This is a genomic window from Microbacterium invictum (genome assembly GCF_014197265.1).
GTDB lineage: Bacteria > Actinomycetota > Actinomycetes > Actinomycetales > Microbacteriaceae > Microbacterium > Microbacterium invictum.
Genome location: NZ_JACIFH010000001.1, coordinates 3479965 through 3580260 on the forward strand (window position 1 = coordinate 3479965; position 100296 = coordinate 3580260).

Below are 100296 nucleotides of genomic sequence, written 5' to 3' on the forward strand. Positions count from 1 at the left end.
GTCGGGGCCGAATGCGATCGCGGATGCCGGGTCGCTGCGCCTGGAGCTCGCCGAGATCCGCGAGCGTGGCTGGGCGCTGCAGGACGAAGAGCTCGCGCTCGGGCTGCGCTCGGTCGCGGCGCCGGTCCGCGACGCTGACGGCGCCGTGATCGCCGGGATCAACGTCGCGGTCCAGTCCTCGACCTGGCCTTCGCAGCGGCTGCGCGACGAGCTCGCGCCGGCAGTGCTCGCTGCCGCCGACGAGATCTCGGGCCTGCTCGGCTGGTCCGGCGCGGCATAACTCCGGCATCCGCTCTGCGGAGTCGGCCTCGCCATGCCCGAAACGTAATGAAAATGCATTTCACTGAGTGATATGGTTGCCGCCAACAGGATCGGCGTGGACGGTTCACTGTTAGGACGCGGCTAACGTATGTCGGCTGAATCCGAATGGTGTTCTGTCGCAGGTGGCCGCATCCTGGTTCCGAGGATGGGGCCACCCGATCGCTTCATCCCGAGACAGCGAAGTCCCGTACGTCACATCGATCACAGGAGATCAGGATGTCCCGCATCACACCCACCGCACGCGCCGCCGCAGCCATCGCGGCGCTGGCAGCCTCGGCCCTTGTCCTCTCCGCCTGCAGCGGCAGCGGCGACCCCGGCACGAGCGACGAGCCGGCCGACACGGCCAAGCTGGTCATCGGCCTCGAATCCGACCAGGCCGCCCTCGGCTACGACCCGATCCGCTACGGCAACGGGCAGCGGATGTTCTTCGAGGGCATCTACGACTCCCTCTTCCTGCTCGATGAGGACGGCGCCGTCGTGCCCGATCTCGTGACCAATTTCGAGTACAGCGAAGACCAGACCGAGCTCACCCTCGACCTCGACACCAGCGCGACCTTCGCCGACGGCACGGCGCTCAGCGCAGAGCTTGTCAAGCAGAACCTCGACTTCCGCGGCGACGCCGACCTGTCGGCCTACAGCGGCTTCGCCGAGGGCGAAGCGAACGAGATCACCGAGGTCACCGTCGTCGACGACGACACCGTCACCCTCACCTTCCCCGCCGCCAACCCCGGGTTCGAGGCGAACCTGGTGCTGCCCGCCGGCGCCATCGTCGGACCCACCGGCGTCGCCGATCGCAGCAGTCTCGACGCGAGCCCGGACGGTTCGGGGCCGCTCATTATCGACGGCGAGGCGACCGTCAAGGGCAACAGCTACCTGCAGGTCAAGAAGGAAGACCACCCGGCCGCGGGCGACTACCCGTTCGACTCGTACGAGTTCCGGCCGATCCTCGACCCGCAGGCGCGCGTCAATGCCGTGATCTCGGGCGAAGTCGACACCGCCTTGATCACCTCGGACACTCAGGCGCAGGCAGAATCGGCCGGCACCAGCGTTGAGGCCAACGGCGGCACGATCGCCAACATTATCGCGTTCGACAAGAGCGGCGCGACGGCACCGCAGTGGGGTGACCCGCGGGTCTTCCAGGCACTGTCGATGGCGATCGACCGCGAGACGTTCGTCGAGGCCGTCCACCCCGGGGAGCTGCCGACCGCCAACGCCCTTCCCGCCGACAACCCGGGCTACATCCCCGAAATCGAGGAAGAGTACGCCTACGACCCCGACGCAGCCAAGGCGCTGCTGGCCGAGGCCGGTTACCCCGACGGGTTCAGCTTCGACTTCACGATCAGCGCCCAGAGCCAGCGCGACCTCGAGGCGCTGCAGCCCTACTGGGAGGCCATCGGCGTCACGATGAATCTGAATACCGCATCGTCGACCGAGGAGTCGTTCGCGGTCGTGCAGACCGAGCCGCTCGGCGGACCGATCCCGTTGACCTGGACAAACCCGCTGGGCAACGTCTACGGCGTGCTGTTCGGCTTCGCGAACTTCCACGGCGCCGAGAGCCCCGAGATCCAGGGCGCCGCCGGCGCGCTGGGCGCGGCGGGCGACGATGCGGAGGCACAGGCAGCGGCGTTGACCGATCTCAATCGGGCGATCGTCGACTCGGGCTGGTTGATTCCGCTGTACGAGCAGCTCGCACCGTGGGCATACGACGACGCGAAGGTGGCCACCCCCACCTTCGCCGGTACCGAGGTGTTCCCCCTGCTGGCGACGCTGCAGCCCGCATCCTGATCATCGTCGGTGCCGGCGCCTGAGCGCCGGCACCGACGAAGGGAGTGATGATGCTCATCTTCGTACTCAAACGGATCGCTTTCGCGGTCCTCACCCTGCTGGTCGCCTCATTCGTGGCATTCATGCTGGTGCATCTGTCGGGATCCACCCCCGGCGGCGTCGCCCTCGGGCAGTCGGCCACCCCCGAGCAGGTGCACGCCTACAACACCGAAATCGGCTGGTACGACCCGTGGATCGTGCAGTTCGCGAACTGGGTCGGGCAGGTGCTGCAGGGCAACCTCGGCGTCTCGCTGATCGACGGCCGTGACATCGGCGACGACATCGTCAAGCGGCTGCCCGTCACGGCGGCGCTGGCGATCTTCGGCACGCTGGTCAGCGCGATTCTGGGCATCTTCATGGGCGTCGCCGCGGCTGTGCGCGGCGGGGCCGTCGACCGCACCGTCACGGTGATCAGCGGCATCCTGCTCTCGCTTCCTGCATTCTGGGTGGGCGTGCTGCTGGTCTACGTCTTCGCGGTTCAGCTGCGGCTACTGCCGGCCACCGGGTTCGTGCCCTTCGACGTCAATCCCGAGGCCTGGGCGCGGTCGCTCGTGCTGCCGGTGATCACGATCGCCCTGACCTCGGCCGCCGGCATCGCCCGGCAGACTCGTGCGTCAATGGGCGAGTCGCTCACCCAGGAGCACATGCGCAGCCTGCGGGCCCTCGGCACCCCCACCACCCGCATCATCTACGTGCACGCGCTGCGCGGCGCGAGCCTGCCGATCGTGGCGAGCATCGCCGTGCAATTCATCCTGCTGTTCGGCGGTTCGGTCATCATCGAGGTGCTGTTCGCGCTGCCGGGCATCGGCCAAGCCATGCAAGCGGCCGTCGGCGCCGCCGATCTGCCCTTCGTGCAGGCACTGGTGCTCGTCGCGACCCTCGTGGTCGTGATCGTCAACCTCGCCCTCGAACTGTTCACGCTCGCCCTCGACCCGAAGCTGCGTGCCTCATGACCGTCTCTACGACCTCCATCGTGCGGCCGCGCCGCACCGACCGCCGGATGGGCCGCAAGCTCCTCACCTCTCCGACCGCGATCCTGTCGCTGGTGTGGCTTGTGGGCCTCGTGCTCGCCTCGCTCACCGCGCCGCTGTGGCTGCGGTACGGCCCGCTCGAGCAGGACCTCTCGGTGGTGCTGCAGGGTCCGTCGGCAGAACACCTGCTCGGCACCGACGAACTCGGCCGCGACCTGCTGTCGCGCATCGTCACCGCCGCAGCGCCGACGCTGTTCATCGCCCTCTTGACGCCCATCGTGGCCGTGATCGTCGCCATCCCGCTGACGCTCTGGGCCGCACGCTCGGCCCGCGTCGAGGTCGTGATGAACCGCGTCGCCGAGATCGTGCTGTCGCTGCCGGGAATGGTCATCATCCTCGCGGTCATCGCCGCAGTAGGCACCAACATGGTGATCGTCATGTCGATCTTCGGCGTGCTCGTGTTCGGCGCCGTCTACCGGGTCTTCTTCGGTCAGGCCAAGTCGCTGCATCGACAGCTGTTCGTCGAGGCCGCGGCCGTCGACGGCGTGCGCCCCATGCTCGCGAGCCTGCGCCACGTGCTGCCCAACATGTCGACCACCGTCATCGTGCAGTTCGTGCTGCTGTTCGGCGCCGCGATCGGCATGCAGGCGGGGCTGGCCTTCATCGGCCTCGGCCCGCAGCCGCCAGAGCCCACCTGGGGTGGCATGATCCAGGCCGCCTCGCGCTACATCTTCCAGCAGCCGTGGATGATGATCCCGACCGGTGGCGTCCTCGCGCTGACCATCATCGCGGCCAACGCCCTGTCCGACGTCCTCGCCGGTGGCACCGCCATGCCGCCACCGCTCATCTCGATCCGACGGCGGCGCCGACCGGCATCCGTCATCGATTCGGCGAACCCCGACCCCGCAGCCGAACCCGCCTTCACCGACGTCGTCGCCGCGCGCGAACTGTCGGTCGAGAACCTCGTCATCGGCGTCGACGACGGCCCGAGCCTCGTGACCGGCGTGTCGCTGCGTGTGAAGCCGGGCAAGGTCATGGGACTCGTCGGCGAATCGGGCTGCGGCAAGTCCGTCACCTCGTACGCGATGCTGGGCCTGCTCGCGCCCGGACTCTCGGTGCGCTCGGGCTACATCCGCTGGGGCGACGTCGATCTGGCCCGCGCCGGCGAGCGGGCCATGCAGCGGGTGCGCGGCCACGAGATCGCATTCATCTCGCAGGAGCCCACTCGTGCGCTCGACCCCATGTTCACGGTCGAGTGGCAGCTGGCCGCCGCGATCAAGCGACTGCGCAAGGTCGGCGGCCGTGAGGCGAAGCAGATCGCCGCGCAGTTGCTCACCGACGTCGGCATCGTCGACGTGCCGCGGGTGCTGGGCAGCTACCCGCACCAGATCTCGGGAGGCATGGCACAGCGCGTCGCGATCGGCCTCGCCTTGGCCGGAACCCCGAGCCTGCTCATCGCCGACGAGCCGACCACCGCGCTGGATGTCACGGTGCAAGCCGAGATCCTCGCGCTGCTGCGGAAGCTCGTCGCCGACCGGGGCATGTCGATTATCCTGGTCACGCACGACCTGGGGGTCGTCGCCGACATCTGCGACGACGTGTCGGTCATGTACGCCGGCGAGATCGTCGAGACCGGATCGGTGCGCGACGTGCTGGTGCGACCGGAGCACCCCTATACGATGGCCCTGCTGGCCGCCGACCCCCACCTGATCGCCGAACTCGACAGCGCGCCGCGTCTGGCGTCCATCCCCGGGCAGGTTCCCGCGCCGGGATCGTGGGGCGGCGGATGCCGGTTCGCCCAGCGCTGCCGCTTCGCTCGCGAGGAATGCCAGACCGCCGTGGCGTTGGATGCTCGTGCTGTCGGCGCCGGGGGAGTGCGCTGCGTGCGGCGCGACGAAGTCCGCGGGCGCCAGGAAGAGTGGCGCGTGGGCGCCGGGACGGGAGGGCACTGATGTCCGTCGACATCGCTGTTGCCGTTGAAGCCGAAGCGACCACGCCGCTGCTGGAGGTACGCGACCTCACGATCCGGTACGGCAAGAAGGGCCCCGCTGCGGTGCGCGGCGTGTCGTTCACGATCGCACGCGGCGAGACGCTGGGCCTGGTGGGCGAGTCCGGGTCGGGCAAGACCACGATCGGCCGCGCCATTCTGGGGCTCGTCCCGGTCGCGAGCGGCCAGATCCTGTTCGAGGGTCGCGACATCACCCGGGCGGGGCTTTCCGGCCGGCGGTCGCTGCAGGGCGACCTGCGCGCGGTGTTCCAAGACCCGTTCTCGTCGCTGAACCCACGCCGCGTGATCGGCGACGCGCTCACCGAGCCGCTGCGGGTCGCGAAGGTGCCGCGTGCCGACCGCGACCGGCGCGCCCGCGAGGTGCTGACGGCAGTCGGGCTGCCGGCGGGCTCAGCCGACCGCTACCCCCGCCAGTTCTCGGGCGGGCAGCGGCAGCGCATCGCGATCGCCCGGGCGCTGGTCACCGACCCGCGGCTCGTCGTCTGCGACGAGGCCGTCAGCGCCCTCGACCTGTCGACCCAGGCCCAGGTGCTGAACCTGCTCGCCGACCTGCGCGCCGGCGCCGACCTCGGCTACCTGTTCATCGCGCACGACATGGCCGTCGTCGAGTTCCTCGCCCAGCGCATCATCGTGCTCAACCGGGGTGAGATCGTCGAAGCCGGCCCGACCTCCGAGATCGTCTACAACCCGCGGGAGCACTACACGAAGGTGCTCATGGCCGCCTCGCCGGTACCCGACCCCGACGAACAGGCGCGTCGCCGCGAGGCCTGGCAAGAGCTGAAGGCCCAGGCTCCTGCAGCTGTCGGGTGACCCAGATGACGGAAGGATCATGTGACCAACGTGCCTGAGACAAGCGAGCACACCCTCAAGGCTGCGGGCTGCGACTTTCGAGTTCGCGTCTACCCGGCCGACCGCCCGAACGGTGCCGTCCTCGTCTGGCTGCACGGCGGCGCATTCATGTTCGGCACGATCGATATGCCGGAAGCCGATGAAGTCGCCTGTCGCCTCAGCGGCGACGGCGTCACCGTCGTCTCGGTGGACTACACCCTTGCCCCGCTCGACGCGCTCGACGATTTTCCGCCGCCCGCTCTGGGCGACGGTGGGCCATCCCCCGACGTGATCGCCGCCGAGCTGGCGGCCGCCGGTCCCCGCGCCCCGTTCCCGACGGCATCTCTGCAGGCGGTGGCGGCTGTTTCATGGGCGCGGCAGAACGCGGCCCGCTGGGGTGGTGATCCCGCAAGAATCTCGATCGGCGGCGCGAGCGCGGGAGGCAACCTCGCTGCGAGCGCCGCGGTCCGGATCCGAGACGACGGCGCGTTCAACAACCCGGCCTCTCTGCTGCTCATCTATCCGCTCTTGCACCACGAGATCCCCGAACCGGACGACGAGTTGAGGGGACTCCTCGACGCGCTTCCGCAGCACGCGGCGATGCCGCCGGAGGTGGGCCAGGCGATAGCCCGGGGATATCTCGGGGGCGCCTCACCGCATGACATATATGCCTTCCCCGGCGGACACGACATGCGCGGCATGCCACGGACTCTCATCGTCAACGCCGAGCAGGACGCGTTGCGCGCCTCCGGTGAGGCATTCGCCGCCGACCTCGCGCGAAGCTCGGTCGATGTCACGGTCGTCAGAGAGCCTGGAACCCAGCACGGATATCTCAACGTCGTCGGCCACCCCGGCGCCGAGCGGACTTTTGCTCGCATGCGATGGGTGCTGAGCTCGGATTGAGCCTCAGTGCAGCGTCGGGTTGACCACGGGTGACAGCGCCAGGGCGGTCTCGCGGAACCGCGGCACCATCGGGTTCACGGTGTCGCTCAGGCTGCACAGCATGATGGTGGCCGGCGCGATGTCGTCGATGCGCACGTAGCGCAACTCGTCGCGGCGATAGTGGTGGCTGGCCGACTCGCCCGCGATGTTGACACCCGCGCCCGCGGCGACCAGCTCGAGCAGGCCCTCGACGCTGTCGGCGGTCGGGCCGCGCCGCGGCCGCGAGCCGTCGGGCCGCGGGTCGACGATCCACCAATCGACGATCTCGGGGGCACCGCCCCCGGCGGCCACGAACACCTCGTCGGCCGTCTCGAGAATCGACACCGACTCACGCTCGGCGAACCGATGCCCGGTCGGCACGACGAGGACCCGGGGCTCACGCCACAGCTCCTCGACCCGCACCCGCGGCGGCAGCCGCATCGGCGACGGGGCGAACACGACGTCGACGCGCCCCGACTCCAGCTCGCCGGCCACGTCGAAGAACCCCAGCCGGCGCATCTCGACGCGGGCGGTCGGCACGAGCTGCAGCGTGCTGGCGATCGCGGCGGTCGTCAGCGTGCCGGCGCCCGCGGCGACCACCCCCACGCGCAGCATCGGGGCATCGCGATCGCGCTGTACCCCGCGAGCCCAGGCGAGCACCTGATCGTGGTCGTCCTGCAGGCGGCGCGCCAGCGGCAGCAGCTCGCGGCCGGCGGCGGTGAGTTCGACCTTGCGGGGGCTGCGATCCAGCAGCTTCACCCCGATCTGCTGCTCGAGGCGGCTGATCTGCTGGCTCAGCGAGGGCGGCGTGATGTTGAGGCGCTCGGCGGCCCGGCCGAAGTGCAGCTCTTCGGCGAGCACACAGAAGTACCGCATGACGTGGATCGGGATATCCATGTGGGCATCTTAGCCCCAGGCTAATGCTGCGTAGGAAAGGCGAACTTCCCCCATCGCCGCATTCGCTTGAGACTTGATGCATCCGTAGCGATCGATCGGAATGAGCCGACCGTTCCCTCTGCCTAACGATCCCCCCAAGGATTCTCCCGCAGGGAGCCGCTATCAGCACTGCTTTACATGGAGGTAAGCAATGACCATCTTCGCCATCGATGACACCGACAAGGCTCCCTTCGCCGGCATCCTTCCCGCCGCGCCCAAGCCGTTCGTTCTCGGCAACGGCGAGGGCGAGAAGTCGCTGGTGTTCGACCAGCTGTTCACGATCCTGCTGTCGGCCGACGAGACGGAAGACCAGTTCGGCGCCTTCACGATGCAGGGCAACCGGGGCGACCGCATCCCGGCCCACACCCACCTGAAGACCCACGAGATCTTCTATGTCGTCGACGGCGAGATCACGGTGTGGATGGACGACACCGCCGACTACCACAGCAAGACCACCCTCACCACGGGCGACTTCGCGTACGTGCCGGCTGGAACGGTACATGCCTTCCAGATCCACAACTCGTCGAAGGTCTTCGGCTGCGGCACCGCCGGGTTCGAGCGGTTCTTCCACGCCATGGGGCAGAAGAGCGACCTGACGGAACCGGCCGGTATCTACGTGCCCGACTTCGAGGTCATGCGCGCCGCGGGTGAGAAGTACGCCACGGTGTTCCAGCCCGACTTCCAGTTCCGCGATTGAATCGTGTCGCCCAGTTCGCCGCCGCACGATGCGGGCCGAGATGATGACAACATGACCGAAGACACCGCTGTCCTCCCCACCGCATTCGTCCCGCCGACGCACGACACCCTGAGCGATCTTGCCCCCGCTGTCGCCCGAGCCGACGGTGAGAGCGTCGTGACCGGCATCGAGTACGCCAAGATCCTGGGGTACCGACCGCTGCGCATGGATCTGCACCTGCCCGCCGACGACGGACCGCACCCGGTTGCCGTGTACCTTCACGGTGGCGGGTGGCGCATCGGTTCGCGCCGCGAGAACTGGGTCGCCGCGCCGCTGTGGCGTGCGCTGCTCGACGCCGGCATCGCCGTGGCCTCGGTGGAGTACCGGCTCAGCCGCGAGGCGACCTTCCCCGCCTGTGTCAACGACGTGTCGGCCGCGGTGCGCTGGCTGGCGACCTACGGCGATGAGCTCGGCTTGCGGTCTGACGCGATCGGCGTGATCGGCGAGTCGGCGGGCGGACACCTCGCCGCCTTCCTCGCCATGAACAGTTCGGACGAGCGGATCACCGGCACCGACGGCGTGCCGACGGCGAGCTCGCGCGTCCGCGCCGCGGTCGGGTGGTACACCCCGACTGACTTCGCGCGAATGGATGAGCAGCGCACGGTACCGGGGGCGGGGACGCACGGTCACCCCGACTCTGCCGAGTCGTGGCTGGTGGGCGAGGACGTGGCGATCGAATCGGATGCCGTACGGTTCGCCGGCCCGATCGCGCACGTCTCCGCCGACGCGGCGCCCTTGCTGCTCGTCCACGGGACCGACGACCGGGCGGTGCCGACCGCGCAGAGCGTCACCCTCGCCGCGGCGGTCGAGCAAGTCGGCGCGCGCGTCGAGCTCGAGATCATCCCCGGCGCCGACCATATTTTCGAGGGCGTCGACCGGGCGCCGATCATCAAGCGCTCGGTGCAGTTCCTCGCCCGCGAGCTGACCTGAAGCCCCCGACCCGCCAGACTCAAGGAAGAGCATGACCGAAACCGCCGCCATCCCCGCCTTCACCGAGATCGCCGACCACGAGTGGCCGCCGCCGCCGTACATCCGGCCCGTCGGCGCCGAGCGACCGGCACCGCCGACGGGCGCCCACGCCTTCGAGGGTCTGACCTACTCGATGATCCCGGGGTACCGCCCGCTGCTGCTCGACGTTCACGTGCCCCAGGGTGTCGTTCGGCCCCCGGTGGTGCTGTGGGTTCACGGTGGTGCGTGGCTCATGGGCGATCGCCGGCTGCCTCCCGTGATGTGGCCGGTCGGCGCACTGTTCCAGAAGATCGTCGACGCCGGCTACGCCGTGGCCACCTTGGACTACCGGCACTCGAAAGAGGCGCCGTTCCCGGCCCAGCTGCACGACGCCAAAGCGGCGCTGCGCTACCTGCGCCGGTTCGCCGATGATCTCGGCATCGATGCCGGTCGCATCGTGGTGTGGGGCGAATCGGCGGGTGCGCATCTGGCGGCGCTGGTCGGCCTCACCGGCGGGCAGGTCGAATGGGACGGCGATGAAGGCGTCGGCACCGGTGACACGTCGGTGACCGCAGTCGTCGACTGGTACGGGGTCCACGACGCCGAGCTGCTGGAACTGCGGGCGCTGCCGGTCGATCCCGCCCTCGTCCCGCCCTCGCATGCCGCGACGCTCAGCCGCGAGCCGCTGCACATCCTCACCGATGGGTCGCCGCTCGGCGCCGATGCACTGCGGCTGTGCTCACCGGTCTCGCACGTGCGCGCCGACGCACCGCCGTTCCTGCTGATGCACGGCGAGCAGGACGCCCTCGTGCCGATCGCACAGAGCGAGGTGTTCTTCGACGCCCTGACGATTGTCGGCGCCGATGTCGAGCTGCGTCGCGTCGCCGGCGCCGATCACGTGTTCCTCGGTGCCGACCCGCTACCCCTGATGGACGAAGCGATCGACTGGATCGCCACGCAGCTGAGCGGGGCCCGATGACCGCGCACTTCATCGCCGCCGATGACGATTTCGGCGGTGCGCCGCTGCTGCGCGGCGAGGTCACCCTCGAACCGGGCCACGGCGCCGTCACCCGAGCCACTCTGAAGCTCAGCGCTCTCGGCGTCGTCGAGGCGTGGATCGGCGGGGAGCCGGCATCCGCGGACCTGCTGACGCCGGGCTGGTCGAGCTACGAATGGCGTGTCCGCTTCCGCGAGCACGACGTGACGGCGCTGGTGGCTGACACGACCGTGATCGGACTCGCGCTGGGCAACGGGTGGTTCCGCGGCCGGCTCGGCTGGGACGGCGACCGGGCGCTGTACGGTGACGAGCTCGCCGGGTTCGCCGAGCTGCGCGTCACGTTCGCGGATGGGTACGAGCAGGTGTTCGGGACGGATGCCGGCTGGCGCAGCGGCCCGTCGGCCACCACCGCCAACGATCTCTACGACGGGCAGTCGATCGACGCCCGGCGCCGCGACGACGCGTGGCTGCAGCCGGGCTTCGCGGGAAGCGACTGGACGGGCGTCCACATGGTCGACGGCTGGACCGACCGCCTCGAGCCGCACATCGGCCCGCCGGTGCGGCGGCACGAGGACGTCGCGCCGGTGCGCGTCTGGCAGTCGCCCGCGGGCAGGACGCTGGTCGATTTCGGCCAGAACCTGGTCGGCTGGGTGCGGGTGCGCGTGCGTGGCGAGCGCGGCACGGTCGTGACGCTGCGGCACGCCGAGGTGCTCGAGCACGACGAGCTCGGCACCCGGCCGCTGCGCAGCGCCGCGGCGACCGACCGGTTCACCCTCAGCGGCGGCGACGACGTGTTCGAGCCGACGCTGACCTTCCACGGGTTCCGGTATGTCGAGGTCGATGGGTGGCCCGGCGACGCCGACGCCCTGGCATCCGCTCTCATCGCCGTCGTCGTGACGAGCGACCTGCGCCGCACCGGCCACCTCGAGACGTCGGACGAGCAGCTCAACCAGCTGCATCGCAACACGATCTGGGGCATGCGCGGCAACTTCGTCGACGTGCCCACCGACTGCCCGCAGCGTGACGAACGGCTCGGCTGGACCGGTGACCTGTCGGCCTTCGCGCCTACGGCCGCGTATCTCTATGACGTGCGGGACTTCCTGCGCGACTGGCTTCGCGATCTCGCACTCGAGCAGCAGCACGCCGGAGGTGTCGTGCCGATCGTGGTGCCCGACGCGGTCAAGTACTTCACCATGCCCGAGGGCATGCCCAAGCCCGGGCCCACTGCGGTCTGGGGTGACGCGGCGGTCTGGGTGCCGTGGGCGCTGTGGACCGCCTACGGCGACCGCACGGTACTCGCCGAGCAGTTGGACTCGATGGCGGCGCACGCGCGCAGCATCGGCGGCATGCTGGCGCCCAGCGGGGTGTGGGACAGCGGGTTCCAGTTCGGCGACTGGCTCGACCCCGATGCCCCGCCGGACAACCCCGGCAAGTCCAAGGCCGACCCGCACGTGGTCGCCACGATCTGCGCGTATCGCACCGCCACGATCGTCGCCGAGGCGGCGGAGGTGCTGGGGGAGGATGCCGGGGAGTTCCGCGCCCTCGCCGCCCGGCTGCGCGCCGGGTTCGAAGCCGAGTATCTCGACGACGGCGTCATCCGCAGCGATGCGACCACGGTCTACACGCTCGCGATCGTGTTCGGCATTCTGGGCGAGCGTGACCGGGCGGCCGCCGGACGGCGCCTGGCCGAGCTCGTCGCCGCCACCGGCTATCGTGTGAGCACCGGTTTCGCCGGGACCCCGTTCATCCTCGACGCGCTGGCCGCCACCGGCCACCACGGCGACGCCTACCGGCTGCTGCTGCAGACGGAGTGCCCGTCGTGGCTGTACCCGATCACGATGGGGGCGACCACAATCTGGGAGCGCTGGGACTCGATGCTGCCCGACGGGTCGATCAACCCCGGCGAGATGACCTCGTTCAATCACTACGCGCTCGGCGCCGTCGCCGATTGGATGCACCGTCGCATCGGCGGCATCGCGCCGCTCGAACCCGGCTACCGGCGCATCCTCATCGCGCCGCAGCCCGGCGGCGGGCTCACCTGGGCGCGCGCGAGTCTCGACACCGGATTCGGCACGGTCGCCGTGCACTGGGAGCTCGACGGCGCCGACCTGCGCGCGGAAGTCTCGGTGCCGGCCGGCACCGAGGCCGTGCTGCGGCTGCCCGGCCGCGACGACGAGGTGGTGAGCGCCGGCATCCACACCCGCTGATCCCTACTCGCGGAGCTTCGAACCTCCGGCGAGCGGCGGTGCGCCCGACTCAGCGGCGCAGCCTCGCGAGGAAGTCACCCCACAGCAGGCGCATGTCGACCGACTCGACGATCGCCGAGCGGCTGAGGTCTGTGGGCGGCTCGAGCACGGCGACGGATGCCAGGGCGCTGTCGCCGAGGGTGAGTGCGCCGCGCAGATCGACGAACGGCGGCACATCCAGCAACAGGTCGGCAAGCGCCCGGCCGAGCGGGGACGCCGCCGCGAGGTCGCCGGTGATCTCAGCGAGCGAGACCCTCATTCGTTCATATGTCTCGCGCGGAACGGAGTGGACCGGGATGCCGGAGCCGAGCACCTCCTCCGCCGCATCGGCGTCGGTGTCGCGGTTGTATTCAGCGCCCGCGGCGCTGCCGCCGATCCACACGAGCATCGCGCGCTCGCCGAGCGTCGGGGCGGCCTCGAGGGCGGCGGCGACGTTCGTCAGCGGGCCGCCGCACAGGATGCCGACCGGCACCGCCGCGGCGCCGGCGACCGCCTCGACGATCGCGCGGGACGCGGCTGAAGCACGTGCGCCCGGGGCGAACGACTCCGGCCCCGCCACGACCTCGACGGTCGCCCCGACCTGGGCGACCAGCCGGCGGGCTGCGTCCGCGCCGCGCGCGGCCGAGGTCGCCGGGTCGATGCCCGCCAGCTGCGCGAGCGCCGGATCGACCCCGGTCGTGGTCACCAGGGCGATGTCGAGCTCGTCGCTCAGCAGCAGATGCGCCAGCGCGACGAGCCCGTCGGGGTCGCCGGCGAAGTCGTTGTCGACGATGACCTGCCGGCGACCCATGCGACTCAGCCTGCCGAGGTGAAGCGGGTGGTCAGCGTGCCGATGCCCTCAATCTCGCTGACCAGCACATCGTCCGGCCCGATGAACCGCGGCGGGGTGCGGCGGTTGCCGATACCCGACGGGGTGCCCGAGAAGATGATGTCGCCGGGCAGCAGCGGGCACACGGCCGACAGCCGCACGAGCAGCTCGGGCACGTCGTAGAGCATCATCGAGGTGCGCGACGACTGCATGCCCTCGCCCGACAGCGCGCACGAGATCGCGAGGTCGTCGCGGTCGGCGAACTCGTCGGGCGTGACCAGCCACGGGCCGGTCGGCCCGAAGCCGAGGAACGACTTGCCCAGGCTGAACTGCGGCGCCGAGCCCTGCAGCTGCGTGATGCGCTCCGACAGGTCCTGCCCGATCGTGAGCCCGGCCACGTGCGACCAGGCGTCTTCACGGGTGACGCGGTGCGCGCGGGTGCCGATGACGACGACCAGTTCGACCTCCCAGTCGACGTGACCCTCGGGCAGTGCGACGACGGCATCCGGCCCGACGATCGACGACGGGAACTTCGTGAAGGTGACCGGCATCGCATCCGGCGGGTAGCCGGCCTCGGCGGCGTGCTCGGCGTAGTTCAGGCCGATCGCGAACACCTGCCGCGGGGCCGGCACGGGCGCGCCGAGCTCGGCCTCATCGAACGGGGCGGATGCCGCGGATCCGGCATCCGTCGCCCACGACACGAACCCGGGCCAATCCTCGAACAGCGCCTGCGGGTCGGGGCCGAAGTGGCCGTCCGACGCGGCGGCGACATCGGTCGCGCGGTCCCCGTCGATGAGGACCGCGCGACCGTGCAGGTTGCCGAGCTTCACCAGTCGACCCGCTGCGGAGCCGGCTCGCCGTACCGGTCTTCCCACGAGATGACGGTGTTGCGGAGCGTGCCGATGCCGGTGATCTCGGCCTCGATCTTGTCGCCCGGCTTCAGGTAGAAGTCGAACGGGTCGGGCTGCACGGCCGCGACGCCCGAGATGGTGCCGGTGGTGATGATGTCGCCCGCGCTGTAGATCTGCGGCGAATGGTAGGCGACCAGATGCGGGAACTTGATGCGGGTCTGGTTGGTGTTGCCCTGCTGGCGCACCTCGCCGTTGACGCGCAGCTGCATGGGCAGCTCGTGCATGTCGGGCACCTCGTCGCGGGTGACGATCCAGGGGCCGATCGGGCAGAAGGTGTCGATGCCCTTGCTGAACGAGAACACGCCCGACTCCATCTCCTTGCGCTGGATGTCGCGCGCGGTGATGTCGTTGAACACCGTGAAGCCGGCGATGTAGTCATCGGCCTCGTCGGGGCCGAAGAACTTGCCCGACTTGCCGATGATGATGCCGAGCTCGAGTTCGTAGTCCAGCTCCTTCGTGAGGCCCTCGGGGTAGACGATGTCGTCGTCGGGGCCGATGATCGCGTCGACGTTCTGGAAGAACACGATGCCCTTGTGCACCGGGTGCGACCAGTCCACGGCGGTCAGCTCGTTGTGGTGGTCGGCGAAGTTGCCCGCGGTGTGGAAGAACTTCTTGGGGCGGATCGGCGCCTCGAGCTTCACGTCGGCGTAGTTCAGGCGCTCGCCGCTCTCGCGCACGTCGCCGCCGCGCTCGAAGTACTCACGGGTCGAGGGTACGTCGAGTTCGATGACGACGCCCTCTTCGAGCTCGAGGCGACCGACCCGGCCGCCGTCGAAGGTGATGAGCTTCATGGGTGTCTCTTTCTGTTGAATCGGATGCCGGAGCTGAGCCTGTCGAAGGACTCAGGCACCGACCATGTTGAATCCGCCGTCGGCGAGCATGTAGCCGCCGGTCAGGTGCGCGGCTTCGTCGGTCGCGAGCCAGAGGCACGTGCCGGCGACGAACTCGGGCGGCGGGATGACGCCCATCGGGGTCTGCGAGATCAGCACCTCGCGGCGACCGCTCTTCCAGTCCTCGCGCTGCAGCAGCCGCTCGGTCTCCATGAAGCCGGGGGCGAAGGTGTTCACCCGCACGGCGGGGGCGAACGCTTTGGCGTACGACTTCGTGATGCCGAGGATGCCGTACTTCGCGGCCGCGTACTGCGGGGCACGGGGTGAGCCGCGGACGATCACGGTCGAGCCGACGTTGACGATCGAGCCGTGTCCCTGCTCGAGCATCCGCTCGCCGAACTCGTGCGTCATCAGCAGCGTGCCCTTGACGTCGACGTCGATGACCGCGTCGAGCGCCTCCTGGGTGAGTTCCCGCCACGACATCTGCTCGCTCGAGACGTCGCCGACGTTGTTGACGAGTACGTCGAGGGTGCCGAACTCGGCGAACACGGCATCGGCCATCGCCTTGATCTGGTCCCACTTCGAGATGTCGGCCTGCACGATGATGCCGTCGCTGCCAGCCTTGCGCACACGCTCGAGCGTCTTCTCGGCGCCCGCCTTCGAGCTGTTGTAGTGGACGGCGACCTTCGCGCCCTCCTGCGCGGCACGCGCCGCGATCTCGGCGCCGAAGCCGGTGCCGGCGCCGGTCACGAGTACCGTCTTCCCGGCGAACCGGGGATAGATCTGCGTCATCGTCGATCTTCCTTTCTCTGTCAGACCAGTGTGCGCCCGCCGTCGATGTACATCACGTGTCCCGTGACGAACCCGGCGTGGACGGAGGAGAGGAACAGGGCGGGGCCGGTGACCTCGTCCGGCGTGCCGAGGCGGCCCGCGGGCACCAGGCCCTCGAGCGACGCGCGCTTGCCGGGCTTGGCGAGCTCGCCCGAGGTGAGGGGCGTCTCGATGTAGCCCGGCGCGAGGGCGTTGACGGTGACGCCGGACTCGGCCCACTCCCGGGCCATGACGCGCAGCAGCTGGTTGATGCCGCCCTTCGAGGCGGCGTACGGCCCGTGCGAGTGATGGGCGAGCAGTCCCGAGACGCTCGAGAGGGCGAGGATGCGGCCATGGCCCTGCGCGACCATGTGGCGGCCCGCGGCCTGCGCGAGCCCGAAGACCGTGAACAGGTTGACCTGCATGACCTTCTCCCACTCGTCCTCCGTGAACTCGAGGATCGGGCGGCGGTCGTTCATGCCCACGGCGTGCAGGAGCACTTCGAGGCCCCCGAGGGTCTGGATCACCTCGGTGACGACGTGCTCGCCGGCGCCATGCGCGGTGAGGTCTGCTTCGAGGAGGGTGAAGGTGACGTCCGGGTGGGTGGTGGCGAGGGCATCGAGAGCCCTGCGGTCGTGGTCGACGACCGCGACGTGTGCGCCGGCCCGTGCATAGGCGGCGGCGCATGCGCCCCCGATTCCGCCGGCTCCGGCGACGAGGACACGTGCCCCCGAGAGTCCGAGCCAGTCATCGGTGCGGGTCTGTGGCGCTTCATGGGGCACTGCGGTAGTCTCCAATGACTTTGCTGATCTTTCAGCTAGTAAAAAGTGATTTCGTTCACTGAAGAGTAGCGCGAGGAGTTGCCGGGGTCAATCCGACCACGGCCGGAAGGGCGGATGATGGGTCGGATCAGTCACTTGGTGCCGGGCGAGTTGAGCGCGGAGCAGCAGCACCTCTACACGCAGATCGCCGGCGGGCCGCGGGCCCAGGGGCCGCAGCACTTTGCGTTGACCCGCCCTGACGGGTCGCTCACCGGCCCGTTCAACGTCATGCTCCACGCTCCCGGAGTCGGGGAGGCGGTCCAGGCGCTCGGTGCCGCCATCCGCTTCGGCTCGTCGCTGAGTGATCGCGTGCGCGAACTGGCCATTCTCGTCGTCGCGGTCCACGCCGGGTGCCGGTACGAGTGGGATGCGCATGCCGCGATCGGCCGGGCGATCGGCCTGACCGAGCATGAGCTGTCGGCGCTCGCCGCCGGCACCGTTCCGCGCGGACTCGCGGCCGACGAGCGTGAAGCCGTCGAGTTCGCCCGAGCCGCAGCGCGGGGTGACGCGGCGCCGTCGGCGTCACATCTCGACGCGCGGACGCAGGTGGAGCTGTGCACGCTCGTCGGCTACTACGCCCTGCTCGCCCAGTACCTGCGCGTGTTCGACGCCGACGAAGCAGCGGTGATACCGGCCGGGCGCGGTACCCCGGTGCCGTAGAACTCGACAAGCGGTGTGTTGGCAGGTTACGGTGAACCCGTGCTTCTGACCTGTCGCTGTTGTCGCTAAGCGCTCACGCGCGCCTCCGACGACCCCGACAGCCGGCATCCGCCTGATCTCTTCAGGCATGGATGCCATCAACCCAGGACACCTCTCATGCGCTACGCAGACCACATCGCCTACTTGGTCGGAAACACCCCGCTCGTCCGGCTAGGCCACGTCACCGACGGCATCGCCGCCACGGTGCTCGCGAAGGTCGAGTACTTCAACCCCGGCAGCTCGGCCAAGGATCGCATCGCCCGCAACATCATCGAGGCGGCCGAGCGCGACGGCCTCCTAGAGCCTGGTGGCACGATCGTCGAGCCGACCAGCGGCAACACCGGCGTCGGCCTCGCCCTGATCGCCCTGCAGCGCGGCTACCGGATGATCTTCGTCGTCCCCGACAAGTTCGCCGGCGAGAAGGTCGCCGTGCTCAAGGCCTACGGCGCCGAGGTCGTCATGACACCGACGAGCGTGCCGCCCGAGCATCCCGACTCGTACTACAGCGTCTCCGACCGGCTCGCCCGCGAGATCCCCGGCGCGTTCAAGCCCAACCAGTTCGCGAATCTCAACGGCCCCCGCGGCCACTACGAGACGACCGGCCCGGAGATCTGGCGCGACACCGACGGCCAGGTCACTCATTTCGTCGCGGGAATCGGCACCGGCGGCACGATCAGCGGCACCGGCAGATTCCTCAAGGAGGCCTCGGCCGGTGAGGTCACCGTCATCGGCGCCGACCCGGAGGGCTCCATCTACTCGGGCGGTCCCATCCACGGCTACCTCGTCGAGGGCGTCGGCGAGGACTTCATGCCCGACACCTTCGACCCGAAGGTCGTCGACGGCTACGAGCGAGTCGACGACGCCGAATCGTTCGCGATGACCCGGCGCCTCGCCCGCGAAGAGGGGCTGCTCGTCGGCGGCTCCAGCGGCATGGCGGTCGTGGCCGCGTTGCGCGTCGCCCGAGAGCTGCCGAAGGATGCCGTGGTCGTCGTGCTCCTGCCCGATCACGGCCGCGGCTATCTCAGCAAGCTGTACGACGACGAGTGGCTCGAGAAGAACGGGTTCGAGACGGCTCCGGCTGCCGGTGCGGTCGCCGCGCAGGCGTCATCGGGTTCGTCGGCATCATTCGGGCTCGGCTGAGCTCCGGCATCCATTCATCTCTTCTCGATTCGCACACCAAGGAGCACCATGACCACCGACGCCGCACGCGGTTTCGCCAGCCTCGCCGTCCACGCCGGGCAGGACTTCGACCCGACGACCGGAGCGGTCATCCCGCCCGTGCACTTCTCGACCACGTACGCGCAGGACGGGATCGGCGGACTGCGAAACGGCTACGAGTACGGCCGCAGCGGCAACCCGACCCGCACGGCGCTGCAGACCCAGCTCGCCGCGATCGAGGGCGGCGCGCATGCGCTCTCGTTCGCGTCGGGCCTGGCTGCCGAAGATGCGCTGCTGCGGGCGCTGCTCAAGCCCGGTGACGAGGTGCTGCTCGGCAACGACGTATATGGCGGCACCTATCGCCTGCTCGCCCGCGTGCTCGCGCCGTGGGGAGTCGGGCTGCGGGTCGTCGACATGAGCGACCTCGACGAGGTGCGAGCCGCAGTCGCCGAGCGCGCCCCGCGCATCGTGTGGGTCGAGACGCCGTCGAACCCGCTGCTGCGCATCACCGACATCGCCGGCCTCGCCGCGATCGGGCATGAGGTCGGCGCACTCGTCGTCGTCGACAACACCTTCGCGACGCCCGCGCTGCAGCGGCCGCTCGCGCTCGGCGCCGATGTCGTGGTGCACTCGACGACCAAGTACCTCGGCGGGCACTCCGACGTCGTCGGCGGTGCGCTCGTGCTGGGCGACGACGCGCTCGCCGAGCAGATCGGCTTCCTGCAGTTCGCGGTCGGCGCGGTGTCGGGGCCGCTGGATGCATGGCTGACCACGCGCGGCATCAAGACCCTCGCCGTGCGGATGCAGCGGCACAGTGAGAACGCCCTCGCCGTGGCTTCGCTGCTCGAGGGCTCGTCGCGCGTCGCACGCGTCTACTACCCGGGCCTTGAGTCACACCCCGGCCACGCGCTCGCCGCCCGGCAGATGTCGGGCTTCGGCGGGATCGTGTCGGTCGCGCTCGAGTCGGGCGAGGCCGCGCGCCGCTTCGCGGAGTCGACCCAGCTGTTCCAGCTGGCCGAGTCGCTCGGCGGGGTCGAGTCGCTGGTCAACTACCCCGACGCGATGACCCACGCATCGGTGCGCGGCACCGACGCCGCGGTGCCGGTCGAGGTCGTCCGGCTGTCGGTGGGCATCGAGTCCGTCGACGACCTCCTTGCCGACGTGGAGCAGGCCCTGACTCGTTGAGTGTCGCGTCGAGTGCGCGTGTGTTGCATCACGGCGTGTCGGCGTCGCGCTCTTCATCCGTCGCGATCTGTCGTCAGAAACGGGGATAGCGACAAATCCCGCCGGATGAGCCGGTGTCGCGGTGCGTGATCCGTCGCGATGTGTCGGCTGCCGTTCCGATGACGACATTATGGGACGGACGAGTGTGCACACGCGTGCACGTCGAACCGACGGGTGTCGTACCCGCCATCGCCGGGTAGCTTGTGATGCATGTATCCGGAAGGCCGTGTGCAGACCAATCTGCGCAAGGGCGTGCTCGAATGGTGCGCGCTCGCGGTCATTCAGGGTGGCGACATCTACGGCCGTGACCTCGCGCGCCGGCTGACCTCCCTCGGACTCCTCGCGAGCGAGGGTTCGCTGTACCCACTGCTGTCACGGCTGCGCGAGTCCGGCTGGGTGCAGACGCACTGGGCTGAGTCGGCGAGTGGACCGCCGCGCCGGTATTACCGGCTGACCGAGGCCGGTCGCGATGCCGTCGCCGGCTTCGAGCGGACGTGGCGTGAGATCGCGGCATCCGTCGACGAAGCGCTCGATACGCGGGGGAAGAACCACGCATGAGTGACACCACCGAGATCCTCCGTGACCGGCGCGTGCGGGCGTATCTCACCGAGGTGCACCGCGAGGTGTCGGGCGTGAATGCCTCAGCCGCGGATGGCATCATGCGCGAGATCGCCGATCATATCCGGGATGCCGCGAGCGAGCCCGGCTTCGATCTCGACACCGTCCTGTCTGAGCTCGGCGGTCCCGCCGTCATCGCGGCGGCGGTCGAGCCGGCACCGTCACCGAAGCCGTCCTTTGCCGACTCCGATGCCGGCGTGGTCGTCGCTCTGGTGCTGCTGACCGTCGGAACGTACACGCTCCAAGTGCTCGGCTGGATGCTTGCGATGCTGCTGCTGTGGACCTCGCGGCGCTGGAACGCGACCGACCGGATCGTCGGCACGCTGACGTGGCCGGCCGTCTTCCTCATCGCCGTGCCTCTGCAGGGGGCGCTGGGCATCAGTCACTTCTTCGCGCTGATCACCGCGATCGCGCCGATCCCTGTGGCCATCTGGTTGCTGATCCGCGCGTACCGCGGCTCTCGCCCTCTGCCCGAGCCGCCGCGTACCACTCTGGAGTCCGGTCGCACGGGCGGATGGCCGTGGCTCGACCGCTGGCCCGCCGACATCGCCGTGCTCCTCGCACCCGTGCTGGTGCGGTTCGAGCCGGACACTGCGAGTTGAGCGCCCGGCGCGCACCCTGGTTGTGCCGGCGCGGCGCGCGTCGGCCTGGCTCAGCGCCCGCGTCTGTTCCACCACCGACGCTGCGGCGGCTCGGGCGGGGGAGTGGCTGCCGCGGCACGGGCCTCCCGTCGCTCCCGCCAGGCCGCGACCTCGACGCGCGCGTCGCGCGTGGCCGTCACCACCGGCGGCCCACCCTGGAGCTGCCGCCGTGCCTCGATCACGCGACGGTTGAAGTCGGCGACGTACTCGCGCACGTCCTGCTCGCGGGTGAGCGCATCGGCACGATCGTCGAACTCGGCATCTTCGGTGCGGAGCATGAGCGCCGGCGGCCCGAGTCCTGAGAGCTTCTCGGTCTGGATCTTCCGCCGGATCCACCAGTCCGGGTCGTGATGGTCGCCGAGACCCTCGATCGGCTTGCCGTAGCCGGGCAGGTCGTCGAAGTCGCCGCGCCGCATCGCCTGCTGGATCGCCGTCTCGACATACATTGCGCGCTGGTCGGCGGTCGGGGCCTCCGAGTGCCGCAGCTCGGCCTCGTCGTCGTCCACCTCGTAGCCCGCGGCACGCACCGCCTTTTCCGCCCGGTAGCGTGCTGCCTCCAGCCGCGCGTCGCGCACGCGTGGTGTCTGCTGCAGCTCGTCGCCCGATTCCGCCGGCATGACTCCAGGCTACGTCGACACGCCAAGGGCCGGCAGTGCGGAATGGATGCCGGGTATGCATATACTCGGTAATCACATACCGGGTAACCACATACCCGGAATGCATCACAAGGAGACACGATGTCGGTGCGACAGAGCCTGCTGGCGATCCTCGATCAGGGGCAGTGCTACGGATATCAGCTGCGCGCGGAGTTCGATCGCCGGACCGGGTCGACCTGGCCACTGAACGTGGGACAGATCTACAACACGCTCGACCGGCTCGAGCGCGACGGTCTCGTCGAGAAGGGCGATGTCGACGACCAGGGCCATGTGTACTGGGAGATCACACCCGAGGGCAGTGCCGAGGTCCGCGCCTGGCTCAGCTCTCCGGTCGAGCGCGCGCAGGGCACCCGCGACGAGCTCGCGATCAAGCTCGCCGTCGCCGCGACCCTGCCTGGAGTCGATGTCGGCCAGGTCATCCACACGCAGCGCCGCGCCTCACTGACCCAGCTGCAAGAGCTCAACCGCGCCAAGTACGCCGGAGCCAATCCTGACGGGCCCGAAGAGCTCGCTTGGGCACTCGTGGTCGACTCGATGATCTTCCAGGCGGAGGCCGAGGTGCGGTGGCTCGACCACACCGAAGAGCGACTCAAGCGGCATCCACAGCACGCACTCGCTCTCGAACTGTCGACCGAGAAGCCCAAGCGCGGCCGCCCCGCGAAGGCGGACGTGGCCGTGCGCGACGACGCGAAGCAGGCGAGCCGATGACCGCCCCGGTGTTGCAGCTCGTCGGTGTCACGCAGCAGTACGGCGAAGGCGCCACGAGCGTCTCGGCGCTCAGCGGCGTCGACCTCACCGTCGCGCAGGGTGAGCTGGTCGCGATCATGGGCGCCTCGGGCTCGGGCAAGTCGACGCTGCTGTCGATCGCCGGCGGCCTGCAGAAGCCGACGACCGGCGAGGTCATCGTCGAGGGCTCGTACTTGTCCACGGCCTCGCCCCGCGAACTGGCGCAGCTGCGCCGCCGCTCCCTGGGGTTCGTCTTCCAGGACTTCAATCTCATCCCGACCCTCACGGCTCTCGAGAATGTCACGCTGCCGCTGGAGCTCGACGGCTTCCGAGCCCGGGTGGCGCGCCGTGCGGGTCGGGATGCGCTTACGTCCGTCGGCCTCGACGCGAAGTTCGAGTCGTACCCCGACGACCTGTCGGGCGGGCAGCAGCAGCGCGTCGCGATCGCCCGCGCGGTGGTAGGCGGCCGGCGCTTGATCCTCGCCGACGAGCCCACCGGCGCGCTGGACTCAGTCACCGGCGAAGCGGTCATGAGGATGATCCGCAGCCGGGTCGATCAGGGCGCCGCCGGCATCCTCGTCACGCACGAGGCGCGGCACGCCGCCTGGGCAGACCGCATCGTCTTCCTCCGCGACGGCCGCATCATCGACGAGTCGCAGCGCGACGGTGTCGATGCGCTGTTGGCGGGGCAGTCGTGACCGCGCGACGTAACTCCTTCGATCCCGACCGATTCGGGGCCGAGTCGGCTCGATCGGGCGTGCCGCTGCACGGATCGAAGGAGTTGCGCGACGGGGGCGTGCGATGACTGTCGTCGAACGGGCCGCGTCGTCGCCCGATACCGATCCGGCGGCGGATGCCGCCGGGCCGCGCCCCGGCACGGTCAAGGACCGGTCGCGCACCGCGGGCTGGCGCGTCGCCGGTCGGCTCGCCTACCGGCAGGTGCGGCGGACATGGGTCTCATCGCTGCTGATCATGATCCTCATCGCGCTCCCGATCGCCGGTATGTCCGCGGTCGCGGTTTATGTCGACAGCATGCTGGCAACGCCCGCCGAGAAGGCCGACGTCGAACTCGGACAGATGGAGGCGTGGGTCGAGCCGGCGGGCGTGCCCGACTCGGGTTTCTGGCAGGCGCCCGAATTCCCGTGGTGGACCGGCTACGGGACCTCCAACACGGGGGAGATCCCAGACGGGGAGATCCCTGTCGATCCACTCGCCGCGCTGCCCGCGGGCACCGAGACCGTTGCGGTGTCGACTGGACAGACGCGCATCGAGACGGCCACCGGAATCGCCGCGGTTCCGGCGTGGGCGGGGCCGGTCTGGAATCCCGGGTTCGCCGGCCGGTTCGATGTCGTCGAAGGCCGCGCCCCGGCGACTGCGAACGAGGTCTGGGTGACCACCGCGACCCTGGCGCGTACTGGCAGCACCATCGGCGGCGTGCTCGCCCTCGCCGATTCGGAAGACGAACTCACGATTGTGGGTACCTTCGACGCCGCGGAACTGCCCGACGCCGACAGCGCGGTCGCCTTCTTCGACCTCGAGCGGCTCGGTGCCACCCGCTGGTACCTTCCCGACCTCGCGCTGAGCTGGACCGACGTCCAAGCGCTCAACGAGCAGGGCATCGTCGCGTATTCGCGTGAGGTGGTGCTCGACCCGCCCCCGTTCGACCTGCCCGACGGCAGCACGATGGTCGACGGAGCGACGCAGCAGCTCTACAGCATGCTGGCGCTCGTCGGAGGGCTCGCGGCGGGCGGGGTGGCTGCCGGCTACATGGTCGTCATGCTGGCCGGCGCCGCCTTCGCCGTCAGCGCTCGCCGCCAGCAGCGGTCGCTGGCAATCGCGGCGAGCGTGGGGGCGGATGCCAGAGACCTGCGCCGCACGGTGCGCCTGCAGGGAACCGTCCTGGGGCTTATCGCCGGCCTGCTGGGCGTCGCCGTCGGCATCGGGCTGGCCGCCCTCGTCATGCGCCTCGTCGACAACGGATCGGCCTCGATGTTCTGGGGCTTCCACGTGCCGTGGCCGCTGCTGGTCGGCATTCTCGTGTTCGCCGTTCTCGTGGGGACCGTTTCGGCGCTGATGCCGGCGCGCGGGGTGGCCAAGTCCGACACGATCAGCGCGCTGCGTGGCGCGCGCCGGCCGCAGAAGGTCACGGCATCGCGTCCGCTGTGGGGATCGCTTCTCATTCTCGTGGGCGTGGCGATCACGATCGTGTGCGGTATCGCCGCCGCGGCGGTCACGGTCAACGACGACATCGCGTGGGACTCGCCGCTGCGATGGATGCCGACCATCGGCATCATCGGCGGGCCCATCCTCGCGCAGCTCGGCATCGTCCTGTCGGGGCGGTGGTTGCTCTGGCTCGCATCGCGGGCGCTGTCCAAACTCGGTGTCGCCGCGCGGATCGCGTCGCGGGATGCCGTGGCCAACGGTGCCCGCACCGTACCGGCGTTCGCGGCGATCGGAGCCACGGTGTTCGTGGGCGTGTTCGCCGTCGGGCTGGGCACCATGGCGACTGGTCAGGCGGCCCGTGCCTGGCACTACAACGCCCCGGTGGGCACTGCCATCGCCACGCTGTATGGGCCCGGTCCGGAACGATTCACCGCCGAGCAGGCCGGTCAGGCTGCTGCTGCGGCTACGAATGTCCTCGACGAAGTCGGAGCGACCGCGACCGTGACCGTGGATCGACAGTCGCCGTACTGGGCCGAGACCGAGACAGATATCCCTGAGGACCTGGTGCGCGCCACCGTCCTCACCCCCGAGCGCAGCCTGCTCGATCCAGACAGCCTCGACTACTGGGATTACTCCGAGCTCAGCGATCCGACGAACAACATCGCGGTGATCGATGCCGACGGCATCGAGGTGGCGACCGGCGTCCGACTCGACGCCACGCAGCGCGCCGCATACGAGAACGGCGCGGCCCTCGTCACTGACGCCGCGATGGCCACCGATGACACGATCGAGGTCGGTGCATGGACCGAGCGGGAGTGGATCTTCGGCGGAGCTCCGGGGAACGTCTTCCAGCCCCAGGCCGGCGACCACCCGGTCGCCGCGCCACAGTGGGACCGAACCCTCGACGCGATCGTCGTCGACGCGCCGGACCAGGCCGTACTCATCGCGATTGCGCCGGCGACGGCCGTCTCACTCGATCTGGACGTCCTGCCGAGGGTCGTGTTCGGCACGATACCCGGGACGGCGACCCTTGACACCATCGATCGTCTTCAGGAGCTGAGTGAAGGGGCCTCGACGCCGGAGTATTCGATGTCTGCGTGGATTGAGACGGGACCACCGGGTGCCGAGGCGTGGCTGGTGCCGTTGCTGGCAGCGATCGCCGTCCTCGTGCTCGGTGCGAGCGCCGTCGCCCTCGGGCTCGCCCGCTTCGAACGCCGTCCCGACGACGCGACACTCTCCGCGGTGGGAGGCACGACGCGGCTGCGCCGGGCCATCGGATTCTGGCAGGGGCTCGTGATCGCCGGATTCGGAACCTTCGCGGGCGCGACAGCGGGAATCCTCCCGCCGATCGGCTTCTGGCTGCAATCGCAGACCGCCCCGCAGGGCCCGATGGAACTGGCCGACATCCCCTGGTGGCTGCTGCTCGCTCTCGCCATCGGCCTGCCGCTCGTGATCGCGCTCGTGAACTGGATCGTGCCGCCCCGGCATCCCGATCTCACCCGGCGCACCGCGATCGCCTGAGGTACCGTGACGCAATGAGCACCCGCGACGTCCCGGCCCAGATCGGCGATCTGCCGCCGATCGGCCGACCCGCCAACAGTGCGCTACTGGTAGCCAAGGCCACCACGCTCGCCAAGGTCGCGGCGGTCGGGCGCCGCCGGCTGCTCGCGATGCACGGGGTGGGGCCGAAGGCCGTCGGCATCCTCGAGGCGGCGGCTGCGGAGCGCGGTATCTCCTTCGCACCGTGATCGGCGCTGGGTACGCTCGGAGCATGGCTGCAGACCTGCTGATCACACCCACCGAACTCGACGCGCTGCTTCGCTCAGCCGCGCCGCCGCGGGTCCTCGATGTGCGGTGGCGCCTCGACGCCCCCGACGGGAGTGAGCAGTACCGCGAGGGTCACATTCCCTCGGCGGTATACGTGAGCCTCGACCATGACCTGGCCGCGCACGGCGATCCGCGCGACGGGCGGCATCCCCTGCCCGATCCAGGTGACCTGCAGGCAGCGGCACGGCGATGGGGTGTGAACGATGGCGACTCGGTGGTCGTGTACGACGACTGGCAGTCCTTCGCCGCCGCGCGGACGTGGTGGGCGCTGATGGATGCCGGTGTCGCCGACGTCCGCGTGCTGGACGGCGGACTCGGCGCGTGGCGTGCCGCCGGGCTGCCGCTCGAGACCGGCGACGAAGAGGTCGCACTGGGCACGGTCACGCTCGAGTCCGGACATCTGCCGCGACTCGACATCGACGCGGCCGCGGCGCTGCCGGCGCGTGGCCTGCTGCTGGACGTGCGGGCAGGCGAGCGGTACCGCGGCGAGAGCGAGCCGATGGACCCTCGCGCCGGTCACATCCCGGGAGCGGTGAATGCGCCGGCGGTCGACAACATGGACGACTCGGGCCGCTTCCTCGACCCGGAGACGCTGCGCGCGCGGTTTGCCCAGATCGGCGCGACACCGGGCACGGCAGTCGGCGTGTACTGCGGGTCCGGGGTCAGCGCGGCACACGCCGCGATCGCACTGCGGCTGGCCGGCGTCGACGCGGCGCTGTACGCGGGGTCGTGGAGCCAGTGGTCGAACCATCCGGACCGCCCCGTTGCCACCGGTGGCGAGGCATAAGCACTCAGCGCAGCTCGAACTGCTTCGCGTGCGCGGCCCAGCCGGCCTCGCTGGGCAGCGCGCGCAGGGCCCTGTTGCCGATGGCGAGCACGACCGCGACCGCGCACAGCCCCGCCGCGAACAAAATCGTGTTCGGACGGCCGAAGTACGCCAGACCGACCCCCGCGATGAGCGGGGCGAGGGGCATCGCCCCCATGCCGAGCACTCCGGCAGCGCTGTTCGCGCGCCCGAGCAGCTGGGTCGGGGTCGCGACCATGAAGTAGCCCATCAGCGAGGCGTTCAGCGCCGGCACGAGGAAGACCGCGGCCCCGAGCGTCGCCACGATTCCCCACGGGTTCTCGATCATCGAGACGACGGCGGCACCCGCCGTCGCGACCGTCAGGCCGACGATCGTCAGGATGCCGGCGCCGAACCGGGGGACGAGCGCCGGGGCGATCAGCGCGCCGACCAGCATGACCACGCCCAGCCCCGACGAGACCCACCCGATCGTGAGCGCTGAGTGGCCCGACTGCTGCAGTGAATAGATCACCGTCGTGGTCACCGCGCTGAAGCCGAGGTTGACGATCGTGACGATCACGAGGATCCCGCCCAGATCCGGGCGCGAGAAGAGCCACCGGAATCCTTCACGGATCTCCGCCCAGGCGTTCGGCGTGGACGGGGTGGATGCCGCGGCATCCACTTCTCCGGCAACGGGACCGTCGACGATCCCGGCCCGACGGGCAGAGCGACGCAGTGCGACCGTCGTGATCGCGGAGACGGCGTAGCAGGCGGTCATGACGGCGCCCACGAGCCAGGCACCGACGGCGAGCAGGGCGCCGCCGATCGGGCCGCCGGCGAGCTGGAGCACGGCATCGCGACCCTGGTTCGCCGCCTGCGCGCGCCCCATCGTCTCGGCGGGGACCAGTTCTTTCAGTGCGCTCTCGCTGGCCGGCTCGTAGAGTCCCGCGCGGATCATGAGCAGCACCTCGGCGAGCAGGATCGTCGTGAACGCCAGGGCGTCGCCGAGGATGAGCAGCGTGAAGCCTCCGGCCAGCACCGCACCGGTGAGGGCGCCGATCAGCATGAGGCCGATGCGTCCGTGCCGGTCGGCGAGGACACCGCCGTACAGCGTGACGATCAGGCGGACGACCTGGCCGACAGCGGCGATGACACCCGCCTGTACCGGATCCTCTGTCACGAAGAGGGCGATCAGCGGGATCGCGAAGTTCGCGAGGCTGCCGCTGAGCCCCTTGCTGGTGTCGCTGATCAGCCACAGCACGTAGCGGGTATTGCGCCACAGGCTCGTGCGCGGCGCGGAGGTCACGGTCGTCATGCTGATCAGGATAGATGCGCAAGAACAATTGCGCAACTACTATTGCGCAATTTCTGTTGTGGATATGATCGGCGTATGTCCGAGACCGAGAACGACAGCGCGGGAGCAGCGGAGAAGCACGACGAGACGTGGATGACGACGGCCATGATGAAGGCGTATTCGCACCCGCTGCGTCGCCAGATCGTGCGGCTCATCGCGCGGCGCGAGTACCTCCGTGCGGCCGACATCGCCGAAGCGCTCGACGTGCCGGCCAACAGCGCGAGCTTCCATCTGCGCGTGCTCGCCGAAGCCGGACTCATCGTCGAGGCGCCCGAGAAGGCGCGCGACCGGCGCGATCGCGTCTGGACGGCGCAGAAGCGCGCGCAGAGCCTCGGCGGCCCCGAGAACCCGGTGACCGACGAAGCCCTCGGAAACGTGGTGATGCGCGGCTTCGCCGAGGACCACTACGACCTCGTGCGCCGGGTGGTGGCGTGGGCGCCGGAATATGTCTCCGGGCGCGACGTCGTGCCGAAGGGCAGCTTCGCGCAGCGCAGCATCCGTCTGACCACGGCCGAGTTCGAGCAGGCCATGGAGAAGATCCAGCAGGTGCTGAATGACGCGTCCGATGCGCACGAAGCCGGCGACGCAGCGGGCAAGCACTGGCAGATCGACATCGTCGCAGCCGACGATACGATCTGACGCGGCGGCGCGCACCTGGCTACGCTCAGGGGATGGCCGCCGTGCGTCCCGCGTCTGCTCGCCCCGACCTGACGCGGAGCGCGCGGTGAGCGCCCGCTGGGCGGTGCTCGGCGCCGGCGTCATCAGCGGCGACTTCGCCACGGCGCTGCCTGCCGCACGGCGGGGCGGATCGAGATCCCGAATGTGTGGGGCAGCCGGACCGAGAGCACGGATGCCGCGATCCTCACCCGCAGCGACGGCGACGTCGAGACGATCTCCGTGCCGACGGTCAGCCCGGTGGCGGCGGAGGCGGATGCCGTGATCCGCGCGCTGCGCGACGAGCGCGCCGAGGTGCCCGAGATGCCGTGGGCCGAGACCCGCGCCGTCGCGCGCCTGCTGGAGGGCTGGCTCACCGGCATCCACTGATCGGCGTCTCGGGCATACTCGTTCGTGTGGCTGTAGGCGGGCGAGGACCAGACGGACGGCGTGATGCCCCCGGCATTGTGCTGACGGCGGGGGAGACCATGGCCATGGTCGCGCCGGTCGAGGCCGTCGGCGTCGAGGATGCCGACCTGTTCCGCGTCGACGCGGGCGGCGCCGAATCGAACGTCGCCGGACACATCGCGGCCCTCGGCCATCACGCGCGCTGGCTGAGCCGGCTCGGCGACGACGCGCTCGGCCGCCGGCTCGTGGCGCAGCTGGCCGCGCGCGGTATCGACATGTCGGCGGTCCTCGTCGACCCGGCCCACCGCACCGGGCTCTACGTCAAGGACCCCGGCCGCGGCGTCCACTACTACCGCGACGACTCGGCGGCCTCGTTCCTCGACGTCGCCGATGCGGATGCCGCCGACCTCGACGGCGTCGCCATCGTCCACGTCTCGGGCATCACCGCAGCGCTCGGCGGCACGGCGCCGGCGTTTCTCGACCGGCTCATGGCGCGGGCGCGCGCGGCCGGCGTGCTCGCCAGCTTCGACGTCAACCATCGCGCCGCACTATGGTCTGCGGCATCCGCAGCACCTGTGCTGGCATCGCTGGTCGAGCGCGCCGACCTCGTGTTCGTCGGCCGAGACGAGGCCGAGACGCTGTGGGGGACCGTCACGCCGGACGACATCCGCACCCGGTTCGCCGGCGTGCCCGAGCTCGTCGTCAAGGACGGCGACATCGGAGCGACGGTCTTCGAGCCCGAGGGTGAGACGTTCGTGGCGCCGCCGGCGGTCGACGTCGTCGAAGCCGTCGGAGCCGGCGATGCGTTCGCAGGCGGCTACCTCGCGGGGCGCCTGAGCGGGGCATCGCCGGAAGACCGCCTCACCGCCGGGCACGCCCGCGCGGCACTCACCCTGCGCACGACCGCCGACTTCCCCGCCGACGACGCCGAACCGTGAATCCGTGCCATGACGTGGCACCGGTGCTGACCCGCTGAGGAGAGAGACCCCATGACCGACACCTACTTCGATGACCTGTTCGCGGGGGCCCCGCTCATGGCGATCCTGCGCAGCGCCGGAGTCGAGCGCGCCGTGCGCGTGGCGACCAAGGCGTGGGAACTCGGCCTGGACTCGGTCGAGGTCACCATCCAGTCGCCGTCCGACATCGACGCGCTGCGCGAAGTGGCGGCGCTCGGCCGCGAGCGCGGCGCCGTCGTCGGCGCGGGCACGATCATCGATCCTGCGCAGGTGGCGGTCGCCGCCGAAGCCGGGGCCGGATATCTGGTGTCTCCCGGACTCGACCCCGCCGTCGTGCATGCGGCGCGCGATGCCGGCATCCCGATCCTTCCCGGTGTCGCGACGCCTTCGGAGGTGCAGCAGGCGGTCTCGCTCGGACTTACCTGGCTGAAGGCGTTCCCGGCGCAGTGGCTCGGACCCGGCTGGTTCGGGCACATCCGCGGACCGTTCCCGCAGGTGCGGTTCATCGCCACCGGGGGAATGGATGCCGGCAACGCGGCTCAGTTCCTCGATGCGGGGGTGCGGGTGGTGGCCGTCGGCTCGGCGCTCGAAGACGAGGCGCAGCTGGTGCAGCTCGCCGCACTGCTGACCGCGCGCCGCGGCTGAGGCTCCGGCACGGCAGACTGTAGGCATGCGTGCCACCTACATGTACGGTCCCGCCGACGTCCGCGTGATCGACGCCTCCGATCCGCAGATCGAGCAGCCGACCGACGCGATCCTTCGCACGGTCGTCGCATGCGTGTGCGGCAGCGATCTGCATCCGTACCACTCGATGAAGCCGAACGAGCGGGGCGTGTCGATGGGGCACGAGATGATCGGCGTCGTCGAAGAGGTGGGCGCCGAGGTGGCGACCGTGACGCGCGGCGACGTCGTGATCGTCCCCTTCGTCTGGTCGTGCGGGCAGTGTGACTTCTGCCGCGAGGGCCTGCAGACTTCGTGCCGCTTCGGACGCCAGCGCACCGGCGGCGCGCAGGCGCAGTACCGCCGCGCACCGCTGGCCGACGGCACGCTCTACCGCCTCGACGTCGATGAGAACGATGAGCGGATGCCGGGGCTTCTCACCCTCAGCGACGTCTACGGCACCGGGTATCACGCGGCCCTCACCGGGGGAGCCGGCCCCGGCAAGACCGTCACCGTGATCGGCGACGGCGCCGTGGGCCTGCTCGCCGTGCTGTCGGCGCGCGACCTCGGCGCCGAGCGCATCATCCTCATGGGCCGGCACGAGGCGCGCACCGACCTCGGCCGCCGCTATGGCGCGACCGACGTCGTCGCCGAGCGGGGCGATGAGGGCGTCGCGGCGGTCCGCGAACTCACCGGCGGCGACGGATCGCACGTCGTGATCGACGCCGTCGGCCACCTGCCCGCCTACGAGCAGGCTCTGGGCGTCGTCCGCGACGGCGGCACGGTGACGCGCGTCGGCGTGCCGCAGTACCAGGACGGTCCGATCGGCCGTGAGCAGTTCACCCGAAACATCACCATCACCGGTGGTGTCGCACCCGTCCGCGCCTACATCGACCTGCTGCTGCCCGGCGTCCTCGACGGCACCGTCGACCCCGGCGCGGTGTTCGACCGCGAGCTGCCGCTCGAGGACATCGCCGACGGCTACCGGCTCATGGACGACCGCGAGGCACTCAAGGTGCTCATCCGCCCCTGAGCGCGCGACCCCGAATCGGCCAGGTCAACTGTAGCGACCCTGAATGGGGTCACGTCTTGCCGGCTCGCGCGGGTTGAGGCGGCAACACGCGACCCCGATTCGGCCAGGTCACCTGTAGCGACCCTGAATGGGGTCACGTCTTGCCGGCTCGCGCGGGTTGAGGCGGCAACACGCGACCCCGAATCGGGTGGGTCAGCTGGTGTCCGCGAACCCTGGTCACGCCTCGGGCAGCCAGATCCGCATCGTCGACGGACCCCGGTTGGCCCAGTCGTGGTACGAGATGAGCGGCACCTCGAATGCCTCCTCGGGAACGCCGCCGCCGATGGATGCCGCGTCGCCGCCGTACGGCCAGCCTCCGGCATCCACTTTCATGCGTCGCAACGGCACCCGCACCCGCCCGTCACGCTCGACCGGATCGCCTGCCACGACGACGTCGTCGACGTCGTCGCCGGCGGGCCCGAGGTCGAGCGATTCCAGTGCGAGCACCTCCGGACCCCGTTCGATCGCCACGCACCCGCGCACGGCGTCGATGCGCGGATCGGGGCGGGTCACTCGCGGCGCCATCGGCAGCTCGAGCGTCACGACGTCGCCGGCGACGAAGTCACGTCGTACGTCGGCACGGCCCGGAGTCACCGCGACCGGCAGCTCATCGCCCACCCGCAGCTGCGCGCCCTCGGCCCACGACGGCACGCGCAGACCGAGTGTCCACTCGCCGGCCGAGCGCACCACCACGCGCACCGTCCCGGCATCCGGATACGACGTCTCCACGTCGAAGGCCACCTCGCGACCGTCGGCCAGCACGGTCCGCACCGACGCCGGCGCATACTGATGCAGCTGGACGCCGTCGTCATCGGCCGTCGCGACGTAGGCCGCCAGGCTCGCCAGGGTGCGCGCGACATTCGGCGGGCAGCACGAGACGTCGAACCACGGCGCGCGCAGCGATGACGCGGCGTTGGCCGACGTGGCCTCGGGGTGCGCGGGCTGCCGGGCGACGCGCTGATGCAGCGTGTTCGCGTAGTAGAACGCGCGCCCGTCGCGGCTGGGTGAGGTCGCCACGACGTTGTACAGCGTCCGCTCGATGAGGTCGGCGTACTTCTCGACGCCGCCGCCTCCGATGTCCCCTGCCAGCAGCAGCCGCCACGAGAACATGACCGATCCGATGCCCGCGCACGTCTCGGAGTACGCACGGTCGGGTGGCAGTTCGAAGTCGTCGCCGAAGGCCTCGTCCTCGTGGTGCGACCCCTGGCCCCCGGTGACGTAGGTGCGTGTGGCGACCGTCTGCGCCCATTGGCGGCGGAGCGCGTCCAGGAGATCGGCGTCACCGGCATCCATCGCCACGTCGACCGCACCCGCGGACAGATAGTTCGCCCGCACGGCGTGACCCCGGAGCACCTCCGCCTCGCGGATCGCGACGTCGTCCTGGAAGTACTCGCGGCCGTAGGCGATCTCGCGGAGCGTGCCCCGCCCGTGGCGCTCGACGAAGGTGCGGGCCATCGCGGCGTAGCGCGGGGAACCGGTGACCCGGGCGAGTTCGGCCAGCCCCATCTCGACCTCGGCGTGTCCGCAGATCGACTCGATGCCGCCATCTTCGAACACGTCGCACACCAGATCCGCGACCCGGGTGGAGACCGCCAGCAGCCCGTCATCGGCGCCGGGCCGCGTGCGCTCGCGGGCGACCGCGGCCTGGAACAGGTGCCCGAAGCAGTACAGCTCGTGGCCCCACTCGAGATCCGACCAGCGCGCCCGCTGCCCGGGGCGGCCGAACGCGGTGTGCAGGTATCCGTCCGGCTGCTGTGCGGCAGCGACCCGCATCACGATCGCGCGGAACCGCTGCTCGAGGTCGGGGGAGTCGTGCCGGCCGAGCTCCCATGCCAGCGCCTCGAGGTACTTGTAGATCTCGGAGTCGGCGAACTCGCGCCCGCGGCGGCCTTCGGGTAGACGCCCGGCGGCGGCCAGGTCGAAGTTGCCCAGCCACCCCTCCGACTCGAGCTTGCCCTCGATGTGGGCGAGCGTGGCCTGGGCGTTGCGCTGCTGCCGGTCACCCCAGAAGCCGCCGCTTATGGTCACCTCGTCGAGGCCGAGTGGGCGCAGTGCGCCGCGAGCAGGCGCGACCGGAACGGAATGGTGGGACATGTTCACCCCTTGAAGGCGCCCGACATGAAGCCGCGCACGTAGTGACGTTGGAGGACGAGGAACAGCACGATGCAGGGGAGGGCGAGCACGACGACACCGGCCTCGGTGGCGCCGTAGTCGATGACGCCCTGCACCTGCACCCGGAGGTTGGCGACCGCGAGCGGCAGCGTCATCCGGTTGGTGTCGGTGATGAGGATCAGCGGCGCGAAGAAATCGTTCCAGGCGGCCAGGAACGCGAACAGCCCCACGGTGACCAGCCCCGGCTTGACCGCCGGCAGCAGCACGCGCCACAGCGCCGACCAGGTGGAGCAGCCGTCGACCATGGCGGCCTCGTCGAGCTCGCGGGGGATCGACTCGAACGAGATCCGCATCATGAACATCGAGAACGGCAGCTGGAACATCGTCAGCACGATCGCCACGCCCACCAGCGAGTTGCTGAGTCCCACTGCGCCCAGGATCACGTACAGCGGGATCAGCAGCGTGGCGTAGGGCACCATGAGGATCGCCAGTGTCGTCAGGAACAGAACGTTCTTGCCGGGAAACCGGAATCGCGCGAACGCGTAGCCGCCCAGCGTCGAGACGGCGAGGGTCAGCAGCACGGTCAGCAGCGAGACGAACAGCGAGTTGCCGAGGTACACCCAGACTCCGGCCTGGTAGTTCGCCAGTGCCACATAGTTGCCGAAGCCCCAGCCCTCCGGCTGGCTGGTGCCGGCGCGACCCTGCACCGACGCCACCGCGGTCCAGATCAGCGGGTAGAGGAAGATGATCGCCAGCGCCGTCGTGAACAGCCAGTAAGGGAGGCCGAGCACCAGGCGCATGGCCGGCGAGCGGCCGACGCGGGGGCGGGGCTCGTCGACGCGGATCAGCTCGGTGGCGGACTGAGTCTGCAGAGCCATGTCAGCTCTCCTCACCGCGGCGCAGGACGCGCAGCTGGACGACGTTGATCACGATCAGGGCGAGCAGCACGATGACCGAGAGGGCACCGGCGACGCCGAGGTCGTTCTGCCCCTGGAACGCGACGTTGTAGATGAGCTGCACGATCGTCATGGTGCTGTTGTCGGGCCCGCCCTTGGTGAGGATGTAGAACTGCTCGAATGCCAGCAGCGACCCGGTCACGCACAGCACCGTCGTCAGCGCGAAAGTCGGCCGCAGCAACGGGAGCGTGATGTCGCGGAATGTCTGCCAGCGCGAGGCGCCGTCGATACGTGCCGCCTCGTAGACGTCGTCGGGAATGCCCTGCAGTCCGACGAGCATGAGCAGCATGTAGAACCCCGCGAATCGCCACACGATGAGGAACACGGTCGACCACAGCGCGCCGTCGGGGGTGCCGAGGAAGGTGAAGCCCCACGCCTGCATGAGGTCGGCAAACGGTCCGGCGTAGGGGGAGTAGAGCACGTAGAAGAGCAGGGATGCCGAGGCGAGGCCGAGTGCGCTGGGCACCAGAAACGCGGTTCGCAGCACCGACTTCCACCGGGTGGACTCCTGCACCAGCAGAGCAAGGCCGAGACCCAGGCCGAGCAGCAGCACCGTGGTGATCACGGTGTACTTCAGGGTGAACCAGATCGAGTCCCAGAACAGGCGGTGCGAAGCCGCATCGGCGAAGTTCTCCGGAAAGTTCCATCCTTGATTGCCGCCCAGCAGCGGCCAGTCCGATCCTGACATCTGCAGGACGAGGCCCAGCGGCACGACGAACACGAACAGAACGAACAGAGCCGTCGGAGCGGCGTACGACCAGCCCCGAAGGGCCTCGCGGCGCCGCGACCGGCGGTTGCGGTCCGGGGCCGCCGAGGTCGTGACGGACATGGATCACCTTCCAGAGGGGACGGGGGCGGGGAGGGACGGATGCCGCAGTGCGGCGAGGCACGGCGACGCGGCATCCGCCCTTGGGATCACTGCTGCAGAATCGCGGTGATCTCGTCGTTGTCGGCGTCCACCGTATCGGTGCCCTGGAGCACGGCGTTGCGCACCAGGGTCAGCCACGGGCTGCCCGGGGCGTTGAACGCCTGCTGGAAGTTCATCGCCACCGGCGTGTCACCCTGCCCGGCGACCTCGTTGATGGTGACCAGACGTGGATCCTTGGCGGCGTACTCGTTGTTCGCGAAGTCCGAGCGCGACACCACGTCGTCGTTCTTGGCGAGCACCTCGACCTGGGCGTCCTCCGACATCATCCAGTTCAGGAAGCTCCAGGCCTGGGCAGCTTTGTCGGAGTCCTTCGAGATGCCGATGCCGTCGCCGCCGACGAACGTCGACGCACCGCCGTCGGGTCCCGGGATGCCGGCGACGCCCACGTCGAACGGTGTCGACGACAGCAGCGTGGCGGGGTAGAACATGAGGCCGACATTGCCCTCGGTGAACGCGGCCGTCCAGGTCGGGCCGGCTTCGTCCTGCGAACTGGGCAGCACCGCGCCCGACTCCCACAGATCGTTCCACGTGTCGTACACGGCCTTGGCCGTGTCGCTCGCGAGCAGCGACTCGGTGCCGTCGTCGCTGAGCACCTCGTCGCCGTCGGCCCAGACGCTCGGGAACCAGGTGAACACGAGACAGCCGCCGCAGTTGAGCCCCGTCGCGGTGCCGTAGACGCCGTCCTTGCCGAGCGCCTGGATCTTCTTGGCCGCCTCGGCGAACTCGGTGAGGTTGGCAGGAGCCGACTCGGGGTCGAGCCCTGCCTCGGCGAACAGCTCCTTGTTCCAGAACAGCATCGACAGGTCGAGTACGAACGGCAGGATGTGCTCCTTGCCGTCGCTGGTGCCGGCCGAGAGATGACCCTGGTTGATCTGATCCTTGAAGTCGAGCCCGTCGATCTGCGCGGAGATGTCCTGGAACAGGCCCTGCTCCACCCAGTTGGGCACGTAGACGATGTCAGCGGCGAACAGGTCGGGCAGGCCGCCTGACCCGGCGGCAGCGCCGACCTTGGCCACGTAGTCGTCGTTGGGGACGACGGTCAGCTCGACCTGGTTCTCGTGCGAGGCGTTGTACGCGTCCACCAGCAGGTTCGCCTGCTTCTCGAGCGGCGCGCGCGTCCACAGCGTCAGGGTGGTGCCGTCGTCCACACCCTCGGGGCCGATGTCCTCGGCGGCCGGGGGTGTGTCGTCGTTCGCGGCGCAGCCGGCGAGGCCGACGAGCGTCGTGGCGGCGACGATCGCCGTCAGCGCCCGCAGTCCGCGGCGTCGGTGGTTGATCATGCTGAACTCCTCTGGCTCTTCATCGAGCGGATGCCGGGCGGCTGAGACCCGTCGCCCTCCGCATGAGGGGGTTCCGAAAAGTCGAAACCCTTTTCGGAAAGGTATAGCGCGTCATAGAGTGCCGTCAAGACCCTTGGCCGATACCGTTTACGGAAGGAGGATGACGTGATGATGGATGCCGGTGGCCGCACCGCAACGCTCAACGACGTGGCACGTCGGGCCGGCGTGTCGATTGCGACGGCGTCCAAGGCGCTCAATGGGCGCGGTGACGTCGCGGCCGACACGCGCCAGCGGGTGCTCGACGCGGCATCCGCCCTCTCGTTCACCCCGAACCCGATGGCACGAGGACTGCTCGCCGGCCGCACCGGGACGGTCGGACTGCTCACGAGCGATCTCGAGGGCCGGTTCATGCTGCCGATCCTGATGGGTGCTGAAGACGCCTTCGGCGCGGGCAAGGTGAACGTGTTCCTGTGCGACGCGCGTGGCGATGCCATCCGCGAGCAGCACCAGTTACGGGCGCTGCTGAGCCGGCGGGTGGACGGGATCATCGTCGTCGGTCGGCAGACCGATCCCCGGCCCTCGCTCGGGCAGGAGCTGCCCGTGCCGGTCGTCTACGCCTACGCACCCTCCGACGACCCGCGTGACCTCTCGTTGACCCCCGACAATCGGGCCGGAGCGCGCATCGCGATCGAGCACCTCATCTCGTGCGGGCGCCGGCGGATCGCCCACGTCTCCGGCGACCCCGCGTTCGCTGCTGCGCAAGATCGGCTCGCGGGGGCCCGCGACGCGCTCGGCGCGGCGGGACTCGAACTGGCCGGGGAGCCGATGTTCTCGGAATGGTCCGAGCACTGGGGGCGTGATGCGACCGCGACGCTGCTCGAGCGGCATCCCGACATCGACGGCATCTTCTGCGGGTCCGACCAGATCGCCCGGGGTGTACTCGACACGGCGCGCGACTTCGGCCGCCGCGTGCCCGACGACATCGCCGTCGTCGGCTACGACAACTGGGAAGTCCTGGCCACCAACTCGCGACCCGAGCTCACGACCGTCGACGCGAACCTGCAGCAGCTCGGCCGGCAGGCCGCGCAGCGGGTCTTCGACGCGATCGACGGCGTCGACATCGGCGAGGGCACCCAGCACCTGCCGGTGCGCCTGGTCATCCGCGGCTCGACCATCGCCCGCCGCTGACCCGCCCCGCCCCGCCCCGTCCGGCCCCGCCCCGCCCCGCCGCGCCCCGCCACGCCACGCCCCGACGCCTGGCCGTCACGTAACTCCTTCGATCCGGCGTGCCGGCCGGCGGCGACCCGCACGATTCCGGGTCTGCCGCCCCGGAATCGTTCGATTTTGGAGGAGTTACGCGAGCAGAGGGTCGACAGCAGGGTCGACGAGGTGTCGACAGGCGCGCCGTTCCCGGCCAGAATGTGAGCGCGAACATTCCGTTACGTATTCGTTGCAATGGCGGCCTATCCGGGAGTTGTGAGCGCTAACAGTGAGCGCTAACATCCTGAACACGGCCATGGTGGCCGGCACCGAGAGCGCCTTGTCGCGCACCGGTCGAACAAGGAGGTTCACTCACATGAAGAAGCTCATCTCGATCGCCGCAGCGGGCGTCCTGCTGCTGGGGCTGGCCGGCTGCGCGACCGACAGCGCCGCACCCGGTGGCGACAGCGACGCCGGTCCCAAGGCACTGGACGAACTGGTCGTCGGCTTCGCCCAGGTCGGTGCCGAGTCGGGCTGGCGCACCGCGAACACCAAGGACATCCAGTCGGCCTTCGCCGACGCCGGCATCGAGCTCAAGTTCTCCGATGCGCAGCAGAAGCAGGAGAACCAGATCAAGGCGATCCGCTCGTACATCCAGCAGGGCGTGGACTACATCGCCTTCTCGCCGGTCGTCGAGACGGGATGGGACGCCGTCCTCAACGAGGCCAAGGCCGCCGGCATCCCGGTGGTGCTCACCGACCGCGCCGTCGACAGCCAGGACGAGTCGCTGTACGTGTCCTTCCTGGGTTCGGACTTCATCCTCGAGGGTGAGAAGGCCGGCCAGTGGCTCCTCGACGAATACGCCGACACGAGCGAGCCGGTCAACATCGTCCAGCTCGAGGGCACGACCGGTGCCGCTCCCGCGATCGACCGCGCCGAGGGCTTCGCCGAGAAGATCGCAGAGAACGACAACTTCCAGGTCATCGCGAGCCAGACCGGTGACTTCACCCGCGCCGGCGGCAAGCAGGTCATGGAGGCGTTCCTGAAGTCGAACCCCGACATCGACGTCGTGTACGCGCACAACGACGACATGGGCCTGGGTGCCATCGAGGCGATCGAGGCGGCCGGACTCACCCCGGGGGAGGACATCAAGATCATCACCGTCGACGCCGTCAAGGACGGCATGCAGGCCCTGGCCGACGGCAAGATCAACTTCATCGTGGAGTGCTCGCCACTGCTGGGTGACCAGCTGGTCGACATCATCAAGACCCTCAACGACGGCGGCACCGTCGAGAAGCGGATCGTGACAGAGGAGACGACCTTCACCCAGGAGCAGGCCATCGAGGCGCTGCCCGACCGCCAGTACTGAGATGGCCAGGGGGTGGATGCCACGGCATCCACCCCCTGCCCTCTACGCTCGATCCACCCGACATTTCGCGTTCGACGGAGAACCCCGATGACCGACATCACCCGTCCGCCCGCCCCGAGCGGCAGTCCCGATCCGGTGGTGGAGATGACCGACATCTCCATCTCCTTCCCCGGTGTCAAGGCGCTCGACGGGGTGTCTTTCCGCATGTTCCCGGGCGAGGTGCACTCGCTGATGGGGGAGAACGGCGCGGGCAAGTCGACGCTGATCAAAGCGCTCACCGGGGTGTACCAGATCGACTCCGGCGAGATCCGCCTCGCCGGCCGCCCGGTCTCCTTCGCCACGACCGCGCAGGCGCAGGAGGCCGGCATCAGCACGGTCTACCAGGAGGTCAACCTCCTCCCGAACCTCTCGGTCGCCGAGAACATCATGTTGGGCCGCGAACCGCGTCGCTTCGGCGCCATCGACTCGCGGCGCATGCGGGCACGGGCACAGGAGGTGCTCGACGGGCTCGGGCTCGAGATCGACCCGGCGTCGCTGCTCGCCTCGCACTCACTCGCGATCCAGCAGCTCGTCGCGATCGCCCGGGCGATCAACATCGACGCCCGCGTGCTCATCCTCGACGAACCGACCTCGAGCCTCGACGCCGACGAGGTGGCGGAGCTGTTCCGCATCATCCGGTCGCTCAAGGACGACGGGGTCGCGATCCTCTTCGTCTCGCACTTCCTCGACCAGGTGTACGAGATCGCCGACCGTCTCACCGTCTTCCGCAACGGGCGACTGGTGGGCGAGTACCTCACCGACGACCTGCTGCGCATCGACCTCGTGCAGAAGATGATCGGCAAGGAGATCACCACGCTCGACGAGCTCGAGCAGCGGGTGCACGAGGCCGACAGCGAAGGCGACCCGACCGTCTTCCTGCGTGCCCGAGACCTGGGGCGCCGCGGCGCGGTCGAACCGGTCGACATCACCGTTCACGAAGGCGAGGTCGTCGGGTTCGCCGGACTTCTGGGCTCGGGCCGCACCGAGGTCGCCCGCCTTCTCGGCGGCGTCGACCGCGCCGATAGCGGACACATCACCGTCGGCGGGACCGAGGTGCGGCTGCGCACCCCGCGGCGCGCGATCGCCGAGCGCATCATGTATTCGAGCGAGAACCGCCGCGCCGAGGGCGTCGTCGACGAACTCACCGTGCGCGACAACATCATCCTGGCGCTGCAGGCCGACCGCGGCTGGTTCCGGCCGATCCCGAAGAAGCGGCAGGACGAGCTCGCGCAGAGCTACATCGACGCGCTGAACATCCGTCCCGCGAACGCCGACGCGATCGTGCGAAACCTCTCCGGCGGCAATCAGCAGAAGGTCCTGCTGGCCCGGTGGCTCGCCGTCGCCCCGCGCTTGCTGATCCTCGACGAACCCACCCGCGGGATCGACGTCGGGGCCAAGGCAGAGATCCAGAAGCTCGTGTTCAGCCTCGCCGAGAACGGCATGGGCGTCGTGTACATCAGCGCCGAGCTCGAGGAGGTGCTGCGCCTCAGTCACCGCGTGATCGTCATGCGCGACCGGCAGCAGGTCGCCGACCTGCCCAATGACAACCTCACCGTCGACAGTCTGCTCGCCCTCATCGCCGAGGGATCGAGCGATGAGACGGCCCTCGCCCCGAACATCCCGAACTCCAGCAACCCCACCCCGAACAACCCGACCCAGGGAGAGACCCGATGAGCGCCGTCTTCGCGCGCGTGTTCAGCAGCCGGCTGTTCTGGCCGATCGTCATGCTGCTGGTGCTGTTCCTGATCAACGTGATCGCGTTCCCCGGGTTCTTCTCGATCCAGGTGCGCGACGGCAACCTCTACGGCAGCCTCATCGACATCGTCCGCAACGGAGCGCCGATGCTCATCGTCGCGATCGGCATGACCCTGGTGATCGCCACGCGCGGCATCGACCTGTCGGTCGGCGCGGTCTGCGCGATCGCGGGGGCGGTGGCCTGCAGCATCCTGCTCGGCTCGTCCGATCCGGCCAACCCCGGCGTGGTGATCGTCGCCATCCTCGCCGCGCTGCTGGTGGGTCTGTTCTGCGGACTGTGGAACGGCCTGCTGGTTGCGGCCTTCGGCATCCAACCCATCATCGCGACGCTGATCCTCATGACCGCCGGTCGCGGGGTCGCGATGCTCATCACCGAGGGGCAGATCCTCACCGTCAACAGCCCGCCGTTCAAGGTGCTCGGCTCCGGATTCTGGTTCGGGATGCCGGTGGCCGTATACATCGCGGCGATCATCTTCGTGCTGGCAGCTGTACTCACCCGGCGCACGGCGCTGGGGCTGCTCATCGAATCGGTGGGCATCAACCCGGAGGCCAGCCGGCAGGCGGGCGTCCGCTCGCGCGGTCTGCTGTTCGCCGTCTATACGTTCTGCGCGCTGTGCGCGGCGGTGGCCGGACTCATCCTCACCGCGAACACCATGGCCGCCGACGCCAACAACGCCGCGCTGTTCATCGAGCTCGACGCGATCCTCGCCGTCGTCATCGGCGGCACATCGCTCGCCGGCGGCCGCTATTCGCTGGCCGGCACCCTCGTCGGGGCGCTCGTGATCCAGACGCTCGTCACCACGGTGTACACGGTCGGCATCCCGCCGATCGCGACCATGGTGTTCAAGGCCGCGGTCGTGACCGCCGTGTGCCTCCTGCAGTCGCCCACGACCAACGAGGCGCTCGCCGGCTTCCGCCGACGACTGGCCCTTCGCACCGGAAAGGGGGTGGCGGCGGCATGACCACCGCGACCGTCTCACCCGCCCAGCGGGTCACCGCCGGCATCGGCCGCACCTTCACGAGCCCGAAGTACGGACCGGTGCTCGTCACCGGCATCCTGTTCATCGCGATCTTCGTCGGCGGTGGGATGCGGTACGGCAACTTCCTCACCGGGCAGGTCTTCCTGAACCTGTTCGTCGACAACGCCTACCTCATCGTCCTCGCGGTCGGCATGACCTTCGTGATCCTCACCGGCGGCATCGACCTGTCCGTCGGCGCGGTCGTTGCGCTGTCGGGCATGATGGCCGCCAGCTTGCTGCAGACCGGATGGCCGGCACCGGTGGTGATTGCGACCATCCTGCTGAGCACGAGCGTGCTGGGGCTCCTGGTCGGGCTGATGATCCACCACTTCAAGGTGCAGCCGTTCATCGCGACGCTGGCGGCGATGTTCCTGGCTCGCGGGCTCTGCTACGTCATCAGCCAGAGCTCGATCTCGGTGACCGACCCGACGTTCGTCGCGCTCGGCGTGACGCGCATGTCGCTCGGCGGCGGCATGTCGATCACCTGGAGTGTCATCATCGCTCTGGCTGTGGTCGCCGCTGCGGTCTGGGTGCTGCACCGCACCCGCACCGGCCGTACCGTCTACGCGATCGGAGGCGGTGAGCAGAGCGGCATCCTGATGGGCCTGCCCGTGGCGCGCACGAAGGTGCTCGTCTACGTCATCAGCGGCTTCTGCTCGGGGGTTGCCGGCATCCTGTTCACCTTCTACACGCTGTCGGGTTACCCGCTCACCGCCATCGGCACCGAACTCGACGCCATCGCCGCGGTCGTCATCGGCGGCACGCTGCTGACCGGCGGATACGGGTTCGTGCTCGGTTCGGTGCTCGGTGTGCTCGTGCTCGGGATCATCCAGACGATCATCACGTTCGAGGGCACGCTATCGAGCTGGTGGACCAAGATCTTCATCGGCGCCCTGCTGCTCGTGTTCATCCTGCTGCAGCGGTTGCTGACCGCACGACGTCGGTGATGCCGGCTGGCGAGCGTCGAGCCGGGATAATGAGTGCCATGTCGCATGCGCACCCCGGTCGAGCGACTCGAGCGGTGCCGTGAGCGACGGCGAGCGACCCGGCGGCGGGGTCGAAAGGAGCGGCGGGGCGGAGAAGAATCGCAGCGCCACGATCTTCGACGTCGCGCGCCTGGCCGGTGTGTCGCACCAGACCGTCTCGCGCGTGTTGAACAACCTCCCGAACGTCCGCCCGGCCACCCGCGAACGCGTTGAGAAGGCCATCCGCCAACTGCGGTACGTGCCCTCGCAGGCGGCGCGGGCACTCGTGACACGGCGGTCGCGCACCCTCGGGATGCTCGCCACCGGGCTGCCCGATTACGGACCGGCGAGCGTCCTGCTCGCCGTCACGGAGTCGGCCCGAACCGCCGGCTACGCCGTGATATCGACGAATCTCGTGGCGGCCGATGGTCCCGCCCTCCGGTCGGCCGCCGAGATGCTGGTGCGTCAGAACGTCGAGGCGATCGTGTTGGTGGCGGCCGAGCGTGCGGCCCTCGACGCGTTCGACGGCGACGAGCTGGGCGTGCCGATGATCGCGGTCGCCTCCGAAGCGCGCGGACGGGCGCCGCGGGTCACCGTCGACCAGTACGAAGGGGCCCGGGCGGCTGTCTCCCACCTGCTCGAGCTCGGGCACCGCGACATCCGGCACATCGCAGGACCGATCGATTCGATGGATGCCGCGGAGCGCGTCCGCGGCTGGCGCGACAGGTTGAGCGAGGTCGGACTCCAGGCGGCCGAGCCGGCGCGCGGCGACTGGTCGCCCGAATCCGGGTTCCGCATCGGCGCCCGGCTGCGGGCGGCCGAGGCGCCGAGCGCGCTGTTCGTGGCGAACGACCAGATGGCACTGGGAGTGCTGCACGCGCTGCACGCGGCCGGGCTGCGGGTGCCCGACGACGTGAGCGTGGTCGGCTTCGACGACATCCCCGAGGCCGCGCACTTCTCGCCCCCGCTCACGACGGTGCGGCAGGACTTCGCCGGTCTCGGCCGCGACGCCATGGCCGCCGTCCTCGTCATGCTCGACGACGCGCGCCCCGACTCCCTGCCGCCGGCTCGGCGGCCGCAGCTCGTCGTGCGGGCCAGTACCGCGCCGGTCGGCTGAGCCGGCTGGCTGGGCCGGCGGGCTCGGCTGGGCCGGCGGGCTCACGGTCGCCGGCTGACGGCGTCCGCGCGCGAGGCTTGAGTCGACTCTCCGGCCGGGTATCCGGCATCCATTCCCGGTCTCGGCGCCCACTGAGCAGTCGCCCCGCGTGCAGAGTGGACGCTCCGGCCGTCAAGTCTGTTGCGCAGCGCGTTGTCGAGGGAGCTTCTCGCACGGGTACTCGCATCCATCGCCGTGAGGCCACGTTTGTCACCGGAACGTGATCGGGTGCGAAGCTGATCTCCATGACACAACGGCCAGCGATGACGACGCACGCCAACGCGACCGGGCGCCGGGTCGGCATGCGCGATGTCGCCGCGCTCGCCGGGGTCTCGACGCAGACCGTCTCGCGCGTGATCAACGACCACCCCAACATTCGGCCGGCTACACGGGCGCGTGTGCTCGAGGCGATGGCATCCATCGGCTATCGCATCAACAATGCGGCGCGTGCGCTCGGCACGGCCACCACCCGCACGCTTGGGGTCATCGCTTCGGATGCCGCGCTGTACGGGCCGTCCGCCGGCATCGTGGCGTTGGACGGGGCCGCCCGCGCGGCGGACCGCTGGATCGCCACCGCCTATGCCGACGCGGCTGACGCCGACTCCGTCACCACGGCCGTCGAGCGGCTGCTGACCCAGGGCATCGACGGGATCATCGTGCTCGCCCCACATGCCCGGACGCTCGAACTGGTGCGGGCCGCGGTGCCGCACGTTCCGGTCGCGGCGCTTCACTCCGCGCTGGGCGCCCAGCGTCAATCCGAGGGCGCCGCACTCGCCGTCGACCACCTGGTCTCGCTCGGGCATCGCCGCATCGCGCGGCTGTCGGGGCCGGCCGACTGGCTTGAGGCGTCGGCGCGGGACCGCGGCGTCGACGAGGCACTGGCGCGTCACGGGCTGGATGCCGGTGTGTGCTGGGAGGGGGACTGGCGCACGGTCACCGGTGCACAGCTCGCACCGGATGTCGCGGCAGCCGTGCGCGCATCCGGAGGCCCGACGGCGATCGTCGTCGCCAACGATCAGATGGCGCTGGGGCTGATCGCGGGGCTGGATGCCGCGGGCATCGACGTCCCTTCCGCGCTCAGTGTCACGGGGTTCGACGACAACCCCGACGCCGCGTATTACCGTCCCGCGCTGACGACGGTGCGCCTCGACCTGGTCGGCGAGGCGCACCGTGCCGTCGCCGAGGCGCTCGGGCTTCCGCAGGCTGCCGACCCGGCATCTCCTCGCCTCGTGACCCGAGCCTCGACCGCTGCACCCGCCTGACGGCGCGGGCCGCCTGGGGTTGTCTGGCTGTCCAGGTGGGCGTGATCTTCGATGGTCGACACGGGCTCTGCCTGGTTGTCTCGGTCGGCCTGGCCTGCGCCACGTTGCCCCGGTCAGCCCTGTGCCGGAGTTCGGTTGGCGCGCCGGCCGGAAATGAGCGCTCAGTTTCCCGCGCACGCGCCCACCGAACGAGACCTATCGCAGCTCAGTTGGCCCGTTGGCCGGGTATCTGGCGTCCATTCCCGGCGGGAGCGCCAACTCCCCGGGGCCGGCCCGAGATCCATCCACGTGGCATCCATCCCTTGTTACCGGTAACATGATGCGCGAAGCGCCTGCACGCGACCAATGGAGGAACCCGTGACCACCCCCGACTCCCAGACCGGCGGGCAACCGGCAGACCAGGCGACACCGGCAGACCAGGCGACCCGGGCTATCCGCGACGGCCGCACGACTCTGGGCATCGAGCTCGGGTCCACGCGCATCAAGGCCTGCCTCATCGATGTCGATGACCCGACCACGATCCTCGCGGTGGGCAGCCACGCGTGGGAGAACGAGTTCGTCGATCGGCTCTGGACCTACCCGATGGATGCCGTGTGGTCGGGCTTGCAGGCCGCTTTCGCCGACCTGGTGGCCGACGTCGAGCAGCGTCACGGCGTGCGCCCCGAGACGTTCGGCGCCATCGGCATCTCGGCCATGATGCACGGCTACCTCGCGTTCGACGAGGCGGGCGAACTGCTCGTGCCGTTCCGCACCTGGCGCAACACCAACACCGGACCCGCCGCCGCAGAGCTGACCGAGCTGTTCGGCGTGAACATTCCGCTGCGCTGGTCGATCGCGCACCTGCACCAGGCCGCGCTCGACGGCGAGGCGCACGTGCCGCACATCGCGTCGATCACGACCCTCGCCGGCTACGTGCACACCGCGCTCACCGGCCGCAAGGTGCTCGGCATCGGCGACGCGTCGGGCATGTTCCCGATCGACTCGGCGACCCGCGACTACGACGCCGAACTGCTGGCTCGCTATGACGAGCAGGCCGTGCTGCCGGCGCCGCTGCGCGAACTGCTGCCCGAAGTGCTCGTCGCGGGGGTGGATGCCGGAACCCTCACCGCCGCCGGCGCAGCCCTGCTCGATCCGACCGGCGCGCTGCGCCCCGGCATTGCGCTGTGCCCGCCCGAGGGTGATGCCGGCACGGGGATGGTCGCGACCAATGCGGTCGCCCCGCGCACCGGAAATGTCAGCGCCGGCACCAGCATCTTCGCGATGGTCGTGCTCGAGCGGCCGCTCCGGCACACCCACCACGAGCTCGACCTCGTGACCACTCCCGCGGGCGATGCCGTGGCAATGGTCCACTGCAACAACGGCGCCAGTGAGCTCGCGGCGTGGGCCGGGATGTTCGGACGATTCGCTGCGGCATCCGGAACCCCGATCGACCAGGATGCCGTGTTCGACGTCCTGCTGCGCGAAGCACTCGAGGGCGATGCCGACGCCGGGGGACTGCTGGCCTACAACCACCTCGCCGGCGAGCCCATCGCCGGGCTGACCGAGGGGCGTCCGCTGTTCGTGCGCACGCCCGACAGCTCGTTCACGCTCGCCAACGCCATGCGCGCGCAGCTGTACGGCGTGTTCGGCACGCTCGCGCTCGGCATGCGCGTGCTCACCGACGGGGGCGACGATGCGACGAACGCAGCCGGCGCTCACGGCGATCGCGGCGCGGCCGGCGAGGGCGTCGCGATCGACCGGCTCTTCGCGCACGGCGGCATGTTCCGCACCGCGGGTGTCGCGCAGCGCTTCCTCGCGGGCGCGCTCGATGCCCCCGTGGCCGTCGGCGAGACGGCGTCGGAAGGCGGCGCGTGGGGGATCGCCGTGCTGGCCGCGTTCCTGGCATCCATCACCGGGGTGGCAACCGCCACCGGCGCGGCCACCAGCCCCGACCTGACCGACTACCTCGACCAGACCGTCTTCGCCGACGCCCGCATCGAGGTCGCCTCGCCCGACCCGGCCGACGTCGCCGGGTTCGCCGCGTACCTCGACCGCTACCGCGCGGGCCTCGCGATCGAAGCCGCCGCGGTCTCGGTACTCTGACCCGCTTCACTCGCCCAACGACCGCCTGCAAAGGACTTTCCATGACTTTCCACACCTCGCTCGATCGCTACACCGTCTGGTTCGCGACCGGCAGCCAGCACCTCTACGGCGAAGAGACGCTGCGGCAGGTCGCCGCGCAGTCGCAGGAAGTGGTCGCGGGCCTTGCGGGCCTGCCCGTGACCATCGAGTGGAAGCCGGTGCTGACCGACTCCGACGCGATCCGCCGGCTCGCCCTCGAGGCCAACGCCGACGACAAGGTCATCGGCGTCATCGCGTGGATGCACACGTTCAGCCCCGCCAAGATGTGGATCAGCGGTCTCGACGCGCTGCGCAAGCCGCTGCTGCACCTGCACACGCAAGCCAACGTCGAGCTGCCGTGGGCCGACATCGACTTCGACTTCATGAACCTCAACCAGGCCGCGCACGGCGACCGCGAGTTCGGATACATCCAGACGCGGCTCGGCGTGCCGCGCAAGACCGTCGTCGGTCACGTCTCGAACCCGGCGGTGCGCCAGCAGGTCGAGGACTGGCAGCGTGCGGCGGCCGGATGGCAGGCGGTGCGCACGCTGAAGCTCGCGCGCTTCGGCGACAACATGCGCTACGTCGCGGTCACCGAGGGCGACAAGACCGAGGCCGAACTGCGGTTCGGCGTGCAGGTGAACACGTGGGGCGTGAACGAGCTGGCCGACGCCGTGGCACAGGCCACCGACGCGCAGATCGACGCCCTGGTGCACACGTACCTTGAGGAGTACGACGTGGCACCCGAGCTGCATCCCGGCGCCGAACGTCACCAGTCGCTGCGCGACGGTGCGGCGATCGAGGTCGGTCTGCGTTCGTTCCTCGAGGCGGGCGGGTTCGGCGCGTTCACCACGAGCTTCGAAGACCTCGGCGAGCTGACGCAGCTGCCGGGGCTGGCCGTGCAGCGCCTCATGGCCGAGGGCTACGGGTTCGGCGCCGAGGGCGACTGGAAGACGGCGATCCTCGTACGGGTCGCGAACGTCATGGGCGCGGGCCTGCCCGGCGGCGCGAGCCTCATGGAGGATTACACCTACGACCTCGTCGCGGGAGACGAGAAGATCCTCGGCGCGCACATGCTCGAGGTCGCCCCGTCGCTGACCACCGCCAAGCCGCGCCTCGAAGTGCACCCGCTGGGTATCGGCGGCAAGGACGACCCGGTGCGCCTGGTGTTCACCGCCGACCCCGGCCCCGCGCTCGTGGTGGCGATGAGTGACATGCGCGACCGCTTCCGACTGGTCGCGAACGTCGTGGAGAACGTCGACGCGCCCGATCTGCCACAGCTGCCGGTGGGTCGCGCGGTGTGGAAGCCGGCTCCGGATTTCCAGACCAGCGCCGCGGCGTGGCTCATCGCCGGTGCCGCGCACCATACTGTGATGACGACCGCCGTCGGCATCGAGGTCTTCCGCGACTTCGCCGAGATCGCCGGCACCGAGCTGCTGGTGATCGACGACGACACGACGGTTCGCGGATTCCAGAAGGAAGTCCGCTGGAACCAGGCTTACTACCGACTCGCTCAAGGACTCTGATCTATGGCACGCACCTCGCTGACCGGTACGCAGTACACCCTCCGGGCGGGTGACTACGAGGCCGTCATCGCGAGCGTCGGCGCGTCGCTGCGCGCGCTGCGCCACGGCGACCGCGACCTCGTGGTGCCGTTCGACGCCGACCAGGTGCGCCCCGCCTACCGCGGAGCGACGCTCGTGCCGTGGCCGAACCGGATCGTCGACGGGCGATACGAGCTGGGCGACACGACGTATCAGGTGCCGCTGACCGAACCCGAGCGCCACCATGCGCTCCACGGCCTCGGAGCATGGCTGGACTACGAGGCCATCGACCGCGACACCGACGCGGTGACGCTCCGGGCGAGCATCGAAGCCCAGACTGGATACCCCTGGCGCCTGTGCATCGAGACGACATTCGCGCTCGGCGCGGACGGACTCACCCAGACGGTGCGCGCGACCAACGAGTCGGGCGACGCACCCGCGCCGTTCGGCACCGGCCCGCATCCGTACCTCGTGGCCGGACCGGGCGCGCTCGACTCGTGGACGTTCGAGCTGCCCGCCGCGCAGGTGCTCGACGTGACGCCCGACCGGCTGTCACCGGTGGCTCTGCACCCGGTGGAGGGGTTGGATGCCACGCGCTTCGACTACCGGGATCCGCGCACGCTCGGTGCCGTCGAGATCGACCACGCCTACACCGGGCTGATCCGCGCCGCCGACGGCACCGCCACCGTGCGCCTGACCGACCCGTCCGGGACGGGCGTGGAGATGGTGTGGGATGCCGCGTGCCCGTGGGTCCAGGTTCACACGGCCGACCTGCCCGCCGGCCCCGGTACCCCGGGCCACCGCGCGGGCCTCGCGGTCGAGCCGATGACGTGCGCGCCCGACGCGTTCAACGCCGACCGGTACGACTACGACACGGGGCTGCTGCTGATCGAGCCCGGTGCGACCCGCGCCGCCTCCTGGCGCATCGCCGCCCTCTGAGCCACGTCCGCGACGCGACTCAGTGGCTGCGCGTCGCGGTCAGGCGTCGTCGCGCAGGTCTTCCTTGATCTCGTTGCGCTTCTCGACGGAATCCCTCTCGGCCTCGGCCTTCTTGACGTTGGCGTCCGCCTTCATCTCGTCGACCTTGTCGCCGATGCGATCGGTGGTGTCCTCCCAGGTCTCCTTGACCTTGTCACCGGCCGCTTCGGCAACCTCTTTCGCGTCATCCATGAAACCCATGTCGGCACTCCTCTCGTGATTCACGTGCGTGCCACGCTAGGTGGACAGGATCGCGAAGTCACGGGGGTTGTCGCTGTCTGAGCGGTGTGATAACCACGGAATCACGCGCTTCGAGACCGAACTCTTCCTGTCCGGCAACAACACCGGCATCGAGGTGCCGCCCGACCTCGTCGAAGCCCTCGGCGCCGGCAGACGGCCGCCGGTCGTGGTGATCGTCAACGGGTTCGAGTACCGTTCGACGATCGCGGTGATGGGTGGGAAGTACCTGATCCCGTTCTCGTCCGACAAGCGCGCCGCCACGGGACTGCACGGCGGCGACCCCATCACCGTCGACCTCGAACTCGACACCGCACCGCGCACCGTCGACGTGCCCGATGACCTCTCTGCTGCGCTCGACGCGGCAGGTGCCCGAGTGGCGTTCGACGCCCTCGCGCCCAGCGCGCGCAAGGCCCACGCCACCAACGTCGAGGGCGCGAAGGCCGCCGAGACGCGCGAGCGCCGCATCGCGGCCATCGTCGCGAAACTCTCGGCCTGAACGCTGTCAGCTGACGCTCTCGCCGGACGTGTCGCTCGGCGGTGTTCCGCCCTCTCCCGGTCCGCCGCTCGGGGGAGTGCCGCCAGTGCCGCCGGGCGGCATCCCGCCCTCACCGGGAGTTCCACCTTCACCGCCGGGCATGCCCCGGCCACCGCCGGGCATGCCACCACCAGGACCCATCCCGGACGACGTCTGCTCACCGGCGACCGCTGTGGCCACCGTCGTCGACCCGGCGCTCCCGGCCTCGGCGAGGCCGCCCGCGATCGCGGTGCCGACGGTGCCGCCGGACGCCAGGGTGTAGGTGTCGCCGTTGGTCAGCTCCGCGGACGTGTACACGACGCTCGCGACCTGCTTCGAGGTGGTGAACGAGGCCAGCGCCGTGCCGGACGCGTCGACGATGGTGAGCACCTCGCCGGCCGAGGCCGTGCCGTTCAGCGTGAACTGCACCGACGCCTGGTCGGAGTCGGCCATGGGCGCGACCGCCATCCCCGACGACCCGGCCGCGAGCAGCGTTCCGCCGGCGATGGTCATGCCGCCGTCGGAGTCGAGGGCCCCGTTGCCGTTGTTCGTGGGGCCGTTCACGACGACGGTGCCGCCGGTCTGAGTGATGCCGTTCTGATTGACGTCGAGCCCGTCGCCGTCGGCGTCGACGACGAGTGTGCCGCCGCTGATGATCAGGGTCAGCTCGGCGGTGCCTTCGTCGGGTGCCGACACGTTGACACCGTCGTCGCTGCTGCTGACCGAGATGTCACCGCCGGTGATCGTGATCTGACCGGCTTCGAGACCCTCGACCGAGTCGGTGACGGTGACTTCGCCGGCGCTGATGACCAGCTGGTTCTCGGCCTTCACACCGTCGTCGCCGGTGGCCACTGTGACCGCCGCGCCGGAGAGGTGGATGTACGCATCCGTGTTGATGGCGTCGTCGGCGGCGTCGAGTTCGATCGTGCCCCCCTCGAACACCGCGATGACACCGGCGGAGATGCCTTTCGCACCGTCGTCGGGGCTGCCCACGCCCGCACCGCCGTCGGCGGTCACGGTGACCGTGCCGCCGGTGGTCACGACGTCGGTGAACGCGTCGATGCCCTCGTCGCCGCTTGTCACGGAGATGGTGCCGCCCTCGATCGACACGTAGCCGCGGTCGGCGTCTTCCTCATTGTCGGCCTTCAGACCGTCGCCACCGGCGGTGATGGTGATGTCGCCGTCGCGGATGACGAGGTAATCCTTGCCGTGGATGCCGTCGTCAGCGGCATCCACGTCGATCGTTCCCGACTGCATCACCAGGCCGTCGGTCGAGGTGATGCCGTCGTTGCCGTTCCCGGTGACGGTCAGCGAACCGTCGCCCGTGATGGTGAGGTCGGCCTTGCTGTGCAGCGCGGCGTTCGCGTCGGCGTCTTCGGCGTAGCTGTCGGCGTCGGCGAGGCTGTTGGCCGAACCGTCGGCAAGGATCACGAGAGCCTCGTCGGCGGCCTGGATGTCGATCGCGGCGCCCGCATCGGTGTCGATGTCGACGCCGTCGAGCACGAGGCGCACCTGGCCCTCGACGGTCGAATTCACGACGATCTGGCCGGAATAGTCGCCGCTGAGGACATAGGTGCCGGCGGTGGAGATCATGACGCTCGCCCCGTCCACCGCAGCGCCCTCGCCGGTCACGGTCGCCGAGGCGCCCGACAGGGCGATGGTGGTCGCCCCGGCGGCGTCCCACTCGTCGTCGTCGGCTTTGTCATGGGTTTCCTGGTTGGCGGCGAGCACGTCGGCGGCGCTCTGCTGTGCGCCGGTGCCGTCGGCGGTCTGCGCAACCGTGGACGCGTCGTCGGTGGTACTGACCGCGGTGCAGCCGACGAGGGTGAGGGCCAGAGCGAAGGCCGGTGCGGCCACGAGCCACAATCGGCGGGGGGTGGGGGCGGTCATGGATGGTCCTTTCACGCGGCGATCGCGTGGGTCGACGCGTCGCAGAAGTAGTGGTTGAGCACCCGCCGCCACTTGTTGGCGGGCAGTTCGGGGTCCAACGCGGCCATACCGGTGCCGTACTTCGAGATGCGGGCGGGCCGGTGACCGTGACGCCACAGCGCCCGGTCCAGGGCTCCGGGGCGCTGCCCGGACTTGGTCTCCACGATCACGGCATCCGGCAGCCGCAGCATCGTGCCGTCGGCACCGATCCAGGCGAGCTCGGTGTCGATCGTGCCCCGCGACGCGTCGTGGTCACCGGCGGGAAGCAGCACCGTCGCACGCCGGTACCGCGTGACGAGGGTGGGCCGCAGACGGGAGGCGAGGTGGCCGGCGCCGGGGATCCCGGCATCCATCAGCAGATCGCTCGCGTAGGCGACCGCGTCGTCATCGAGTTCGTCACCGGTGACCGGCACGCGCTCCTTGACCGTGGCCGAGCGGCCGCCCCGGGTCTTGACTTCGAGGAACGATCCGCCCGAATCGAGGTAGGTGCGCGCACGCACCTTGAACCGGCGGCGACGGCCGCGCGCGGCCCCCAGGTAGCTGTCGAGCTCTGGGGTGTCGAAGTACTGCGACGCGTAGCGGAGAGCGCGCTCGCCGTCGACCTCGAGCACCTGGCTGCCGTTGGGCAGATGGCCCAGGATGCCGGGAAGGTCGGTCCGCGGAACGATGTACTTGCGGTCGACGCGGGTCTGCAGCTCGGCCACCGCGTTGAGCTGTTCAAGGTCGATCGCGGGCAGCTGGGTCAGCCGGGTGAGTGTCGTGGTGGTGCTCATCGCGTCGCCATCTCGCGCGAGGTGAGCGCCTCGGGTCGTGCGGCGGCGGTGCGCGGCACGTTGTATCGGATGTCGACGGTCGTGGTGTCCGACACCAGGTCGATCGCGCGGACGGTGACGCGGTGCACGGGAGCGCCGATCAGACTCTCGACGGCGCTGCGCAGCTCGTCTTCGTCGGTGTGCGCGCGATCCATGACGATCGACTGCTCGCGCGACCGGCGCAGCAGCATCGGACTGTCGACCACGGCGAGGACGACCACCACGAGCGCGACGAGTCCGGCGGTGAGCCAGGTCACTCCGGTGGACAGGCCGCTGATCAGGCCGATTGCGAGGGCGGCCAGATAGTAGGCGATCTCGCTCTGCTCGATCTCGCGCGACCGGAGGCGGATGATCGACAGCACGCCGAACAGGCCGAGCCCGAGGCCCGCGCCGACGGTCGTGCCGGCGAGCACCGCCGAGACGGCCAGCACGCCGACGTTGACGCCGACGAAGGCTACGGCGAGGTCGCGGCGCCGGTGGCGGGGATAGTAGATCGCGAAGGCGAGCAGGGTGATCGCGACGAGGTCGAGGGCGATCGGGGCGAGAAGGTCCATGGGCTACTCCAGATGTTCGGGTCTGGAGAACATGTCACTCGGCGACGCTATGCGGTTTCTATGAGTAGGTGAAGCGTGGGTTACGAATCGGTGAACGGCGTGGTGGTGTCGATCGCATCGCGGAGCGGTCGGCGCATGAACGTCCAGTAGTGCGCCGGGGTCAGGCGGCTGAGCACGTCGACCAGTCCGGCCTCGCGCCCGATCATCGTGCGAGCGCGACGGCGGATCACGGACTGGACGATGCGGGCCGCGGCATCCATCGGCTCGGTGTGGTACATCCGCGCCTGGGCTTCGGCGGCGCGCTGCGCGATCGCCGGGTCGAGGGCCGCCGCGTACCGGCCGTGCAGGATGATCCCGGTCTTGACGCCGGCGGGGTACACGGCGCCGACGGTCACGCTCGTGCGCTCGAGCTCGTGGCGCAGCGATTCGGTGAACCCGCGCACCGCGAACTTGCTCATCGCGTACGGGATGCGGCCGGCGGGTGCGGCGAGACCGTAGATCGAGACGAGGTGCGCGATGTGTGCCTGCGGTGCCGCGCGCAGGGCGGGGAGCAGCGCCTGGGTGATGTTGACGGTGCCCCACAGGTTGACGTCCATGAGCCAGCGCATCTCGGCCATCGTGAGCTGGTCGATGCTGCCGAGCATGGACGATCCGGCGCACGTGATGAGGGCGGTGATGCGGGGGTGGGATGCCGTGATCTCAGCCACCGCGGTCGTCACGGCATCGTCGTCGGTGAGGTCGATCGTGTGGGTGGTGTGTCCGGTGCCGGGCAGGGAGGCGGCGATCTCGGCGAGGCCGTCGGCGTTGCGGTCGAGGAGTGCGATGTGCGCGCCGCGCGCGGCGAGCTGCCGGGCCACGTCGGCGCCCATGCCGGCGGCTGCCCCGGTGATGACGCTGGTCACGCCGCGGATTTCGAGTCGTGGCATCCTTGCCCCTTGCTGCTGTTCGTTTTTCGCCGCCTCGTGTCCTTCGATTCTTGTCTATGCGCGGCCGTAGGATCGAGTGGAGGGGGGTGTCCGTGGCCGAGCAGCAGAAGCCGACGCGCGTGCGGACGCGTGACGTCGTCGCGGAGGGGCTGTACATCGCGTCCGCGGCGACCCGGCTGACCCTCAAGAACCGCATTCTGGTGCACATCCTCGCCGAGGGGGAGGACTTCGACTCCGACCGGTTCCTGCCCGAGGCGCGCGAGGCGCTGATGATGCTCGCTGCTGAGGCCGATGAAGACGCCGAGCGCACCGAGGCCGACCGCAAGATGGCACGGCGACGGCACTCGGACTCGGACGGCACGCACGACTACCGCAGCCGCGACGTGCGCAACCTGCGCCGGCGCGTGCGCCAGTCGCGGCACGTGGCGCAGCAGCTGCGCGAGCGTGCCGAGGATGAGGACGAACTGCGCAAGCTGGTCGCCGATGCGCGCGATGCGGCGTGGGCCGAGGTGGCGAAGAACATCGACCGCACGCTGCGCATCGAGGCTGCCCGGCCCGACCTCGAACCGGACTATGCGCGCATGCGCGAGGCCCGCATGCAGGCGCTGCGACTCGTCGACCTGCCGAAGCTGCGCGCACACCGCCGCAGCGTCGACAAGCAGATCGAGCTGCGCGAGGCCGAGCAAGAGCAGTCGTAGGCCCGGAATCGCCTCGATTCGGCGGATCGAGAACCGTGGGGTATTCTGGACGCTGGCCTTCGCAAGAACGGCCATGCGCCCGTAGCTCAATGGATAGAGCATCTGACTACGGATCAGAAGGTTGGGAGTTCGAGTCTCTTCGGGCGCACACTGTGTTGAGACAGTGCATCAACGAAAACCCGCGGATTTCCGCGGGTTTTCGTGTTTGTGGGATGCCGGAGTTCCGTGTTGATCCGGTCTGAGGCATGCGCCGCCGTTGCGGACCTTCAGCTCAGCGAAGGACGCCGTCTTCCGGTGGCGCTCGCGGGGGTCTACACTGTGCCTGTTTCGATCGCCAATGGTTCCCGGGGGCGGCCATGACTGCGGAATTCAGCGTGTACCTCGGTGGTGGACTGTATATGAACAGCCGGGGCGAGTTGTCTCACGGCCCTGAGCCGGACAAGCCCGTGTATCGCTCGCCCGGTGGCGGCCTGCCGGTAGACATGGGAGCGTTCGCGAAGGCCTTCCAGGGCGTCGCGAAGGCGTTGCCCGACAAGGACGACCCGAAGAGCAGGCAGAAGTTCGACAAAATCCTGGACGGGATCGGCATGGCGGCCGCGGACAAGGAGAACCTCATCGGCGTGCTGCAGGGAATCGGCGCGGTTGCCAGCGTGATCGGCAGTGTCGTGCCCGTCGTGGGGGCTGTCCTGGGTGTCCTCACCGCGTTGCTCGGGCTCTTCAAGAGCGGGCCGTCAGCCCTCGAGTTGATGATCGAACGCCAGTTCGACGAGCTTCGTCGACGCGACAAGGCGCTGGAGACGCAGGCCCAGCAGCACGACCTGCGTGACCAGTTGAATGTCATCAAAGCGGCGCTCGCCGTGGTGAACAACTATGTCGTCGAACTGAAGAACTCGCCGCCGGATGGGGATTCGCTGCGGCTTCGCCGTCAGGACGTACGCTCCCAGATCACGGCATCCTCGGTCGCGGTACGCAATCTGCTGGACACCAGCACCTGGCTGACCACGTTCGACCCGACCACGATGACAGACGTATGGCCATGGCGCCCGGGCAGCTTCTACGCCGTCCCCAAGACGGGCGCACCACGCCAGGCACTCATGCCGGCATCCGGGTCCAATGTCTTCGATCACCGCCTCATGGTTCCCCTTGCCTCATTCGGGGTGACGGCGTTTCTGACCCTGCTCCGCTCGAGCGCACCCGAGTTCCGATCGACGCGCGAGAACCGAGAAGACCTATGGGACTTCGCCGCCGCGCTCGAGGTGCTCATCGACAACATGCGCGGGGAAGGAATCACACGCACACTCCACACGGCGTGGGAGTTCGACACCAGCCCCGCAGGCGGGATCCCATGGCAGCTCGACCCGAGCGAAGTCGTCGACCTGTCCCTCTTGGGGGTCGCCCCCCACCTCGCCGCCGACAACACCCGGTGGGTAGTGGGGGCCTTCGACGTCAGAGCGCACAACGACGGGTACTTCACCCCGGGATTCAGTGCGTCACGGATCCAGCTACCTGGCCCCCAGTACGCCAAGCAGGGTCTCCTCGACGTTCGATGGATGCCACCGGCCAAACTCGAGCCCATCGACGTTCCCGTCTCGGGGCAACTCGGATGGGAGAGGCCCAATCAGCGACCGCTGACAGAACGACGCTACCTGATCACGAACCCGCAAGCCTGCGCCGACGCCGCCAACGCCCAGGCGGAGCAGAACTTCGCCGACCTCCTGTACAGCTCGGGCTACCTCACCCTCGTCCATCTGCTCTCCACCGTCCGGAATGAGGCGACCGACCCCGATCGCAGCCAGACCGTGCGAGCAGACACGGTCACGCGGCGGATGGCCGGCGCCGAACGAACCGTCGTCGTCGAAGCCAAGCCATTCCTTTCCCCCGTCATGACGACGAACGCACGCCAGCAGGATCAGCAATACCGCTCGATCTCCAGCTTCACGACACAGCCACTCGGACGCGACCGCAAGCTGCACTACCGGGTGTGGCTGCGGACCCTCTCGGCGAGCATGCTGCGAACCGGCGGCGAGTGGATCGATGACAACTACGCCGCCTACCATCGCGTCGACTACTGGCCCGACAACGATCACCCGGGGTGCTTCGAGCTCACCACGACCACCGGTCAGGAACTCGACAGCCTCAAACTCGTCGAAGGGGTCACCGAGGAGGGAATCCGCGAGCACAGCGGGACCGCGAAGCTCACCGCGGACACCTACGACAACTGGATCCCGCTGCGCCAGCTGGGGCACCTGGATGACGCGGTTCGGGGCGTGCCGGCGGGTATCGCCGCGTTGCGCGCGGAAGGGTGGGAATCGGGCGACACCGGCACAAAACAGCCTCCTGCCCCGGCACCTCAGACGACGGGATCGCGGTTCGCGAACCCGCTGACATCGACGGTCATCGACGCGGAGATCGTGGGCCTGTGGGACACGCTGGGCTGGGTCGGCGGTGGCGAACCGTCCGGCGTCCTTCACAAGAACATCAGGTCCACCCAGATCCACCTCGACTACACCGTGCGGTGGGAGGACGATCGCCTCACGATCACACTGCGGAACAACCGGCCCGTGGAACGCAACTACGTCGTCTACGTCGTCGTCGAGGAAGCGCTCGGCAGCGGGAACGTCCTGCACACCTTCGCCGGCATCCCCGTCGCCGGTCAGCTCACCTTCGTGCCGCAATCGTTCCTCGACGAGGTCGATGAAGCCACCGAACGCGCCGAACGCATGCTCAACGACTTCAACGATCGCTACTCAGAGTCCGTCGGGGTGGGCCCCCGCCTGGGAGGTCCTCCCGAGCGTGTACTCGATGACCTCGTGTTCCGCGCGCTGGACCTGACCGCCCCGCTGACCGATCGGAGCGCGTCCGGGATCATCGCCGCCGCGCTGGGCGACCCGGTGGCCGCCAGGCTCCTTCGCCAGGTCGCAGAGAACCATGACATGCGCGGCGTCCTCCGTGCCACCGCCGAGGAGACGACCGAGTTGTGAGGTGCGCTCGGCACCTGCCGCGCGAGTCATCGCGCGGCGGTCACGCCGGCGCGAGGACCGTGCGCACGGCGGCAAGCACGCGCTCGACGGTCATGCCACGGGCCGCCATGGCCTGATCGGCGGGGGCCGACAGCCCGAACTGGTCGATGCCGACGATCGCACCGCCCGCGCCGGCGACATCGTGCCAGCCGAAGGATGCCGCGGCCTCCACCACCACGCGTGCGCGCAGTGCGCCCGGCAGAACCTGTTCGCGATACTCCGCGCTCTGCGCGGCAAACCATTCCCGGCTCGGCATCGACACGACGCGCACGCCGATACCCTCTGCGGCCGCCGTGGTCGCGGTCTCCAGCGCGAGGGTGACCTCGCTGCCGGTTGCGACGATCAGGGCGTCGAGCCGCTCGGGCTCGTGGACGACGTACGCGCCGCGCGCGACACCCGCTCGCACGTCCGCGAGCGGGATATCCAGCACCGGAACGTTCTGCCGGCCCAGCACGAGGCCGGCGGGTGCGCCGGCGGCCGTGATGGCAGCCCAGGCGGCGACTGTCTCGTTGGCGTCGGCCGGGCGGACCACAGTGAAGCCCGGGATCGCGCGGAGCGCGGCGAGGTGCTCGATCGGCTGGTGCGTGGGGCCGTCCTGGCCGAGGGCGACCGAGTCATGCGACCAGATGTAGGTGACCGGGGTCTGCATGAGCGAGGCCAGCCGGATCGCGGGGCGCTGGTAGTCGCTGAACACGAGGAAGGTTCCGGCGAAGACCCGCCAGCCGCCCGCGAGTGCGATGCCGTTCATCGCGGCCGCCATCGCGTGTTCGCGCACGCCCCAGTGGATGTTGCGGCCGGTGTAGTCGCCCGCGCCGGAGGCGTCGGGGAGAAAGGACTCGGCTCCGCGGATGGCGGTGCGGTTCGGCTCGGCGAGATCGGCCGAGCCGCCCCACATCGCGGGAAGGACGGCCGCGAGCGCCTGAATCGCGGCGCCCGAGGCGTCACGCGTGGACACCGAGGCGCCGGCCGCATACTGCGGCAGCGTGTCGGCCAGTCCGGCCGGTACGTCACGCGACGTGAACGACGCGTGCGCGGCAGCGCGGGCGGGGTCGGCTGCGGCCCACGTGGCGAAGCGCTCGTCCCATTCCTGGTGGAGGGCTGCTCCACGAGAGACGGCGGCGCGGGTCTTCTCGAGCGTGCTCTCGCTCACCTCGAACGGGCCGGTGGTCACTCCGAGAACGTCGCGCAGTGCGGCGGCTTCGGTGGCGCCCAGCGGTGCGCCGTGCGAGGCGGCGGTGCCGACCGCGCCGGGGGAGGGGAAGGCGATCTGTGACTTCAGGATGACCAGCCGGGGCTTGCCCTCGGGACCGGCGGTGCTGAGCACCTGGTCGAGCGCGGTCACATCGACGTCGCCGTCGGCGGCGAGCTCCACACGGTCCACGTGCCAGCCCTGCGCCCGGAAGCGCGCAGCGGCATCCTCGGTGCTGGTGAGCCGCGTGTCGCCCTCGATCTGGATGTCATTGTCGTCGTAGATCACCGTGAGGTTGTCCAGCCCGAGGCGGCCCGCGAGGGCGCCGGCCTCATACGACAGTCCCTCCTGCAGGTCTCCATCCGAAGCCAGGACCCAGACGCGCCGGTCGAACGCCGACTCACCGCGCGGTGCGCCGGCGTCGAACGTGGCCCGCTCGTGCACGAACGCCATTGCCATGCCGACGGCAGTGGCCAGCCCCTGTCCCAGGGGGCCGGTCGTGGTCTCCACGCCGGGGGTGTGCCCGTACTCGGGGTGTCCTGGTGTGCGGGAGTCGAGCGTGCGGAAGCCGCGGAGATCGTCGAGCGCGATGTCGTAGCCGGTGAGGAACAGCTGCGTGTAGAGCAGGATGCTGGCGTGCCCGCACGACAGGACGAACCGGTCGCGTCCCGCCCACGACGGGTCGCGCGGGTCGTGGCGGAGGTGCTTCTGGTAGAGCAGAGTCGCCACCGGCGCGAGGGCGATCGCGGTGCCGGGGTGCCCCGATTTGGCCTCCTCGACAGCGTCGACGGCCAGCAGGCGGGCGGCCACGACGGCCCCGGCATCCACCGCCGGAGCGGCCGCCGAATTCCTCGCGGAGTCGGACCCTGTGAGCGTTGCGGTAGTCATGATGCACCTTCCAGTCGGATTCATTATGACGTTATGATGACTTGATGCGCAAATCTTCCGGAATGACGCACATCTTGCCACTTGTCTTCGCGAGAGATCTGTGTCATTATGACGACATAACGTCAGTATGACTTGCGGTCACAGGCCGCCCACAACGAGGAGGATGCCGTGGACCTGAGCCCGGGTACGAGCAAGTACCGTGCCGTGCGCAGCAGCTTGCTCGAGCGCATCTCGACGATGGCGATCGGCGAGCAGCTGCCGTCTGAGCCGGTGCTCTGCGAAGAGTTCGGGGTCAGCCGGATCACGCTTCGGCATGCCGTCGACGGTCTCGTGCAGGACGGGCGTCTGGCTCGCGAGCATGGCCGCGGCACCTTCGTCACCCAGCCGCAGGACGACGTGCACTACCCCGAACGCTTCGCCGATGTCGTGACCGGCTTCCACCGTCAGCAGACCGCCGCCGGGCATGTCGTGACGACGCGGGTCCTGCGCCAGGGGCTCGTTCCGGTTGACGACGAGACAGCCCGGCAGCTCGACCTCGCCCCCGGCGAGGCGGTGATCGAGCTCGTGCGGCTCCGCTACGTGAACGGGCAGTTGCACCAGTACGTGGTGACCTGCCTTCCCTCGACGCGTTTCCCCGACTGTCTGACCGCCGACTTCACGACCGGGTCGTTGTACGACTTTCTGCATGAGCGCTACGGCGTCGCACTCTCCCGCAACGACCTGGTCGTACGGGTCGACGAGGCGACGCCGGAGATCGCCCTCAACCTCGATGTCGAGCCCGGGCTGCGCCTGCTCTGCATCGGGTCCACCGTCTTCGACGCCGCCGACGCCCCGGTCGCCTTCGGCGTCGCCCGTCACGCGCCGGACAACAGCGAGATCACGCTGAGCCTGCGCACTGCCCCGCCCGCCCGAGGAGGCATGACCGATGCTCAGTGAGCACTTGACCCCCGACCGCCTGCTGTTCCAGAACGGACCGATCGGCTGGCGCGATGCCATCGAGCGCGTGAGCACGCCGCTGCTGGCCGGTGGCGAGATCGAGCGCGGCTACGTGGACGCGATGCTCGACTCGATCGCCGCCGGCGGCACGTACATCGATCTGGGCTACGGCATCGCGCTTGCCCATGCACGCCCCGAGAGCGGGGTCGTCAAGACCGGACTGGCCGCACTGTGGGTGCGCCCCGAGGTGCTGCTCAACGATGAGGCCGAGCACCCGATCTCACTATTCGTCTGCCTCGCCGCCGCCGATGCGTCCAGCCATCTGGCCGCGCTCGCGCAGCTCGGGCAGATGCTTTCAGACGACGCCGCGCGGGAGTCCCTGCTCGCGGCGACCACCCCCGCCGAAGCCTCGGCGGTCCTCAGGGCAGGAGAAGACAAGTGACGAAGTTCCTCGCGGTGTGCAGCACCGGCCTCGGCAGCAGCTTCATGGTCCACATGAACATCGAGAAGGTCCTCAAGGAGATGGGCGTGGGAGGCGTGACCGTCGACCACGCCGACCTCGGCTCGGTAGCGCGGGGCGACGCGGACGCGGTCTTCGTCGGCCGCGACATCGCCGAGGCCGCTGCCGGCCTCGGTGACGTGGTCGTGCTCGACAGCATCATCGACCTGAACGAGCTGCGCACGAAAGTGGGCGAGGCGGTCCAGCGCCACGGCGCCTGAGCCATCCCGCCGCGGCCTCCACCGCGCAACTACCCGGGGCCAGGCCCCACCCTCGCGGCGCAGGCCGCCCGTTGCGGCTCTCGCCGCGTATGAAAGGACGCCACCTCAATGGATGCGGTCATCGATGTCCTCCTTGACATCTTCACTCAGCCGGCGGTCATCGTCGCGCTCATCGCTCTGATCGGCCTCGCCGTCCAGGGCAAGGGGTTCAGCGACGTGCTAAAGGGCACTGTTCGAACCCTCGTCGGCTTCCTGGTGCTTGCAGCCGGTGCGGGCGTGGTCGTCGGGTCGCTAGACCCGTTCGGCGCGATGTTCCAGCAGGCCTTCGATGTGCAGGGCGTGGTCCCCAATAACGAAGCCATCGTCGCGCAGGTGCTGCTCGACTACGGCTCGGCCGCCGCGCTGATCTTCTTCTTCGGCATGATCATCAACATCGTGCTGGCGGCAACGACGCGGTTCAAGTACATCTACCTCTCGGGTCACGTCGCGTTCTACATCGCCGCCATGTTCGCGGTGATCCTCGCGGTGGCAGGCTTCGAGCCTTGGGCCGTCGTGCTGTGGGGCTCGATCGCGCAGGGCATCTACATGGTGGTTGCCCCGGCCCTTGTCCAGCCGTTCATGCGCCGAGTCACCGGCACTGACGACGTCGCGCTCGGTCACACCGGTGACAGCGGCATCGCGTTGGGCGGCCTCGCCGCACTGCTGACGCGCGGCAAAGGTAGCTCGAAGTCGACCGAGGAGCTCAACTTCCCCAAGGGCCTCAGCTTCCTGCGCGACACCACCGTGATCGTCGCATTGTCGATGGCGGTCATCTACATCATCGTCGGCCTGTTCGCCGGCGCGCCGTACATCGAGTCCGAGCTGTCGAACGGGCAGAACTTCATCGTCTACCTGCTGCTGCTCGCGGCGACGTTCTCGGCTGGTGTCTTCATCATCCTGGCCGGCGTTCGCGTAGTCCTGGCCGAGATCATCCCCGCGTTCAAGGGTGTGTCCGAGAAGCTCGTCAAGAACGCCAAGCCCGCGCTCGACGTGCCGATCGTGTTCACCTTCGCGCCGAACGCGGTGCTGGTCGGCTTCCTCTCCAGCTTCGTGGGCGGCATCATCGGCATGCTGGGCATGGTAGCGATGGGCACGACCATCATCGTCCCGGGTGTCATCGCGCACTTCATGACCGGTGCAGCCGCGGGTGTCATCGGCAATGCGACCGCCGGTCGCAGGGGTGCGGTCATCAGCGCCTTCGTAAACGGCCTGGCGATCACCTTCCTGCCGCTGTTCCTGCTGCCGGTGCTCGGTGACGTAGGGTTCTCGAACGCGACCTTCTCGGATGCCGACTACGGCGTGTTCGGTCTGCTGCTGGGCGGCTTGTCCGCAGCCGGTGGCCAGGTGGCGATCATCGTCGGGCTCGTTGTGTCGCTCGCGGTTCTCTACATGATCACGTTCGTGATGCGCTCGCGCGACAAGGCCAAAGCCGTCGCCGCGACCGCACCGGAGGCGCGCGCCACCGCGGCGAAGGCGGATGCCATCGTCGAGACGGGTCGTCCCGCGAACAGCCCGGGAACCGACGCCAACTAGCCGTCCTCATCGGGGCAGGGCGCCGCGTGCGCCCTGCCCCGATCGTTCGGTTTGTGGCATCCATCACACGGCAGCCACCACAGGAGGAATCACCGCATGAACGAGACGCGTTTCGCCATCGAGGCGATTCTGTTCGACTGTGACGGGGTGCTGGTCGACTCACTCGAACCCGCCGCGGTCGCGTGGGACAAATGGGCTGCCCGCTATGCACCGGGTTACGACTTCCGCACGCAAGTCGAGCATGGCGTGCGCGCGGCCGACACCGTCGCAACGCTCGTCGAGCACTCGGTGCTCGACGAGGCGATCGCCGCACTCGAGGCCGAGGAGATCCTGGGGGCGAACGAGACCGAGCCGATACCCGGCGCCGTCGAACTCACACGCAGCATCCCCGAAGGACGATGGGCCGTCGTCACCTCGGGCGCGAGAGCCCTGGCACGGGCACGGCTCGAAGCCGCGGGGCACGACGTTCCGACGGCGCTCGTCGCCGCGGAGGACGTCCAACGGGGCAAACCCGACCCTGAGCCCTACTGCCGCGGCGCCGCCGCGCTCGGGCTGGAGCCGGCCACCTGCGCCGTGCTTGAGGACGCGCCGGCTGGAGTCGAGGCCGCCCGCGCTGCCGGCGTCGGATTCGTCGTCGGCGTCGGCGAGAGGGTCGACGCCGCTCTCGTCGACGCGCACATCGACGACCTGCGGTGTGTCTCGTTCGGCGACGGGGTACTCACCATCACAGACTGACCGCCGGGTTACCCTTCTGCGGGCGCAGGATCGCTGCTGTATCTTCACGCGATTCGCTCAGCGACCGAAGGACGCGCCGTCATATAGGGCCTCGGCTGGGCGCTGGCCCCTTGAATGGAAGCACCGATCCGCGAAGCGCCCGGTGTTTGTGCCTCCAGGTTCCGACGTCGACGTGCGGCGCCGTCACAGGTCGTTGCGTTGCGCCTGACGGCTGAGGAGCTGATGGCGACCTGCGCGTTTGCCCAGCAGCACAAGGGCCGATCCGAACTCATCCCTGATGCGCTGGCGGTGTGCGCGACGGGAAAGCTCCCATGGGGCACCGCCGTAGCCATTCAGCCGCCTGGGCAGTCGCCCGTCGTCCCGTAGCAGACCGGATAGTCCACCTCGAGGACCACGGGTTCCGGCTCGGGGATGAATCGCCCGCTGGGTACCTGGAAGACGAACGCGGCGCCGAGACCGAGCACAACAGTGATGGCCGATGCGACGATGAGTCCCCTCCGCCGGCGGACGACGGCCAGAACGACAGCCGACGCGGCCGCGACGAGTGCCAACGCGGCGGTCCACTCGTAACGCGCGATCTCATCCGCGGTCGGCGGATCGGCAGCGGTCCAGATCGAGAAGTGGACGTCGAACCACTCCACCGGCAGTGCGAGCATGAGCGAACCGCCCACAGCGAGTGAGATCAGGACCGCGACCGACAGCGCCCCGTCCCGCCGGCGTCGCGCCGCGCCAGCGTCAGAGGCAGGTGCGTCGTCAGTTGCGGGGCTGTCATCATGCGTTTCCTGTCCGTCCTCGGCGCCGGGCGCACCACCCGCGGCGCGGCGTGCGTCGATCACGCCGGCCATTGCGCCGAGCAATGCGGCGCACGTCAACGTCAGAGCCTGCCATCCGGCCACGACGAAGAGCGCACCGCCGCCCTGCACACCCAACTGCACGAATGCCGCCACGGCAGCGAACAAGGGCGCCAGGGCGACCGCCACCACGGCGAGACGCACATCGCGGCCGCCGACGTACGGTAGCGCGAAGGCCACCACTGCCGCCCAGGCGAGCGTGTGCAGCTGCGGCACAAGCGCATACAGCGACGACCACGCGAACCCTCCGAACAGGCCGGAGACAATGAGCGCGCCAATGATCAGCGCAGCCAAGCCGACCGCTCCGGTGACGATTCCTTGCCTGCGTGCGCGTGCGCGCGTCGCAGCCGTGACGCTCCCGTTGGCGGTCATGGCCGAAGCCTACGCGTCCAGCGCGTGACCACCCGCACGGCATGCTCACGTGTCGACCTCGAGTCGAACCGGGCACCCGGTCGGATAGCATTTCGGACATGACCACCCCGGATCCGATCGACGACATCCCGATCGGCGGTGAGGGGATCCGCCTCGGACAGTTCCTGAAGTTCGCCGGGCTCCTCGATTCGGGCGGCGACGTGAAGGAAGCCATCATCGATGGGTTCGTGACCGTCAACGGCGAGGTCGATCGCCGCCGCGGCCGTCAGCTCCAGCTCGGCGATGTCGTCACCTTCGATGGGCGCAGCGTCCGCGTCTGCCCGTAACGCGCAGCCGAGCCAGCGACGAAGATCTCGCCGCAGACGCGCGATAGGGCCGTCGGTGCGAGCCCCACCACGAGTGCACCGGTGACCCAGCCGCTCCGGCCGGGCGGTGTCGCGCCCGGCGGACGGTCTCGTCGCGCCGGCATCGGGAGCGTTCTTAGCGCGCCCGCAGTCTCGGCGCAAGACGGCGACGGATCGACCCGGATGTGGTGAAGTATCACCATGGCCGCGCGCATCATCTCGATCGGCACGGCGGTTCCGTCCACGCGCATCGCGCAGGAGCACGTCCGTGACCTCTTCACCGCGCAGCCCTGGGCGGATCGGCTCACCGGCCGTCTCATCCACGCGGCGTTCGACGCCGCCGCCATCGCGTCCCGCCACACGGTGCTCACCGAGCTGGGTGCCGAGCCGGCGACACGCGACGCGCTCTTCCTCGGCGACGACGGGCTGCTGCTGTCGCCGAGTACGGCGACGCGCAACGACCTCTACATCCGCCTGGCTCCTCCGCTGTCTGCCGAGGCGGCGCAGGTCGCGCTGATGGATGCCGGTGTGACCGCGGCATCCATCACCCACGTCGTCACCGTCTCGTGTACGGGATCTTTCGCCCCCGGGCCCGACTATCGCCTCGTCCGCGACCTCGGGCTGCCGGCGACCGTCGAGCGGTATCACCTCGGGTTCATCGGGTGCGCGGCGGCCCTGCCGGCGCTGCGGCTGGCCGCGCGCATCACCGCGGCGCAGCCCGAAGCGGTCGTGCTCGTGGTGTGCACCGAGTTGTGCTCATTGCACATCAGGGCGTCGGCCGACCCGCAGCAGATCGTCGCGGCATCCGTCTTCGGCGACGGCGCGGCAGCCGCGGTCGTCACCGCCGACGATCGCTGCGGCCGGGAGGGTGGCCTGGAGCTCGACGCGTTCGGCACGGCGGTGACCGCCGAGGGTGAGCAGGATATGGTCTGGACGATCGGCGACCATGGCTTCGAGATGATCCTCTCGGCCGAGGTGCCGCGCATCATCGGGCGTGAGATCCGCGCCGCCGTGAGCGACTTCTTCCGCTTCGACGACGAGCCGGCCTGGGCGGTGCACCCCGGGGGGCGCAGCGTGCTCGACCGGGTCGAACAGGGGCTCGGGCTCGGCGCCACGGCCCTGGACGCCTCGCGAGCAGTGCTCCGCGACTACGGCAACATGTCCAGCGCCACCGTGCTCTTCATCCTGCGGAATCTGATGGCCGACGACGCCGTCGGCGACGGCGGGCGTGTCGCCGGTCTCGCCTTCGGCCCCGGCCTGACCGTCGAATCTGCGCTGATGACCAAGCGGACTGCGGTCGGTCAGCGTCCCGGCGCCGATCGCGAAGTCCTCGAGGCTGGGCACACATGAGCCTCGCCGTGCGCGACGAGACGCTGACCGAGCTCATGGACGATCCGGACTGCGACCCGGACCGGTTGCGCGCGACCCTCCGCCGGTTCGATCTCGTGAACCGGCTCGTCTCGGGCTGGGGTGCGATCTACCAGACGGTTCTGCGGCCCTATCTCGCAGGCCTCGATGGACCGGGGCGCGTACTCGACCTCGGCTCCGGCGGGGGAGACCTGGTGTGCCGACTCGCCGAGCTGGCGCGCCGCGACGGTCTGGACGTGCACTGGGTCGGCGCCGACCCCGATCCCCGCGCGCACGAGGTCGCCATCGCGCGCGAGTCGGCGCCCGAAGTGAGCTTCCGATGTGTGGATGCAGGTGGCCTCGTGGAGGAGGGCGAGCAATTCGATCTCGTGGTCTCGAACCATGTCCTCCACCACCTCGGTTCCGACCTCGACCGGTTCTGCGCCGACTCACGCGCCCTGGCGAAGGTCCTCGTCGTCCACGGCGACATCGCACGGAACCGACTCGCCTACGGCCTGTATGCCACCGGCATCCTTCCCCTCGCGCCCGGCACCTTCCTGCTCACCGACGGATTGCGCTCCATTCGCCGCAGCTACACGCCCGACGAACTCCAGGACGCGCTCAATCGACACGACCCGGGGGCGTGGTCGGTGCGGACCGCGGCACCCTTCCACCTTCTGGCCATCGCGCCGGGCGCCGGGTGACGGCGGTGCGGGGCGACGCGGAGGTCATCGTGATCGGTGCAGGCCCCGTCGGCATGCTCGTCGCCGGCGAGCTGACCCGGCACGGCGTCGACGCCCTCGTGCTGGAGCGTCGCGAGAGCCCGGGCGGCGGCACCCGCGCGATCGGCGTGCACGCGCCGGCGCTCGCCGCGCTCGAGCCGTCCGGAGTGACGGCGCGCCTCCTGGAGCACGTCGTCGAAGTCCGTCGGGGTGAGGCGCGGGCGGGCGGACGCGTTCTCGGTGTGGTGCGCTTCGATCGCCTGTCGACGCGCTTCCCGTTCGTGGCGACGCTGCCGCAGTCGGCGACCGTGTCGGAGCTCGCCGCCGGCGTTCCGCGGGTGCGCCGGGGGGTGACGGTGGAACGCGTCCGCCGGGATGGTGATGCCGTGCACGTCGTGGGCAGAGCCGGTGCTGAGCTGTTCGAGCTGGCAGCCCGGTTGGTGATCGTCGCCTCGGGGGCGAGCGGACGGGATCTCGTGTACCGTCGGCAGGCGCTGCGGGGCCGCGAGTACCGCGACCGCTATCTGATGGCAGACATCGCGGTCAGCCCGGATGCCGACGCCGCCGCCGGCATGCGAACCGGTGGCACGTCCGGCGCCCCGCCCGTCGTCGACCCGCATCCGGATGCCGACGTCGCCGTCGTCCACCTCGACGGCATCGGCGTCCTCGAGTCGTTCCCCCTGCCGGGCGGCGTGCGCCGATTCGTCGCGTGGGACCCGCCCGATGCCGACCCGGCGCCCGCATCGCGTGGGGGACGGTTGCGCGCCGCGCTCCGGGTGCGTGGCGAACACACGGCGGCTGATCGGGTCAGTGAGGTGACCGCGTTCGGCGTGCGTCGCCTCGTCGCGCCGCGTCTGTGCAACGGACGTGTCTTCGTCATCGGTGACGCCGCGCACGAGGTGAGCCCGATCGGCGGCCAGGGCATGAACCTCGGACTCCTCGACGCCGTCGGTCTCGCTCCGCTGCTCGCGACCTGGCTGCGAACCGGGGTCGCGCCCGACCCGGCGCTTCGCCGCTGGGAGCATCGCCGTGTCGCCTCAGCACGCACCGCGGCGCGGCTGGCGGCTGTCAACACCGCACTGGGTCGCGCCCTTCCGTCGCCGCTCGACATGGCACGACGCTCCGTCGTGCGGGCGATGCTCGGTCCGGCGACGGAGCATCTCTTCGCCCGCGCCTATGCGATGGGCTTCGATCGCGGCGCGTGATCGCGTGCGGCCCGCTCAGCCGCTCAGGTCTCCGCCCGACGCGACGAGCTGGACAGCGAGGAGGAGGGCCGCGAGCATCACGAGGCGGAAGAGCACTCGGCTGGGTGGTCGCACGACCGCGCGCACCAGGGTCAGCAGCGCGACGACGACCACGGCGGCGAAGAAGACCCACGACAGCGGTGTCACTGCAGCGACATCGCCGGACGTCGGCCCGAGGAGCACAGCGACGGCACCGCCGACCACCGCCAGTGCGGCCATGACCGCCGAGACGCGTGGCCCCAGCCGGTGCGGCAGACCGCGAATCCCGGTGTGCGCGTCGTCATCCAGGTCGGGCAGCACATTCGTGAGGTGCACGGCGGCACCCAGCGCGGCCCCTGCGATCCACGCCCACCCGGCGGCGACAGTCGGCTCGGCCGACGACAGCGTCGCCAGTGATGGGAAGATGCCGAAACTCACCAGAAAGGGCACGATCGAGAACGCGGTGGCCTTCAGACCCGCGTTGTAGGCCCAGGCGCAGCCCAGCGCGAGGGCGTGCGCCGCCAGCATCCGCCACCCCAGCGGCAACGACAGGACCAGGGCGAGCGCCAGGGTGACGAACGCCGCAACGGTCGCGGTCCGGTCGCTCACTTCGCCGCGCGCGACCGGCTTGTCCGTACGCCCGACTGCGCGGTCCCGGGCTGCATCGAACGCGTCGTTCGACAGTCCGACCGACAGCTGACCGCACAGCACCGCGGTGGTGAGCAGGATCAAGCGCCAGAACTCGAGTCCCACGGCGAGTCCGAGAGCCAGCGCGAGCGCGGTCACCACGAGCGTGGGGCCGGGGTGGGACGATCCCCACAGCGCTCGCCATGTTCTCGTGGACGGCGCCATGGACGTTCTCCTCGGTCGGGCGGATCTGCTGCACACGACAGTAGCGCCGGCCTCCACCAGGTCGGGATCTGTCAGCAGGTGATTCGTCCGCGTCGCGTTCGACCCGCCCTACAGCGGCCGGACCCGCAGCCAGACGAACCCGTACGGCGGCAGCGCGATGCCGTCATCGAGATCGACGTCGACCCCGTGGACGAGGTCTCGCCCGGCGCGGTCGAAGCCCGACAGGGTGAGCGGATCGATGAGCGCCTGGTGGTCGCCGACATTCGCGAGCACCAGGACCACGGCGCCGTCGCCCGGGCGCTGGTAGCCGACCACGGTCGCCGCCGGCACGTGGAACCCGATGAGCTCGTCGCCGGCGAACTCCGGCGTGGCCTGGCGCACCGCGATCAGCTTCGTGAGACGCCGGAAGATGCGGCCGGCCGCGGTGCCGGCATCCATCCGCTCGGCGTAGCGATCGCGCGGCTTGTTGCCGCGGTGCACCCAGCTCGCGTCGTGGCGCCGCTCGGGATCATCGGCGTAGGTGGGGTCGTTCAGCTGCGCGACCTCGTCGCCCAGGTACAGCATGGGCACACCACCCGTCGACAGGGCGATCGCGTGCGCGAGCACGACGCGATCCTCGCCGCCCGGGTGGCCCGCCTCGACCCCGGCGAGGGATGCCGTCGTGCCGGCCACCCGGGCACCTGCGGCATCGGGGGAGGGCACGCCGCGAGCGAAGCTGCGCGGTGCCCGGCCGAGGTAGAACTCCGTGAGGAAGCGCCGATGCGCGTCGTCGATGCCGAGCCCGGCGTCATCGGCGACCGTCCAGTCCAGGGCATCCTGGTCGCGGACGACGGACACCCGGGCGGCGGTGTCCGGCAGCGGCGGGCGGGTCTCGACCGCGCGCTGCAGACGGCGCGGATCGCGCGTGGCCAGCGCGTCCCACAGCAGCATCGGCAGGACGTGGTCGTCGGCCAACCGGCATCCACTCGGCCCGGCGAGCACCACCGCCGGCGCGGCGATCGCGAGCACCGCCGCCAGCACCGCGATCTCGTCCGGATCGCCCGCGACGCGCAGCACCTCCACACCCAGGTTCGCGAGCGCCAACGCAGCGGCGACAGGTTCGGGGCCGGCCGGCACGTCGAGCGACAGTGAGATGCCCGCCAGCCGCAGATCGGACGCCAGCTCGGCCAGCCGCGCCATGCTTCCGACGCTCGGATCCACGGTGTGAGGGTCAGCGAGCACGCCCAGGAGGTGCAGCACAGTGACGTCGAGCTCACGGAGATAGCCGAGCTCATCGCGCATGCCGGCGAGGTTGCCGGCATACCGGTCGGGGAAGCAGACGGCGCCCAACATGCGCTCGGCGCGCAGCCAGCCCGGGTCGGCCTCACGTCGCCCGTCGAGCACCTTCAGATCGAGCGAGCGCAGATTCCAGGAGGTGGATGCCGTGGCCGCCGACTGCGCGAGCCGCTCCTGGTCGCCGCTGGTCTGGGCGATCGCCGCGTGCAACCCGGGCAGGCCGGCCTCGAGCCGGGCCCGGAATGTCTCGTCGACGTACCCCGCCGCGTCGACGGCGGCCAGGACGGCCGGGCGGTCAGCGTCGACCGTGGCGAGCATGGTCATGGCGATGAGCTCCTCCTGCCTCCACACTAGGGGGAGGCCCCCGTGCGTGCGACGGCCGGCCGAGACGTCGAACGGAGCACGCCATGAACCTCCTCCAGATCGCGCAGCATGCGGGCGACCTCGACCGCGCCGCCGACTTCTACACCGTGCTGCTCGAGGGTCCGCCGCTTGCCCGGTTCGATGAGCCCGGCCTGCTGTTCTTCGATCTCGACGGCGTGCGGCTGCTGCTCGACACGGCCGCGCCCTCGGCGCTGGTCTACCTGCGCGTCGACAACGTGCACGAAACGCTCGAGCGACTGGGTGGTCTCGTCGAGGTCGTGACGGCGCCGCACGTGATCTTCACCCACGACTCGGACCTGCTCGGCCCGGAGGGTCACGAGGAATGGCAGGCGTTCATCCGCGACTCGGAGGGCAACACCGTGGCGCTCGTGGCGTTCCAGAAGCCCTGACCTGTGGCGCCTTGCGGTGAGCGCGTGTCCGCGGCACGCGCCACGTGAGTTCGGTTGGCGCGTGCGCCGGGAACCGCCGTGTCCATTCCGGCCGGCGCGCCAACTCTGTGATTGACCTGATGGCTTGGTTGGCGCTCGCGCCGGGTATCTGGCATCCATTCCCGGCGGGCGTGCCAACTGACCGCGCCCCGCGTGCGCCCTCTGACCGGAGTACGAGCGGCTCAGTCCCGGGTGAGCACGTTGTCGAAGAAGGCGTGGATCGTCGCGTGCAGTGCCGCCGTGGCCGCGTTGTCGATCGTGCCGGCGTGCCCGCCTTCGACCGGCTCGAGGTAGTAGACCTCGGCATCCGTCTCCTGCGTCAGGCGCGCGGCCATCTTGCGCGCCTGCACCGGGCCGACGCGGTCATCGCTCGCGGCGGCGTAGATGAGCGACGGCGGATACGCCTGCTGCGGGTCGATCAGGTGGTACGGCGAGAACGTGCGGATGAACTCCCAGTCGTCGGGATCGTCGGGGTCGCCGTACTCGGCGATCCAGCTGGCGCCGGCCGAGAGCCGCGTGTAGCGGCGCATGTCGAGCAGCGGCACGCCGCACACGATCGCGCCGAAATCCTCGGGGTACTGGGTGAGCATGTTGCCGACGAGCAGTCCGCCGTTGCTGCGCCCATGGCATCCGATCTGCGCGGGCGTCGACACCCCGCGGGCGAAGAGATCGCGCGCGACGGCGGCGAAGTCCTCGTACGCGCGGTGACGGTGCTCGCGCAGCGCCGCGAGGTGCCAGTCGGGGCCGAACTCGCCACCGCCGCGGATGTTCGCGACGACGAACACGCGCCCCTTCTCGAGCCACGCCGGGCCGACGAGGTTCTGGTACTCGGGCGTGAGGGCGTGCTCGAACCCGCCGTACCCGCTCATGAGCACCGGCAGTGCGCCGTCGCGTTCGCGGGGGCCGACTTCGAAGTAAGGGATGCCGGTGCCGTCGGCGCTGGTCGCCCAATGCTGCGTGGCGACGAGGCCGGTGGCGTCGAACGCCGCGTTGCCGCGCTGCACGACGCGGGGGTCAGGGGCCACGGCGTCGGTGACGAGGAGCGTCGGGGGAGTGAGGAACCCGCGGGCGACGACCCACAGTTCATCGTCCTCGTCAGCGTCGGCGGTCACCACGCTCGCCGAGAACAGGTCGTCGGTGCCGAGGGCGAAGGGCAGCGGCGTGGTCTCGGCTTCGGCGCCAGGTTCGCCGGCGAGCAGCGCGGCCGGGTCGAGGGCGCACAGGCCGGACTGCACGCGGTCGAGCACCGTGAGCACGAGGCGGGTGCGCGTCCAGTTCCAAGTCTCGAGCACGGCGTGTTCGGTCGGGGCGAAGGCGACACGCAGCGCCGAGCCGTCGCCGGTCGTGAGCGTTTCGAGCGGGCCGACCAGCAGCGTTCCGGCGGGGTACGCGGTGCCGCCGACCTGCCACGGGGTGGTGGTGCGCACGGCCACCAGTTCACCGTGGATGTCGACGTGGGCGTCCTGCGGTGCCTGGATCTTCACCGGGTCGGCCGCGGCCGCGGCATCCCACACCCACAGTTCGGAGTGGAAGAAGTCATGGGCGACGACCACCACCGCGGTGTGGCGGTCGCCGGTGTGGTCGACGTCCGCGAAGACGCCGACGTCGGCGTGGTCGCCCTCGACGATCGTGGGGGCGTCAGCCAGCGCGGTGCCACGTCGCCACACGCGTGCCGAGATCGGGTAGCCCGAGTCGGTGATGCCGCCGCCGTCGAGGGCGCTCGCGATCAGGAGCGTGTCGCTGTCCAGCCACGCGACACGATGCTTGTGCGCATCGAGCTCGAACGGGTGGTCGTCGACGAACGCGACCGCGTCGAGGTCGAACTCGCGCAGCACGACCGCGTCGCCGCCGTCGGGGCTCAGGCGCAGCAGGGCACGGCGGCTGCCGGCGGGACCGTGGACGGCGCCGCCGAAGCTCCATGCGGTGCCCTCGGCCTGGCCGAGTGCGTCGAGATCGAGCAGCGTCTCCCACTCCGGCTCGCCTGCGGTGAACGCTTCGCGCGTCGTGCGACGCCAGAGACCGCGCGGATTCTCGGCGTCACGCCACAGGTGGTACATGAGGTCCCCGTGCCGCGACGGGACGATGAGCCGGTCCGGGTCATCGAGGACGTCGCGTAGCCGCTGCTCGAGGGCGCTGTCGTGGAACGCCGCCTCGGTCTCGGCGGTGCGCGCGGCCGCCCACGCGAGCGCGTCGGGGGCGTTGATGTCCTCGAGCCAGAGGTGCGGGTCGATGGGTTCGGGTGCGTGCGTGGCGTCTTCGGCGGCGTGGGCGGTCACTCCGACAGCCTATGGCGCGCGTAGCCTGGACCCGTGAGCGCATACGTCTCGGCGTTCGAGCTGTTCTCCATCGGAGTAGGACCCTCGAGCTCCCACACTGTCGGGCCGATGCGGGCTGCCCGCGACTTCGCCGCCCGGCTGTCCGCATCGGGCGCGCTGCCCTCCGTGACGCGGGTGGGGTGCGTGCTGTACGGCTCCCTCGGCGCGACCGGCATCGGTCATGGGACACCGGATGCCGTGGTCGCAGGCCTCCAGGGACACGCACCCGACACGGTGGATCCCGCTGCCGTGCGCGCGGCCTGGACGGACTGGCCCTCCGGCCGCGACCTGCAGGTGGACGGCACGCACCCGGTACCGTTCGCCAAGACCGACGTCGAGTTCGCGCCGCGCACACGCTTACCCGGTCACCCGAATGCGATGACGCTGCGCGCGCTCGCCGCCGACGGCGCGGTGATCGCCGAGGATACGTACTACTCCGTCGGCGGCGGGTTCATCCGCCGTGAGGGCGAGCCGGAGCGGGTGGTCGTGGCGGCGTTCCCGCTCGCGTTCGACTCGGCCGAAGAACTCCTCGCCCTCTGCGACGAGCGCGGCATCTCGATCGCCGAAGCGGCCCGTCTCAACGAGGAGGCGCTGCGCGGTGAGGCTCAGGTCGCGGCCGGCCTCGACGCGATCTGGGATGCCATGGCCTCGTGCGTCGACGCGGGACTTGCCACTGCGGGTGAACTCCCCGGCATCCTGCGCGTGAAGCGTCGCGCCGCGATGATCCGCTCCCAACTGGAGGAAGCCGAGGCCGACGGGCATCGCGAGCTGCCGGGGGAGTGGCTGGGGGCCTTCGCGCTCGCGGTCAACGAGGAGAACGCGTCCGGCGGTCGTGTGGTGACCGCGCCCACCAACGGCGCGGCGGGAATCGTGCCGGCGGTGGCGATGTACTGGTGGCGGTTCCTCGCCGACTCGGGGCTCGGCGTGGGCAACGCCGTCACGCCGCACGGTGAGCTGGTCGGATCGGCGCTTCTCGGTTTCGGGGGAGCTGCACCCGAGGTTCGCGGTGAGGTGCTCCGCGACGACGAGGCCGTCATGGAGGCGAACGGGCGCCGTGGCATCCGCCGCTTCCTATTGACCGCGACTGCACTCGGGTCGCTGTTCAAGGCGAACGCGTCGATCTCTGGAGCCGAGGGTGGATGTCAGGCCGAAGTCGGGTCGGCATGTGCGATGGCCGCCGGGGGACTGACCGCGGTGATGGGCGGCACGAACCGGCAGATCGAGAACGCGGCCGAGATCGCGATGGAGCACCACCTCGGCCTCACGTGCGACCCCGTGGGCGGGCTCGTCCAGATCCCGTGCATCGAGCGCAACGCGGTGGCCGCGTCGACCGCCGTGACCGCCGCGCGACTCGCGCTGCGCGGCGACGGCAGTCACTATGTCTCGCTCGATGCCGTCGTCGAGACCATGCGCCAGACGGGCATCGACATGTCGACGAAGTACAAGGAGACCAGCGAGGGCGGCCTCGCCGTCAACGTCGTCGAGTGCTGAGCGCTGGGTGCTGGTATTTCAGCGCGGTGCCAAAGGCCCCGCCCGCTCACAACGTTGGCGCGTCGGCGGGATACGCCGAGGGAGTTTCCGTCCTGAGCGCCAACTGGAGTTTCGGCCCGGCGCCGACTGGCCCGAGCCCCACGGCCGCGCGCAGATCAGGTGGCCCGTGACGCGCGCGCACCCTGTGGACGCCACCCTCGACGCATCAGGACTGCCCGCACCATATCTGCGGCCTGGGGCCGCCGGCCCCGGATATGTCGCGACGTGCATCGCACCACGTCCCAGTCGTTCGCCGCGTATGCCGCGTACTTCGCGATGTCGCGATCCCATTGCACCCGTGTCACGCGGTGGTGATCGCCCTCGATCTCGACCGCCGTGCGGAACTGCGGGTATGCGGCATCGCTGATGCCCACCAGCTTTCCGCCCGCATCGCGGACTTCGAAATCGAGTTCGGGGTCGGGCAGGTCACTGGCCTCGACGCACAACCGCCACTCCGTTTCCAGCACCGACATGCTCCCGGTGCGGATCACGGGCAGGGCCTCGCGCAATCGTGCGATGCCGTAGCGCCGGCCGGCGTCGGCGGCGACGCGCAGCTGCGCGATCGTCGCGAGTTGGCGCGTCGGCTGGCGCCGGCCCCGGTCATCGCGCGGTACACGCACGATCGCGTCACCGATGACCACGAGTTCAGGCACGCTGAGGTCGCGTCCGAGGAGCGCCCACGTCGATGCCGGGGTGGCCACGCGCAGACCCTCGTGCTCGCGGACGAATGCGCGCCCGAGCCCCACCTGCACGGAGCGGATGCCAGGCCGTCTCAACGCGCGATGCGGCGAGAACACGCCGACCTCGATGTCCGCGGACGCTGCCGCCTCGGCGTCGAGGAATGGCAGCCCGAGGATCGCCAAGGCACTCGTGGCGATGTAGAAGGCGTGCGGCGGCAGCAAGAGGCTGTGAGCGCGAAGCTTCGTCAGGATCGCGGTGCGCGCAGCCCGGTCGCGCGCGAGCGGGGCATCGGGATCGTCGTCTTCGACCGGGTCCGGCGGCCGAGAGCGCACGCCGCGGAATGGCCGATCGAGATCGTGGGCGCTCAGCCGTCCGGCGGTGAGGCCGAGGCTGCGGGCATGTGCTGACAGGAAGACGTTCGGCAGGTCGACGGGCAGAGGGCGGGCAGGTCGCGGCATCCCTCCACCTTCTTCACATCGGATGGCGAGTGGATGCCGCAGCGCCCACTCCGTGGACAGTTCGACGTGGAGCGCGGGTGTGGAGGAGGCGCTGTTCGCCGATCGCGAACCGTTAGCACTCTGGCATGCCGAGTGCTAATCTGAACCTAGTTGAGCCGTGGTGACTCAACTTTCAGACCAAGGAGAAACAGGAGAGAACAATGGCCACCTATGACCCGTTCCGTGACCTCGATCGACTCGCGTCGAGCCTCTTCGACACGCGCCGCGGTCCGCGCCGCATGCCGATGGACCTCTACCGCGACGGCGACCACTACGTGCTGTCCGCCGACCTTCCGGGCATCGACCCGGGCTCGGTCGACATCGACGTCGACGGCCAGCTGCTGACGATCCGCGCGGAGCGCACTCTGCACTCCGGCGATGATGTCAAGTGGATCACCCGCGAGCGCGAGGCAGCGAGCTTCCTGCGCCAGCTCAACCTCGGCCAGGGCATCGACACCGAGAGCATCGCCGCCAACTACAGCAACGGCGTGCTCACGGTCACCATCCCGGTGAGCGAGAAGGCCCGGCCGCGCAAGGTGCAGGTCGTCGCCGGCAACGATGCGCCGACGATCCGGGCGCACGAGTCCAGCGACGCGCCGCAGGTCGTCGAGCAGTAGGACTCTCGGCGCCGGGTTCCCGCCGCCGCCCAGGTCGTGCACCCCGGCATCCACACACGACACCGCCCCGCGTCCACTTCGGACCGGGGTGGTGTCGTATGCGCTGACTCGGTGGGCGCTGGGGTTGGGAATGGATGCCGGGTATCCGGCGCAAGCGCCAACTCAGACCGCGCACGCCCCGGCGCCGCACAAGCGCTGGCCGCGTCTCCCGGCGGGCATAGAATCGAAGCACCCGAATCGCCACGGACAGAAGCAAGGATGCCGATGACCGACCGCACCGCTGTGCCGTCCCGACCATGAGACCTACGAAGACTTCGCGGTCATCGAGCAGGGTCAACGACCGGCTGCGCGCCGCGACAGGAGGTCCCGCATGACCGAGCGTGAACTCACCGTCCCCGTCTCCCTCACCCTGCCCGACGGGCGGCTGAACACTGATGCCATCGGCTGGGCCCGCACGCCGCTCGTCGACACCGCCGGCATCGGCCGCGGCCGCGGGCGCAACAAGCGGTGGGAATACTGGAACGTCATGACCCCGACGCACATCGTCGCACTGACGGTGTCGTCGATCGACTACGCCGCCGTGCACGAAGTCTGGATCTTCGAGCGCGCGACCGAACGCACCTGGGCGAAGAGCGCGACGAGGATCCCGGCCAAAGAGGTCGAGCTGTCCGCCTCGCTCGGCACCGGACTGACCGTCGCGCGGGCGAAGGGCCTCGGCATCACCGTCACCCCGACGCCGGACGGCCAGCGCTGGCGGCTGCACGCCGAGATTCCGGATGCCGGGTTCGACATCACCGTGAACCGCCCGGCCGGCCACGACTGGCTGGCCGTGATCGTGCCGTGGTCGCGCCGCCGGTTCCAGTACACGGTCAAGGACGTCGCCCTCCCGGCATCCGGAACCATCACGACGAACGGCGTGACGCACCCGGTGCCGGCGGGTTCGTGGGCGGTGCTCGATCACGGCAGGGGGCGCTGGCCGTACGACGTCAGCTGGAACTGGGGCGCCGGGGCCGGCAGCACCGCCGACGGGCGGATCATCGGCATCCAGGTAGGCGGGCAGTGGACCGAGGGCACCGGATCGACCGAGAACGGCGTCGTCGTGGAGGGCGTGCTGCACAAGATCTCGCAGCAGCTGGTCTGGGACTACGACATCGCGCAGCCGCTGCGACCGTGGCGGATCAGCGGTGGGGGACTGGATGCCACGCTCACGCCGTTCTACACGAAGCGCTCGCGCACGAACCTCGGCATCGTGTCATCGCGCACCGACCAGTGCTTCGGCGTCTGGTCGGGCACGTTCGACACCGGCGAAGAGGCCGTCGTCTTCGACGGGGTCGAGGGGTTCGCGGAGGACGTACACAACCGCTGGTGAGTGGAGTGGGTTGCTGCGTCACGGTGATGCCGCGTGCGGTTCGCATAGTTGGCGCGTGCGCCGGGTATGGATGCCGGGTTCCCGGCGGTGGCGCCAACTGAGCGTGCGTGCGGTTCGCATAGTTGGCGCGTGCGCCGGGTATGGATGCCGGGTTTCCGGCCGCGGCGCCAACTGAGCGCGCGTGCGGTTCGCATAGTTGGCGCGTGTGCCGGGTATGGATGCCGGGTTTCCGGCCGCGGCGCCAACTGAGCGTGCGCGTGAGTGGCACCAAGCCGGGTCGATCTCGATGCGGGGAATGAGTCGTAGGCTGGCGCCATGACCGAGACCGCGCCCAAGCCGCGCCGGCGCGGGCGCCCGCGGGGCGGATCGGACGCGCGTGAGCGTATCCTCGCAGCCGCGGCCGACGAGTTCGGGGCGCACGGCTACGACGCGGCGACCATGCGCGCGATCGCCGCCCGCGCCGATGTCGATGCGGCGCTCGTGCATCACTACTTCGGGACCAAAGCCGACCTGTTCGCCGCGTCGGTGGGCATGCCGCTGCGTCCCGACCGGGCGGTGCCGCTGATCCTCGCCGGGCCGCGCGACGAGGTCGGCGCCGGCATTGTGCGCTTCGTGCTCGAGCAGATGGAAGACCCCGGCACCCGCAAGCGGGCCGTCGCGCTGCTGCGCACGAGCATCGGCAACCGCATGGCCACGCCGCTGCTCGCGGAATTCCTGCAGCGGGAACTCATCGGGCGCATCGCGAAATCGCTCGGCGCTCCCGACGCCGAGCTGCGCGCCTCGCTGGTCGGCAGTCAGATCGCGGGGCTGCTGATGGCGCGGTACATCGTGAAGCTCCCGGCGCTGGCCGGCGCCTCGATCGATGACCTCGTCGCCCGCGTGGGTCCGACCGTGCAACGCTACCTCGACGACTGAAGCTGCATCCGCCGAGGGCGCCTTGACTCGCGGCATCCATCGGCGCACAATTCATCACATGATGAATAACTCGGACGAGCCGAAGCCCGCCACCCGCCGGGCGATGCGCACGGCCGCCGTGGCGGTCCGCGACCTGCACGTCCGACGCGATCACACCGAGGTGTTCGCCGGACTCGACGTCGACATCGCCGTCGGGCGCATCACCGGCCTCCTCGGTCCGTCCGGCTGCGGCAAGACGACGCTGATGCGCTCGATCGCGGGTGTGCAGAAGGTCGCGAGCGGCACGGTGACAGTCCTCGGAGCGCCCGCCGGCAGTGCGCGCTTGCGGCGCCGGGTCGCCTACGACACCCAGGCGGCATCGGTGTACGCCGATCTGACGATCCGGCAGAACATCGCCTACTTCGCGCGGCTGATCGGCGCTCGTCGCACAGACATCGACCGGGTCATCGATCAGACCGGGCTGCGCGATCAGGCCGGTCAGACCGTGGCATCCCTCAGCGGCGGGCAGGAGAGCCGCGTCTCGCTCGCCGTCGCCATGCTCGGGTCCCCCGAGCTCATCGTGCTCGACGAGCCGACGGTGGGCCTCGATCCGCTGCTGCGCGCAGAACTGTGGGACGTGTTCCGCGCGCTCGCCGGCGCCGGCGCCACGCTGCTGATCTCGAGCCATGTCATGGACGAAGCACTGCGCTGCGACCACCTGCTCCTCATGCGCGCCGGGCGCCTGGTCGCCGACACGACGCCCGACGCGCTGCTGGCTGACACCGGCGCACCCGATCCCGACGCGGCGTTCCTCGCCCTCATCGAACGGGATGCCGCCGCATGAACGCCGTCCACACGTTCGCCACTGCGGGCCGCGTACTGCGGCAGCTCAGTCACGACCCGCGCTCGATCGCGCTCATGCTCATCGCGCCGAGCCTGCTCGTCGGCCTGTTCGCCTGGCTGTTCAGTGAGCAGGAGGGCGTGTTCGACCAGTTCGGCGGGCCGATCCTGGCGCTGTTCCCGTTCGTGATCATGTTCCTCATCACCTCGATCACGACCCTGCGCGAGCGCCGCAGCGGCACCCTCGAACGTCTCATGACGACACCGCTCGGCAAGGCCGACTTCATCATCGGGTACGCCCTCGCATTCGGGCTGATGGCGACGGTGCAGGCGATCGTGACGGTGGCGTTCGCGGTGTATGTCTGCGGGCTCGAGGTGACCGGGCCGCTGTGGCAGCTGGGGCTGGTGGCGGTGGTGGATGCCATTCTCGGCACCGCGCTGGGGCTGCTCGCGAGCGCGTTCGCGCGCACAGAATTCCAGGCGGTGCAGTTCATGCCGGTGCTGGTGTTTCCGCAGATCATCCTGGGGGGCCTGTTCATGCCACGCGACCAGATGCCCGAGGTGCTCGAGGCCATCAGCAACTGGCTGCCGCTGAGCTACGCCATCGACGCGGTTGCCGCCGTCAGTGCGGGCGACGAGGGCTGGGACCTCTACCGCCCGCTGCTGATCATCGTGGCCTTCGCCGCCGGCGCACTCATCCTCGCCGCGCTCACGCTGCGCCGTCGCACCGCCTGAGGCGGGTGCCGGGGCGGGTGGATGCCGGAGCTCAGCGCTGGTTGCGCAGCTTGGCCGTGATGGTCCGCAGCTGGCTGAGTTCGTCGTCGCTCAGCACCGACATCCGGTCGGCGATCGCTCGACCGTGGATGGTCGCGAGACGCCGGAACGCTGCGGCGCCCTCGGCGGTCGCAATCAGGATCGCCCCGCGCCCGTCGGCCGGGTCGGGTGTCTTGGTGATGAGGCCACGGACGACCATGCGGTCAACCAGCCGCGAGACGCTGGGCTGGCTGATCAGCATGTTGGCGGTGACGTCGCGCAGCCGCGCGGCATAGCCGTCTCCGCGGGTGACGGTGAGGAGGACGTCATATTCCGCCTGTGCCAGCTCCCCGTCGTGGAAGGCGTCGTTGATCTCATCGAACACCTCGTGCTGAGCGCGGAACAGGCTCTCCCACGCGGCGATGGCGAGACGACGGTCAGTCATGGCGTCAACTGTAGCGGGCCGCATAGGGTGGTCGGCATGCGTCGATTCCTGGGTGCGCTGTCGGCCGCGGCGGTGGGAATCCTGGCATCCATTGCTCTTGCGACTCCTGCCGCAGCGGATGTGGACGACTTCACGTTCGACAGCATGACCGTGGACTACACCCTGACGCGCGCAGACGACGGGACGAGCCGGCTCGAGGTCGTCGAGGAGTTCGTCGCGCGATTTCCGGATGCCGACCAGAATCGCGGCATGCGGCGGGCGATCCCCGATACGTACAACGGGCAGCCGCTCAAGCCGCGGCTGGTGTCGATCACCGACGGCGAAGGCAATGCTCGTGCGGCCGAGAGCGACTCCGAGGACGGCACGTTCGTGATGACGTCGCGAGCCGATGACTATGTGCACGGCGCCCAGACATACGCGTTCACGTACACGCTCGAGAACGTGACGTGGGTCTTCCGCGATACCGGGCTCGAATTCAACTGGGATGTGAACGGCGTCGACTGGTCACAGCCCTTCGGGGATGTGACCGCGCGGCTGCACCTGGATGCAGAACTGGCCGACCAGCTGACCGGGAAGTGGGCGTGCTACGCCGGCCCGCAGGGCGCGAAGCAATCGTGTGACTCGATCGACACGGCACCAGCCGACGGCGGCGGAGTGACGCTGACGGCGACGCAGCGCGAGCTCGCCCCGCACGAGACGCTCACCGTGGCGGCCGGCTTCGCGGACGACACGTTCACGCTGTTCGACACCTCCTTCCTCGCGACACCAGCCGGGTGGGTACAGGCGGCCGGTGGCATCGCGGCGCTGGGCGCCGGCGGTTTGGCGCTGTGGTCACGACGCAAGTATCTGCGTGATGAACCGGGCCGCCCGACGATCATCGCCGAGTACACGCCGCCACCGGGGATGGATGCGCTGGAGAGTGCGGTCCTGCTGCACAAGACGTCGAAGGCGATTCCGGCAGAGGTTCTCGAGCAGGCCGTCGTCGGCTCGATCCGCATCGTCGAAGGCCCCCAGAAGTTCTGGGGCGGGTCGAAGCTCATCGCCGAACTGGTCGATCCCTCGCGCGCCGACGGCGATGGGCGCATGCTGCTTGACGGACTCTTCCCCGAGGGTGTTCCTGGTGCGCAGTACACGTTCGGCTCGCAGGATCAGCGACTGTCGAAGGTCGCGCAGAGCATCGTGAAAGCGGCGGAGCAGGAGCTGAAGAACCGCGGTCTGCGCCGCACAGTGCCGGCCACGGCGCGGGTGGTGCCCATGATCACCGCGGCGATCGCTGCAGCGATCATCTTCATCGCGGGCGCCATCGCACTCGATGGCGGCGCGAGCGCGGCGTGGCCGGTCGTGCTGATGGTCGTCGGCGGAGTGATCTGCGCGGCCGCGATGCTGTCGGTCTTGAGCGTGCCGCTGACGTCGGCGGGGTCGGAGGTGCGCGACCATCTCAAGGGGCTGCAGGAGTTCATCGAGTGGGCCGAGGCAGATCGGATCCGCATGCTGCAGTCACCCGCCGGCGCGGAGCGGAGGCCCGTGGATACGCGTAACCCGCGCCAGATGCTGCACATGTACGAGTCCCTTCTGCCCTACGCGGTCGTGTTCGGCCAGGAGAAGGAATGGGCGGCACATCTCGCCGTGCTCTATGCGGCGAACCGTGCCGCAGGCCCGGTGTGGTACTACGGCGAAGGGGCGTTCGACGCCGGTTCGTTCGCGTCCGGCATCAGCACGCTGTCGTCGGCAGCATCGTCCTCGTCATCCACCTCGGGCGGTTCGTCCGGTGGTGGCTCCGCAGGCGGCGGAGGCGGCGGGGGAGGGGGCGGCGGGGTCTGACCCACCGCCACCCTCGTCGCCGAACCCGATCAGGCGACAGGGCACGGGCAGGAAATGCTGGCCTGCATGCCGATCGGACGAGGCCACGCGCTGCGCTCGCGATTCGCGGCGCGTGAGCGTCGCGGGACGGGCGCTGCCACGGCAGCGGCTTCGGCGGCGATCGCGTCCTGGCGTTCCCGCATCATGGCGATACGCGCCAGGTCACGGTCGCGGATTTCGGACTCGAGACGGTATTGCATCTCGGCGGCGGTGACGAGCAAGAGCATGATGTCCTCCGGTCTGTTCCGATCACCTCAACCTAGGAGGGGGTTCCGACATTGCCGGATGACCGCACCCTGGCAGGAATCCTGCGACGGTAGGCAGTCAGTGGCATCCGCGTGTCACGGGGTCACGGGGCTGTACGCGACCATCCAGTCGATGCCGAAACGGTCGGTGAGCATGCCGAAGCGTCCGCCCCACGGGGGCGTGTCGAACGGCATGACGACCGTGCCGCCGTCGGCGAGCGCTTCCCAGAACTGCTGCAGCTGCGCCTCGTCGTCGCCGCTGATCGAGACGGACACGCCGGCGGGCGGCGTGTAGTCCATGCGGGCGGGGGTGTCGGATGCCATCAGCACGAACCCCTGGGGCGTCGTGAGCTGAGCGTGCATGAGGAGTTCGGCTTCGGGCGGGTCGGCCATGCCGGGGAAGTCCGCGAAGGTCGAGACGACGAGGTCGCCCCCGAACACATCGCGGTAGAAGGACATCGCCGCGCGGGCGGTGTCACGGAAGGAGAGGTAGGGGTTGAGAGTGGGCACGGCATCAGCCTGGCGCGGGGGTCCGACATCGCGCCACGACGCCGGCCGCCGATGGGCTGGGGCGGCCGGGGGCCGGGGACAGAGTAAGGGCCGGTCGGAGAGGCTCCCGACCGGCCCTTGTCCCTTGCACCAAGAGTGTCCTGCAATCACATGCCGGTAGCTGCCACAGCAAAACAACTACCGTGCTTGCACTCTATAACGGAAAGGTAACGAGGCACAAGGGTTTCTCGTTATCTTTTCGTGATGGTTTTCTCATGTGTCGCGTCTCACTCCAGCGGTCGGACTCTCACCGACCTGTCGAACCGTCTCAGTCCAATTGCCGCATTCTCGCTCCAGTCGTCAGAAGCGCGGCGTGTCGCCTGGCGCTGCTCGGCCGGTTCGGGCGCCGGCGCCGGGGCCTCCATCCCACCGTTCGTGGGCGCAGGCTCCCACGCGCTGCGCCGCTTCGCGGGGTCTGGCCGTCAGTAATCCGCGACACGCGCCAGGGGCCGCGGCATCGCCGCGGCCCCTGTCACGAGCGATCCAGCTCAGCCGAACTGGTTCATCGTGTTGTCCTTGCCGCCGGCCTTGAGCGCGGCGTCGCCGGCGAAGTACTCTTTGTGGTTGTCGCCGATGTCACTGCCCGCCATGTTCTGGTGCTTGACGGTGGCGATGCCCTCCCGGATCTCGCGGCGCTGAACGCCACGCACGTAGGCGAGCATGCCCTCGTCGCCGAAGTAGCCCTTGGCGAGATCATCCGTCGACAGAGCCGCGGTGTGGTAGGTCGGCAGCGTGATCAGGTGGTGGAAGATCCCGGCCTGCGCGGAACCGTCGCGCTGGAACGTGCGGATCATCTCGTCGGCCCGCTGCGCGAGCTCGGTGTCGTCGTATCCGGCGCTCATGAGATCGTCGCGATCGTAGGCCGAGACATCCTGGCCCCGCTCTGCGAGCTGGTCGTAGGCCTGCTGGCGGAAGTTGAGCGTCCAGTTGAACGAGGGGCTGTTGTTGTACACGAGTTTCGCGTTCGGGATGACCTTCCGGACCTCGTTCATCATGCCTGCGATCTGCGCGACGTGCGGCTTCTCCGTCTCGATCCACAGCAGGTCGGCGCCGTGCTGCAGCGACGTGATGCTGTCGAGCACGCAACGAGCCTCGCCGGTTCCCGAGCGGAACTGGAACAGGTTGCTCGGCAGACGCTTGGGACGCAGGAGCTTCCCGTCACGCTTGATGACGACGTCGCCGTTGTCCAGCTCGGCCGCCGAGATCTCCTCCACGTCGAGGAAGGAGTTGTACTGGTCGCCCAGGTCGCCGGGTTCGTGCGACACGGCGAGCTTCTGCGTGAGGCCGGCGCCGAGCGAGTCGGTGCGGGCGACGATGACGCCGTTGTCGATACCGAGCTCGAGGAACGCGTAGCGGACTGCGGTGAGCTTCGCGATGAAGTCCTCGTGCGGAACGGTGACCTTGCCGTCCTGGTGGCCGCACTGCTTCTCGTCGGAGACCTGGTTCTCGATCTGGATCGCGCAGGCACCCGCCTCGATCATCTTCTTCGCGAGAAGGTAGGTGGCCTCGGGGTTGCCGAAGCCGGCGTCGATGTCGGCGATGATCGGCACGACGTGGGTCTCGTAATTGTCGATCTGCGACTGTATGAACTCCACCGCCGTCTCATCGCCGGCCGCGCGGGCATCGTCGAGCTTCGTGAACAGGAGGTCGAGCTCGCGGGCGTCGGCCTGCCGGAGGAACGTGTAGAGCTCCTCGATGAGCGCGGGCACGGAGGTCTTCTCGTGCATCGACTGGTCGGGAAGGGGACCGAACTCGGAGCGCAGCGCGGCGACCATCCAGCCCGAAAGGTACAGGTAGCGCTTGTTGGTGGACTTCAGGTGCTTCTTGATCGAGATGAGCTTCTGCTGCCCGATGAAGCCGTGCCAGACGCCGAGCGACTGCGTGTACAGCGACGAGTCGCCGTCGTACTCGGCCATGTCGCGACGCATGATGTCAGCCGTGTACTGGGCGATCTGGAGGCCCGTCCGGAAGCGGTTCTGCGCCCGCATGCGAGCGACGTGCTCGGGGTTGATGGCATCCCAGCTGGGGCCGTTCTGCGCGGTCAGCGCCCGGATGGCTTCGATGTCTTCTTGGTACGCGGTCATGGTGTTTCCTTCGCGGTGGTACAGCTCGTGCGAGCCGTGGCGTAGAGGCGTTTCATCCACCATGTGCCAAGAAGGGGCGGTCTTCAGGCCGTTCATGCAGGGAAGATCGAATGATCTTCTACAATGCGGAGGAAGTTTTCACATTGGCCGTGGACGTCGAGGGCTCAGCGGCTGTGGTCTTCGACATCCGGCTGCGCGCGCAGGAGGTCGGCCAGCTCTTCCTCGGGTCGGGGTGCGACGTTCTCGTCTTCCTCGAGTTCCGGCACGCTGGGCTCGCCCGGTTCGGGCACGTGCTCGGCGTGTCCGCCGTGATGAGATGACTCGATCATGTGCTCATCATGGCCGCGGCGGGGGCGGCACGCCAGAGGGTCCGTCGGGGTGGACGGTGACGTCGGGATGACAAGTCCTCGGGGCGCTGTTCGCGGCATCCAGAGCCACGCCTGCCGCACGGCGGCCCTCCTCGATCAGGTGGGGGACGTCGCCCATGGACCACTGTGCCAGGCCCTCCATCTCGGGCTGGATGAGGATGATCGAAGGGTCCTCGACGAGATCGGCGACGCTGGCGACCATGCGCATCATGCGGACGTTCTCCCACTTGGCGTGCAGTCGCACCACGATGACCGTCGACGCCCCCAGTTCGCGAGCTGCGCCCATCGGCACGTTGTCGATCATGCCGCCGTCCATCAGCACCTGGTTGCCGCGACGCACGGGCGGGAGCAGACCGGGGACGGCGATCGTCGCGCGGAGGGCGATGTTGAGCGGACCTGCGTCGAGGGTGACCGCGCGGCGGGTCTTCAGATCGGTCGCCACGGCCGCGAACCGCCGGGGAAGCTCTTCGATCAGCGGATCGTCGCCGAGCGTCCGATGGATCGCGTCGGTCACGGCACCGGAGTCGAGCAGTCCCAGCCGCGGGGTGAGGGACATGCGGGCGATCGAGCTCCACCGGAACGCGCGGGCCGCGCGTTCGATCGCCTCCAGCGGAACACCCGCCGCATACGCGGCAGCCACGAGAGCGCCCGAGCTGGTGCCGACGGCTATGCCCGGACGGATGCCGCGCGCGGCGAGCTCTTGGAGGACACCCACGTGTGCCGCCCCGTACGCGCCGCCGCCGCTGAGCGCGAGCCCGAGTGTCCTGTCGTCGCTCACGATCCCCACCCCATCCGTTCACTTTATCCACCGGTGGGTGTCGGCCGGCCAGTCCGCGCCCTGGCTGGTCTCGACCGGCGCGGTCAGCCTCGATCGATCTGCCGTCCCAGCCGATCGCCGCGCCGATGGCGGTCACGATCTCGGTCGCCGTCAACGGATCGGGGCCGGCGTGCTGCCCCAGGGATCGGCCGTCACGACCGAGCCCTTCCCGCGGCGTCGACGAAGAGACCTCAGCGACCGGGCGTGCTCCAGAGCGCCCAGGCCACCAGCACGGGCTGCAGGAACAGGCGGATCAGTCGCGCCCGGTCGGTCCGCAGCAGCGGGGCGGATCGACCGGTGCGCCACTGGTGCATGTTGCCCGGGAACACGGCCACGAAGAATGCGGCGATGCCGATGCCGATGCGTCGGCGTTCGCGCGGAAGTGTGAGCACGGCGGCGCCGAGTCCGATCTCGACGACACCGGAGGCGACCACGATCGCGTCCTTGTCGAGGCGGGTGAGCCGGGTCGCCCAGTCCGGGACCACGATCCGATACCCGCGGCGCCCCCAGGTGAGATGAGAGGCGCCCGCGGCAAGGAGGAGTGTGGCCAGCGACCAGCGGGCGACGGCACGCGCCGTCGCGCCGCGGGCAGCCTTGCGCGAGCTCTTCGTCATCCTGCCAGTCTGCACTGCTGTCACGTGAGGTCGTACAGCCCGACCCGGTCGGGGATGTCGAACGGCAGCCCGGGCAGCCACGATGCCGGTTCCGGCCACGGGCGAGACGTGGGCAGAGCCCGCAGCAGGTGGCGTAGCGCGTCACCGGCCGGCTGGGTGGAGGACTCGACGGGCAAGACGCGTCGTGGCGCCTGGTGGCCGAGTGCACCGCACCACCAGTGCCGCCACGTGGCGTCGGCGCTGTCGGGGTCGAGCACGATGTAGTAGTCGGGCATGATCGCGTCGCCCGAGCGGAAGGCCGAGAGCGCGGCCTCCACCTCGAGCTCGATCGTGCCGAGCGTCGCACGCTCCTCGAACAGTTCGACCCACGCGGCAGCGACGTGCACGAGCGGATCCGCGTCATGGACCACCCACGGGGTCGGTGCAGCGGCGATCCTTCTGCTGGCGAGCGCCGGATCGGTATCGTGCAATGTGAGTGCCTCGATGCCGGGGACTCCTTCGAGTGCGGCCAGGGCGTCGGCCGCCGCGTCACCGACCACGGCGACGACGGTCCCGCCCGCGGGGCGGCGCTGCGAGTGCTCCATACCTCAGCGTAGGGGCGACGGCGAAGGTTCTGCCGCTTTGTGCTCCGACCGTTATCGGGTCGGAGCGCACCGCGACAGCGGGATCAGTACCAGTTCGTCGCCTGCGAATGTCCCCAGGCCGCGCACGGCGTGCCGTACGCGCGGGAGATGTAGTCCAGGCCCCAGACGATCTGCGTGCGTGCGCTGGTCTGCCAGTCGGCACCCGCTGTGGCCATCTTGCTGCCGGGCAGAGACTGGGGGATGCCGGTGGCTCCACTCGAGGCGTTGTAGGCCTGGTAGTCCCAGCCCGACTCGCGGGTCCACAGCCGCTCGAGACACGAGAACTGGTCGCCGCCCCAACCGTACTCCGACGCAGCCAGGTCCTGCGCGACCGCCTTCGCGCCTGCGCGGGTGTTCTCGGCGGCGAGAGTCGCGGCGGCCTCCTCAGCCTTGCGTTCAGCCTCCTCGGCCTTGCGCTTCACCTCGGCGGCTGCCGCCGCGGCGGCTTCTTCGGCGGCCTTCTTCTCCTGTGCGACCGTCAGCTGTTCGCGCAGAGCGGCGGTGTCGGCCGCGACGGTCCGGGTCTGTTCGAGGACGTCGGCTGTCTGCGCCGGCAACATGTAGGTGGGCGTGACGTCCAGGTCGGAGAGCTCGCTGATCGCCGCAGTGAGGTCGGTCGTGATGACATCGGTCGCCTCGTCGCCGAGGCTCAGCCCGGAGGTGCGGACGTCGGTCATCGTCGTCCACGCGCTCGACCGGGCCTCCTGCGCCGCAGTCAGCGCGTCTTCGGCATCGGTGACGATCGCGTCGAGCTTGACGGGACCGAAGTCCTCGCCGTCGGCGGTCACGACGATCGCGGTCGCGAGCGTCTCCAGCGCGCTGACCGGACGGTCGTCGGCGTGGGCGACCGGCACCGACACGAAGCCGGTCAGGGCGACACCGAGTCCGGCGGCGACCGCGATGAGAGCGCGGCCGAACAGACGGCGCCGGGGGCGGGCGGGGGTGATCTCGGGCTGGCGGGAACGCATGCAGTAGGGGTCTTTCGGGTCGTCCGGGCACCGACGTACGTCGGCGGGCGTGTTCTCGGGTCGAACACAAGTCACCGAGTCTGCGTGCTGTTTCTGGACGAATCTCAGCGATCACCTGGGCAGAAGGTGGGAGCGACTTCTCACACCGGCGCGACACGCGTGGTGAGCGGACCGCCCCGCACACGTAACGCGGCGACAGATCGAGGGAAACACCCGGGCGGCATCCTGGGGCGATATCACCCCCCAGCCACCGGGAGCCGCCATGTCCTACGTGAAGCCGACCGAACTCGTCACCCGCATGATCGACGCGGGCGAATCCAAGATCCTGATGTCCACGCGCGACACCATCATCCGCGGCTTCATGGGCGGTGCGATGCTCGCGATCGGCGCCGTGTTCGCGGTATCGGTGTCGACGCAGACCGGAGAGCCGCTGCTGGGCGCGCTGCTGTTCCCCGCGTGCTTCGTGCTGCTGTACCTGCTGGGCTACGACCTGCTCACCGGAGTGTTCACGCTCGGTCCGCTGGCTTGGATCGACAAACGCCCGGGCATCAACCTGGCCGGCGTGCTGCGCAACTGGGGTCTGGTGTTCGTCGGCAACTTCGCCGGCGCATTCCTGATCGCCGTGCTCATGGCGATCTACTTCACCTACGGGTTCACGACCGAGCCGAGCGCTGTGGGTCACGCGATCGGCGAGATCGGCCACGGCCGCACCGTCGGCTACGCCGAGCACGGCGCCGGCGGCATGCTGACCCTGTTCATCCGCGGTGTGCTGTGCAACTGGATGGTCTCCACCGGCGTCATCGCGGCGATGATGTCCGACAGCCTGCCCGGCAAGGTCCTCGGCATGTGGCTGCCGATCATGGTCTTCTTCTACATGGGCTTCGAGCACTCGATCGTGAACATGTTCCTGTTCCCCTCCGGCCTGCTGCTGGGTGCCGAGTTCACGCTGTGGGACTACCTGCTGTGGAACGAGATCCCGACCGTCATCGGCAACCTCGTCGGCGGTCTCACGTTCGTCGGCATCATGCTCTACGTCACCCACTACCGCACCGCACCCAAGCGCGTGGCCGTCTTCCGTCCCAACGGCAAGAGCTTCGCCGCCTCGCCCACGAAGGTGCCTGCGGACATGCTGGATCAGCGCTGACGTGGAGTCCGCAGCACGCCCCGCCACAGGTGGACGAGCATGACCACGAAGGTGAGGGTCCACGCCGCGAACGCGATCCAGCTCTCCACGTAGCCGATCGCGTGGACGATCGGCAGGCCGTCGACCTCGCCGAGGAACTGCGAGCCGACGCCGTACATGCCCAGTGGGAAGATGATGCTCCACAGCGTCGCCTCGTAGCGCAGCGGGTAGCGGTGACGCACGTGCCGCCAGTACCCGGCGACGATGAGCGGGGGAATCAGCCACGTTCCGAACGCCCAGAAGAACACGGCCGCGCCCGCGATGAGACCTCGCGTCGCGTCGACCATGGGGGCGTCGGCCATCGCGACGATCCGGGCACCTGCGACGACGGTGATGGCGGTCGCGCCCATCGCCACCCAGTACGGCGGCGTCAGATCGGCGGGGCGGAAGGGATAGGCGAGCATCCGCACCCCGACGAACACGCCGACGGCGCAGTACAGGAACGTGCCGACCGACCACGAGAAGACGGCCAGCAGCGCCATCGCGTTGCGGCCGACCTCGAACTCGGCCTCGAGCGTCGCGGCCAGCACCGCGATCGACTGACTGGCCACCGCCCAGATGAACCACGTGCCGTTCGCGGTCTGGAGTGCGGTGTGATCGGACTGGCCGAGCACCGCCGTCCACGGCACCGTGTAGCCCAGCAGGATCCAGGCGACCGCCGCGACCAGCAGCAGCCATAGGGAGATGTCGTGGAACCCCTCGGCACTGATCCGGCTGCCCAGTACGCAGGTCGCGGCGACGAAGGTGAAGAAGCCGAACGCTCGGGCGGGATCCGCGAAGTCGGCGGCCATCGCGTCCCGATGGCGCACGATGCGCACGAGATTCAGCACGATCAGCAGCACGTAGGCCACCGCGGCGATGTCGAGCAGTACCGTCGAGACGAACATCCAGCCGTTCGTGCGCAGCGCGACCGACACGATGCCCGTCGCCATGACCAGGGCGAAATACCCCGGGGTCAGGCCGCGGATCGCGTCGTCGATGCGACCCGTCAGCGTGGGAGCGGGCGCGGCGTCGCGTGTCGCAGTCGACATGCGATCACGATAGCGCCGGCATCCATCCCGCACTCACCCATGCTCATCCGCTAGGACTGTCTGCCCGCAGCCCGTTGCCGCGCCGCCTCGTAGACGATGACCGAGGTGGCGTTGGCGGCGTTGAGCGATGAGGCGCTGCCGCCCATCGGGATCCGGGTGAGCACGTCGCAGGCCTGAAGCCACGCCGTCGACATGCCGGAGTGCTCGTTGCCGGTGACGATGAGCGTGGGGCGCGTGAAGTCGACGTCCCACACGTCGACAGTGCCGGCCTCGTCAGTGCCCACGATCTGGATGTCCACGCCCGCAGCCCGGATCTCGGCGACCCACTCGAGTACGGCCTGGGCGCTCGGCAGCCGCACGGTCGGCGTCATGATCGCCGATCCGGTCGAGGCGCGCAGCGCCTTCGGATCGTACGGGTCGGCGGCGTGCCCGGTGACGATCACGCCGTGGCCGCCCAGCGCGTCGACCGAGCGCACGATCGATCCGATGTTGCCGGGCGACGTGGGGCGGTCCAGGGCGACCAGCAGGGCATCGGCGGGTGCCGGCAGCCGTGACGGGTCGTCCGGGGGAATGGCGACGATCAGAAGCACCTCGGGCGGGTCCTCATCCTTCTCGCCGAGTTCGAGCATCAGATCGGCGGCGACCACGAACTGCGCCGCGCCGGCCTGCGCGGCGGCGGCGATCGCCTCGGACGCCCACCTCGATCGCGAGTCGGCCCGAGTCATCAGCACGGTCCGCACCGTCAGGCGCGAGCGCAGCGCGAGGGTGATCGGACGCACGCCCTGCACGATCATCTCGCCGGCCCGGTTGCGCTTGGTGCGGTTGCCCAGCAGCGTCTGCCAGTACTGGAACGTGGCGTTTCTCGTCGTCACGGCCTGGATGCGCTTCGAATGGGGGTCGGATGCCATGGGCTGAACCCTGTTCCCTTCTCGGTCGAGGCGTCGCACGCACGGCGACGTGACGAGCGTACCGAGCCTGACGCCCCCATGACCGCCGGTGGGTCGGGGGTGGATGCCGGTGCCGCCGGCTTCTCGCGAGGCGGCTACGCGGCAGGGGTGCGGCGCAGCAGCAGGAGCCCGTCGTCGAGATGCGCCGGTTCGCCGTCCGGCGAGGTCGCGGCACGGCTGCGGACCTCGGCGATCTCGACGGTCCACTCCCGCGGGTCGGGGGCCAGCAGCGCCAGCTCTTCGGCCGGGCTGAGCATGGCCGGGTGCTCATGCGCCATCTCGCGCGCCCACGGCGGCGGTGCGGCGTGGGAGATCACGAGCAGCGCACCGCCGGGTGCGACGCGGGCACTCGCCGCCCGCAGGATCTCGATGCGCGGGAAGTCCGGCTCCCACGAATGCAGGAAGCTCGCCGTCACCAGGTCGAACGGACCCTCCGGCAGCGCTGCCGCCGCGTCGCACGCGAGGAAGACGACGCGGTCCTCGCCCAGCCCGCGGGCCCGAGCGGCCTCGGTCGCCCGGCGCACGGCGGTGGCCGATACGTCGAGACCGGTGACCTGCCATCCACGCTCGGCGAGCCACACGGCATCCGCTCCCTCGCCACTGCCGACCTCGAGCGCCGTCCCCGTCGAGGTCCCGGATGTGAGACTCTCGGCAACGCCGGCGAACGTCGCGTTGACCCGCCCCGACCAGACCTTCTCCTCGGTCGCATAGTGCGCCTCCCAGTGCGCGTTCCGGCGCTCGGCGGCCACGGCGCGGGCGCCGTCCTCGCCGACGAGAACGGCGTTGGCACCGGCCCCGGCCATCGAGCCGGCGCCCATCGACAGCGGGACGTTGCCATACGGGGCGGTGACGTTGCCGGCCGCGAACACGCGTGGGTGGCTCGTCGCACCGCGCGCATCGACGACGATCGCCCCCTCGGCGCGGGCGAGGTCGAGCCCGGCGAGGAAGCCGTCGTCCAGGCGGGGGACCGGTGCGGTGAACAGGGCGTCGATTTCGTGTACCGAGCCGTCTGCGGTGCGAACGGCGACCAGGCGTTCATCATGGGTGACGACCTCGACCACGGGTGCCTCGACGGCGCGGATCCCGCGGGCCGACAGCCGCTCGGCGACGTCGGGCTCGAGGGTGCCGGCCTCCGCAGTGAACGCGACCACATCGCCGCTCCACTGCCGCACGAGTTCGATCTGATGGATGCTCGAGGGCGAGGTCGCCAGCACGCCGAGCGCGCGGCCTGTGACCTCCCACCCATGGCAGTACGGGCAGTGCAGCACACCGCGCCCCCACTGCGCGGCGAGTCCCGGGATGTCGGGCAGCTCGTCCCCGATGCCGGTGGTCACCACGACCGTGCGCGTCACATCCACCGCTCCGTCGGCGCGGCGGACGCGCATCGACTCGCCCTGGTCATCGACGCCGGCGACCTCACCCGGCTCGATCACGACACCGTACGCCGCCGCCTCCGCCCGCCCCCGCGCGAGCAGCTTCTGCGGGTCGATCCCGTCGTGGCCGAGCACGCCGTGCATGTGATCCGTGAACCGGTTCCGCGGATTGCCCGCGTCGATGACGAGGGTGCGTCGCCGTGCCCGTCCCAGCATCTGGGCGGCGCTGAGCCCTGCCACTCCGCCGCCGATGATGATCGCGTCCCAAGATGTGTGTCCCATGGCATCCACTCTCTCCGCGGAGTGGGCACTATTGCAAACAACCTTGCCGAATTGGCAAGATGAGGGAATGCGGAATGAGATCGAACAGGTGGGTCCGCGTCTGCGCGCGGCGCGGCAGGCGCGCGGGTGGACCCTCGAAGAGCTCGCCACCCGGACGGGACTGTCGGTGAGCACCCTCTCGCGGCTGGAAGCCGGCAAACGGCAGGCATCACTCGAGCTGCTGCTGCCGATCACCCGTCAGCTCGGCATCCGGATCGACGATCTGCTGCCCGGAGAGTCGGGCGATCCGCGGGTGCGGCGGGAGACCGTGCGTCGCGATGGGATGCTGATCGCGCCGCTCACCCTCGACCGGTCGCCGGTGCAGGCGTTCAAGATCACCTATGCGCCGGCCCCCGCGCCGCCGGCGCCGCGCGTACACGACGGGTTCGAGTGGCTCTACGTCCTCAGCGGCCGCCTGCGGCTCGTCCTCGACGACACCGAGCACGTGCTCGAGCGGGGCGAAGCAGCCGAGTTCGACACCCGGTTGCCGCACAGCATGACCGCGATGCCCGAAGGTCCGGCCGAGGTGCTCAGCATCTTCAGCGCGTCGGGCGAGCGCATCCACACCCATCTCGGCGGTGCCTGACCAGGCGCCTCCGCCGAAATCGCTGTCACTCGTTCCTGGCCGACCGCAGCGGCGAGCCCGCCGCGACTGCGAACGTCGGGCCCGAGCCGTAGCGTGTGCCCAGGCGTGGGGCGAGGGTCGGGTCGAGTCCTGCCCCCTCGGCGACGCGCCGGCGGGCGGTCAGCCCGCCCAGACGGACGCTCAGTACCAGCCGTGGGACTGCGAGTGGTTCCACGCGCCGCACGGGGTGCCGTAGCGACCGTCGATGTAGCCCAGGCCCCACTTGATCTGCGTGGCGGGGTTGGTCTGCCAGTCCGAGCCCGCGCTGGCCATCTTGCTGCCGGGCAGCGCCTGCGGGATGCCGTACGCGCCGCTCGAGGAGTTGTGCGCCTGATAGTTCCAGCCCGACTCCCGGCTCCACAGTGCGTCGAGGCACTGGAACTGGTCGTCGCCCCAGCCGCGCTGCGCGAGCATGTCGCGGGCGATGGCGCGGGCGTCGCCGCCCGAGTAGTTCGACGAACCCGACGAGGTGGGGGCCGGTGCGGCCGTCGACCGCTGCGCCGCGGCGCGTTCGGCAGCTGCGGCCTTCTCGGCGGCTTCGCGCTCGGCCTTGGCCTTCGCCTCGGCGGCGGCCTTCTTCTTGGCAGCCTCCTCGGCCGCCTTCTTCGCCTTGGCGTCGGTCAGTGCCTTCTGCAGCGAGTCGATGGCATCCCGAACCTGCTCGGTCTCGGCCACCGTCTCGTCGGTCATGTGCGGGATGAACAGCGCGGGGGTCAGCTCGATCACGCGCAGCTCGCCGGCCAGGTCGCGCAGGTCGCTCGTGTCGATCGCGACCGTGACATCGCCCAGATCGAGATCGGATGCCGCGACCTCAGCCTTCACATCGGCGACCACGTCGGCGGCCGTGCCCAGCACGGCGGTGGCGTCGGTCAGGGCGGCGGTGCTCTCCGCGGTGATCTCGGCGATGGGCTCGTCGACGACGTAGCCGACGGCGCGCAGCACGGGCGCCGTCGTGGTCGTGACGGTCTCTTCGGTGTCGGCGTGGGCCGCCGGAACCGAGCCGGTCAGGCCGCTCGTGACAACGGCGGTGCCGAGGACGAGGCCGAGTGCGACGGTGGCGGGAGTCAGCGCGCGACGGAGGGGACGAGTCGAAACAGAACGCATGAATGAGGGGGTCTTCCGGGTTGTCAGCACCGGCAGGAGTGCACCGGTGTGCGTCCTCGGGCGGACACAAAGCACCGAGTCTGCCACAGGGAATCTGGATGTTTACCGGGCATTTCCTGGACGCGGTGCGTTTCGGGTGGTCGAAGGGCGGTGATTTCAGCGCGACCGGCGCCCCGAATCGCCCTCGATTTCGGCCGCGAATTCACCCCCGCCTCGGTGCCGGGCGATAGCCTGTGCACGATGTCGATTCCCACCTCTGACGGCCGTTCCGGAACCACTCCGAGCGGGGGCGTCCCGACCTCGACGAGGTCGATTCCGGTGTCGCCCGCGGCGCGCTGGCGGGCGTTCTGGGTGTGCGTCTCGGTCGCCGCGCTGACGATCATGGATCTCACCAAGGTGAACGTCGCCGTGCCCGTCATCGGCGATGTTCTGGATGCCGGATCCACCGAACTCCAGCTCATCGTGTCGGGCTTCGTGCTCACCTTCGGGCTCACGCTCGTGCCGATGGGACGCCTGGGCGATCAGCGCTCGCGGCGCATGCTGTTCATCGTCGGACTCAGCCTCTACACGTTCACGAGCATCCTGTGCGCAGTGGCGCCGTCCGCCCCGGTCCTGGTCGTCGGACGACTGCTGCAGGGTCTGGCTGCCGGCATCCAGATGCCGCAGGTTCTCGGCATGGTCCAGGAACTGTTCCGGGGCAAGGAGCGCGGCCGCGCGTTCGGCCTGTTCGGCGCCACGATCGGCATCGCCACTGCGTTCGGCCCGACGCTGGGCGGCCTGCTCATCGCCCTGGGCGGACCGCAGGACGGCTGGCGGCTCATCTTCTGGATGAACGTGCCGCTGTGCCTGCTGGCGATCGCGGGAGTCATCTGGCTGCTGCCCACCACCCGGCACGCCTCCCCGCACCCGGTGGCCCTCGACCCGGTCGGCATCCTGCTGTTCGCCGCCACCGTGGTGTCGCTGATGTGGCCGTTCCTGTTCACGACGGGTGCGCCCACCGACGACCCCGCACGATGGTGGCTGCTGGCGGCGTTCGTGCTGTTCGTCTCGGCCTTCATCGCGTGGGAGCGGCACTACGCCGCACGCGGCAAAGATCCGCTGGTGTCGCTGCCGATGTTCAAGATCCCGTCGTTCCGCAACGGCACGCTCCTGCAGACCGCCTACTTCACCGGTACGCCCGCGCTGTTCCTGGTCACGACGCTCTTCCTGCAGATCGGCCTCGGGCTCGCGCCGGTCTATGCCGGCATGACCTCGATCGGGTTCGCGCTGGCCAGCGCGGTCACCTCGTGGATCGGCGGCAACCTGGTCGCCACCCACGGCCGGATCGTGGTCGTCTGGGGCATGGTCGGAATTCTGCTGGGCGCCGGCGGGCTCATGCTCACCGCCCTGTACGCCGATCCGGAGTGGATCCCGTGGCTCATGGCGGCGGTGATGACGGTCGCCGGCGCCGGCGGCGGCTTCGTGATCGCCCCGAACCAGACCCTCACCCTCGCCGACATCCCCGTGAAGGAGGGCGGCCTCGCCGGATCCATCGGTCAGCTCGGACAGCGCGTCGGCGCCTCGGTCGGAACCGCGGTCGCGCTGTCGCTGTTCTACGCGACGATCTACCGCGAGAGCGGCTCCCACGACGACCTGACGGTGTACCAGGACGCCTACGAGTACGGCATGATCGCGGTCGCCGTCTTCCTCGGCCTGGCGTTCGTCATCGCGGTCGTCGACCTCTCGACCCGCGGACGCGGCAGGGTCTGATCACCGCAGCGCCATCGGCCCGATCAGCTCGCGGCGCCGGTCGCGCACCCACCGGTCACGAGAGGCCCGCAACTCGACCCGGGTCGTGAACCGGTAGCGATACGACACCGCGCGCACCCAGCGCGGCGCCTCGCCGCCGAACGGGTCGTCGGCCAGCAGGCGCAGCGTCGCGGCATCCGCTTCC

General features: G+C 69.7%; 94 protein-coding genes, 1 tRNA gene and 1 pseudogene (1 of these 96 only partly in view). 59 read left to right on the forward strand and 37 right to left on the reverse strand.

What is annotated here, in order from left to right; all coding sequences use genetic code 11:
* The 6 genes from BKA10_RS16040 to BKA10_RS16065 all read left to right on the forward strand — a co-directional run.
* Nucleotides 1-280 carry the 3' end of an IclR family transcriptional regulator gene (locus BKA10_RS16040; protein WP_183500888.1) on the forward strand. The gene continues 533 nt to the left of window position 1, outside the view, so only the last 280 of its 813 coding nucleotides appear in the window; its start codon lies beyond the left edge, outside the window; its stop codon occupies nt 278-280.
* 257 nt (nt 281-537) lie between these two features.
* Nucleotides 538-2106, forward strand: coding sequence for an ABC transporter substrate-binding protein (locus BKA10_RS16045; protein WP_183500889.1), 1569 nt, complete (start codon nt 538-540; stop codon nt 2104-2106).
* A gap of 50 nt (nt 2107-2156) precedes the next feature.
* Entirely contained in the window at nt 2157-3098 is a 942-nt protein-coding gene (locus BKA10_RS16050; RefSeq protein WP_301549513.1) for an ABC transporter permease, read from the forward strand.
* Nucleotides 3095-5068: a dipeptide/oligopeptide/nickel ABC transporter permease/ATP-binding protein gene (locus BKA10_RS16055; protein WP_183500891.1), complete on the forward strand. Its 1974-nt coding sequence runs from the start codon at nt 3095-3097 to the stop codon at nt 5066-5068. The genes BKA10_RS16050 and BKA10_RS16055 overlap by 4 nt, the downstream gene beginning before the upstream one ends.
* On the forward strand, nt 5068-5934 hold the full coding sequence (locus tag BKA10_RS16060; protein WP_183500892.1) for an ATP-binding cassette domain-containing protein: 867 nt from the start codon (nt 5068-5070) through the stop codon (nt 5932-5934). Before BKA10_RS16055 ends, BKA10_RS16060 begins: the two co-directional genes overlap by 1 nt.
* Before the next feature lie 21 nt (nt 5935-5955).
* On the forward strand, nt 5956-6855 hold the full coding sequence (locus tag BKA10_RS16065) for an alpha/beta hydrolase (RefSeq protein WP_248199153.1): 900 nt from the start codon (nt 5956-5958) through the stop codon (nt 6853-6855).
* Between the two features lie 3 nt (nt 6856-6858).
* On the opposite strand, the gene BKA10_RS16070 is transcribed toward BKA10_RS16065, so the two are convergent.
* Nucleotides 6859-7770, reverse strand: coding sequence for a LysR family transcriptional regulator (locus BKA10_RS16070; RefSeq protein ID WP_183500893.1), 912 nt, complete (start codon nt 7768-7770; stop codon nt 6859-6861).
* Between the two features lie 190 nt (nt 7771-7960).
* Here BKA10_RS16070 and BKA10_RS16075 point away from each other — a divergent pair, with 190 nt between their 5' ends.
* From BKA10_RS16075 to BKA10_RS16090, 4 genes are read left to right on the forward strand one after another with little or no spacing between them, the layout of a single operon-like run.
* On the forward strand, nt 7961-8506 hold the full coding sequence (locus BKA10_RS16075; RefSeq protein ID WP_183500894.1) for a quercetin 2,3-dioxygenase: 546 nt from the start codon (nt 7961-7963) through the stop codon (nt 8504-8506).
* A gap of 51 nt (nt 8507-8557) precedes the next feature.
* The gene (locus BKA10_RS16080) at nt 8558-9475 is read left to right on the forward strand and encodes an alpha/beta hydrolase (RefSeq protein WP_183500895.1); all 918 of its coding nucleotides are present in this window, start codon (nt 8558-8560) and stop codon (nt 9473-9475) included.
* Between the two features lie 31 nt (nt 9476-9506).
* Nucleotides 9507-10472, forward strand: coding sequence for an alpha/beta hydrolase (locus BKA10_RS16085; RefSeq protein WP_206686715.1), 966 nt, complete (start codon nt 9507-9509; stop codon nt 10470-10472).
* Nucleotides 10469-12697: an alpha-L-rhamnosidase gene (locus BKA10_RS16090; RefSeq protein ID WP_183500896.1), complete on the forward strand. Its 2229-nt coding sequence runs from the start codon at nt 10469-10471 to the stop codon at nt 12695-12697. The genes BKA10_RS16085 and BKA10_RS16090 overlap by 4 nt, the downstream gene beginning before the upstream one ends.
* Before the next feature lie 49 nt (nt 12698-12746).
* Here the strand turns inward: BKA10_RS16090 and BKA10_RS16095 are convergent, their stop codons facing one another.
* Genes BKA10_RS16095 through BKA10_RS16115 form a run of 5 tightly spaced genes read right to left on the reverse strand, consistent with a single transcriptional unit; the run spans nt 12747 to nt 16877 of the window.
* Nucleotides 12747-13526 (reverse strand): nucleoside hydrolase, encoded by a 780-nt coding sequence (locus BKA10_RS16095; RefSeq protein WP_183500897.1) that lies wholly within the window; start codon nt 13524-13526, stop codon nt 12747-12749.
* Nucleotides 13527-13531: 5 nt separating this feature from the next.
* Nucleotides 13532-14374, reverse strand: a complete 843-nt coding sequence (locus BKA10_RS16100) for a fumarylacetoacetate hydrolase family protein (protein ID WP_183500898.1) — start codon at nt 14372-14374, stop codon at nt 13532-13534.
* Nucleotides 14371-15246, reverse strand: a complete 876-nt coding sequence (locus BKA10_RS16105) for a fumarylacetoacetate hydrolase family protein (protein ID WP_183500899.1) — start codon at nt 15244-15246, stop codon at nt 14371-14373. The genes BKA10_RS16100 and BKA10_RS16105 overlap by 4 nt, the downstream gene beginning before the upstream one ends.
* A gap of 51 nt (nt 15247-15297) precedes the next feature.
* Complete coding sequence (locus tag BKA10_RS16110) at nt 15298-16077, reverse strand: SDR family NAD(P)-dependent oxidoreductase (protein ID WP_183500900.1); 780 nt, start codon at nt 16075-16077, stop codon at nt 15298-15300.
* A 20-nt stretch (nt 16078-16097) separates the two neighbouring features.
* Nucleotides 16098-16877 carry an SDR family oxidoreductase gene (locus tag BKA10_RS16115; RefSeq protein WP_183500901.1) on the reverse strand — a complete coding sequence of 260 codons (780 nt, stop codon included), beginning with the start codon at nt 16875-16877 and terminating at the stop codon, nt 16098-16100.
* A gap of 117 nt (nt 16878-16994) precedes the next feature.
* Between BKA10_RS16115 and BKA10_RS16120 the strand changes: the two genes are divergently transcribed.
* From BKA10_RS16120 to BKA10_RS16140, 5 genes are all read left to right on the forward strand, one after another.
* Nucleotides 16995-17576, forward strand: coding sequence for a carboxymuconolactone decarboxylase family protein (locus tag BKA10_RS16120; protein ID WP_241740020.1), 582 nt, complete (start codon nt 16995-16997; stop codon nt 17574-17576).
* 156 nt (nt 17577-17732) lie between these two features.
* Complete coding sequence (locus BKA10_RS16125; protein WP_183500903.1) at nt 17733-18755, forward strand: pyridoxal-phosphate dependent enzyme; 1023 nt, start codon at nt 17733-17735, stop codon at nt 18753-18755.
* Between the two features lie 48 nt (nt 18756-18803).
* On the forward strand, nt 18804-19958 hold the full coding sequence (locus tag BKA10_RS16130) for a cystathionine gamma-synthase (protein WP_183500904.1): 1155 nt from the start codon (nt 18804-18806) through the stop codon (nt 19956-19958).
* Nucleotides 19959-20207: 249 nt separating this feature from the next.
* A complete protein-coding gene (locus BKA10_RS16135) occupies nt 20208-20555 on the forward strand; it encodes a PadR family transcriptional regulator (RefSeq protein ID WP_183500905.1) in 348 nt (115 codons plus the stop codon).
* Nucleotides 20552-21217: an HAAS signaling domain-containing protein gene (locus BKA10_RS16140; RefSeq protein ID WP_183500906.1), complete on the forward strand. Its 666-nt coding sequence runs from the start codon at nt 20552-20554 to the stop codon at nt 21215-21217. The genes BKA10_RS16135 and BKA10_RS16140 overlap by 4 nt, the downstream gene beginning before the upstream one ends.
* Before the next feature lie 50 nt (nt 21218-21267).
* On the opposite strand, the gene BKA10_RS16145 is transcribed toward BKA10_RS16140, so the two are convergent.
* Nucleotides 21268-21873, reverse strand: a complete 606-nt coding sequence (locus BKA10_RS16145) for a DnaJ family domain-containing protein (RefSeq protein WP_183500907.1) — start codon at nt 21871-21873, stop codon at nt 21268-21270.
* 120 nt (nt 21874-21993) lie between these two features.
* Here BKA10_RS16145 and BKA10_RS16150 point away from each other — a divergent pair, with 120 nt between their 5' ends.
* The 5 genes from BKA10_RS16150 to BKA10_RS16170 all read left to right on the forward strand — a co-directional run bounded on the left by BKA10_RS16150 (nt 21994) and on the right by BKA10_RS16170 (nt 27415).
* Nucleotides 21994-22620: a PadR family transcriptional regulator gene (locus BKA10_RS16150; RefSeq protein WP_183500908.1), complete on the forward strand. Its 627-nt coding sequence runs from the start codon at nt 21994-21996 to the stop codon at nt 22618-22620.
* Nucleotides 22617-23336 (forward strand): ABC transporter ATP-binding protein, encoded by a 720-nt coding sequence (locus BKA10_RS16155; RefSeq protein ID WP_183500909.1) that lies wholly within the window; start codon nt 22617-22619, stop codon nt 23334-23336. Before BKA10_RS16150 ends, BKA10_RS16155 begins: the two co-directional genes overlap by 4 nt.
* A gap of 103 nt (nt 23337-23439) precedes the next feature.
* Entirely contained in the window at nt 23440-26322 is a 2883-nt protein-coding gene (locus tag BKA10_RS16160; protein ID WP_183500910.1) for an FtsX-like permease family protein, read from the forward strand.
* A 14-nt stretch (nt 26323-26336) separates the two neighbouring features.
* Complete coding sequence (locus tag BKA10_RS16165) at nt 26337-26549, forward strand: helix-hairpin-helix domain-containing protein (RefSeq protein ID WP_183500911.1); 213 nt, start codon at nt 26337-26339, stop codon at nt 26547-26549.
* Nucleotides 26550-26572: 23 nt separating this feature from the next.
* Nucleotides 26573-27415: a sulfurtransferase gene (locus tag BKA10_RS16170; protein ID WP_183500912.1), complete on the forward strand. Its 843-nt coding sequence runs from the start codon at nt 26573-26575 to the stop codon at nt 27413-27415.
* Nucleotides 27416-27419: 4 nt separating this feature from the next.
* Here the strand turns inward: BKA10_RS16170 and BKA10_RS16175 are convergent, their stop codons facing one another.
* On the reverse strand, nt 27420-28727 hold the full coding sequence (locus BKA10_RS16175; protein WP_183500913.1) for an MFS transporter: 1308 nt from the start codon (nt 28725-28727) through the stop codon (nt 27420-27422).
* A gap of 75 nt (nt 28728-28802) precedes the next feature.
* On the opposite strand from BKA10_RS16175, the gene BKA10_RS16180 reads away from it, so the two are divergent.
* From BKA10_RS16180 to BKA10_RS16200, 5 genes are all read left to right on the forward strand, one after another.
* Nucleotides 28803-29405 carry an ArsR/SmtB family transcription factor gene (locus tag BKA10_RS16180; RefSeq protein WP_183500914.1) on the forward strand — a complete coding sequence of 201 codons (603 nt, stop codon included), beginning with the start codon at nt 28803-28805 and terminating at the stop codon, nt 29403-29405.
* A gap of 183 nt (nt 29406-29588) precedes the next feature.
* Nucleotides 29589-29810 (forward strand): hypothetical protein, encoded by a 222-nt coding sequence (locus tag BKA10_RS16185; RefSeq protein ID WP_241740021.1) that lies wholly within the window; start codon nt 29589-29591, stop codon nt 29808-29810.
* Between the two features lie 98 nt (nt 29811-29908).
* Nucleotides 29909-30766 carry a sugar kinase gene (locus BKA10_RS16190; RefSeq protein ID WP_183500915.1) on the forward strand — a complete coding sequence of 286 codons (858 nt, stop codon included), beginning with the start codon at nt 29909-29911 and terminating at the stop codon, nt 30764-30766.
* Nucleotides 30767-30817: 51 nt separating this feature from the next.
* Nucleotides 30818-31429, forward strand: coding sequence for a bifunctional 4-hydroxy-2-oxoglutarate aldolase/2-dehydro-3-deoxy-phosphogluconate aldolase (locus tag BKA10_RS16195; protein WP_183500916.1), 612 nt, complete (start codon nt 30818-30820; stop codon nt 31427-31429).
* 25 nt (nt 31430-31454) lie between these two features.
* Complete coding sequence (locus BKA10_RS16200) at nt 31455-32477, forward strand: zinc-binding dehydrogenase (protein WP_183500917.1); 1023 nt, start codon at nt 31455-31457, stop codon at nt 32475-32477.
* A gap of 216 nt (nt 32478-32693) precedes the next feature.
* Here BKA10_RS16200 and BKA10_RS16205 read toward each other — a convergent pair whose 3' ends face one another.
* The 4 genes from BKA10_RS16205 to BKA10_RS16220 all read right to left on the reverse strand — a co-directional run bounded on the left by BKA10_RS16205 (nt 32694) and on the right by BKA10_RS16220 (nt 37792).
* Nucleotides 32694-34610, reverse strand: a complete 1917-nt coding sequence (locus tag BKA10_RS16205; RefSeq protein ID WP_183500918.1) for a glycoside hydrolase family 127 protein — start codon at nt 34608-34610, stop codon at nt 32694-32696.
* Nucleotides 34611-34612: 2 nt separating this feature from the next.
* The gene (locus BKA10_RS16210; protein ID WP_183500919.1) at nt 34613-35506 is read right to left on the reverse strand and encodes a carbohydrate ABC transporter permease; all 894 of its coding nucleotides are present in this window, start codon (nt 35504-35506) and stop codon (nt 34613-34615) included.
* Nucleotide 35507: 1 nt separating this feature from the next.
* Entirely contained in the window at nt 35508-36413 is a 906-nt protein-coding gene (locus BKA10_RS16215) for a carbohydrate ABC transporter permease (protein ID WP_183500920.1), read from the reverse strand.
* Nucleotides 36414-36499: 86 nt separating this feature from the next.
* The gene (locus BKA10_RS16220) at nt 36500-37792 is read right to left on the reverse strand and encodes an ABC transporter substrate-binding protein (protein WP_183500921.1); all 1293 of its coding nucleotides are present in this window, start codon (nt 37790-37792) and stop codon (nt 36500-36502) included.
* Between the two features lie 168 nt (nt 37793-37960).
* Between BKA10_RS16220 and BKA10_RS16225 the strand changes: the two genes are divergently transcribed.
* The 10 genes from BKA10_RS16225 to BKA10_RS16270 all read left to right on the forward strand — a co-directional run bounded on the left by BKA10_RS16225 (nt 37961) and on the right by BKA10_RS16270 (nt 51140).
* Nucleotides 37961-38980, forward strand: a complete 1020-nt coding sequence (locus BKA10_RS16225; RefSeq protein ID WP_372491430.1) for a LacI family DNA-binding transcriptional regulator — start codon at nt 37961-37963, stop codon at nt 38978-38980.
* Between the two features lie 388 nt (nt 38981-39368).
* The gene (locus BKA10_RS16230) at nt 39369-40361 is read left to right on the forward strand and encodes an ABC transporter substrate-binding protein (protein WP_183500922.1); all 993 of its coding nucleotides are present in this window, start codon (nt 39369-39371) and stop codon (nt 40359-40361) included.
* An 87-nt stretch (nt 40362-40448) separates the two neighbouring features.
* Nucleotides 40449-42074, forward strand: a complete 1626-nt coding sequence (locus BKA10_RS16235) for a sugar ABC transporter ATP-binding protein (RefSeq protein ID WP_183500923.1) — start codon at nt 40449-40451, stop codon at nt 42072-42074.
* Nucleotides 42071-43117: an ABC transporter permease gene (locus BKA10_RS16240; protein ID WP_183500924.1), complete on the forward strand. Its 1047-nt coding sequence runs from the start codon at nt 42071-42073 to the stop codon at nt 43115-43117. Before BKA10_RS16235 ends, BKA10_RS16240 begins: the two co-directional genes overlap by 4 nt.
* A complete protein-coding gene (yjfF, locus tag BKA10_RS16245) occupies nt 43114-44121 on the forward strand; it encodes a galactofuranose ABC transporter, permease protein YjfF (RefSeq protein WP_183500925.1) in 1008 nt (335 codons plus the stop codon). Before BKA10_RS16240 ends, yjfF begins: the two co-directional genes overlap by 4 nt.
* 79 nt (nt 44122-44200) lie before the next feature.
* Nucleotides 44201-45256, forward strand: coding sequence for a substrate-binding domain-containing protein (locus BKA10_RS16250; protein WP_183500926.1), 1056 nt, complete (start codon nt 44201-44203; stop codon nt 45254-45256).
* A 302-nt stretch (nt 45257-45558) separates the two neighbouring features.
* Nucleotides 45559-46557 (forward strand): LacI family DNA-binding transcriptional regulator, encoded by a 999-nt coding sequence (locus BKA10_RS16255; RefSeq protein WP_183500927.1) that lies wholly within the window; start codon nt 45559-45561, stop codon nt 46555-46557.
* Between the two features lie 357 nt (nt 46558-46914).
* The gene (locus tag BKA10_RS16260) at nt 46915-48639 is read left to right on the forward strand and encodes a xylulokinase (RefSeq protein ID WP_372491429.1); all 1725 of its coding nucleotides are present in this window, start codon (nt 46915-46917) and stop codon (nt 48637-48639) included.
* 41 nt (nt 48640-48680) lie between these two features.
* A complete protein-coding gene (gene araA, locus BKA10_RS16265; protein ID WP_183500929.1) occupies nt 48681-50183 on the forward strand; it encodes an L-arabinose isomerase in 1503 nt (500 codons plus the stop codon).
* Nucleotides 50184-50186: 3 nt separating this feature from the next.
* Nucleotides 50187-51140 carry an aldose 1-epimerase family protein gene (locus tag BKA10_RS16270; protein ID WP_183500930.1) on the forward strand — a complete coding sequence of 318 codons (954 nt, stop codon included), beginning with the start codon at nt 50187-50189 and terminating at the stop codon, nt 51138-51140.
* Nucleotides 51141-51179: 39 nt separating this feature from the next.
* Here the strand turns inward: BKA10_RS16270 and BKA10_RS16275 are convergent, their stop codons facing one another.
* The gene (locus BKA10_RS16275; RefSeq protein WP_183500931.1) at nt 51180-51380 is read right to left on the reverse strand and encodes a hypothetical protein; all 201 of its coding nucleotides are present in this window, start codon (nt 51378-51380) and stop codon (nt 51180-51182) included.
* Between the two features lie 67 nt (nt 51381-51447).
* Between BKA10_RS16275 and BKA10_RS16280 the strand changes: the two genes are divergently transcribed.
* Entirely contained in the window at nt 51448-51915 is a 468-nt protein-coding gene (locus BKA10_RS16280; protein ID WP_308221566.1) for a YdeI/OmpD-associated family protein, read from the forward strand.
* 6 nt (nt 51916-51921) lie between these two features.
* Here the strand turns inward: BKA10_RS16280 and BKA10_RS16285 are convergent, their stop codons facing one another.
* From BKA10_RS16285 to BKA10_RS16300, 4 genes are all read right to left on the reverse strand, one after another.
* Nucleotides 51922-53823, reverse strand: coding sequence for a carbohydrate-binding domain-containing protein (locus BKA10_RS16285; protein WP_183500932.1), 1902 nt, complete (start codon nt 53821-53823; stop codon nt 51922-51924).
* 11 nt (nt 53824-53834) lie between these two features.
* Nucleotides 53835-54635: a polyphosphate polymerase domain-containing protein gene (locus BKA10_RS16290; RefSeq protein ID WP_183500933.1), complete on the reverse strand. Its 801-nt coding sequence runs from the start codon at nt 54633-54635 to the stop codon at nt 53835-53837.
* Nucleotides 54632-55228: a DUF4956 domain-containing protein gene (locus BKA10_RS16295; RefSeq protein ID WP_183500934.1), complete on the reverse strand. Its 597-nt coding sequence runs from the start codon at nt 55226-55228 to the stop codon at nt 54632-54634. Before BKA10_RS16295 ends, BKA10_RS16290 begins: the two co-directional genes overlap by 4 nt.
* A gap of 80 nt (nt 55229-55308) precedes the next feature.
* Complete coding sequence (locus BKA10_RS16300; protein ID WP_183500935.1) at nt 55309-56154, reverse strand: SDR family NAD(P)-dependent oxidoreductase; 846 nt, start codon at nt 56152-56154, stop codon at nt 55309-55311.
* Between the two features lie 92 nt (nt 56155-56246).
* On the opposite strand from BKA10_RS16300, the gene BKA10_RS16305 reads away from it, so the two are divergent.
* The 3 genes from BKA10_RS16305 to BKA10_RS16315 all read left to right on the forward strand — a co-directional run bounded on the left by BKA10_RS16305 (nt 56247) and on the right by BKA10_RS16315 (nt 59833).
* Nucleotides 56247-56852: an asparagine synthase gene (locus BKA10_RS16305; RefSeq protein WP_248199151.1), complete on the forward strand. Its 606-nt coding sequence runs from the start codon at nt 56247-56249 to the stop codon at nt 56850-56852.
* A 75-nt stretch (nt 56853-56927) separates the two neighbouring features.
* A tRNA-Arg gene (locus BKA10_RS16310) sits at nt 56928-57000 on the forward strand.
* A gap of 208 nt (nt 57001-57208) precedes the next feature.
* Nucleotides 57209-59833, forward strand: coding sequence for a hypothetical protein (locus BKA10_RS16315; protein ID WP_183500937.1), 2625 nt, complete (start codon nt 57209-57211; stop codon nt 59831-59833).
* A 40-nt stretch (nt 59834-59873) separates the two neighbouring features.
* On the opposite strand, the gene tkt is transcribed toward BKA10_RS16315, so the two are convergent.
* Entirely contained in the window at nt 59874-61949 is a 2076-nt protein-coding gene (gene tkt / locus BKA10_RS16320) for a transketolase (RefSeq protein ID WP_183500938.1), read from the reverse strand.
* 168 nt (nt 61950-62117) lie between these two features.
* Here tkt and BKA10_RS16325 point away from each other — a divergent pair, with 168 nt between their 5' ends.
* The 5 genes from BKA10_RS16325 to BKA10_RS16345 all read left to right on the forward strand — a co-directional run bounded on the left by BKA10_RS16325 (nt 62118) and on the right by BKA10_RS16345 (nt 65912).
* A complete protein-coding gene (locus BKA10_RS16325) occupies nt 62118-62885 on the forward strand; it encodes a UTRA domain-containing protein (RefSeq protein ID WP_183500939.1) in 768 nt (255 codons plus the stop codon).
* Complete coding sequence (locus BKA10_RS16330; RefSeq protein ID WP_183500940.1) at nt 62875-63327, forward strand: PTS sugar transporter subunit IIA; 453 nt, start codon at nt 62875-62877, stop codon at nt 63325-63327. Before BKA10_RS16325 ends, BKA10_RS16330 begins: the two co-directional genes overlap by 11 nt.
* Nucleotides 63324-63605, forward strand: a complete 282-nt coding sequence (locus BKA10_RS16335; RefSeq protein WP_248199150.1) for a PTS sugar transporter subunit IIB — start codon at nt 63324-63326, stop codon at nt 63603-63605. The genes BKA10_RS16330 and BKA10_RS16335 overlap by 4 nt, the downstream gene beginning before the upstream one ends.
* Before the next feature lie 108 nt (nt 63606-63713).
* Nucleotides 63714-65177: a PTS ascorbate transporter subunit IIC gene (ulaA, locus tag BKA10_RS16340; protein ID WP_183500941.1), complete on the forward strand. Its 1464-nt coding sequence runs from the start codon at nt 63714-63716 to the stop codon at nt 65175-65177.
* Nucleotides 65178-65273: 96 nt separating this feature from the next.
* Nucleotides 65274-65912, forward strand: coding sequence for an HAD-IA family hydrolase (locus BKA10_RS16345; RefSeq protein WP_183500942.1), 639 nt, complete (start codon nt 65274-65276; stop codon nt 65910-65912).
* A gap of 332 nt (nt 65913-66244) precedes the next feature.
* Here the strand turns inward: BKA10_RS16345 and BKA10_RS16350 are convergent, their stop codons facing one another.
* Nucleotides 66245-67135: a hypothetical protein gene (locus BKA10_RS16350; RefSeq protein WP_183500943.1), complete on the reverse strand. Its 891-nt coding sequence runs from the start codon at nt 67133-67135 to the stop codon at nt 66245-66247.
* Nucleotides 67136-67233: 98 nt separating this feature from the next.
* Between BKA10_RS16350 and BKA10_RS16355 the strand changes: the two genes are divergently transcribed.
* The 4 genes from BKA10_RS16355 (at nt 67234) to BKA10_RS16370 (ending at nt 70753) form a co-directional block, all read left to right on the forward strand.
* Nucleotides 67234-67461 carry an RNA-binding S4 domain-containing protein gene (locus BKA10_RS16355; protein WP_183500944.1) on the forward strand — a complete coding sequence of 76 codons (228 nt, stop codon included), beginning with the start codon at nt 67234-67236 and terminating at the stop codon, nt 67459-67461.
* A gap of 219 nt (nt 67462-67680) precedes the next feature.
* Complete coding sequence (locus tag BKA10_RS16360; protein ID WP_183500945.1) at nt 67681-68829, forward strand: type III polyketide synthase; 1149 nt, start codon at nt 67681-67683, stop codon at nt 68827-68829.
* Nucleotides 68826-69530: a methyltransferase domain-containing protein gene (locus BKA10_RS16365; protein ID WP_183500946.1), complete on the forward strand. Its 705-nt coding sequence runs from the start codon at nt 68826-68828 to the stop codon at nt 69528-69530. The genes BKA10_RS16360 and BKA10_RS16365 overlap by 4 nt, the downstream gene beginning before the upstream one ends.
* A gap of 29 nt (nt 69531-69559) precedes the next feature.
* Nucleotides 69560-70753, forward strand: a complete 1194-nt coding sequence (locus BKA10_RS16370) for an FAD-dependent monooxygenase (protein ID WP_248199147.1) — start codon at nt 69560-69562, stop codon at nt 70751-70753.
* Between the two features lie 15 nt (nt 70754-70768).
* Here BKA10_RS16370 and BKA10_RS16375 read toward each other — a convergent pair whose 3' ends face one another.
* On the reverse strand, nt 70769-71623 hold the full coding sequence (locus tag BKA10_RS16375; protein WP_183500947.1) for a UbiA family prenyltransferase: 855 nt from the start codon (nt 71621-71623) through the stop codon (nt 70769-70771).
* Between the two features lie 108 nt (nt 71624-71731).
* Nucleotides 71732-73222 (reverse strand): alpha-amylase family protein, encoded by a 1491-nt coding sequence (locus BKA10_RS16380; RefSeq protein WP_183500948.1) that lies wholly within the window; start codon nt 73220-73222, stop codon nt 71732-71734.
* A gap of 83 nt (nt 73223-73305) precedes the next feature.
* Here BKA10_RS16380 and BKA10_RS16385 point away from each other — a divergent pair, with 83 nt between their 5' ends.
* Nucleotides 73306-73671, forward strand: a complete 366-nt coding sequence (locus tag BKA10_RS16385; RefSeq protein ID WP_183500949.1) for a VOC family protein — start codon at nt 73306-73308, stop codon at nt 73669-73671.
* A 221-nt stretch (nt 73672-73892) separates the two neighbouring features.
* Here the strand turns inward: BKA10_RS16385 and BKA10_RS17005 are convergent, their stop codons facing one another.
* Nucleotides 73893-75986 carry a prolyl oligopeptidase family serine peptidase gene (locus BKA10_RS17005; protein ID WP_183500950.1) on the reverse strand — a complete coding sequence of 698 codons (2094 nt, stop codon included), beginning with the start codon at nt 75984-75986 and terminating at the stop codon, nt 73893-73895.
* A 33-nt stretch (nt 75987-76019) separates the two neighbouring features.
* Between BKA10_RS17005 and BKA10_RS16395 the strand changes: the two genes are divergently transcribed.
* Nucleotides 76020-77516, forward strand: a complete 1497-nt coding sequence (locus BKA10_RS16395; RefSeq protein WP_183500951.1) for an L-serine ammonia-lyase, iron-sulfur-dependent, subunit alpha — start codon at nt 76020-76022, stop codon at nt 77514-77516.
* A gap of 155 nt (nt 77517-77671) precedes the next feature.
* On the opposite strand, the gene BKA10_RS16400 is transcribed toward BKA10_RS16395, so the two are convergent.
* A complete protein-coding gene (locus BKA10_RS16400; protein ID WP_183500952.1) occupies nt 77672-78694 on the reverse strand; it encodes a putative endonuclease domain-containing protein in 1023 nt (340 codons plus the stop codon).
* 200 nt (nt 78695-78894) lie between these two features.
* Here BKA10_RS16400 and BKA10_RS16405 point away from each other — a divergent pair, with 200 nt between their 5' ends.
* From BKA10_RS16405 to BKA10_RS16425, 5 genes are all read left to right on the forward strand, one after another.
* Entirely contained in the window at nt 78895-79350 is a 456-nt protein-coding gene (locus tag BKA10_RS16405; protein WP_183500953.1) for an Hsp20/alpha crystallin family protein, read from the forward strand.
* A 370-nt stretch (nt 79351-79720) separates the two neighbouring features.
* Complete coding sequence (locus BKA10_RS16410) at nt 79721-80719, forward strand: DUF2804 domain-containing protein (RefSeq protein WP_183500954.1); 999 nt, start codon at nt 79721-79723, stop codon at nt 80717-80719.
* Between the two features lie 315 nt (nt 80720-81034).
* Nucleotides 81035-81634 (forward strand): TetR/AcrR family transcriptional regulator, encoded by a 600-nt coding sequence (locus tag BKA10_RS16415; RefSeq protein ID WP_183500955.1) that lies wholly within the window; start codon nt 81035-81037, stop codon nt 81632-81634.
* Between the two features lie 58 nt (nt 81635-81692).
* Nucleotides 81693-82457, forward strand: coding sequence for an ABC transporter ATP-binding protein (locus tag BKA10_RS16420; RefSeq protein ID WP_241740023.1), 765 nt, complete (start codon nt 81693-81695; stop codon nt 82455-82457).
* Nucleotides 82454-83188 (forward strand): ABC transporter permease, encoded by a 735-nt coding sequence (locus BKA10_RS16425; protein ID WP_183500956.1) that lies wholly within the window; start codon nt 82454-82456, stop codon nt 83186-83188. Before BKA10_RS16420 ends, BKA10_RS16425 begins: the two co-directional genes overlap by 4 nt.
* Before the next feature lie 31 nt (nt 83189-83219).
* On the opposite strand, the gene BKA10_RS16430 is transcribed toward BKA10_RS16425, so the two are convergent.
* A complete protein-coding gene (locus tag BKA10_RS16430; protein ID WP_183500957.1) occupies nt 83220-83651 on the reverse strand; it encodes a MarR family winged helix-turn-helix transcriptional regulator in 432 nt (143 codons plus the stop codon).
* A 36-nt stretch (nt 83652-83687) separates the two neighbouring features.
* Here BKA10_RS16430 and BKA10_RS16435 point away from each other — a divergent pair, with 36 nt between their 5' ends.
* The gene (locus BKA10_RS16435; protein ID WP_183500958.1) at nt 83688-85472 is read left to right on the forward strand and encodes a DUF2207 domain-containing protein; all 1785 of its coding nucleotides are present in this window, start codon (nt 83688-83690) and stop codon (nt 85470-85472) included.
* A 29-nt stretch (nt 85473-85501) separates the two neighbouring features.
* Here the strand turns inward: BKA10_RS16435 and BKA10_RS16440 are convergent, their stop codons facing one another.
* The 8 genes from BKA10_RS16440 to BKA10_RS16475 all read right to left on the reverse strand — a co-directional run bounded on the left by BKA10_RS16440 (nt 85502) and on the right by BKA10_RS16475 (nt 91779).
* Nucleotides 85502-85738 (reverse strand): hypothetical protein, encoded by a 237-nt coding sequence (locus BKA10_RS16440; protein ID WP_183500959.1) that lies wholly within the window; start codon nt 85736-85738, stop codon nt 85502-85504.
* Between the two features lie 114 nt (nt 85739-85852).
* A complete protein-coding gene (locus BKA10_RS16445) occupies nt 85853-86266 on the reverse strand; it encodes a VOC family protein (protein WP_183500960.1) in 414 nt (137 codons plus the stop codon).
* Nucleotides 86267-86793: 527 nt separating this feature from the next.
* Complete coding sequence (locus BKA10_RS16450) at nt 86794-88389, reverse strand: isocitrate lyase (protein ID WP_183500961.1); 1596 nt, start codon at nt 88387-88389, stop codon at nt 86794-86796.
* A 164-nt stretch (nt 88390-88553) separates the two neighbouring features.
* Nucleotides 88554-88718, reverse strand: a complete 165-nt coding sequence (locus BKA10_RS16455; protein ID WP_183500962.1) for a hypothetical protein — start codon at nt 88716-88718, stop codon at nt 88554-88556.
* Between the two features lie 7 nt (nt 88719-88725).
* Nucleotides 88726-89535, reverse strand: coding sequence for a patatin-like phospholipase family protein (locus tag BKA10_RS16460; RefSeq protein ID WP_183500963.1), 810 nt, complete (start codon nt 89533-89535; stop codon nt 88726-88728).
* Between the two features lie 230 nt (nt 89536-89765).
* Nucleotides 89766-90188 (reverse strand): DoxX family protein, encoded by a 423-nt coding sequence (locus BKA10_RS16465; RefSeq protein ID WP_183500964.1) that lies wholly within the window; start codon nt 90186-90188, stop codon nt 89766-89768.
* Between the two features lie 20 nt (nt 90189-90208).
* Nucleotides 90209-90772, reverse strand: a complete 564-nt coding sequence (locus tag BKA10_RS16470) for a hypothetical protein (RefSeq protein ID WP_183500965.1) — start codon at nt 90770-90772, stop codon at nt 90209-90211.
* An 83-nt stretch (nt 90773-90855) separates the two neighbouring features.
* Nucleotides 90856-91779 carry an aggregation-promoting factor C-terminal-like domain-containing protein gene (locus BKA10_RS16475; protein ID WP_183500966.1) on the reverse strand — a complete coding sequence of 308 codons (924 nt, stop codon included), beginning with the start codon at nt 91777-91779 and terminating at the stop codon, nt 90856-90858.
* Nucleotides 91780-92041: 262 nt separating this feature from the next.
* Between BKA10_RS16475 and BKA10_RS16480 the strand changes: the two genes are divergently transcribed.
* Nucleotides 92042-92923 carry a formate/nitrite transporter family protein gene (locus BKA10_RS16480; protein ID WP_183500967.1) on the forward strand — a complete coding sequence of 294 codons (882 nt, stop codon included), beginning with the start codon at nt 92042-92044 and terminating at the stop codon, nt 92921-92923.
* Here the strand turns inward: BKA10_RS16480 and BKA10_RS16485 are convergent.
* The 3 genes from BKA10_RS16485 to BKA10_RS16495 form a co-directional block, all read right to left on the reverse strand.
* A complete protein-coding gene (locus BKA10_RS16485; RefSeq protein ID WP_183500968.1) occupies nt 92914-93993 on the reverse strand; it encodes a tellurite resistance/C4-dicarboxylate transporter family protein in 1080 nt (359 codons plus the stop codon). The genes BKA10_RS16480 and BKA10_RS16485 overlap by 10 nt on opposite strands.
* 50 nt (nt 93994-94043) lie before the next feature.
* Nucleotides 94044-94901, reverse strand: a complete 858-nt coding sequence (locus tag BKA10_RS16490; protein ID WP_183500969.1) for a TrmH family RNA methyltransferase — start codon at nt 94899-94901, stop codon at nt 94044-94046.
* A gap of 134 nt (nt 94902-95035) precedes the next feature.
* On the reverse strand, nt 95036-96595 hold the full coding sequence (locus BKA10_RS16495) for a bifunctional NAD(P)/FAD-dependent oxidoreductase/class I SAM-dependent methyltransferase (protein WP_183500970.1): 1560 nt from the start codon (nt 96593-96595) through the stop codon (nt 95036-95038).
* Between the two features lie 67 nt (nt 96596-96662).
* Between BKA10_RS16495 and BKA10_RS16500 the strand changes: the two genes are divergently transcribed.
* Complete coding sequence (locus BKA10_RS16500) at nt 96663-97220, forward strand: helix-turn-helix domain-containing protein (RefSeq protein ID WP_183500971.1); 558 nt, start codon at nt 96663-96665, stop codon at nt 97218-97220.
* 180 nt (nt 97221-97400) lie between these two features.
* Here BKA10_RS16500 and BKA10_RS16505 read toward each other — a convergent pair whose 3' ends face one another.
* Entirely contained in the window at nt 97401-98363 is a 963-nt protein-coding gene (locus tag BKA10_RS16505; protein WP_183500972.1) for an aggregation-promoting factor C-terminal-like domain-containing protein, read from the reverse strand.
* Between the two features lie 240 nt (nt 98364-98603).
* Here BKA10_RS16505 and BKA10_RS16510 point away from each other — a divergent pair, with 240 nt between their 5' ends.
* Nucleotides 98604-100112 carry an MFS transporter gene (locus BKA10_RS16510; RefSeq protein WP_183500973.1) on the forward strand — a complete coding sequence of 503 codons (1509 nt, stop codon included), beginning with the start codon at nt 98604-98606 and terminating at the stop codon, nt 100110-100112.
* Here the strand turns inward: BKA10_RS16510 and BKA10_RS16515 are convergent.
* Nucleotides 100113-100296: pseudogene (locus tag BKA10_RS16515) on the reverse strand (lipase maturation factor family protein); the annotation flags it as partial.

Coding starts and splice junctions, on each gene's coding strand:
- BKA10_RS16045 (WP_183500889.1), top strand. CDS start 538: ATGTCCCGCATCACACCCACCGCACGCGCCGCCGCAGCCATCGCGGCG.
- BKA10_RS16050 (WP_301549513.1), top strand. CDS start 2,157: ATGCTCATCTTCGTACTCAAACGGATCGCTTTCGCGGTCCTCACCCTG.
- BKA10_RS16055 (WP_183500891.1), top strand. CDS start 3,095: ATGACCGTCTCTACGACCTCCATCGTGCGGCCGCGCCGCACCGACCGC.
- BKA10_RS16060 (WP_183500892.1), top strand. CDS start 5,068: ATGTCCGTCGACATCGCTGTTGCCGTTGAAGCCGAAGCGACCACGCCG.
- BKA10_RS16070 (WP_183500893.1), bottom strand. CDS start 7,770: ATGGATATCCCGATCCACGTCATGCGGTACTTCTGTGTGCTCGCCGAA.
- BKA10_RS16075 (WP_183500894.1), top strand. CDS start 7,961: ATGACCATCTTCGCCATCGATGACACCGACAAGGCTCCCTTCGCCGGC.
- BKA10_RS16080 (WP_183500895.1), top strand. CDS start 8,558: ATGACCGAAGACACCGCTGTCCTCCCCACCGCATTCGTCCCGCCGACG.
- BKA10_RS16085 (WP_206686715.1), top strand. CDS start 9,507: ATGACCGAAACCGCCGCCATCCCCGCCTTCACCGAGATCGCCGACCAC.
- BKA10_RS16090 (WP_183500896.1), top strand. CDS start 10,469: ATGACCGCGCACTTCATCGCCGCCGATGACGATTTCGGCGGTGCGCCG.
- BKA10_RS16095 (WP_183500897.1), bottom strand. CDS start 13,526: ATGGGTCGCCGGCAGGTCATCGTCGACAACGACTTCGCCGGCGACCCC.
- BKA10_RS16105 (WP_183500899.1), bottom strand. CDS start 15,246: ATGAAGCTCATCACCTTCGACGGCGGCCGGGTCGGTCGCCTCGAGCTC.
- BKA10_RS16110 (WP_183500900.1), bottom strand. CDS start 16,077: ATGACGCAGATCTATCCCCGGTTCGCCGGGAAGACGGTACTCGTGACC.
- BKA10_RS16120 (WP_241740020.1), top strand. CDS start 16,995: ATGGGTCGGATCAGTCACTTGGTGCCGGGCGAGTTGAGCGCGGAGCAG.
- BKA10_RS16125 (WP_183500903.1), top strand. CDS start 17,733: ATGCGCTACGCAGACCACATCGCCTACTTGGTCGGAAACACCCCGCTC.
- BKA10_RS16130 (WP_183500904.1), top strand. CDS start 18,804: ATGACCACCGACGCCGCACGCGGTTTCGCCAGCCTCGCCGTCCACGCC.
- BKA10_RS16135 (WP_183500905.1), top strand. CDS start 20,208: ATGTATCCGGAAGGCCGTGTGCAGACCAATCTGCGCAAGGGCGTGCTC.
- BKA10_RS16140 (WP_183500906.1), top strand. CDS start 20,552: ATGAGTGACACCACCGAGATCCTCCGTGACCGGCGCGTGCGGGCGTAT.
- BKA10_RS16145 (WP_183500907.1), bottom strand. CDS start 21,873: ATGCCGGCGGAATCGGGCGACGAGCTGCAGCAGACACCACGCGTGCGC.
- BKA10_RS16150 (WP_183500908.1), top strand. CDS start 21,994: ATGTCGGTGCGACAGAGCCTGCTGGCGATCCTCGATCAGGGGCAGTGC.
- BKA10_RS16155 (WP_183500909.1), top strand. CDS start 22,617: ATGACCGCCCCGGTGTTGCAGCTCGTCGGTGTCACGCAGCAGTACGGC.
- BKA10_RS16160 (WP_183500910.1), top strand. CDS start 23,440: ATGACTGTCGTCGAACGGGCCGCGTCGTCGCCCGATACCGATCCGGCG.
- BKA10_RS16165 (WP_183500911.1), top strand. CDS start 26,337: ATGAGCACCCGCGACGTCCCGGCCCAGATCGGCGATCTGCCGCCGATC.
- BKA10_RS16170 (WP_183500912.1), top strand. CDS start 26,573: ATGGCTGCAGACCTGCTGATCACACCCACCGAACTCGACGCGCTGCTT.
- BKA10_RS16175 (WP_183500913.1), bottom strand. CDS start 28,727: ATGACGACCGTGACCTCCGCGCCGCGCACGAGCCTGTGGCGCAATACC.
- BKA10_RS16180 (WP_183500914.1), top strand. CDS start 28,803: ATGTCCGAGACCGAGAACGACAGCGCGGGAGCAGCGGAGAAGCACGAC.
- BKA10_RS16190 (WP_183500915.1), top strand. CDS start 29,909: ATGGCCATGGTCGCGCCGGTCGAGGCCGTCGGCGTCGAGGATGCCGAC.
- BKA10_RS16195 (WP_183500916.1), top strand. CDS start 30,818: ATGACCGACACCTACTTCGATGACCTGTTCGCGGGGGCCCCGCTCATG.
- BKA10_RS16200 (WP_183500917.1), top strand. CDS start 31,455: ATGCGTGCCACCTACATGTACGGTCCCGCCGACGTCCGCGTGATCGAC.
- BKA10_RS16205 (WP_183500918.1), bottom strand. CDS start 34,610: ATGTCCCACCATTCCGTTCCGGTCGCGCCTGCTCGCGGCGCACTGCGC.
- BKA10_RS16210 (WP_183500919.1), bottom strand. CDS start 35,506: ATGGCTCTGCAGACTCAGTCCGCCACCGAGCTGATCCGCGTCGACGAG.
- BKA10_RS16215 (WP_183500920.1), bottom strand. CDS start 36,413: ATGTCCGTCACGACCTCGGCGGCCCCGGACCGCAACCGCCGGTCGCGG.
- BKA10_RS16220 (WP_183500921.1), bottom strand. CDS start 37,792: ATGATCAACCACCGACGCCGCGGACTGCGGGCGCTGACGGCGATCGTC.
- BKA10_RS16225 (WP_372491430.1), top strand. CDS start 37,961: ATGATGGATGCCGGTGGCCGCACCGCAACGCTCAACGACGTGGCACGT.
- BKA10_RS16230 (WP_183500922.1), top strand. CDS start 39,369: ATGAAGAAGCTCATCTCGATCGCCGCAGCGGGCGTCCTGCTGCTGGGG.
- BKA10_RS16235 (WP_183500923.1), top strand. CDS start 40,449: ATGACCGACATCACCCGTCCGCCCGCCCCGAGCGGCAGTCCCGATCCG.
- BKA10_RS16240 (WP_183500924.1), top strand. CDS start 42,071: ATGAGCGCCGTCTTCGCGCGCGTGTTCAGCAGCCGGCTGTTCTGGCCG.
- yjfF (WP_183500925.1), top strand. CDS start 43,114: ATGACCACCGCGACCGTCTCACCCGCCCAGCGGGTCACCGCCGGCATC.
- BKA10_RS16255 (WP_183500927.1), top strand. CDS start 45,559: ATGACGACGCACGCCAACGCGACCGGGCGCCGGGTCGGCATGCGCGAT.
- araA (WP_183500929.1), top strand. CDS start 48,681: ATGACTTTCCACACCTCGCTCGATCGCTACACCGTCTGGTTCGCGACC.
- BKA10_RS16270 (WP_183500930.1), top strand. CDS start 50,187: ATGGCACGCACCTCGCTGACCGGTACGCAGTACACCCTCCGGGCGGGT.
- BKA10_RS16275 (WP_183500931.1), bottom strand. CDS start 51,380: ATGGGTTTCATGGATGACGCGAAAGAGGTTGCCGAAGCGGCCGGTGAC.
- BKA10_RS16285 (WP_183500932.1), bottom strand. CDS start 53,823: ATGACCGCCCCCACCCCCCGCCGATTGTGGCTCGTGGCCGCACCGGCC.
- BKA10_RS16290 (WP_183500933.1), bottom strand. CDS start 54,635: ATGAGCACCACCACGACACTCACCCGGCTGACCCAGCTGCCCGCGATC.
- BKA10_RS16295 (WP_183500934.1), bottom strand. CDS start 55,228: ATGGACCTTCTCGCCCCGATCGCCCTCGACCTCGTCGCGATCACCCTG.
- BKA10_RS16300 (WP_183500935.1), bottom strand. CDS start 56,154: ATGCCACGACTCGAAATCCGCGGCGTGACCAGCGTCATCACCGGGGCA.
- BKA10_RS16315 (WP_183500937.1), top strand. CDS start 57,209: ATGACTGCGGAATTCAGCGTGTACCTCGGTGGTGGACTGTATATGAAC.
- tkt (WP_183500938.1), bottom strand. CDS start 61,949: ATGACTACCGCAACGCTCACAGGGTCCGACTCCGCGAGGAATTCGGCG.
- BKA10_RS16330 (WP_183500940.1), top strand. CDS start 62,875: ATGCTCAGTGAGCACTTGACCCCCGACCGCCTGCTGTTCCAGAACGGA.
- ulaA (WP_183500941.1), top strand. CDS start 63,714: ATGGATGCGGTCATCGATGTCCTCCTTGACATCTTCACTCAGCCGGCG.
- BKA10_RS16345 (WP_183500942.1), top strand. CDS start 65,274: ATGAACGAGACGCGTTTCGCCATCGAGGCGATTCTGTTCGACTGTGAC.
- BKA10_RS16350 (WP_183500943.1), bottom strand. CDS start 67,135: ATGACCGCCAACGGGAGCGTCACGGCTGCGACGCGCGCACGCGCACGC.
- BKA10_RS16355 (WP_183500944.1), top strand. CDS start 67,234: ATGACCACCCCGGATCCGATCGACGACATCCCGATCGGCGGTGAGGGG.
- BKA10_RS16360 (WP_183500945.1), top strand. CDS start 67,681: ATGGCCGCGCGCATCATCTCGATCGGCACGGCGGTTCCGTCCACGCGC.
- BKA10_RS16365 (WP_183500946.1), top strand. CDS start 68,826: ATGAGCCTCGCCGTGCGCGACGAGACGCTGACCGAGCTCATGGACGAT.
- BKA10_RS16375 (WP_183500947.1), bottom strand. CDS start 71,623: ATGGCGCCGTCCACGAGAACATGGCGAGCGCTGTGGGGATCGTCCCAC.
- BKA10_RS16380 (WP_183500948.1), bottom strand. CDS start 73,222: ATGACCATGCTCGCCACGGTCGACGCTGACCGCCCGGCCGTCCTGGCC.
- BKA10_RS16385 (WP_183500949.1), top strand. CDS start 73,306: ATGAACCTCCTCCAGATCGCGCAGCATGCGGGCGACCTCGACCGCGCC.
- BKA10_RS16400 (WP_183500952.1), bottom strand. CDS start 78,694: ATGCCGCGACCTGCCCGCCCTCTGCCCGTCGACCTGCCGAACGTCTTC.
- BKA10_RS16405 (WP_183500953.1), top strand. CDS start 78,895: ATGGCCACCTATGACCCGTTCCGTGACCTCGATCGACTCGCGTCGAGC.
- BKA10_RS16410 (WP_183500954.1), top strand. CDS start 79,721: ATGACCGAGCGTGAACTCACCGTCCCCGTCTCCCTCACCCTGCCCGAC.
- BKA10_RS16415 (WP_183500955.1), top strand. CDS start 81,035: ATGACCGAGACCGCGCCCAAGCCGCGCCGGCGCGGGCGCCCGCGGGGC.
- BKA10_RS16420 (WP_241740023.1), top strand. CDS start 81,693: ATGATGAATAACTCGGACGAGCCGAAGCCCGCCACCCGCCGGGCGATG.
- BKA10_RS16425 (WP_183500956.1), top strand. CDS start 82,454: ATGAACGCCGTCCACACGTTCGCCACTGCGGGCCGCGTACTGCGGCAG.
- BKA10_RS16430 (WP_183500957.1), bottom strand. CDS start 83,651: ATGACTGACCGTCGTCTCGCCATCGCCGCGTGGGAGAGCCTGTTCCGC.
- BKA10_RS16435 (WP_183500958.1), top strand. CDS start 83,688: ATGCGTCGATTCCTGGGTGCGCTGTCGGCCGCGGCGGTGGGAATCCTG.
- BKA10_RS16440 (WP_183500959.1), bottom strand. CDS start 85,738: ATGCTCTTGCTCGTCACCGCCGCCGAGATGCAATACCGTCTCGAGTCC.
- BKA10_RS16450 (WP_183500961.1), bottom strand. CDS start 88,389: ATGACCGCGTACCAAGAAGACATCGAAGCCATCCGGGCGCTGACCGCG.
- BKA10_RS16455 (WP_183500962.1), bottom strand. CDS start 88,718: ATGATCGAGTCATCTCATCACGGCGGACACGCCGAGCACGTGCCCGAA.
- BKA10_RS16465 (WP_183500964.1), bottom strand. CDS start 90,188: ATGACGAAGAGCTCGCGCAAGGCTGCCCGCGGCGCGACGGCGCGTGCC.
- BKA10_RS16470 (WP_183500965.1), bottom strand. CDS start 90,772: ATGGAGCACTCGCAGCGCCGCCCCGCGGGCGGGACCGTCGTCGCCGTG.
- BKA10_RS16475 (WP_183500966.1), bottom strand. CDS start 91,779: ATGCGTTCCCGCCAGCCCGAGATCACCCCCGCCCGCCCCCGGCGCCGT.
- BKA10_RS16480 (WP_183500967.1), top strand. CDS start 92,042: ATGTCCTACGTGAAGCCGACCGAACTCGTCACCCGCATGATCGACGCG.
- BKA10_RS16485 (WP_183500968.1), bottom strand. CDS start 93,993: ATGTCGACTGCGACACGCGACGCCGCGCCCGCTCCCACGCTGACGGGT.
- BKA10_RS16490 (WP_183500969.1), bottom strand. CDS start 94,901: ATGGCATCCGACCCCCATTCGAAGCGCATCCAGGCCGTGACGACGAGA.
- BKA10_RS16495 (WP_183500970.1), bottom strand. CDS start 96,595: ATGGGACACACATCTTGGGACGCGATCATCATCGGCGGCGGAGTGGCA.
- BKA10_RS16500 (WP_183500971.1), top strand. CDS start 96,663: ATGCGGAATGAGATCGAACAGGTGGGTCCGCGTCTGCGCGCGGCGCGG.
- BKA10_RS16505 (WP_183500972.1), bottom strand. CDS start 98,363: ATGCGTTCTGTTTCGACTCGTCCCCTCCGTCGCGCGCTGACTCCCGCC.
- BKA10_RS16510 (WP_183500973.1), top strand. CDS start 98,604: ATGTCGATTCCCACCTCTGACGGCCGTTCCGGAACCACTCCGAGCGGG.